This window comes from Ensifer sp. LC163, assembly GCF_001695855.1.
Lineage (GTDB): Bacteria > Pseudomonadota > Alphaproteobacteria > Rhizobiales > Rhizobiaceae > Ensifer.
Genome location: NZ_MBSS01000012.1, coordinates 501,635 through 616,977 on the forward strand (window position 1 = coordinate 501,635; position 115,343 = coordinate 616,977).

Genomic DNA, 115,343 nt, shown 5'->3' on the forward strand with positions numbered 1-115,343 from the left:
AGGCCGGGATAGGCAACGATCTGCGCTTCGCGATCCTCGGGCGTCACCGCCGGATTGCGCTTCAGCCAGCTCTCTTCCGTCTGCGGAACTTTCAGCCACGGCGGCGGCGTCACCGTGTCGGTGCTGACATCGTAGATCACCGGTCGGGTCAGATACTGCGCGACACCGAAACCGATGAAACCGAGCGGCGGCGCGGCATAGACAAGGGCCGAGGCGGAGGCGATGCCGCCGATCGCAGCAACCTGCCAAAGTCGAGCGAGCCCCACCACGGCAAGCAGGACGCCGAGCAGCGCAAAGGCACCGGAAAGCCCGACCAGTCCAAGGAAATGCGGCGTCGTCAACGGGCCGAACCGGTGCGCAAGCAGGGACAGTGCGAAGATCGCAAAGGCGATGCGGGCAAAGCGGCGCGCCCAATGGGCGGCATAGGAATAGGGGCGCTCGTACCGGACTATCATGTAACGGAATCAATCCCCTGCATCGAAACAGACCTGCATTCTTAGACCATGGCCGGGGCCGTGAAAACAGGCAATAGGGTGCGGCTGGAGACATGGGTTGAACGCAAGGCAAGCCTTGCCGCAAAATCGCCATTCTCGTTAACCACCTATCAGACATCAGGAATATGCCCGCACGGCGGCAAAGACCGCGGTGGATCATCAACCGGAGGCAATGGCCGACGCCTGGGAACGGATCCAGCACGGCAAGACGGAGAGACATCATGGTCGCATCGCAAGCAGCCGTGGCAACCGCCACCCACGCCGCACCGCCCCCACCGGCTGACGCCGGCATACCGATGGCACTGCTTGAGCTGGAGCTCTCCCTCGACAGCTTCTCCGGAAGCAAGGACGATTTCACCGCCTTCATCCGAACGATGGCCGACAATGTTGGCGGCGAATTTCTCTTTGCCTTGCCGGCTTCCGGCTTGATCGAGGACTGCCTGAGCATCGCCGTCCTTCGCCTCGGCGAGACCGAAGGCGACGCCGCGCCAATCCTGTTCGTTTGCCTTGAGGAAGAAGGCTCGACGATCCGGCTCGAGCACCCGGGCGAGAGTACCCAGGACCTGAAAAGCTTTGCCGAATCCTTTGTAGGCGTGCTCGAGCGCATGTGATTATCGGGGCGTGCGGAAACGGATTGACTGCTGGCTGCCGGCAGGCCCATCATGCCTCCATGCGATTGAATCGTGAATGCAAAATCCGTGTGGTGCGCCCCTGCCCGAGGCCCGGAATTCGGCTTGTGGCTGCGCCCAGACCTCGACCGGCGATTGCACGATTCGCCACGCCGGTCTTCCCGGCGATACCCGAAAAAATCAGGGTGGACACGACAGCCCTTCATGCGGCAGAGCTCTGTCCTGCAGGCGGCGGCAAAGACCTGAGCGACGCGGTGTGCCCGACCTCCTGACAAGGACGAGTTTCGAGCACAAGCAAAGACGATCTTTCGCCGAGCCGATCTGCATCCGCTCAGGAGGCATGAATACGATGAAAACCAAACTGCTGACCCTTGCCGCCGTCGGGCTGCTGCTTGCGGCCTGCCAGACGATGACGCCGGAAGAGCGGCGCGCCGCCGACGGCAACACCTGCGCCTCCTACGGCTTCCGCCGAGGCACCGATGCGTTCGCCACTTGCCTGCAACGCATCGAACTCGACCGCCGCGCCGAGGCGCGCAGCTTCCGCTACGACAATGATACGATGATGTGGGGCTGGAACCGCCCGGTCGTGATTGCGCGCCCGGTTATCGTGCAGGCAAACTGAAGCATGTCGCGCAAATGTGCGCAGCGGTTTTGCGATAACGACACACGCAAAAATGAGAGCTTAAAGCGCAGTAAGCGAATCCTACTGCATGTTTCCTTAAATCGTATTCGATTTAAGGATAAAAACATGCAGTAATTCAAAGTGCTACAGCGACCTTTGCGCGTCTGATAAGACGCGCGGCGCTGTAGAGATCGCGACGCGCTCTAAGTCTGAAACTGTATACCAACGCCCGGGGCACCGCGCTCCCGGGCGTTGACCTTGTAAGGGGCGTCGATGACGCCTCACGCCTTGCCGTTGATCGCCGCCTGCGCGGCGGCCAGCCGGGCGATCGGCACGCGGAAGGGCGAACAGGAGACATAGTCGAGACCTGTTTCTTCGCAGAAGCGGATCGAGGCCGGATCGCCGCCATGCTCGCCGCAGATGCCGAGCTTCAGTCCGTTCTTGGTCCGACGCCCACGCTCCGCAGCAATCTGGATCAGTTCGCCGACGCCATCGAAGTCGAGCGAGACGAAGGGGTCCTGCTCGATGATGCCCCTCTGCTGGTACGTCGCCAGAAACTGCGAGGCGTCGTCCCGCGAAATGCCGAACGTCGTCTGCGTCAGATCGTTGGTACCAAACGAGAAGAAGTCGGCAGCTTCGGCGATCACATGGGCGCGCAGGGCAGCGCGCGGCAGCTCGATCATCGTACCGACGAGATAGTCGATTTCGATGCCGGCTTCGCCGATTACCGCCTTTGCCACCGCATCGATGCGCTCCTTGACGTAGTCGAGTTCGGCGCGCAGGCCGACGAGCGGCACCATGATTTCAGGCACGACAGGAGCACCGGTTTCGCGCGCGGCTTCGACCGCCGCCTCGAAGATGGCGCGGGCCTGCATCTCGGCGATCTCCGGATAGGAGATCGCCAATCGGCAGCCGCGGTGGCCGAGCATCGGGTTGAACTCGTGCAACTGGTCGACGCGCTGACGCAGGGCTGACGGATCGAGCGACAAGACGCCGGCAACGTCGGCGATCTCCTCGTCGGTCTTCGGCAGGAATTCGTGCAGCGGCGGGTCGAGCAGGCGGATCGTCACCGGCAGCCCGTGCATGATGGAGAAGAGTTCTACGAAGTCCGAGCGCTGCATCGGCAGCAGCTTGGCAAGCGCCAACCGTCGGCCTGCCTCGTCTTCCGCCAGGATCATCTCGCGCATGACATTGATCCGGCCGTCCTCGAAGAACATGTGCTCGGTACGGCAAAGGCCGATGCCCTCGGCACCGAAGGAGCGGGCGGCACGCGCATCGGCCGGCGTTTCGGCGTTGGTGCGCACGGTCATGCGGCGGCTGGCGTCCGCCCAGGCCATGATCTTTCCAAAGTCGCCCGACAGTTCCGGCTGAAGCATGGCGATTGCACCTTTCAGCACCTGGCCGGATGAGCCGTCGATCGTGATGATATCGCCCTTCTTCAGGGTCACGCTGGGGGTGATCAGCAACTCGTTGCGCAGATCGACGCGGATGCTGCCGGCACCGGAGACACAAGGGGTGCCCATGCCGCGCGCCACCACCGCGGCGTGGCTGGTCATACCGCCGCGCGTGGTGAGGATGCCTTCGGCGGCGTGCATGCCGTGGATGTCTTCCGGACTGGTCTCGATGCGCACGAGAATGACCTTGCGGCCTTCCTTGTCTGCCTGAACGGCTTCTTCCGAGGTGAACACGATCTCGCCGGTCGCAGCTCCCGGCGAAGCCGGCAGGCCGGAACCGATGATATCGCGGCGCGCATGCGGATCGATCGTCGGGTGCAGCAACTGGTCGAGCGAAGCCGGATCGATGCGGGCGACCGCCTCGTCCTTCGAGACCAGTCCCTCCTCCGCCATGTCGACGGCTATCCTCAGAGCGGCCTTGGCCGTGCGCTTGCCCGAGCGTGTCTGCAGCATCCAGAGGGTGCCGCGCTCGATGGTGAATTCGAGATCCTGCATGTCGCGATAGTGGTGCTCGAGCTTGTCGCAGATCGCGCGGAATTCGGCGAAGGCCTCCGGCATCAACTTTTCGAGCGACGGCTTGTCGGAGCCGGACGCAATACGGGCGGCCTCGGTGATGTTTTGCGGCGTGCGGATGCCGGCAACGACATCCTCGCCCTGCGCATTGACGAGGAACTCGCCGTAAAGCTCGTTTTCTCCTGTCGACGGGTTGCGGGTAAACGCGACGCCGGTCGCTGACGAATTGCCGAGATTGCCGAAGACCATCGCCTGGACGTTGACCGCCGTGCCCCAGCCCGCCGGGATGCTGTGCAGATGGCGGTAGGTGATGGCGCGCGGGTTCATCCAGCTGGAGAAGACGGCGCCGATGGCACCCCAGAGCTGAATTTCCGGATCCTGCGGAAACGGCTCGCCGAGCGCTTCCTCGATCGCTTCCTTGTAGCGGCTGATGACATGCTGCCATTCGACCGCGGAGAGCTCGGTATCCTGCTCGTGGCCGAGGCGGGCCTTCTCGTCTTCCAGGATCTCCTCGAACACATCATGGTCGACGCCCATGACGACGTCGCCATACATCTGGATGAAACGGCGGTAGCTATCCCAGGCAAAGCGCGCATCGCCGGCGTCGTGGCCGAGCGCATGCACCGACTGGTCGTTGAGGCCGAGGTTCAAGACCGTGTCCATCATGCCGGGCATCGAGGCACGGGCACCGGAGCGCACGGAAAGTAGCAGCGGGCGCTTGATGTCGCCGAAGATCCGGCCGGTGACCTCCTCCATCCGGCGAATGCCGTCGCGGACCTGATCGTGCAGGCCCTCGGGTATTTCACGGCCATTGTCGAAATAGCTGTTGCAGGCATCGGTGATGATGGTCAGTCCCGGCGGCACCGGCAGACCGAGACTGCACATTTCGGCAAGGTTCGCACCCTTGCCGCCCAGCCGGTCACGATCACCCGCACGCCCTTCGGCCTTGCCCCCACCGAAGGTATAAACCCATTTCCTCATGCCTGCTCTCCACCCAGAAACAGTCTTTTATGACGATTTACAGTATATGCTTCGGCCTGGAAATGCACCCGCCGAAGTTTTATGCTGCAGCGCATCATTTTTTCGCAACTGTCGCGCGCACCGTGGGTGGAAGGCGAGGCTCAGCGGATCGTGGCACGCACCATCTCTCCGTTGATGCGAACTTGTGGTTTGGCACCGGGGATCGCCGTTCGCGAACTGTCGACCCAGGAGGCCGTGGCCGCCACCTGATAATCGATGAAACTTGCCGTATCGAAGCCAAGATGAATGTCGAGCACCTTTCCGGAGATCTCCACGGTCTCGGATTGCTGCGTCTTTTCATAGATCAGCCGCGCCCGCAGGGCGTCTACATCGAGCCTGGCCTGTCCGACATGGCCCTCGATCGAAACGTCTGCCGCCTTGCCCTTGAGGGCAACCGCCGAAAATTCACCGTCAAGCCTCGCCTGGAATGCCGGTTGCTCGATCGAGACCGTTGCGCCTTTTTTCAGGTTGGCGTGAAGCTCGACCTTGCAGTCCTCCAGTTCTGGCCAGGACGGCGCCGCCACATCGATGTAAAGGGTGGAACCTTCGACGCGCATCCGGCTGTCCGATACGCAGTCGCTATAGAACCAGCTGGAATAGAAGGGTGCAAACCAACCGGAACGGCGGCTGCGGGCAGAGGCCCTGTAGGGCAAAGCCTCATTGCTGGTGAGTTCGATTGCACTTGCCTCCCCCTTCGCGACAACTGCCGTGACGCCGGCGATATCGATCTCGGTCGCCGATGTCTCGGCATTGCGCGTCGTGGCGACGAGAAGGATGGGGGCAAGGACCATTGCTGGCAGTGCGATCAACATGTAACGCTCCATTCGTTCGATCCGGCACCATCGCCGGACCGGAATAGCTCGCCCGACATCGAACGTAGCGGCGACCTTGATCGCGTTTTGGGTCGACCGTGAACGCGATCAAGGGCATCATCGCCTGGATCTGTCGTCTCCACCGTCCCCTCCGAAGAATCCATCCGCTCATGCTGTTCGTGCCACTACCCTTCGTCGTTTCCCTGCTGCTGCTCATCGTGATCGTCCGCATGCTCTCGCAACGAGACGAGACCATGACATTCGAGCAGCGCCTGTTCCTGCTGCTCGTGTGTGCCTATGCGCTGCAATCCGTGCTGATCGGCATCCGGTGGGGCTACGATTTTCGCGCCATTCTGCCGGCACAGGCGATGCTTGCGACCTTCAACGCGGCCTTGGCGTGGGTATGTTTCAGCAGCCTGGCAAGCGACAGCCAGCCACGCCTGGGGCCGATCGCCTGGCACCTCCTGCCCGCGCTTATCATCGGCATTATGATGTTTGCCTGGCGCGATGCGGTCGGCACCGCAATCATCCTGTTCTTTTTCGGCTACGGCATTGCCTTGCTCTGGCTTGCGCGGCTGGGACCGAATGGACTGGTCACATCGCGCCTCGACGGCGTGCTTCGATCATACCGCTCGCTGCAGATCACGGGATGGGCGCTCGTTGCGTCAGCCCTCAGCGACGTCGCCATCGGCTTCGACCAGATGCGCAATGGTGGCGCCTATTCCGGCGCGATCGTGGCGGCCGGCAACGTGCTCGCTCTGCTCATACTCGGCACCGCGGCGTCGATCGCAAGCTTCGACACATCCACCGACTGCGAACGCCAGGAGACGACACCTTCGCCGCAAGAGCGCGCCGCAACGGAAGAAGATGCCGAAGTCGTCAACGCAGTCCAGGAACTGATGCGCAAGAAGGCACTCTACAAGGATCTCGAACTCAATCTCTCGCGGATCGCCCGCAAGCTCGGCGTGCCGGCACGGCGGATTTCCAACGCCATAAACCGGATCCACGGCATCAGCGTCTCGCAATACGTCAACAACTACCGGGTGGAGGAAGCCTGCCGGCTGCTTCTGACGACCGACGAGGCGATCACGCAGATCGCTTTCGAGGCTGGTTTCCTGACCAAATCGAACTTCAACCGCGAGTTCCTGCGCGTCACCGGCAAGAGCCCTTCCTCCTGGCGCGAGCAACAGCGCATTCCCGATCTTCGGGAAGCGGCATAGAGCGCAGCCACACTTTTGCGCGATATGCGTTAGACCACTTCCCTCAACCGCTCTGCCGTCTGCAGGTCGACCGAAACGAGCTGGGACACACCCTGCTCCGCCATGGTGACGCCGAACAGGCGGTTCATGCGAGCCATGGTGATAGGATTGTGGGTGATGATGACGAAGCGGGTCTCGGTCGAAGCCGCCATCTCGTCCATCAGGTTGCAATAGCGCTCGACATTGTGGTCGTCGAGTGGTGCATCGACTTCGTCGAGAACGCAGATCGGCGCCGGATTGGTCAGGAAGACGGCAAAGATCAGCGCCATCGCCGTCAGCGCCTGTTCGCCGCCCGACAGCAACGTCATGGTCTGTGGCTTCTTGCCTGGCGGGCGAGCGAGGATTTCAAGTCCCGCTTCAAGCGGGTCGTCGCTCTCGATCAGTTGCAGCTCGGCCGTGCCGCCGCCGAAGAGATGGGTGAAGAGGCGCTGGAACTGGGCGTTGACCACGTCGAAGGCGACGATCAGCCGCTCGCGACCCTCGCGGTTGAGGTTCTGGATGGCGCTGCGCAATTTGCGGATCGCTTCGATGACGTCGTCCCGCTCCTTCAACAGGAGCGCCAGCCGCTCGGAGAGCTCCTTCTGTTCCTCTTCGGCCCGAAGGTTGACGGCGCCAAGACGCTCGCGCTCGATCTTCAGCCGCTCCAGTTCGCGTTCGACATTGCGCATGTCCGGCAGCGCCTCGTCAACGGCAAGCCCGGTCAGCCGCATCACCTCATGCGGGGCGCAGGAAAGCGCTTCGTGGATGCGGGCCTCGATCTCGACGCGGCGCTCGCGGCTCGACACCAGCCGTTCCTCGGCGCGACCGCGCTTTTCGCGCGATTCCGCCAGTTCAGAAAGCGCGGTTGCGGCCATGCGGTCGGCCTCGCGCTGGCGGCCCTCGGCCTCGGCCAGGATATCGGCGGCCTCGCGGCGCGAAGCCTCGGCCTTCTGCAATTCGTTCATCAGCGCGCGCCGCTTGTCCTCGAACTCGTCGGGCGCGTCCATCAGTTCTTCCACCTCATCGCGCGCTTCCGCCTCGCGATCCCTGAGGGTGGCGATATGCTCCTCGGCGCTGGCCGCCCGAGCCTTCCAGGTCTGGCGCTCGCCTGATATCGCCGTGATCCGCCGCTGGCGCGCCTCGTTCTCACGCGCAAGTCCGTCATGGGCCGCACGCCTTTCGGCAACCGCAGCGCGGTCGGCCGCGACATCTGCCGTTTGCGCGCGCAGTTTCAGCTCGAGTTCTGAGAGATCGGGCGCGTCGGCAAGAGCGTCGTTGGCCGTCTCGATCTGCTCGGCAACCTCTTCGAGCTGGCTTTCGAGCTGGCTCTTGGTTTCAGCAACAACCGCACGGCGGCGCGAGAGATCGCCGGATGCGCGCTCGGCCGCCGCCAGCGCATCGCGGGCTTCGCCGAGCTGGCGTGTGATCATGCGCTGGGTATCGCGCGCAAGCCTCAACCGCTCGTCCTCGGCACGGATACGCGATCCGGCTGCGGCAAGATCGGCCTCGGCACGGCGGAGCGCCTCGCCGGCGTCGTCCGCCTCCGCGTCGAGTTCGGCAAGACGGTTTTTCTGGGCCAGCCTCAATGCTGCAGCACTTGGCGCTTCGGAACCAGTGACATGCCCGTCCCAGCGCCAAACGGAGCCCTGCTTCGTCACCAGGCTTTGGCCGGGTTTCAACAGCGGCATCAGCCGCTCGGCCTCCGCCTCGCCGTCGACGATGCCGATCTGGCTCAAGGCACGCGTTAGCGCCTGTGGCGCGCGAACATGATCGATCAGCGAGCGCGCGCCTTGCGGCAAGGCGGCATCGCCGGAATGGTCGCCCGGTGTGCGCCAGTGGGCTGGGGCCGCGCTATCGAGCGGCGAATCGAGATCATCGCCAAGCGCTGCTCCCAGCGCCGTCTCGAAGCCGCGATCGACCTTCATCTCTTCGACAACAGCCGGATAGGCGCCGCCGCCGGCGGCTTCGAGCATGCGACGGATCGTGCGCGCCTCGGTCTCGATGCCGTTCAGGACGGCCCGTGCCCGATCGACCGGCGGGCGGGCGTCAGCCTCGGCGCGGCGGGTCTCGGCAAGGGCTTCCTCGATGTCAGCGACATTCGCCTCGGCCTCGTCGAGTGCGGCCTCGGCCACTTCCACCTGGCCCTGCTTTTCGTGCGGGTCGGGCAGCGTCGCCATCTGCCAGTCAAGTTCGTCAAGATCGCGGGCCTGATCGGAAAGCTGGCGGGCAAGTCGTGCCTGTCGCTCCGAGAGATCGCGCAGCGCGCGCTCCAGCTGGTTGCGACCGGCCTGCGCCTCGGCGCGCTCGGCGGTCAGTCGGCCCAGATCGGTCTCGCTCACGACAAGCTTTTCGTTCGCTTCTTCGAGCCGTTCCCGGGCTTCACTTGCCCGATCGTCAGCCTCGGCGAGCAGCTCGCGCAGTTCCTCGTCTTCTTCGTCGAGACGGGCGAGAAAGCCGGCGTTGTCGGCAACCAGCCGCTCTTCGCGGGCGATATCCTCGGCCAGTTGCGCCAGGCGGCGCTGCAGCTCGTCGCGGCGGCGCAGGATGCGGCCGGCATCTTCCTCAAGCTGCGACCGGGCGATCTGCAGGCGCTGCAATGCGGCGGCCAGTTTCGCCTCGTTCTCGCGCAGCTCCGGCAGTTTCAGGCTGGAAATCGCCTGATCCTTGGCGGCCTGCATCTGGGCCTGTGCCTTTTCGGCGACGAGTGCCGTCACCTGGTTGAGCTGGCTGGTCGCCTCGGCTTCGGCTTCCTTGGCCTGAACCCAGCGGATGTGGAACAGGATCGCCTCATGCTTGCGGATATCGGCAGACAGCATCTTGAAGCGATTGGCCTGGCGCGCTTGCCGTTTCAGGCTCTCGATCTGGCTTTCGAGCTGAGAGGTGACGTCGTCCAGACGCTCAAGGTTGGTTTCAGCCGCCTTCAGCCGCAGCTCCGCCTCGTGCCGGCGCGAATGCAGGCCGGAAATGCCGGCCGCCTCTTCAAGAAGCTGGCGTCGGGCCTGCGGCTTTGCCGCAATCAGTTCGCCGATGCGGCCCTGACCGACCATCGACGGCGAGCGGGCGCCGGTGGATGCGTCGGCAAACAGCAGCTGCACATCCTTGGCGCGCGCTTCCTTGCCGTTGATCCTGTAGACCGAGCCCTGCTCGCGCTCGATGCGGCGCGTTACCTGGATTTCGTCGCTGTCATTGAAGGCGGCAGGCGCCGTGCGATCGCTGTTGTCGAGATAGAGGCCGACTTCGGCGGTGTTGCGCGCCGGGCGATTGCCGGACCCCGAGAAGATCACGTCATCCATGCCGGACGCGCGCATGTTCTTGTAGGAGTTTTCCCCCATCACCCAGCGTAGTGCCTCGACAAGGTTCGACTTGCCGCAACCGTTCGGGCCGACGATGCCGGTCAGACCGCGCTCGATGATGAATTCGCTGGGTTCGACGAAGGATTTGAAGCCGAGCAGACGAAGCCTGTTGAACTTCATGCGGCGGACGCTGGCGCAGAACGCCCCTCTTCACCCAACCGCCGAGCATAAAAAACGGGCGCACGGCTGCTGCCGTCGCCCGTTTTCAGGAAAAGCGAAGGATCAGAGCTTGCTGTCGATGAGGGCCGACATAACGTCAACCGACATATCCCCAGAATAGTGCTCTCCATTGACGAAGAAGGTCGGCGTCGATTGCACGCCAAAGTCCTTTGCGCCCCTCTGCATAACTGCGTTCACATCATCCAGAAGTTTTTGGTTCGTCAAGCAGGACTCGAAGGTCTCCTGTGTAAAACCGGCAAGTTTGGACATCTGCAGCAATGCATCGCGACCATTCGGCGCGGCAGCCCACTGCTGCTGCTGCTTGAACAGCATCGAGATCATCGGGAAATACTGGCCCTCGGGGGCGCAACGCGCCAGCATGAAGGCGGCAGCGGCGCGCGGATCGAACGGGAATTCGCGCAGGACGAAACGAACCTTGCCGCTGTCGATGTACTTCGTCTTGATTGCTTCGAAAGTGTTGTTGTGGAAGGCGGCGCAATGCGGGCAGGTCATCGACATGTATTCGACGATCGTTACCGGGGCGTTGGCATCGCCGATCGCCATTTCCGGCAACGCGCCGGGTTCGAGCAGCTTGGCCATGTCGACGGAGCCTTCCGAGCTCGGCAGCTCGACCTTTGCCGGAGCGGCAGTCGACTGGGCAACTTCGGTGCCGGCGGGCTTGGCTTCCGTGGTCGTTGTCGGAGCAGCCGTCGTCGAAGCGGTCGTCGTCGCGTCCGCCGGCTTGGCGTCGGCAGGCTTAGCATCGGCTTTGGCGGCCGTTTCCGTGGTTTCGGTCGGGCTCGCCGAAGCCTGCTCCTTCTTCTCGTCGCTGCAGGCGGCAAGCACAAGAGCGACGGTCGCGATGGCAACACCGCTGAGCAGGCGTTTCGAAAGGTTCAGTGCGGAAGCGGACATGAATTTTACCCGTGTTCGGAGGGAATTGCAGTGCGGATTCGATATCTTGCCGCGCGCAGGGCGGCAAGGGGAAGCGTTTCAACAGAATTCAAAGAATTGTGACCGGCTGATGGTGCTGCCTGATGCATGTCGCGCAAAGGTGTGCAGCGGCTTTGCGATAACGACATGCACAAAAACAGGAGCGTAAAGTGCGGCAAGCGGACCTGAAAGATCGCGACGCGCTTCAGCGCCGGCGTGGCGACATGACCGCGGTCCCGAGCCGCCGCAGCGCCGCCTTCAGTTCTTCGCTCTCGATACCCTCGACCATGGTTTCGAGCCGGCGGGCCGGTTCGCCGGAAAGCGGGCGTGGCGTGCGATTGCGTCTGGGCGGCGGCGATACCGGCTTTTGCACGATCCGCAGTTGGCCGATCGCGTAAAAGCCGAAGAAGCCGTTGATGCGCTGGATCAGCTCGCCCTGGGCGTGAGTGAGAAACAGTGCACGCGCGCCTTCGCAGGCAACGGTGAGGACGCCGGGTTGATGACCGCCCTCGCCGGCAATTTCGGAGGCACGGCGCGGCCAGGCGATCTTTTCCGGCCGGGTGCAGTCGGCGAAATCAGCGCCGGCGATCTCGTCCCAGGAGCCGAGCAGCATGGTGTTGATGCCGGCGCGCTTGGCGAGCACCGGATCAATCAGGCCGTTGGCGACCTCGGCGATCTGGATCACACCCCTGCGGGACTTCTGTTCACTCACGAACGCGACTTTCTGTATGCAATGTCGATTGAGCCTTGATGCGCCGGCTCGCCTTCGCCAAGTATAAGCCGGAAAAGGAACCTCCGGCAAATCATGGCAAATACGATCACGGCGGCGAAGGCCGCCCCGCTTCTTCTTGAATGGTACGACCGGCACCACCGCGAACTTCCGTGGCGGGTTTCACCGTCGATGGCGCGTCAGGGTGTGGTCGCCAATCCGTACCATATCTGGATGTCGGAGGTCATGCTGCAGCAGACGACCGTGCAGGCGGTGAAGGCCTATTTCGAGAAGTTCCTGACGTTGTGGCCAGCGGTCGAAGATCTCGCCGTCGCCGACAACGAGGACGTGATGAAGGCCTGGGCCGGGCTCGGCTACTACGCAAGGGCGCGCAATCTGAAGAAATGCGCCGAGGCGGTGGCGCGCGATCATGGCGGCCGCTTCCCCGACACGGAGGAAGGGCTGAAGGCCCTGCCCGGCATCGGCGACTATACCGCAGCGGCCGTCGCCGCCATCGCCTTCAACCGCCAAAGTGCTGTGCTTGACGGCAATGTCGAGCGGGTGATCTCACGGCTCTATGCCATCGAAACGCCGCTGCCGGCGGCCAAGCCGGAAATGCGCGGGCTCGTCGCGGCCTTGACGCCCGCCGACAGGCCCGGCGATTTCGCCCAAGCGATGATGGATCTCGGCGCGACGATCTGCACGCCGAAGCGCCCCGCCTGCTCGCTCTGTCCGTTCCGGCCGCACTGTCTGGCGCTTTCCGTCGCCGATCCCGAGACCTTTCCGCGCAAGGCGAAGAAGAAGGACAAGCCGCTGAGGCTCGGCGCCGCCTTCGTGGCGATCGATGCCCGCGACACCGTCTATCTGCGCAAGCGCGGCGAAACCGGCCTTCTCGGCGGCATGACCGAAGTGCCTGGCACCGCGTGGACGGCACGGCACGACGGCGAGACTTCGGTGGAGTCGCAGCCCTTTGCAGCCGCCTGGGAAGACTGCGGCACCATTACCCATGTGTTTACGCATTTCGAGTTGCGCCTGTCGGTCTACCGGGCCAATGTCGCGCGCGCCGAGACTGGAAACGACGGCTGGTGGGAACCGGTCTCTTCGCTGAAAGCGCAAGCGTTGCCGACGGTTATGAAAAAAGCGATCGCCCGGGCGATACCGGATGCCTTCAAAGGCGAGCGCTGAGAGTATCGAACGAGGAACAGTTCATGAGCAGCATCGAAATCCGCCACATCGTCTTCGACATCGGCAGGGTGCTGATCCACTACGACCCGAACCTGCCCTTCAGCCGCATCATTCCCGACGAAGCGGAGCGGCAATGGTTCTTCGCCAATGTCTGCACCCACGACTGGAATATCGAGCAGGACCGTGGCCGCTCCTGGGAAGAAGCCGAGGCTCTGCTGATCAAGGATCATCCTGAACGGGAAGAGCATATCCGCGCCTTCCGCAAACATTGGCATGAGATGGTGCCGCACGCCTATGTCGAAACGGTTTCTTTGATGGAAAACCTGATTGCCGAGGGCCGCGACGTGACGATGCTGACCAACTTCGCTTCCGATACGTTCCGCGAGGCGCAGCAGCTCTATCCGTTCCTGACCCTGCCGCGCGGCGTCACCGTGTCGGGCGATGTCGGCCTGATCAAGCCGGATGTCGCGATCTACGAGACCCACGCCCGCACATTCGACCTCGATCCACCGGCAACACTGTTCATCGATGACAGCATGCCCAATGTCGAGGGCGCACGCCTGGCCGGCTGGCACGCGGTGCATTTCACCGACCCGGAAAAGCTGAAGGCCGATCTCGCCGCCTATGGCATCCAGCGTTGATCGGGTGCCGCAATGCCCGGCGATCCCTCAGCGCTGACCGCGCGCTACCATGCCGCGATCAACGCGCTCGACTTCCCGGCGATAACCGACGCCTTCTCCGAGGATGCACGCTATATCTCAAATGGCGTCGGCGTACTTGCCGGACGGGCCGCAATCGTCTCCGCCTTTCGCGACTATTTTCTGATTTATCCGGACCAGGTGGCCGAAGACAGCTTGATCGAAACGCTTTCGCCGTCTTCGGCGCGAGCCAAGTGGCACCTGGTGGCAACGAATGCAAAGACCGGCCAGCGGCTCAAACGATCGGGTGTCGAATTTCTTCATTTCGACGCGGAAGGACGGATCGTCGCGATCGAGGTTTTTGACGACGATTGACAATTCCGGAAATACAAACGCCCGGAAGCCTTGCGGGTTCCGGGCGTTTAAAGCTCTCCTTCCGGGACTGAAGGCACAAAAACCGGGCAGAGCGCTTTTCGAAGGACCTGGCGGAACTGGTTGATCAGTTCAGTTTTGCCAGGTCATTTCGAATGACGGTTCTGAGTTCGTCGATGGGCTTCAGGGTGTTCCCTTCTTCGAAGTGCCAGAATGTCCATCCGTTGCAGGCATCGAGACCCTGGACCTTGGCGCCCAGGCGATGAATGGAGCCGGCCTCGCCACCGCAGGCAAGCGTGCCGTCGGCGCGCACGATCGCGCTGTGACGTCGCCTGGCGTCGGTCAAGACGGTGCCGGGCTTGATCAATCCGCTTTCGATCAGTGCATTGAATGCCACACGCGGTTCGGCCTTCTTGCCGGTCATGACCGACAGCATGGCCTTGCCGAGCGGCTCGACGGCGTCAATGCGCGCCGATGCCGCGTCGATATAATCCTGTTCGCGCTCGATGCCGACGAAGTGACGGCCGAGGCGCTTGGCAACGGCGCCGGTGGTGCCGGAGCCGAAGAAGGGGTCGAGGATGACGTCGCCTGGCTTCGTCGATGCCATCATGATTCGGGCAAGCAGCGCTTCCGGCTTCTGCGTCGGGTGCACCTTCTTGCCGTCGTCGCCCTTCAGGCGCTCGTGACCCGAGCAGATCGGGAACAGCCAATCGGAGCGCATCTGCACGTCGTCATTGGCCGCCTTCATCGCATCGTAGTTGAAGGTGTAACCCTTGGCGTTGGCGTTCGGCGTCGCCCAGATCAGCGTTTCATGGGCGTTCTGGAACCGGCGGCCCTTGAAGTTCGGCATCGGGTTGGTCTTGCGCCAGATGATGTCGTTGAGGATCCAGAAATGCAGGTCCTGCAGGATCGCGCCGACGCGGAAGATGTTGTGGTAGGAGCCGATGACCCAGAGCGTTCCGGTCGGCTTCAGCACGCGGCGGCAGGCCAGCAGCCAGGCGCGAGTGAAGGCGTCATAGGCTTCGAAGGAAGCGAACTGGTCCCACTCGTCATCGACGGCGTCGACAACCGACTGGTCGGGGCGGGTCAGCATGCCGCCAAGCTGCAGGTTGTAGGGCGGATCGGCGAAAACGACATCGACCGAATTGTCGGGAAGCGCATTGAGCGCTGCGACGCAGTCACCCTTGATGATGGAATCGAGCCAGCCCAGCGGACGGGCGGAACGGGAGACTTCGGCAAGCGAAACAACTGAAGACATGGACAACTCGCAAATACGCTTACTCGGGGCGGACTATGGAGCTTATGGTTACCGAAGATGGTTACCAAAGCCTGAAGGCCATCAGGAAAATTTCGTATTAACGATGCAGCGCCAATCGGTTCGCCTGCCGATGGCCGTCAAGCCTCGTGAAAAGCGCGGCTGTCGACCGGCGCCTGATGCCGCTCGTTCAAGCCATAGTCGCGCACGACCGACGCGATGCGCAGCCGGTAGTCGGCAAAGACGCCGTGGCGACCGGCATCCTGGGCGGCGCGGTGCTCGGCGCCGTTGCGCCACTCCTTAACGGCAGCCTCATCGCGCCAGAACGACAGTGACAGGACCTTGTTCGGATCGGCGAGGCTTTGAAAACGCTCGATCGAAATGAACCCGTCGATGCCGTCGAGCAGCGGACGCAGGTCGGCGGCAATACCCAAATAGGTGTCGCGGCGGCCTTCGGCCGGCAGCACTTCGAAAATAACGGCGATCATGAGCTCATTCCCTTCCAGCCGGCGACGAAACGTTTTTCAGGAAGATGCGGTCCTCCTTCAGGATAAACCGTTCCCTGCGCGCGAACGCATAGTTTTCCTTGCCCAAGGGGTCGGCGGCAAGCCGGGCACGATACGCCTCGTAGGCGGCAAGGCTGTCGATATTGTAGACGCCGTAGGCCGTCGTCGCCGAACCTTCGTGCGGCCCGAAGTAACCGATGAGATCGGCGCCACAGCGCGGGATCGCCTCGCCCCAGTTGCGGGAATAGGCGGCGAACTCCTCCTTCTTGAAGGGGTCGATTTCATAGCGGATGAAGCAGGTGATCATCTTCGGCTCCTCGTTTGTGTCTTTCGATGAACCCACTATGCCCGCTTGCCGGTCTTCAATGCTTCGACTACCATCGAAGTATGAAAGAAGGTCCAGACATCGCACTCATCGGTTCGCTGATCGGCGATCCGGCCCGCGCCAACATGCTGACCGCACTGATGGCCGGACGCGCGCTGACGCCGACGGAGCTTGCCACCCATGCCGGCATCACGCTGCAGACGGCGAGTTCGCATCTTTCCAAGCTTGAGGCCGGCGGCCTGCTGACCCAGCGCAAGCAGGGCCGTCACCGCTATTACCAGCTGGCCGAAGACGAGGTCGGCCTGATGCTGGAAAACCTCATGGGGTTTGCCGCCAGCCGCGGCATGAACCGGCATCGACCCGGGCCCAAGGATCCGGCGCTGCGCAAGGCCCGCGTCTGCTACAACCACCTGGCTGGCGACTATGGCGTGCGCATGCTCGACAGCCTGATCGCGGCAAAACAGATCGAGGTTGCGGGCGACGATCTCGCCTTGACCGATGCGGGCCAGATCCGCATCGAGGCACTCGGCATAGACTACGCATCGCTCAAGAAATCCCGCCGGCCGATCTGCCGAACCTGCCTCGACTGGAGCGAGCGCCGCTCGCATCTCGCCGGCTCGCTCGGCGAGGCGCTGCTGACGCTTTTCCTCGACAAGGGCTGGGCAAAACGCGAGAACAACAGCCGCGCCATCCGCTTCACCGATAGCGGCGAGAAGGCCTTTTCAGACCTCTTCCCGCAGTGAACACGGGTCGGGGCCTGCACGCACGAGGACATCCCTAAAACCGCTATGCGCAATGCGGCCGCAGAGGCCGGCAGCTGCGTTCAAACGCCTATCCGACGATGGAAAACGCCTCTCGCGTCTCGCCGGCAGCGGTCTTGACTGGCGTCTTGCCGATCCAGCCAACATGGCGCTCGAGGATTTTTGCCGCCTCGTCGCCTCGCCCTTCCCGCAGGGCAGTCAGGATCGCACGATGGTCGTGGTCAGTGCGGGCTTCCCAGCTGGTCCGCCAGGCTGAAAACAGAAAACGGGCGCTGGCCGCATGCAGGTCGTCGATCGAGGCCAGCAGCCGCGGCATGGCGCAGGGCTCAAGGATCAGCCGGTGGAAAGCGCGATTGGCAGCCTCCCAGGAGCGAACGTCACGCGACGTGTCCGCGGCGACCGTTGCCGCTTCGGCGCGATCGAGGATGGCAGCGGTCAGATGCGGGATCGCATGACGGAGCGCCAGCACCTCGAGAACCGCGCGCATCTCGGCAACCTCGCGCACTTCCTTGAGGTCGAACGCTGCAACGCGGACGCCGCGACGCGGTTCGCTAACGGCGAGCCCCTGGGCCTCCAAGAGCCTGAACGCCTCGCGCACTGGCACATGGCTGGCGCCGAACTCCTCGGCAATGTGATCCTGACGCAAGCGCTCGCCCGGCGTCAGCACACCCGAGATGATCCTCTCGGCCAGTGCCCGGCTGATGCGGCTTGCGATGGTATCGTCCCGTTGCTTGTCCATCCGCTACAGATAGAGGTGCTGGCAGGGCCTGTCGAGCAAGCGGCGACGGCCTTTCGACGATTTCCAAAGGTTGAGATTTCGGCCGCCATCGTATAAACCTTCGGCGTACAAAAGCACGCGCCGCGAAAGAGACCCTCCCCCTGCCTGCGGCGCCTCCTTCTCCCAGGGAACTGACCCAAATGAACGATATCGACCTCATCATTTTCGATTGCGACGGCGTTCTCGTCGATTCGGAGATCATCGCCTCGGAAGTCGAGGCGGCTCTGCTGACCGAAGCCGGCTACCCGATCAGCGTCGAGGAGATGGCCGAACGCTTTGCCGGCATGACCTGGCAGAACACGCTGCTGCAGATCGAAAAGGAAGCGAGCATCCCGCTTTCGGCCTCGCTCATCAGCAAGGTCGACACGATCCTCGACGAGCGCCTTGCGCGCGACCTCAAAATCATCGAGGGCGTCAAGCCGATGCTGGCGCAGCTGACGCTGCCGCACTGCATCTGCTCCAACTCGACCTCGGCGCGGCTTGCCATGATGCTCGGCAAGGTCGGTATCAAGGACCACTTCGGCCGCCATATCTATTCGGCCCGCGACCTTGGAGCGGACCGCGTCAAGCCGAAGCCGGATATCTTCCTGCACGGCGCCAAGCAGATGGGCGTCGCCCCTTCTCGCGTCCTGGTCATCGAGGATTCCGTGCACGGCATCCATGGCGCGCGCGCGGCCGGCATGCGCGTCGTCGGCTTTACCGGCGGCTCGCACACCCATCCCTCGCATGCCGACCAGCTGACCGACGCGGGTGCCGAAACGGTGATTTCGCGCATGTCGGCGCTGCCGGGCGTGATCGCCGCTCTTTCCGAGTGGTCGGAATCGATGACGGCCTGATCCGGGAAAGCCGGGCTCAAGCCGCCTGCAGACCCCTTTCGCCCCGGCCGTTTACCGGGGCGGGAAAAAGCTCTCGGCCACCACGGCGGGCGTCCGATTAGGCGCCGAGGGACACGATGTCACATTGATGTGCCATGGCTGTCCCTCCGAAGATCTCCCCGGTTTTCGCACCGCGCACGAGGGCCATATCAAGCAAGCCCCACAGGGGTATTTCTAGGAGGAAACACTATGCGTCTTTCACTGTTGACGGGCCTGACCCTGGCAGCCAGCGTCGCCTTCGGGCCGCTCGCCTTTGCCGATATCACCGTTGGTGTCATCACGCCGCTCACCGGCCCGGTCGCGGCCTATGGCGAGCAGGTAAAGAACGGCGCGGAAACGGCCGCGGAAGAGATCAACAAGGCTGGAGGCATCAACGGCGAGAAGATCGTGCTGAAGATGCTCGACGATGCCGGCGACCCGAAGCAGGCCGTGTCGGTCGCAAACCAGGCGGCCGGTGAAGGCATCCGCTTCGTCGTCGGCCCGGTATTGTCCGGCACCTCGATGGCGGCTTCCGACGTGCTCGCCGAAAACGGCATCCTTATGGTGACGCCGACGGCAACCACGCCTGATCTGACCACCCGCGGCCTCTGGAACGTGCTGCGCACCTGCGGCCGTGACGACCAGCAGGCCGAGGTCGCTGCAGCCCATGTGGTCAAGAACCTCAAGGACAAGCGCGTCGCCGTCCTGCACGACAAGGCTCCCTATGGCAAGGGCCTCGCCGACGGCTTCAAGAAGGGGATCAACGCCGGCGGCATCACCGAAGTCGTCTACGAAGGCCTTAATCCGGGCGACAAGGACTTCAGCGCCATCGTCACCCGTCTGAAGGCGGAGAAGGTCGATGTCGTCTACTTCGGCGGTTATCATCCGGAAGGCGGTCTGCTGGCACGTCAGATGCGCGACCAGGGCGTGACGGCGCAGATCTTCGGCGGCGACGGCCTGTCAAACACCGAGTTCTGGGCAATCGGCGGCGAAGCTGCGACGGGCACGACCTATACCAACGCCAGCGACGCGACCCGCAACCCGGCGTCGGCTCCGGCCGTCGAGGCGCTGAAGGCGAAGAGCATTCCGGCTGAGGCCTTCACCCTTAACGCCTATGCGGCGGTACAGGTCCTGAAGGCCGGCATCGAGAAGGCCGGCTCCGCCGAGGATGCGACCGCGGTTGCGACCGCTATCAAGTCCGGCGAGCCGATCGACACGGTGCTCGGCAAGCTGACCTACGGCGAAGCCGGCGACCTCACCTCGCAGGCTTTCTCGCTCTACAAGTGGGAAGGCGGCAAGAGCGTCGCTGCCGAGTAGTTTCTTATAGTCACCAAATGAGAACGCCGGGGCTTGCCCCGGCGTTTTTCGTTTCAGGCTGCCGTTGCAGCCGCTTATACCAACCCTGCGCTGATCTTACTTCTTGCGCTTGGCCGGCGGACCTTCGTCGAAGCCGACGAAGACCTTGGCGTTGGACCCTGCGCCGGCCGGCAGCGTGACGTCTGCCTTGGTGAAGACGAACTGCGTCGAGCCGTTTGCCGGGATCTCAACGGCGTGCTGGGTCAGCTCGGAATAGAGCGTCTTTTCTTCGTCCGTTGCGGCGACGCGGATCGGCATGGTGATCTTGCCGGGACCGCCCGCGGGACCGCTGACGACACGGCCCTGAACCACGACGGTGATCGTCAGGGCGGTTTCGCTCTGAACGCATTGCCGCGTCGTGTCGGCCAGCGACGCCTGATAGATGACCTTGGTCGGATCGTCCTTGCCGCCCTTGGCATAGGTGCGGAACGACGAGGTGCCGTCTCTCAAGACCACCTGCGGGCATGCTGCCTGGACGACGGCCGGCGTAGGTGCTGCGGCACTGCCACCCGCATCGATCGCTCCGCCGGATTGCGTCTTGTTACAGCCGGCGAGGACCGCGAGAAAGGATATTGCGAGGACAGGCCGGGATACTTTGCCAAACACGTTGAACAACCTCTGCTGAACCGGTTGAAACTCCTTGACCGAAATCTCGGCCGGAAGGCCTTTCATGGCCTTCGGGCATCGTCTATAGCAGCGGCGAATTGAAAAATCGATTGGGTCAGCCACCTCGATCGGAATTTTCCGAAACGACGCTGAGGCCGGAAATTGCACTGGTGACAAGAATGCGTGGGGACTTTGTCAAGGACTGACGCAATAAGACAGACGCGCCGCGGCCGGTTCGCATAGGGTCGCCGCGATCCGAAGGCAAGACGAAGGACTAGGATGGTGAAGTATATCTCGACGCGCGGCGAGGCCGCTCCTCTCGGCTTCTGCGATGCGCTGCTTGCGGGCCTTGCGCGCGACGGCGGTCTCTACCTTCCCAAGGAATGGCCGACGCTGTCGAAAAAGGAGATCCGGGCGCTACGCGGCAAATCCTATCAGGACATCGCCTTCGCCGTACTCGAGCCCTTCATCCACGGCGAGATCCCCTCGGCAAAGTTTCGCGAGATGATCGACGAGGCCTATGCCACGTTCCGTCACCCGGCCATCGCCCCGCTGGTCCAGACCGGCCCCAATGCCTTCGTCATGGAGTTGTTCCATGGCTCGACGCTCGCCTTCAAGGACGTGGCGATGCAGTTGCTGGCCCGGCTGATGGACTATGTGCTCGCCGAGCGCGACGAACGGGCAACCATCGTCGGCGCGACCTCGGGCGATACCGGTGGCGCTGCCATCGACGCCTTTGCCGGGCGCGAGCGCACCGACATCTTCATCCTCTTCCCGTATGGCAAGGTCTCTGCCGTGCAGCAGCGCCAGATGACGACGCCGAAGGCCGGCAACGTTCACGCCATCGCCGTCAAGGGCAATTTCGACGATTGCCAGAACCTCGTCAAAGGCATGTTCAACGACGCGGCCTTCCGCGATCGCGTCAAGCTGTCGGGTGTCAACTCGATCAACTGGGCGCGGATCATGGCCCAGATCGTCTACTATTTCACGACCGCGATCGCGCTCGGTGGGCCGGACCGGAAGATTTCCTTCACCGTGCCGACCGGCAATTTCGGCGATATCTTCGCCGGCTACGTCGCCAAGCGCATGGGCCTGCCGATCGACAAGCTGATCGTCGCCACCAACGAAAATGACATTCTCGCCCGCACGCTGAAGACCGGCCGCTACGAAATGCGCGAGGTCAAGGCGACCACTTCGCCGTCGATGGATATCCAAATCTCGTCCAACTTCGAACGGCTGCTGTTCGAAGCCAACGATCGCGACCCGGCCGAAGTGCGCTCCGCCATGGACAGCCTCAAGCAGTCCGGCTCTTTTGCCATCCGCGAAAAGGCGCTGAAGGCGATCCGCAAGGAGTTCCGTGCCGGGCGCGCTTCGGAGAAAGATGTCGCCAAGACCATTGCCAAAACCCTGGAAGAGACCGGCTATCTGCTCGATCCGCACAGCGCCATCGGCGTCTTCGTGGCGGCCAAGCACGAGAAGCCTTCCGCCCCGATGGTCACGCTTGCAACCGCCCATCCCGCAAAATTCCCCGGCGCCGTAAAATCGGCAAGTGGTATTGACCCGGCGCTTCCGACGTGGCTTGCTGACTTGATGAACAGGGAGGAGCGTTTCGATATCCTGGATGCGGACCTGAAGAGCGTCGAGACCTTTATCGGCGACCGTGCCCGTGTCCGGGGGTAAGAACGAGAAGAAACGTATGATGAAAGTTGAGTGCACCCGGCTCCCTTCCGGGTTGACGGTGGTAACCGAGCAGATGCCGCATCTCGAAAGCGTGGCGCTCGGCGTGTGGATCAAATCCGGTTCACGCAACGAAACCGTGGGCGAACATGGCATCGCCCATCTGCTTGAGCACATGGCTTTCAAAGGCACCGGACGGCGCACCGCCCGCCAGATCGCCGAGGAAATCGAGAATGTCGGCGGCGAAGTCAACGCCGCGACCTCGACCGAAACGACATCCTACTACGCACGCGTCCTCAAGGATCATGTGCCGCTGGCCGTCGACATCCTTGCCGACATTCTGACAGAGTCGAGTTTCGACGAGGAGGAACTGCGCCGCGAAAAGCAGGTGATCCTGCAGGAGATCGGCGCCGCCGACGACACGCCTGACGACGTCGTCTTCGACCGCTTCGCCGAAACCGCCTACCGCAACCAGACGGTTGGACGCCCGATCCTCGGCACGCCAGAGACGGTGATGTCGTTCTCCGCCGACCAGATCCGCCAGTATCTCGGCCGCAACTACACCACCGACCGGATGTTCGTCGTCGCCGCCGGCGCCGTCGAGCACGAAGCTTTCGTGCGCCAGGTCGAGGAACGCTTCTCGACACTGCCACGCACTCCGCTTGCAACGCCGGTTCTCGAAACCGCGATCTACACTGGCGGCGAAAGCCGCGAAACGCGCGACCTGATGGATGCACAGATCCTGCTCGGGTTCGAAGGCAAGGCCTATCACGCCCGCGACTTCTACTGTTCGCAGATCCTCGCCAACATTCTCGGTGGAGGCATGTCTTCGCGCCTCTTCCAGGAAGTGCGCGAGCACCGCGGCCTCTGCTACTCGGTCTATGCCTTCCATTGGGGCTTCTCCGACACCGGCATCTTCGGCGTGCATGCGGCCACCGGCGGTGAAAACCTGCCGGAGCTGATGCCCGTCATCGTCGACGAACTGCGCAAGTCGTCGATGAACATCGAACAGCAGGAAATCGAGCGTGCCCGCGCCCAGATCCGCGCCCAGCTGCTGATGGGCCAGGAAAGCCCGGCCGCACGTGCAGGCCAGATCGCCCGCCAGATGATGCTCTACGGTCGCCCGATCCCGAACGAGGAGCTGATGGAGCGCCTGTCGGGCATCACCATCGAGCGCCTGACCGATCTGGCAGGTCGCCTGTTCTTCGACACCAGTCCGACGCTGTCGGCGATCGGACCGCTGGAACAGCTGGCGCCGATGAACGACATCCTGTCGTCGCTCACCGGAAAAACCGTCGTCGCACACGCCGTCGCAAGCTGATCCGGAACACCTGATTTCGGCCGGGCCCGTCATGGCGCCCGGTCGGCGAAGTGTTTGCGGCTTTTCGTAAAATCGGATTCGATTTGTGCGCAAAGTTGTGCAACGCTTGGACTTGCGATGGCGCAAAGGGCGCTGTCCGCCGGGCGGTTAAGGATCTTCCGCGCGTTCAACTGGAAGGCCTCGGAGGCACATATGACACGATCGGTTTTTCGGTTCCTGTCGCGGCAGCCCGAGACGATCGAGATCGCCAATCAGGATTACCTGCTCCGCCTTCCCCGCTACGCCGATTATCGTCAATGGTACGAGCTTCGAAGCGAGAGCCGCAGCTTTCTGGAGCCGTGGGAACCGACCTGGCGCGCCGACGAAATGACGGAGAGCGCCTTTCGCGGCCGCGTCATCCGCAACGAGCAGGAATTCGCGTCCGGCCAGGCCGTGCCGCTTTTTCTTTTCCACAAGCCTGCAGAGACCCTGCTCGGAGGGCTCACCATCGGCCATATCCGCCGTGGAGCCGGGCAAAACTGCATGATCGGCTACTGGATGGGCGAGCGCCATGCCGGCCACGGCCACATGTTCGCCGCCCTCAAGCTCGCGATTCCCTACATCTTTTCGAGCCTTGAGTTGCACCGTATTGAAGCAGCCTGTATTCCGGAGAACTCAAGAAGCATCCGGCTCCTTGAAAAGGCCGGTTTTGAGCGTGAAGGCTACTTAAGACAGTACTTGAGGATAAACGGGCAATGGCGTGACCATGTGCTGTTCTCTCTCCTGTCCGATGATGCCGTACCGAACAGGAAATTGCCCCTTTGATGCCTCTAACCCGCTCGCCCTTCGCATGGTCAGCCTCGAAGCTGGCAGCGTTTCTGATCGCTCTCACAACGCTTTTCTGCGCGTTTGGCGGCATTGCCCATGCTCTTGAGCCGGTCAAGATTTCGCGCGAAGACACCGCACTCGACCTGACCGCGACGACCGAGATCTACAGCGGCCGCAGCGAGGCCTTCCAGGTATCGACAGCGCCGGGTGCCGACGGCATCGTCCGTCGTATCGAGGTGCGCTCCAGCACCGAGAACCATCAGGGCGACTGGGCGGTTTTCGCGCTTGCCAACGTCTCCGGCGAGCAGCTCGATCGGGTGATCGTCGCGCCGCATTTCCGCCTGGTGAATTCCAAGCTCTTCTGGCCCGACCTCGGGTCGCAGCGCATGCTGTCGATCACACCGAGCGAGGGTTTCGCGCTCGAACGGCTGCCAAGCGACGATTCGGACGTCTTCCAGATCACGCTCAACCCGGGCGCCGTCATCACCTTTGTCGCCGAGCTGGCGACCCCGGAGCTGCCGCAGATCTACCTCTGGCAGCCGGACGCCTACAAGGACACAGTCAACGCCTTCACGCTCTATCGCGGCATCGTGCTCGGCATCGCCGGCCTCCTCGCCGTGTTCCTGACGATCCTGTTCGTGGTCAAGGGAACGTCGATGCTGCCGGCGACGGCGGCGCTCGCCTGGGCGGTGCTGGCCTATATCTGCGTCGATTTCGGCTTTCTGTCCAAGCTCATCAGCGTCACGGCCGGCGACGAGCGAATATGGCGAGCGGGCACCGAGGTCTTCCTGGCGGCGGGTCTCGTGATCTTCCTGTTCACCTATCTCAACCTCAATCGCTGGCACCAGCACCTGGGTTACGCAACGCTCGCCTGGATCCTCGGCCTCGGCCTGCTCTTCGGCGTTGCGGTCTATGATCCGGCAATCGCATCGGGTATCGCCCGCCTCTCCTTCGCGCTCACGGCAACGGTCGGCATCGTGCTGATCGCCTATCTCGGCTTCAACCGCTACGACCGCGCCATCCTGCTGGTCCCTGCTTGGCTGCTCATTCTGGTCTGGCTGTTCGGCGCCTGGCTGACCGTCACTGGCCAGCTGGCCAACGACATCGTCCAGCCGGCGCTCGGCGGTGGTCTCGTGCTGATCGTGCTGCTGATCGGTTTCACCGTCATGCAGCACGCCTTTGCCGGCGGCGCCTACCAGCAGGGCCTGTTTTCCGATCTGGAGCGCCAGTCGCTGGCGCTGACGGGCTCCGGCGATACGGTCTGGGACTGGGACGTGGCGCGTGACCGCGTCGTCACCATTCCCGACATCTCGCTGCAGCTCGGCCTGTCGATGGGCTCGATGCACGGCCCCTTGCGCAACTGGCTGCCGCGCCTGCACCCGGATGACCGCGATCGCTTTCGCGCTACCCTCGATGTCCTGCTCGAACACCGCCGCGGCAAGCTCAACCACGAGTTCCGCGTGCGTGCGGAGGATGGCCATTATCACTGGCTGTCTATCCGCGCGCGCCCGGTGCTTGGCGCCAATGGCGAGATCATCCGCTGCGTCGGCACGATCATCGACATCACCGAGCAGCGCAATTCGGTCGAGCGGTTGCTGCACAATGCGCTGCACGACAATCTGACCGGCCTTCCCAACCGACAGGTCTTCCTCGACCGCCTGCAGGCCATTCTGCTGATGGCCGACAGCTCAACGACGGCACGCCCGACCGTGCTTGCGATCGACATCGACCGCTACAAGCAGGTCAACGACCTGCTCGGCATTGCTGCCGGCGACAACATCCTGATCGCACTGACGCGCCGGCTGCGCCGGCTGCTGCGTCCGCAGGATACGCTGGCACGCCTCGGCGGCGACCAATTCGGGTTAATCCTGATGTCGGAACGCGACCCGGCCAAGGTTGCCGATTTCGCCGACGCGGTCAGCAAGGCGATCATGGTTCCGCTCAACTACGGTAACCGCGAGATCAACCTCACCGCATCCATCGGCCTCGTTTCCTGGCTCGAGCAGGAACAGAGCGCTGCCGGCCTGATCGACGATGCGGAGCTGGCGATGTTCCGCGCCAAGAAGGAAGGCGGCAATCGCGTCGAGCCCTTCCGGCCGGCGTTTAGAACCTCCGGTTCGGATCGCATGCAGCTCGAAGCCGATCTCAAGCGCGCCATCGAGCGCAAGGAACTGTCGCTGGTCTATCAGCCGATCGTCCGGCTCAGCGACGCCGAGATTGCCGGGTTCGAAGCGCTGATGCGCTGGGACCACCCCAAGCGCGGCAACGTCTCGCCGACCGAGTTCATCCCGATCGCCGAGAATTCCGAGCTGATCAATCAGCTCGGCATGTTCGCCTTCGACAAGGCGACCAGCGACCTCACGGAGTGGCAGATCCAGACCGGCGACCTGCCGATCTTCGTGTCGATCAATCTCTCCAGCGCACAGCTTCTCAACAACGAGCTGTATGACGACGTTCGGGCGGTTCTCAACAAGAACCGTTGCGATCCGGCCAAGGTGAAGATGGAGCTGACGGAATCTCTCGTAATGGAGAACCCGGAGCAGGCCCGGCTCGTTCTCGAGAAACTGAAGGAAGCCGGGCTGAAGCTGGCGCTCGACGACTTCGGCACGGGCCACTCGTCGCTCTCTTATCTCACCCGCTTCCCCTTCGATACGATCAAGATCGACAAGGCGCTGGTGCGCGACCCGAGCGACAAACGCGGCATCCTGCTGCGCTCGGTGATCACCATGGCGCGCGAACTCGACATGCAGGTCGTGGCCGAAGGGATTGAATCCGAGGAAGACGCGATCCAGCTTTCGCAGATGGGCTGCGATTACGGCCAGAGCTTCCTGTTCGGCCCGCCGATCGGCTCGGAGTCGATCCTGCGGCTGTTGAAAGAGCGATTTCCGCTGATGAAACGGGCTTAACCAAGCGGAACAGGCCAATGCAACGCGGCGAGCACAGCCGCGGTCTCATACCGTAGAACTCAGTGAGCCTCGGTGTCTTGAGGTGGATTGCCCGGGTTTTCGGCGTCCGCGATCAGGCGTGGCCGGCGTCGATCGACAGCATCGCCGGGCTAACGCCCATCAAAGCAAGGGCGCGGTCGTATTTGTCGCCGAGGGCCTTGTCGAAGATCAGTTCCTCGTGCGCCGGGCAGGTCAGCCAGCCGTTCTGCGTGATTTCCGCCTCGAGCTGGCCGGGACCCCAGCCCGCATAACCCAGCATCATCGTCGCCCGATGCGGCCCCTCCCCGCGCGAGATCGCGCGGACGATGTCGAGCGTGGCGGTCAGGCAAATGTCATCGCTGACCGGAATGCTGGAATCGCTCAAATAGTCGTCGGAATGCAGCACGAAACCACGCCCGGTCTCGACCGGTCCGCCAGTCTGAATCTGGAAGTCGCGCGTCATCGCCGGCAGACGGATCGCTTCGTCCTCGTCGAGAATCTCAAGGTGCATCAGAACGTCGGCGAAGGTGAGTTGCTGCGGCCGATTGAGGATGAACCCCATGGCGCCGTCATCCGAATGGGCGCAGATGAAGATGACGGTGCGGGCAAAATTCGTGTCAAACATCCCAGGCATGGCGATCAGGAACTGACCGTCAAGGAAACCGCGTTCCCGTTTCTTCTGTGCCATGGTTATTGCCATAATGCAGACAGCCTACCAATTCGCCGCGAAATGAAAAGCGCTTCAACGTCGCGACTGCCAAATAATGCACGTACCGCGTTTGCCGTGCCCTGCCTGATCAAACATTTATGATCTCCGCGCCCAATGGGGCGTCTGGAGCGCTGCCGGCAAAAGCGATATTGCTTTAGTCATGATCCAACGCCCCACATATAAGAACATGGCCCAGCGCATCGGCACGGCAAGCCTTCTCGTCGCATTTTTTCTGCCTACCGGCGCTCAAGCCGCGACCAGCGAATGGATGACGTCGGCCGGCGGCATGATCCGACTTGTCGCTGCTCCGCCGCAGCAGGACGGCACAATCCCCGCAACGCTCGAGGTTAAGCTGAACCCCGGCTGGAAGACCTATTGGCGCGAGCCCGGCGCCAGCGGCATTCCCCCGCAGATCACGCTCGATCCGGCCGCGGGCGTCGTTCTTGAGAAGATCGGCTTTCCCGTTCCCAAGACCTTCGACGACGGTGTCGTACGCTATGTCGGCTACGACAAGTCGGTTGCCTTCCCGCTCACCCTGAAACGCCTGCACGGTGAGGGAGACGTGAAAATCCGCGCCTCGGTGTTTCTCGGGATCTGCGAGGACATCTGCATTCCGGTGCAGGGCGAATTGGACCTGACGCTCAAGCACGGCGACTTCGACAACCCGCTCGATGCCGCCCGCATCGATGACGCAGTCGCTGCCCTGCCGGAACCTCCCTCCGAAGATTTCAAGGTGACGACAGCCACCTATGACGAGCAGAAGGCAGCGGTGCACCTCTCGTTGCGGCTGCCGCCGGATACCGGCAAGGATCACCGCGAACTGTTCCTTGCCGGCGCCTCCGGCCTCTCCTTCGGCAAGCCGGTGATCACCAAGACGGACGGCGCGGAGCTCCAGGCGGAGATCCCCGTTCGGCTCTCCGGCAAGGACAAGAGCCTGAAGGGAAAGCCGGTCATCGTCACCGTGCGTGCGGACGGGCGCAGCATGGAAACGACCCTTGCCTTTGATTGATGCGTCTCTATAGTCCAGCCGGTTTCAGGCGATGGCGTCCAAGGACGCCAGCAGGAGACGCCCGGACGCAAGACAACTCAAGCCGCGACAACGCCCTGCCGGAACGCCGGTCTGGCCACGCGCGCAACGCAAGGAGAATGCCGTGACCATTGCCGTCGGAGACAAGCTGCCTGCCGCAACCTTCAAGGAAAAGACCGCCGATGGTCCGGTGGAAGTGACGACCGAACAGCTTTTCAAGGGCAAGCGTGTTGTGCTCTTCGCCGTTCCCGGCGCGTTCACGCCAACCTGCTCGCTCAACCATCTTCCCGGCTATCTCGAAAACCGTGACGCGATCCTGTCGCGTGGCATCGATGATATTGCCGTGGTTGCCGTCAACGACCTGCATGTCATGGGCGCGTGGGCGACGTCGTCAGGCGGCATGGGCAAGATCCATTTCCTCTCGGACTGGAATGCCGCCTTCACCAAGGCGCTTGGCATGGATATCGATCTTTCCGCCGGCACGCTCGGCATCCGCTCGAAGCGCTATTCCATGCTCGTCGAAGACGGCGTGGTGAAGACACTCAACCTCGAGGAAAGCCCGGGTCAGGCAACCGTATCGGGCGCCGCCGCGATGCTGGAACAGCTCTGAGCACTGACATCAATCAATAAAAAACGGGCCCTTACGGCCCGTTTTTTATTGAGAGAGGATCCGGACGGCGCCCTTTCTTGTAGGGCTCCATGCCCTTGCGGGCGAGTTCATCGGCGCGTTCGTTTTCCGGATGGCCGGCATGGCCCTTGACCCAATGCCAGGTCACCTTGTGGCGCCGGTTCGCCTCGTCCAGTGCCTGCCAGAGTTCGCCGTTTTTCACCGGCTTCTTGTCCGCGGTCTTCCAGCCGTTCTTCTTCCAACCGTGGATCCACTTGGAGATGCCGTCCATCACATATTTGCTGTCGGTATGCAGGTCGACCTCGCAGGCGCTCTTCAGCGCATCGAGCGCCGAGATCGCAGCCAGAAGCTCCATGCGGTTGTTGGTCGTTTCCGCCTCGCCGCCACACATATCCTTTTCCACCTCGCCGTAGCGCAGCACCGCGCCCCAGCCGCCCGGCCCGGGATTGCCCGAGCAGGCACCGTCGGTGAAGATGTCCACGTGTTTCATGCCGAAGCCTCTTCGAGCCGGAGGCCATACTCGGCGCTGGAAACGATCGCCCGATGGAAACGGATCTTCGTCAGGTATTCCAGCGGATCCTTCTTGACGACCAGGGCGCCGGCCGGCGTCATCAACCAGTCGTAGAGGCGCGTCAGGAAGAACCGCAGCGCCGAACCGCGGCAGAGCAGCGGCAGGGCTTCGACCTCGTCCGCCGTCAGCTTGCGCACGCCCTCATAGCCCGAAAGCAGCGCCATGCCCTTGGTGATATTGTAGGAGCCGTTCTTCTCGAAGCACCACGAGTTGAGGCAGATGGCCACATCGTAGGCGAGATAATCGTTGCAGGCGAAGTAGAAGTCGATCAGGCCGGAAAGCTGGTCGCCGAGGAAGAAGACATTGTCGGGGAACAGATCGGCATGGATGACGCCATCCGGCAACGACTTCGGCCAGTTGCGCTCGAGATGCTCGAGTTCGGCGGAAATCTCGTCCTTGAGACCGGTCTGCACCTCGTCGGCGCGCGCCTCGGAATTGACCCATAGCGGCCGCCAGCCGCCGACCGAAAGCGCATTGGCGCGCGCCAGGCCAAAGCCCTGACCTGCGACATGCATCTCTGCCAGCGCCCTACCGACCTCGCGGCAATGCTTGGCCTCGGGCTTGCGAAGCCACATGCCTTCGAGGAAAGAGATCACCGCGGCCGGACGGCCGGACAATTCGCCCAGGAGCTCGCCATCCGCGCGCGGCAAAGGCAGCGGGCAGGAAAGCCCGCCATCGGCCAGGTGATGCATCAGCCCCAGGAAGAACGGCAGGTCATCCGCGTTCACGCGCTTCTCGTAGAGCGTCAGGATGTAGGCGCCCTTCGTCGTGTGCAGCAGGAAGTTGGAGTTTTCGACGCCCTCGGCGATGCCCTTGTAGGAGGTCAGCTGGCCGACGTCATAGGCCTCGAGGAAAGCGCTCAGGTCGTCTTCCGTGATATCGGTGTAAACTGCCACGGTTGTTCACTTTCAAGATATGCGGGCAAGATATGCGGGTTATTCGCCGTTGACGAAGGCCATGTCGGCGGCGGTCAGCGGCACATGCCGGATCTCGCGATTGACGAGGAAGTTCTCGTTTTCCTCGACGGTGTCGGCAAGTTCAACGACGGCGTCGTAACGCTCGCGGAACGCCTCGATGATCTCGTTGACGATCACCTCAGGCGCCGATGCGCCGGCAGACAGACCGACGGTGGAGATATCGCCGATCGAATCCCAGTCGATTTCGGCTGCCCGCTGCACGAGAACGGACTTCGTCGCGCCGGCCTTCAGCGCGACTTCGACGAGGCGCTTGGAATTCGACGAATTCGGCGCACCGACGACCAGGAACAGATCGCAGCCGGGTGCCGCCTGCTTGACCGCTTCCTGCCGGTTGGTGGTGGCATAGCAGATCGAGTCCGCAGCCGGCGCCGTCAGGTTGGGGAAGCGCTCGTGCAGCCGCTTGATGACGCCGGCGGTGTCGTCGACGGAAAGCGTGGTCTGGGTGACGAAACCGAGATTGTCCGGATCGGGCGGCATGTAGACATCCGCATCCTCGATTGTCTCGACCAGCGAAACAGCACCTTCCGGGAGCTGCCCCATCGTGCCAATGACTTCCGGATGGCCGGCATGGCCGATCAGCACCACGTGGCGGCCCAGCCGGTTGTGGCGCATCGCCTGCTTGTGGACCTTGGAGACCAGCGGACATGTGGCGTCGAGGTAGAAGAGATTGCGCGTATCGGCATCCGCAGGCACCGATTTCGGCACGCCATGGGCGGAAAACACCACCGGCTGCTTGCGATGCTCCGGCGGGATCTCGTCGAGTTCCTCGACGAAAATCGCGCCCTTGGCCTCAAGTCCTTCCACGACATAACGATTATGCACGATCTCGTGGCGCACATAGACCGGCGCACCGAATTCCTTCAGCGCCAGGACGACGATCTGGATCGCCCGGTCGACGCCGGCGCAAAAGCCGCGCGGCCCGCAAAGGCGAATGGTGATCGGAGATTTTGCCGCGGATGATGCCATGGATCAGGATGCCAGTAGAACGAAAACAAGGGCTGCAATCGCCGAGCCGCCCTGGATCAACAGGATACGCGGCTTGACGGACCACGCGCCATATATAGCGGCAACGATCACGCACACAAGGAAGAACACCTTCAACTCGACGGCAAATGATGCATCCGGCTGCAGGAGGGACCAGAAAAGGCCGGCCGCGAGAAAGCCGTTGTAAAGCCCCTGATTGGCGGCCAGCACCCGGGTCGCTTCCGCCTGCTCGACCGACATGCGGAAAACCGAACGCCCCTGCGGCTTGGTCCACAAAAACATCTCCAGCACGAGAAAGCCGAGATGCAAAAGCGCTGTCAGCGCGATCAGGATCGTCGATATCAAGCCCATTACCCATGCCCCCCAACTGCGTCGGTCAGGGATAGCACGGCGTCGGCGAGCCGCCTATGGCCTGCGCCGCATGACAAAGACGCCGCTGACAACGACCAGGGCCGCGGCAAGGCCGTACCAGGTCAGCGCGTATTGCAGGTGACTGTTCGGCAGGTCGAACTGGGTAACACCACCGATCGGAAGTCCGCCCGGATTGGGCGACGCATCGGCATCGACAAAGAACGGCACGACCTTGTCGGCGGGAAGCCCGACCGACGATGCCATCGCATCGAGGTCCTTCCAGTAGAAGATGTTCTTTACGAGATCATTGTCGGGAACGATTGACGACGGCTTTTCGCTAAGCTTCGGTCTTGCGAGGCCGTGGATCGCCGCGGAAGCCGGAAGCTCGCCTGCCAGACGGGTCGAGGAATCCTTCTGTTCGAAGGGCACGAAACCGCGATTGACGAACAAGGAGCGACCGTCCTCAATCGTCAAGGGCGTAAAGATGTAGTAGCCGGTGCGGCCATTGTAGGTGGCAAAAAAGTGTCGCTCCTTGCTGTGGTCGAAACCGCCGGGAACCGTGACGGTGCGGTAATCGATGTCGGCACCTGCCGCGAGCATCTTCTCGATCTCGGCAAGCGTCACCGGTGGCGCCGAACGGCGCTCGGCAATTGCCTGAAGCAGGCCTTCCTTCCAGTGCAGGCGCTGCATCTGCCAGGTGCCGAGCGAGACAAGGATGGCGAAGACGATAGCGAGCAGGACGAATGCGCCGAGGCGCCCGACAAGGCCGCCCTTCTTCTTGACCTCGATCTCAGCCACGATCGATCTCGCCGGGCCGCGCATTGTTACGATACTGCAGGTTGATCAGGATGCCCTTCAGCACGCGCGTCAGGCCGAGGCTGAGTACGATCGCCAGCGGTATCCAGAGCAGGAAATGCAGCCAGAGCGGCGGATTGAGGTTGACCTCCATCCAGAGCGCCGCGCCGACGACGATGAAGCCGACAATCAGGATGACGAAGACAACCGGACCATCACCGGAATCGGCGAAGCGATAGTCGAGATCGCAGTTGGCGCAGGCGGGCTTTACCGTCAGGAACCCGTCGAACAGCTTGCCCTGGCCACATCGCGGGCACAGGCCCTTGATGCCTGTCATGACCGGGTCGACCGGCGGATAGAGAGCTTTGTCGTCACTCACGGATTGATCTCGATCGGGGTGTTGTTGGGAACCATGTCCCAGATTTCATCCATTTCGGTATTCGTAACCGCAATGCAGCCATCCGTCCAATCGAACATCTGCGTCATAAACGCCAGCCAGCCGAAATAGTTGCGTTGACCGTGGATCATGATCATGCCGCCGGGATCGACGCCCTTGGCTGCCGCTGCCTTGATATCCGCGGGTGTCGGATAGGAGACGTGCATCGACAGGTGATAACCGCTCTGGTCATTACGCCAGTCCAGGACATAGAGACCTTCCGGCGTTCGCCGGTCGCCCTCGCGCTGCTTGTGGCCGATCGGATTGCCACCAAGGGCGATCGTATATTGGCGCAACATCTCACCGCCGCGGAAGAGTTGCAGGATCCGCTTTTCCTTGTGCACCACCACGCGGTCGGCCAGATCGCCGGCAAAGGCAGAAAAGCATCCGGCCAGAAGCCATGCCGTCGTGACCGCAGCCACGCGTATTTTCATGTCGGCTCGCCCCATCGATACCACCGCAAGACAAACAAAAAAATAAGGCGGCTGCATGGTCGCAGCCGCCTTGTCGAGAAGAGCTTGAGCTCAAATCCTCTTACATGTGAGCGACAGGCGCGCCCCAACCACCCCAGATGTAGATGGAGAAGAAGAGGAACAGCCAGACGACGTCAACGAAGTGCCAGTACCAGGCGGCCGCTTCGAAGCCGAAGTGCTGCTTCGGCGTGAAGTCGCCACGCAGCGCGCGCAGCAGGCAGACGAGCAGGAAGATCGTGCCGACCAGGACGTGGAAGCCGTGGAAGCCGGTCGCCATGAAGAAGGTCGCGCCGTAGATCGAGTCCTTGAAGGCGAACGGAGCGTGAGCGTATTCATAGCCCTGGACGTAGGAGAACAGCACGCCAAGCAGGACGGTCAGCGTCAGGCCGTAGACGAGGCCCTTGCGGTCGTTGTGCAGCAGCGCGTGGTGCGCCCAGGTTACCGTCGTGCCGGAAAGCAGCAGGATGACGGTGTTGTAGAGGGGCAGGTGCCAGGGATCGAGAACCTCGATGCCCTTCGGCGGCCAGACGCCGCCGGTAAAGGCCGTGCGGGTCGCCTGGATTGCTTCGCCGGGGAAGAGGCTGGCGTCGAAATAAGCCCAGAACCAGGCGACGAAGAACATCACTTCCGAGGCGATGAACATGATCATGCCGTAGCGCAGGTGCAGCGAGACGACGCGGGTGTGGTGACCCTCGTGCGCTTCCTTCACCGTGTCCGACCACCAGCCGTACATGGTGTAGAGGATGACGGCGAGACCGATGAAGAAGACCCACGGATTGGCGAGCTCTGCGCCGAACAGCTTGAAGGAGCCGCCCGAGAGATAGCGCATGTAGCCGACACCGCCGAACGCCATGACGAATGCGCCGATCGAGGCAAGCAACGGCCAGGGGCTCGGGTCGATGATGTGGTAGTCGTGATTCTTCTGATGCGCATCGGCCATGTCAGTAATCCCCGATAGGTCTTTCTCTTGTCGCCCTTTCGGCATAGCCGAAACGGGCCTCCAGTCAAAGTTTGTTCTCAGTTTCGCCCGTCTTCACCTGTGCGACCGGCTTCGACGGCTCGCGCGGGTAGAAGGTGTAGGAAAGTGTCAGTGTCTTGATGTCCTTGGTCTCGACCGCCTTGACCATGTCCGGATCGACGAAGAATACCACCGGCATCTCCATCTCCTCTCCCGGCTGCAGGGTCGTCTCGGTAAAGCAGAAGCATTGAACCTTGTTGAAGTAGGCGCCGGCCTGCATCGGCGTGACGTTGAACGTCGCCTGCCCGGTCGTCGGCTTCGACGAAAGGTTCTTGGCACGGTACATCACCTGCACGGTCTCGCCGATCCTGACGTCGATGTCGCGCTGAACCGGCTTGAACTCCCAAGGCAGGCCGCCAGAGGTATTGGCGTCGAAGGTGACCTTGACCTTTTCGTCAAGAATGACGTCCGATGCCTGCTCGACGCGCTGCGTCGTGCCGTTATAGCCGGTGACGCGGCAGAACATGTCGTAGAGTGGCACTGCCGCGTAGGCCATGCCCGTCATGCCGACAACGAAGGCGAGGCAGGTGCCGACGATGACGCCGTTGGAACGCTGCTTCTGCTCGGAATTCTGGGAGGTCGTCATATCACGTCTCCCTCAGTTGACCATGCCGTTGCCGAACTTGATCAGCGTGACGACGTAGAACAGGACGACCAGACCAGCCAGCACGATACCGAGCGCAATGTTGCGGCCGCGGCGCGACTTCTTCTGGGCTTCGTTCAGCTTGACGGTTTCCATCAGGCAACACTCCCGGCATTCAACCAGATATTGACGATCAGGTGATCCGCCATCAGAGCGGAGAAGATCACGAACAGATACATGATCGAGAAGGCAAAAAGCTTCTTGGCGGGCAGCATGCGCTCATCCGTCTCAGGCATGCGCAGCACGCCGATCGAATACCAGATGAAGCCGAGACCAAGCGCTGCTGCAACCGCCCCGTATCCGATGCTCGCGAAACCGAGCAAGGTGGGACAGATGCCGATCAGGGCAGTCAGCACGGCATAGATGACGATCTGCTTCTTGGTGGTTGCCTGGCCGCAGACATTGGGCAGCATCGGCACACCGACGGAGCCGTAGTCGCCCATCTTGAACAGTGCGAGCGCCCAGAAATGCGCCGGCGTCCACAGGAAGGTGATAAGGAACAGGATGATGCTTTCGACGGATACGCCGCCGGTGACACAGGCCCAGCCGATCATGGGCGGGAAGGCACCGGCAGCACCGCCGATGACGATGTTCTGCGGCGTCGAGCGCTTGAGCCACATCGTATAGATGACGGCGTAGAAGAAGATGGTGAAGGCGAGCAACCCGGCTGCGAGCCAATTGACGGCGAGCCCGAGGATGATCACGGAAAAAGCGGAGAGCGTCAGACCGAAGGCCAGCGCTTCCTCGGGCAGGATCTTGCCGGCCGGGATCGGGCGCTTGGCCGTGCGGGTCATGACCGCGTCGATATCGGCGTCATACCACATGTTGAGCGCGCCGGAGGCGCCTGCACCGACTGCGATGCACAGGATGGCGATGAAACCGATGAAGGGATTGATGTGTCCGGGCGCGAGCACGAGGCCGGCAAGCGCCGTGAACACGACGAGCGACATGACGCGGGGCTTCAGAAGCTCGAAGTAATCGCGTGCAGAGGCCTCGGACAGGCGCGGTGCACCATCCATGCCAACTGCTTCGTGATTGTCGATGACCGTCATGTCTCGTCCTTGATCGTCTTTTGCCCATACGGGCCGTCTTTTGCCGGTTCTCCGGCGGGGTGAAGCCGCCGGAACCGGCGGCTTCTGTTTCTTTCCCATCACTTGATGCGCGGGAGCTGTTCCCACTGGTGGAACGGGGGCGGCGAAGACAGCTGCCATTCCAACGTGTTCGCACCCTCGCCCCACGGATTGTCGCCAGCGACGCGCTTCTTGGCGAAGGCTTCGGCAACGCAGAAGAGGAAGATCAGCACGCCGACGGCCGCGATGTACGAGCCGTAGGACGACACCATGTTCCAGCCGGCATAGGCATCCGGATAGTCGATGTAGCGGCGCGGCATGCCGGCGAGGCCCAGGAAGTGCTGCGGGAAGAAGATCAGGTTCACGCCGATGAACATGACCCAGAAGTGCAGCTTGCCGAGGAACTCGGAGTACATGTAGCCGGTCATCTTCGGGAACCAGTAGTACCAGGCGGCGAAGATCGCGAACACGGCGCCGAGCGACAGAACGTAGTGGAAGTGAGCAACCACGTAGTAGGTGTCGTGTAGCGAACGGTCGAGGCCGGCATTGGCGAGCTGGACGCCCGTGACGCCACCGACGGTGAACAGGAAGATGAAGCCGATCGCCCAGACCATCGGGGTCGTGAAGCGGATCGAACCACCCCACATCGTCGCGATCCACGAGAAGATCTTAACGCCCGTCGGAACAGCGATGACCATCGTCGCGAAGACGAAGTAGCGCTGCGTGTCGAGCGACATGCCGACGGTGTACATGTGGTGCGCCCACACGATGAAGCCGACGGCGCCGATCGCGACCATGGCGTAGGCCATGCCGAGGTAGCCGAAGATCGGCTTGCGCGAGAAGGTGGAAACGATGTGGCTGACGATGCCGAAGCCCGGCAGGATCAGGATGTACACTTCCGGGTGACCGAAGAACCAGAACAGGTGCTGGAACAGGATCGGGTCGCCGCCGCCCTCAGGCGCGAAGAAGGCCGTGCCGAAGTTGCGGTCCGTCAAGAGCATGGTGATGCCGCCTGCCAGAACCGGCAGCGAGAGCAGAAGCAGGAAGGCGGTGATCAGAACCGACCAGGCAAACAGCGGCATCTTGTGCAGCGTCATGCCGGGAGCGCGCATGTTCAGGATCGTGGTGATGAAGTTGATCGCACCGAGGATCGACGACGCGCCGGCAATGTGCAGGCCGAGGATCACAAGATCCATCGCCGGCCCAGGCATGCCCGACGTCGAGAACGGTGGATAGATCGTCCATCCGCCCCCAGCGCCATAGGCGCCCGCCGGACCTTCGACGAACATCGAAAGCAGGACCAGCAGGAAGGCCGGAATGATCAGCCAGAAGGAGATGTTGTTCATGCGCGGGAACGCCATGTCAGGCGCACCGATCATGATCGGAACCATCCAGTTGGCGAAGCCACCGATCAGCGCTGGCATGACCATGAAGAAGATCATGATGAGCGCGTGCGCGGTCGTGAACACGTTGAACATGTGCTTGCCGCCGTCGATGGCAGCGTCGCCCTCGAAGCCGTAGACCATCTGCGCCAGGCCGTGGAAGATCTGGATGCCCGGCTCCTGCAGCTCGGCGCGCATGAACACCGACAGCGTGCCGCCGATGATGCCCGCGATGATCGCGAAGATCAGGTAGAGCGTGCCGATGTCCTTGTGGTTGGTCGACAGAAACCAGCGCTGAAAGAAGGTCAGCGGCTTGTGCGCGTGGTCTGCGTGGCCATGATCGGAGTGATCATGGCGTTGGTCGTGATGAACGGCTGTTCCAGCCATGGGTCGAGCTCCCCTTCCGATTACTGTGCGGCGTTGGCGGCGACGTCAACGGCCTTGGCCGCGCCGTCGATGGACGCCATGAGCGCCTTGTTCGCGTCGCCGATGTTGGTTGCGGCGGCAGCGAGCCAGGCGTCGTATTTTTCCTGCGAAACAACGCGGATGGCGATCGGCATATAGGCGTGGTCCTTGCCGCAAAGCTCGGAACACTGGCCGTAGTAGAGGCCTTCGCGGTCAGCCTTGAACCAGGTCTCGTTCAGGCGGCCGGGAACGGCATCGATCTTAACGCCGAAGGCGGGCATTGCGAAGGCGTGGATGACATCGGCAGCGGTGACGAGCAGACGAACGGTCTTGCCGACCGGAACGACGACTTCGTTGTCGACGGCGAGAAGGCGCGGATACTCGACCTTGTCTTCCTTGCCGAGGCTTGCGCGATCTTCTTCCTTCATCAGCAGACTGTCGAAGGAGAGCGGGCTTTCGCCGACTTCATATTCATAGGACCAGTACCACTGGTTGCCCGTCGCCTTGACCGTCAGATCAGGATTGGCCGGCGGCGTCAGCTGCGCCGTCAGAAGCTGGAAGGACGGGATTGCCAGGAACAGCAGGATGATGACCGGACCGACGGTCCAGACAACTTCGATAGCGGTGTTGTGGCTGGTCTTGGAGGGAACCGGGTTGGCGCTCTCACGGAATTTGACCACCACGACAATCAGCAGCAGGAGGACAAAGAGAGTGATCGGAATGATGAACCACAGGGTATAGTGCTCAAACCACGTGATTTCTTCCATAATGCCCGTCGCAGCCGTCTGAAAGTTCGTCTGCCAATCGACAGGCTTGTCAGCAAAGGCGCTCGAAGCAAAAAGCAGACAGGCAAGCGCTGCCATAACTGCATAAGCCTTGTTTTTCACAATATGTCTCCCCAATGCGCTTGATCAGGATCAAACCGAAACGCAGAATCCCTGCGATACTGCAGCGCTTCAAACCACAGTTTGCCCAGCGCCGCAACATCTGTGCAATCAACCCCATGCGGCATTTTTGCACAAATGCGACTTTTCTCACAGGCACCCCTCGGAACCCCAGGCGAATCGACTTATATGCCTCGTTCTGCGCCGCCGACGGCGCTATCACGCCACGTCAGCGCGACAATGGCGCTCCGCGAGCCCAATTTCCGCCATATGGCGCTGGAATGTACCCCACAGGGCTTTTCATTTCTCCCTGCGCGCTTCAAGAATAGCCCTGATGATTCGACGTTTTGAGGTTTACATGGGCCTGCCCCTTTTCTCCCGACTGTCGGCTCTTGCCGCTCTCGGATTTGCCGTTCTCGCCCTTCCCACGGCGAGTGCTGCCCAACAACCCGCTGGCGCGCCCGGAACGGTCAAGTCCAACCATGGTGCATGGTCAATCGTCTGCGATCAGCCGGCAGGTGCATCGGCCGACCAATGCGCCCTGATGCAGAACGTCATCGCCGAAGACCGGCCGGAAGTCGGCCTCTCGGTCGTCGTGCTCAAGACCGCCGACCGCAAGGCGAAGATCCTGCGCGTTCTGGCGCCGCTCGGCGTACTGCTTCCGAACGGCCTCGGCCTCAATGTCGACGGCAAGGATATCGGCCGCGCCTATTTCGTGCGCTGCTTCTCCGACGGCTGCTATGCCGAGGTCGTGCTTGAAGACGAACTGTTGAAGACCTTCCGCTCCGGCGCGACGGCGACCTTCATCGTCTTCCAGTCGCCGGAAGAAGGCATCGGCATTCCGGTCGATCTCAAAGGTTTCGGCGAAGGCTACGACGCCCTGCCGTAAAGGCAGCCATTACAAACCGCTTTCGAAGCCGCGTCTCGTGCGCGGCTTTTTCATTTCCGCCGCGAAGAAGCAGGCAAAACAAAGAAGCCCGGACTTTCGTCCGGGCTTCATCGATCGGAATGATGGAAAACGGGTTAGATAATGTCGGTCGCGGCAATCTTGATGCCGAAGCCTTCGAGGCCGACATAGTGGCGCTCGCGCGAGGCGATCAGACGGATGGAGCTGATGCCGAGATCCTTCAGGATCTGCGCGCCGAGGCCGATCTCCAGCCATTCGCTTTCACGGGCCTGCGCCTCGTCATGGGCTTCGCGATCATGTTTACCCTTGCGGGCGGTCTGCGACACGCCGACGCCGACCGAACCTTCGCGCAGATAGACGATGACGCCCCTGCCCTCTTCGGCCATGCGCTTCATGATCCGGTCGATCTGGCAGTCCTTGCCGAACACGTCGGCGCCGACATTTTCAAGGTGCAGGCGAACCGGAATATCGACACCGTCACGGATGTCGCCGAAGACGACGGCAAGATGCTGCATCGGATCCCAGGGCAACGAATAGGAATGTCCCTTGGCCTCGCCGTACGGTGTCTCGATGTCGAACGAGCCGCCTTGCTCAATCAGCGTTTCCTTGCGCTGGCGGTAGGCGATCAGGTCGGCGACCGAGACCTGCTTCAAACCATGCTTTTCGGCAAAGGCGCTGACCTGCGGGCCGCGCGTGACGGTACCGTCATCATTGACCAGTTCGCAGATGACGCCGATCGGCGGCAGGCTTGCGAGCTTGCAGAGATCGACGGCGGCCTCCGTGTGGCCCGAACGCATCAGAACGCCGCCTTCGCGGGCGACCAGCGGGAAGATATGGCCCGGACGCACGAAATCGGTCGGCCCGACATTGGGGTTGGCGAGGTTGCGCACCGTCAGCGTCCGATCGTCGGCTGAGATGCCGGTGGTCGTGCCGTGCTTGAAGTCGACCGACACGGTAAAGGCGGTGGTGTGCGCCGAGTCGTTCTCCGCCACCATGGCGTTGAGGTTGAGGCGTTTTGCCTCCTCGCGCGGCATCGGCGTGCAGACGATGCCCGAGGTGTGGCGCACGATGAAGGCCATCTTCTCCGGCGTGCAATGGACAGCGGCAACGATCAGGTCGCCTTCGTTCTCGCGGCCGCCATCGTCGGTGACGACGACAATCTCGCCGGCTTCGAAGGCACGGATGGCATCAACGACACGCTTCTGGTCATAGGACATCTTTTTCTTCCCGAATTACTTACAGCGCCGCGCGTCCATTTAGACGCGCAAAGGTCGCTGTAACACTTTGAGTTGCTGCATAATTTTGTCCTTAAATCGGTTCCGATTTAAGGAATTATGCAGTAAGCCGGCCGGTCTGGCCACGGTCACGCAGGTAGTGGTCCGCAATCGTGCAGGCAACCATCGCCTCGCCGATCGGCACGGCGCGAATGCCGACGCAAGGGTCATGACGCCCCTTGGTGCGCACATCCACCTCGTTACCGTCACTGTCGATCGAACGACGCTCGGTGAGGATAGAGGAGGTCGGCTTGATCGCAAAGCGGGCGATGACAGGCTGGCCGGTTGAAATGCCACCAAGAATACCGCCGGCATTGTTGGAGAGGAAGACCGGCTTGCCGTCGTCACCGATGCGCATCTCGTCGGCATTTTCCTCGCCGGTGATTTCGGCGGCACCGAAACCGTTGCCAATCTCGACGCCCTTGACGGCGTTGATCGACATCAGGTTTGCGGCAATGTCCTGGTCCAGCTTGGCATAGATCGGCGCTCCGATGCCGGCCGGCACGCCCTCGGCCACGACCTCGACGACGGCGCCGATGGACGACCCGGACTGGCGGATACCATCGAGATATTCCTCCCAGACGGGCACGATCGCCGGATCCGGCGCGAAGAACGGGTTATTGTTGACCTCGGTCCAATCCCAGTTGGCGCGGTCGATCTTGTGTTTGCCGATCTGAACCAGCGCGGCGCGCACGACGAGACCCGGCACCACCTTGCGGGCGATACCACCGGCAGCAACGCGCGCTGCCGTTTCGCGCGCCGACGATCGGCCGCCGCCGCGGTAGTCGCGAATGCCGTATTTGACGTCGTAGGTGTAGTCGGCATGCCCCGGTCGATAGCGCTTGGAGATCTCCGAATAATCCTTCGAGCGCTGGTCGGTGTTTTCGATCAGCATCGAGATCGGCGTGCCGGTGGAGATCATCGTCTCGCCGTCCTCATCCAGCATCACGCCGGAAAGAACCTTGACGAGATCGTCCTCACGGCGCTGCGTGACGAACCGCGACTGGCCGGGCTTACGCTTGTCGAGCCAGGCCTGCAGTTCGGCCAGCGTGAAACGAATGCCGGGCGGGCAACCATCCACCACGCAGCCGAGCGCCGGGCCGTGGCTTTCCCCCCAGGTGGTGACGCGGAAGAGGTGACCGAAAGTATTGTGAGACATGAGGCAACCGAACTCTGAGAAGCAACGGACGTACATGTTTCATGTACGGACACCACTCTCTTAGTGGAAAGCCGGGACAGGGGAAAGTCTTTCCGATCACCGCTAAAGCGCGTCGCGATCTCTAGGATTCGCTTGTCGCGCGTCGGCCCCTGTTCTTATGCATGTCCCGCAACACCGCCACAGGCTTTTGCGGGACATCCACTCTGCCTTTGCGCCCGCCTCAGGAGGCGAGCCTGAGCCCCCGCTCCGTCGCGAATGCCAAGAAGCTCTCCGCGCTCAGCGGCTTGGAGAAGGCATAGCCCTGCAGCAGATCGCAGCCGAGAATGCCGATCATTTCGGCATGAGCCATGGTCTCCACCCCCTCGGCCACAGTCTCGATGCCGAGCGAACGGGCAATGTCGATGATCGACCGGATCAGCGCCTGTTCGGTACGGGCGCTGAGCACCGGAATCACGAGCTGCCGGTCGATCTTCAGTCGCTTCGGCTTGATCTTGAGCAGGCTGACGATCGACGTATGGCCGGTGCCGAAGTCGTCGATCTCGATGTCGATGCCGAGCTTCTTGATGCCCTCGATGTTGGCGGTGACGATATCGTCGCTTTCATCGAGGAAGATGGATTCCACCAGTTCGAAGGAAAGCTGCCCCGGCACGATGCTCAGGCCCTCGAGCGAGGCGAGCAGCCGCTCGTCCTGCAGGCGCTTGGCCGACACATTGACGGAAATCTTCGGAACCCGCAGGCCGGCGGCCGCCCATCGCATCTGGTCGGCCAGCGATTTCTCCAGGACGAGGCGGTCGAGGGCCGCGGTGACGTTCAGTTCATCGGCGATCGCCAGGAACTTGTCCGGCGTCAGAATGCCCTGGCGCGGATGGCGCCAGCGGATGAGCGCCTCAACGCCGGAGAGCGCCAATGTCGAGGCATCGAATTGCGGCTGGTACCAGGGCACGAACTCGTCGCGCTCGATGCCCTCGAGGATTTCATCGGCTACGCGCTTGGCGGTGACGACTTCGGCTTGGAGGATCTGGGTGAAGAACTGATAGCGGTTGCGGCCGTTCTCCTTCGCGCGATAGAGCGCCATGTCGGCATTGACGAGAAGCTTGCGCGCGTCGGCGTGCGCCTGGCGCGCCACGGCAACGCCGATGCTGACCCCGAAGCGACAGGGAAACCCGTTGTAATCGACGGGTTGGCGCATTTCCGCGATGATCCGGTCGCACAGCGCCGCAAGTGCCGCATCGCCCGGCGCGCCGGTTACGACGACGACGAATTCGTCGCCGCCGATGCGCGCCACGATATCAGCAGGCGCAATGTTGGAGCGCAGGATCTCTGACGCATGAACAAGCATCGCATCGCCGGCCGCGTGGCCGAGCGTGTCGTTGATCTGCTTGAAACGATCAAGGTCGATGTGAAGGATGGCGATACTCTGGGGCGCATCGGCGCTCTGGCCGGTCAGGCGCTCAAGCGCCTTGTCCAGCATGCGGCGATTGCCGAGGCCGGTCAGCGGATCGTGCAGCGAATTGTGTTCGATGCGGATCCGCGCCTGTTCGAGCTCGGCATTTTTGGCGTCGGCCATCGCCTTGGCGGCGCGCAATTGTTCGGTCATCACCACGTCGTCGGTGACATCAAGCGCGATGCCGACCAGCTTCCTGCGCCCCTCCGGCGAGACATGCAACTTGCCGACCGAGCGGATGTGGCGAACGGCCCCTTCCGCCAGAACCACGCGGGACTGGTGGACATAGGTTTCGCGGGCACCGATCGCAGTATTGACGGCTGATAGTGCGGATCCGCGATCGTCCGGATGCAACGCATTGAGCCAGGTTTCTTCGGTGGTGGCGCCATCGGTATAGACCAGCCCGTAGAGCTGGTGCATACGCTCGTCCCAATAGGTGACGTTGCTGTCGAGATCGGCCTCCCACATGCCGCAACGATAGGAATCGAGCGCCAGGTCGAGCCGACGCGACAGTTTCTCAAGATCCTGCTCGCGCTCGTAAAGCCCCTTCAGGGCCTGCTCGAGTTCCAGGTTCTGCTGGTCAACCTGGGCCTTGGCAGCCCCCAACCTTTCGCTCTTCAAAACGTCATCGGTCACGTCCCAGCTGATGCCGGTGATCTTCGAGCGACCGTCGACCCCCTGATGGCCCGAACCGACGTTGCGGATATGGCGTATGTTGCCGTCAGCTACCACCACCCGATACTGGGACCGGTACTCCAGGCCCTCATCGAGGCTGCGGAAGAGCGCGTTGGCGGCGATCCCGGCATCATCCGGGTGCACGGTCGAGCGCCATTCATCGTAGGTCGGCTCATCATCATGGACGCTAAGCCCATGCAGATGGAACATGCGCTCGTCCCAGGAGCGCTCCTGCGTTGCCTGGTCGATTTCCCATATACCGATCTTGGAGGCCTCGAGCGCCAGGTTGAGGCGATGCGAAAGCGTCATCACTTCGCCTTCACGCGCCCTGAGCTTGGCGATGTTGCGCTGGCGCTCGTTGACCAGGCCGCCCGTCAGCAGGATGGGAATGACGACGACGGCGAGCGCTGCCGCAATCGCCAGCCGCAGGTCTTTGCTGTTTTCGGGCAACTGTTCCCAGCCACCGATCGGTGTTGCCGCCAACTCCCAGACGCCGCCAGGCAGAACGAGTTGGCGCTTGGCCGGCGCCGCTCGAAAGACACCGTCATCGCCGAAGAAGGCATCCTGGATGCGCTCCGGCTCCGAAACGTCGCGAATCGCGAGATGTACATCGACATGGCGGTGGTTACCGGTGAACTCCGGCGTTTCGACAACTTCCTCAAGCAGGCGGGCGGATCGATAAAGGGCTCTTTCATCGATGATTGCTTCGACATAGCCCCATCGTTCCATGCGGCCCTGGATCTTGGCGAAGACGGGCAGGAAAAGTTCAAAGCCGTTGCGTCCGCTCGGCAGTCGGATAGGACCGATCATGACCGGCTTCACCGTGGATGACGCCCTTTCTACCGCCCGGCGGGTCGCCCCGAACTTGCTGAAGTCGGTGCCGACGAACCATTGCTGGCTTTCGCGGGGAAAGGCGATGCGAACGACGCCGCCAGGGGCCGCCGACGCGCGCACCATCTGCGGGTTCTGCAGCAAGAGCTTGGTCGACATGATCGTGAAATCGTCGGCGGTCATCTCAGGATGAACGCCGATGCTGTTGGCGAAACCGTTGAGGGCAGCGATGTTGGTGTTGACCTCCGCCTGGAGCCGATTGGCAATGAGGTTCAGTTCATTCTCGACGTCGATCCTCAGATCGCTTCGGAAGTTTTCGCGGTTTTGGCGCTCATAGACGTGGCCGCCGCTGAAGACGACGATACCGGCAATGGCAGCCGGTATCAGCGACGGTTTCGCAAATCTGGCTGCCGCCCGAATGCGTTGGCGCAGAACGTCAACAATCTTCACTCTATTCCCCTCGATCCCCAACCGAAGGTAGCGATCGAGTCTTAAGATTGGCTTTCGTCACATTTCTTTGGAAAACCCTACAATTCATGGGGATACAATACGGAAGCACCGCCGGCGCCACCGGCAGAACGCTTGAAAACTGCACGTTTGGCGTTCAGTCTCCCTCGACCGGCCGGGCAGCCCCAAAAACGGGGGAAATGCCTGTCAAAAGCTACGGTGCAAGGCAATTTTTGCCACAATCGGGGATCAAAGGGTGATGACAAGAAGAATCGCAGATACATTGAAGAGGGCAAGAAAGATGCGTTTTGTCATTGCCGCGCTCATGGCCACCGCCGGCTTGCTTTCGCCTTTGTCGGCCCTTGCCGAAAGTGCCGACGTGGAGGCTGTCATCACCGGCGTCGATACCGATCGCCTCAGCCTCCAGCTCGACGACGGCAAGAGCTACCAGGCGCCTGAAGAATTCAACTTCGAAGGTCTCACCGCCGGCGTAAAGGTTCTCGTGTTCTATACCGAGGTCGACGGCAAGCGCGTGATCAACGACCTGGAAATCGTCCAGTAGGACCATTTAAGAGCCAAGTCCCGCCCCTCGAGGGGCGGGGGTGTACTGACCCGGCACGCCGAAGCCTCAGATCCAGCCGATCGTGTTCCCGGCAATGCGCAACAGACGATCTTGCGGGATGGCAGCGGTTGCCGCCTCATCTTCGTCCATCTCACCAAAAAGCTTGAACAGCGCCCGGATGACGCCGCCGTGGCTGACACAGACCGTCGGCTTGTTCACGCCCTTGAGCCATGCGGCAACCCGCCAGGACAGGATCTCGTAGCTTTCGGCGTCATCGCCGGGCGGGATGAAATCCCATTTCACCTTGCGTCGCTCGGCAATGCGCTCCGGCACGGACCGCTTCAACTCCGGCAGCGTGAAGCCTTCCCAATCGCCGAAGGAGACTTCCTTCAGCCGGTCATCGGTGCGGTAGGCGGTGGGGTCGAGATCCATGGCCCGGCGAAGGCGTTCCATGGTTTCACGGGTGCGACCGAGCGGGCTGGCGACAAAGTCGAACTGCGCGGCGTCGGCCCCGAGGATCGCGCCAAGCGCAATCCCGTTTCCGGTCGCCTGCTGGCGACCGGTGTCGTTGAGGGGGATGTCCTTCTGCCCCTGGAGGCGGCTTTCCGCATTCCAGTCCGTTTGTCCGTGACGGATCACATAGATCAGCACAACATCTCGCTCCGGGCAGGAGGCTGTTCGGGCCGGTGGGCGGCGCCGATCAATCCTTGATGACGGAGATATCCGGAGCGTCGACAGCCTTCATACCGACGACATGGTAGCCGCTGTCGGCGTGGTGGACTTCACCCGTGACCGAGCGCGACAGGTCGGACAGCATGTAGAGGCCGACATCGCCCACTTCCTCGATGGTGACGGTGCGACGCAGCGGTGCGTTGTACTCGTTCCACTTCAGGATATAGCGGAAATCGCCAATACCGGAGGCGGCCAGCGTCTTGATCGGGCCGGCAGAGATCGCGTTGACGCGAATGTTCTTCGGACCGAGGTCGACCGCCAAATACTTGACGCTCGCTTCGAGCGCAGCCTTGGCGACACCCATGACGTTGTAGTTCGGCATGACCTTCTCGGCGCCGTAGTAGGTCAGCGTCAGCATCGAGCCACCGTCCGTCATCAGCTTTTCAGCGCGACGGGCAACCGAGGTGAAGGAATAGACCGAGATCTGCATCGTCTTGGCGAAGTTTTCCGGCGACGTGTCGACGTAGCGTCCGGTCAATTCGTCCTTGTCGGAGAAGCCGATCGCGTGAACGACGAAGTCGATCTTGCCCCAATGCTTTTCAAGCGTAGAGAAAACCTCATCGATGGAGGCTTCGTCGCTGACGTCGCAGTGGCCCGCCATGAAGCCGTCGATTTCCGCCAAGAGCGGCTCGACGCGCTTCTTCAGTGCATCGCCCTGATAGGTAAGCGCAACTTCGCCGCCTTGGGCATGGATGGCCTTTGCGATCCCCCATGCGATCGAACGATTATTCGCGACGCCCATGATGACGCCACGCTTGCCCTTCATCAAACCCGATGCCTGAGCCATGCATTGTCCCCAATACTGTCTGCCGGCATCGACGACGGCCGACGCCAGACTTCACAAAATTCAAAAACGCCAGACCGGCGCTGTCGGCGCACGTGCGGCAAATTGTCGAGAATTGCCTATGGCATAGCCGCCCCGGTGGTTCAAGCGCGGCCGAGATCAGGAACTGTTAGTCCCCGTAATATTGGTTCAGCGTGTCAACAATCCGTCACAAATAAAGGCCGTCGCGCAGCGATTTCATCAGGTCGGTGACCTTGTCGTCCGGCGTGTCGCGCAAGACGAGCCGCAATTCGACCAGCAGATCGCCGCGCGCGCCATAGGCACCCGGCAGCCCGAAGCCTTCGATGCGGATGACCTTGTCGGAGCCGGACCAGGCCGGGACCACGACCGTCACCTCGCCGACCGGCGTGGCGATGACATGCTCGCAGCCCAGGACGGCGCTCTGCAGATCGACGGGCAACGTCGTCAACAGGTCCAGCCCATTGGTGCGGAAGGAACCGCTCTGGTCGACACGCAGGGTGACGACGACATCGCCGCGCGTCATGCCGGTGACGCGGTACCCCTGCTCTGCCAGGCGGACCGTCTGTCCGTCGACGGCACCCGGCGGTATCTGGACCTTGACGGTTTCACCATCGGGCAATTCCAGGGACAGGCGTTGACGATCGATCAGATCCTGGATGGTCACAGTCAGATCGACAGAGAGATCAGGAACCTTATCGGCGGTCTTGGCCGCCCGGCCACGAATACGCCTGACGATGGCAGCGACGAGTTCCGCGGCCGGTGCTGCGGCGCGCTGCATCAGCGGCGGCTCCGTCTTGGCGACCGCCTCCTGCTTCGGCTCGCTGGCGGGTTCAGGCTTCGGCTCGGGAGCCACAGCGGGTCTTTCCGGGGCCTTCGTCGCAGCCGGCTTCGGGGCAGGCTTGGCGGTTCTTGCACGCGTCTCCGTGCCAAAAATCTGCGAGACCGCCTCCTCGGCGGTTTCCGCGTCGACCGGCTGCTCCTCCGGCTCTGAGCCGCGCAGCTTCGCCTTCATCGCCTCCATGCGGCGCAGCTCGGCTTCACGCCGGGCATAGTCGTAGCGGCTTCTCAGCTTCGGGTCGCGCAGCAGCTCATAGGCCTTGCCGGCCTCGGCGAAGCGTTCGGCGGCTGTCGGGTCGTCCTGGTTGTGGTCGGGATGGATCGCCTTGGCGACCGAGCGCCACGCCGCCTTGATTTCGTCCTGACCGGCCGTGCGCCGGACGCCGAGGATTGCATAGGGATCACGCATGGCTTGCTACCATTTTCTCTGATCGGCGGCCTCTCCCGGATGCCCGCCTTATGCCTCAAAACCGGGGACCAAGCGTAAGGATGGCATGTCCCGTTCACGGGCGAGGATGGGCAGAACTTGCTAAATATCGGTTAGCCGAGAGGAACGGCGGACCAGTTCAAAACGCAGATCGAGCCGTTCCTGCTGTGGTTTGCCGAAATGTGGTTAACACAGGATTTCAGGCACGCGGGCCGAAGCTGGTGAGGTACCACTCTCCATCGCCGAGCTGGCAGGTGCTGCCGTCGAACTTGGCGATGCCCTCATAGGAGTGGCGGGTCGTGGTGAACCGGCGGCAAAGCATGCCGCTGGCATTGTCTTCCTGAATGCTGCTGATGACGCCGGCGCTGCCGGAAGACGAATTGGCCCAGGGAATAGGGTTGAGCGACCCCTGCCCGAGTTCGGCTGAGGTGACCGCGTTGCGAACCAGGACCGCATCGGAAAGGCCATCGGAGGTCTTGGCAACGGGAACGGTGCCTGTCGAAACCGTGCGATCGACGCCGCTGCCGAACATGTCGAAGCCGGCTCCCATGCAACCAGACAGGATGAGCACTGGCAGGCAAATTGCCGCGCCACGCATCACTGAGAAGGAATACCCCTTCTTGCCATCGATCCACTTTGCTATGTCTTGCACGGCAATCCTGTCAGACTCGCAAGAGCCGCACGTTTCCCGAGGAAGTCAACAAGCAGGCTCTGACATTTTCGATGCGGAAACACCGATCGGGCTCATCCCGAAGCGTTTCCGCGCCAGACATCACGGCGTTAGAAGGCAATATGGCGGTGAATGAGTTAACAAGCGGTGACTTCACGGAAGCAAATGAGCCCTTTTCCCTTTTCGGCACATGGCTGAAAGACGCGGAAGGCAGCGAGATCAACGACCCGAACGCCGTGGCGCTGGCGACCGTCGACCCCGATGGACTGCCGAATGTGCGCATGGTTCTGCTCAAGGATTTCGACGAACGCGGCTTCGTCTTCTACACCAATTTCGAGAGCCAGAAGGGCCGCGAAATTCTCAGCTCCCGGAAGGCCGCCATGTGTTTTCACTGGAAGTCGCTCCGGCGCCAGGTGCGGGTGCGCGGACCCGTCGAAATCGTCTCGGAGGCCGAGGCGGACGAGTATTTCAAGTCGCGCCCACGCGGCAGCCGCATCGGCGCCTGGGCGTCGAAACAGTCCCGCCCGCTCGAAAGCCGCTTCGCGCTCGAAAAGGCGGTTGCCGAATTTACCGCCCGCCATGCGCTCGGCGAAATCCCCCGTCCGGAATACTGGTCCGGCTTTCGCATCCGTCCGACCTCGATCGAGTTCTGGCACGACCGGCCGTTCCGGCTGCACGACCGCCTGGAGTTTCGCCGCGATGTACCCGAAGGCGGCTGGGAAAAGGTGCGGATGTACCCCTGACGGGCGATCCCCCCGCTGTGGCTAACCGCGGGCGAGCCGAAACGGAATCCCCGAGGCGAGCGCCGAGACATAACGGGCGCGCTGGAAGTGGCCGTTGAGCGAAATGCGCGGCAAGGCATGCAACGCCGCCGCCTCCGCTATTGTGCCCGGCATGGTGGTGACGGCGATCGTAAACCCCAGATCGGCGACAAGCCTGTGATCGCGCGGCGAGACAGCCGGGCGATCACCGTAGGGATAGGCAAAGCTGCGCGGTCTCTTGCCCGCAATCGCTTCGATGCGGGCGGCGGACGCCTCGATCTCTTGGACGGCATGATCTTCGCTGAGCCGCGCGACCGCGCGGTGACTGATCGTGTGCGCCCCGAGGCTGGCGAGCGGACTTTCACTGAGGCAACGGAGACCGGTTTCATCAAGCGTCAGCGCTTTGGCGATCGCCGCAGCATCGATCCCATGCTCCAGTGCCGACGCGTCGAGCGCGGCGACGGCAGAGCTTTCATCACGGCTGTGGATATAGCCGGCCATGCGGCCAAACACCGCCTGCTTGTCCGCGGCGCTTTCAACCTCCAGCACCTCTACGCCGCTACCGAAATCGAACCGGAACCGGCTTGTTGCTGACAGCAGGTCGGCCAGCGTTTCCCACCAGAGCGTATGTGTGCGGTCGACGAACCCGCCGGTCACGAAAACGGTGAACGGTATGCCGTGCCGCGTGAAGACTGGCAGGGCATGGTCGAGATTGTTGCGGTAACCGTCGTCGAGGGTGAAGCAGGCGAAGGGCGCATTGTCCTTGTCGACAAGCGCCGTCGGCAGGTCGTCGAGCGCGATGAAGCGATAGCCGCCCCGCTTCAACTGGGCGATCGCCGTATCGAGAAACTCCGGGGTGATTTCGAGATGAGCGTTCGGATCAAAAGCACGAGCAACCGGCGGCCGGACGTGATGCAGGGTGAAGATGGCGCCGCGTCCGCGCGCATCCGCCATCAGGCCGGCGCGGCTTAGACCGCCTGCCAGCTCGAGCCCGCCGGCGATCGCCGCGCGTCGCGTCCTCGTCTTGATGCCTGCCGTGATACCGCCCGCCATATCAGTCCATTCAATCCAGCCCTATCGGCTGCTGCACAAGTCTCTTGATCAACATTGCTTCAAGGGAAAGGTGTTGCAGCGTCCTTTGCGCGTCAGATCTGGCGCGCCACCATGGAGGTTAACGGCGCGAGCGTTAAACCTTGCTGAAGGACGGTGGCGTTAATTTTTGGTTTACCACCCCGACGAAAGTCGCAGGGAAAAAGCGCATTCTGCCTCAAAGTTGCAGCAAAGACACGGCCTTGTCGCAAAACGACACAGCTGTGGGCCTGCCCGACGGCGCATTTCGATGGGGACCGACATGAAAACTATCCGCCGCCTCCTGCTGGCGATGTGCGCCCTCGCGTTGGGGTCTGCGACGGCATTTGCCGGGAGCGCTTCGTTGGTGCTCGATGCACGCACGGGCAAGGTCCTGTCGTCGGAAAATGCGGATACGCTGAACCACCCGGCATCGCTCACCAAGATGATGACGCTGTATCTCACCTTCGAGGCGCTTCGGCGCGGCGAGATCAGCTGGGACAGCAAGATCAAGGTGTCGAAGGCGGCGGCCGCCAAGCCGCCGATGAAGCTGGGCTTGAAGCCTGGCAGCACGATCACCGTGCGCGAGGCGGTCTATGGCATGATCGTTCGTTCGGCCAACGACGCAGCCGCCGCGATGAGCGAAAAGCTCGGCGGTTCGGAGCAGAACTTCGCCAGGAAAATGACCGCCAAGGCCCGCCAGCTGGGCATGAGCCGCACGGTGTTCATCAACGCATCCGGTCTGCCCGCAAGCAAGCAGGTGACGACCGCACGCGATATGTCGACGCTGGCGGTGGCGCTGATGCGCGACTACCCTAGGGAATACCGGCTGTTTTCCACGCCGAGCTTTACGTTCCGCGGTCGCAAGATCCGCGGGCACAACAATCTGATGTACCGCTATGACGGCATGGACGGGATCAAGACCGGCTACACCAATGCCTCGGGCTTCAATCTGGTCAGCGCCGTCAGGGACGGCAACCGCCGCGTCATCGGCGTCGTGATGGGCGGGCGCACGGCGCGCAGCCGCGACGACAAGATGGCGGCCCTGCTGAACCGCCATGTCGGCAAGGCGTCCAACGGCCGCCAGTTCGTGGCCGCATCCAAGACGCGCAGCACGACTGCAGTCGAGGTCGTGTCCGCCGCAACGATGTCGGACGTACCGCTACCCTATACGGCGCCGCATCGCGCCAAAGGCGACAGCGTTGCGGCATTGATTGCAGCGTCATCAGCAGCGATCGTCCCGGCCGAGCGGCCGACGGCCATGGTCGAAGTCGAAACCAGCGCCGCCGTTCCAGCCGCCGGCCGCTGGCAGATCCAGATCTCGGCGGCACCATCGGCCGAGGCCGCCCGTGCGCTACTGGCACAGGCGCAAATGGTCGGTGGTGACATGCTGGCGGAAGCCTCTCCCTATACGGAAGCGGTCGGCAAAGGTGCCGGCACCGTCTATCGCGCCCGCTTCGTCGGCTTCAGCAGCCGCGACGCGGCAGCCTCCGCCTGCGAGAGGCTGAAGAAGCGTTCCTACGACTGCATGCTGCTGCCCGCGCGAGGCTAACGGAGGGCCACGCGGAGAACGCCATCGGCGTTAGGCCTGCGTGCCGCCCACGGTGATCTGGTCCATGCGCAGATGCGGCTGGCCGACGCCGACCGGCACCCACTGCCCGGCCTTGCCGCAATTGCCGATGCCGGTGTCGAGCTTGGTGTCGTTGCCGACCATCGTCACGCGCTTCATTGCATCGGGGCCATTGCCGATCAGCATCGCGCCCTTGACCGGCGCGCCGATCTTGCCGTTCTCGATTATGTAGGCCTCGGTGCAGCCGAAGACGAACTTGCCGGAGGTGATGTCCACCTGGCCGCCGCCGAAGGAGACGGCATAGATGCCTCTTTTCACCGAGGCGATGATTTCCTCAGGCGTCCGGTCGCCGGACAGCATGTAGGTGTTGGTCATGCGCGGCATCGGCACGTGGGCATAACCCTGGCGCCGGCCGTTGCCGGTCGGCTGCATGCCCATCAGGCGGGCGTTCTGGCGATCCTGCATGTAGCCGACGAGCTTGCCGTCCTCGATCAGCACGTTGTAGCCCGATGGCGTGCCCTCATCGTCGATCGAGATCGAGCCGCGACGCGCCTCGATCGTGCCGTCGTCGACGACGGTGACGCCCCTTGCAGCGACCTGTTCGCCGAGCAAACCGGCAAAGGCCGAGGTCTTCTTGCGGTTGAAGTCGCCTTCAAGGCCGTGGCCGACGGCTTCGTGCAGCATCACGCCCGGCCAGCCCGAGGCCAGCACCACGTCCATGGTGCCGGCCGGCGCGTCGATCGCATCCAGATTGACGAGCGCCTGGCGCAGCGCCTCGTCGGCGCCCTTCTTCCAGTTTTCCTCGGTGATGAAGTCGCCGAAGCCGCGACGCCCGCCGATGCCGTAGGAGCCGCTTTCCTGGCGGTCGCCATCGCCGGCGACCACCGAGATGTTGATGCGCGTCATCGGCCTGATGTCCTGAACCCGGTGGCCGTCGGCGCGCAGGATATCGACGAGCTGCCAGCTCGCGGCGATCGAGGCCGTCACCTGCCGGACCTTGGGGTCGCTCGCGCGCAGATAGGCGTCGATTTCCTGCAGGAGCGCGACCTTCGCCTCGAAGCTCGGCGCGCCGATCGGGTTCTCGTCGCCATAGAGCTTCTTGTTGGTGCGTTGCGGCGCCGCCGCATAGGAGCCTGCATGACCGCGCGTCACCTGGCCGACAGCATCCGCCGCACGGCGAAGTGCGGCCAACGACAATTCGCCGGCGTGCGCATAGCCGACAGATTCGCCCGCAACGGCGCGCAGCCCAAACCCCTGATCGGTGTTGAAGCTGCCGCCCTTCAGGCGGCCGTTGTCGAAGGAGAGCACTTCGGCCTGGGCATGCTCGAGAAACAGTTCGCCATCGTCGGCGCCGGCAAGCGTCTCCGACAGAACCTTGCGGATCGCCGCCTCGTCGGCATCGAAGAGGCTCATCAGATCGGTGTTCATGGTCGTGCGCTCCCGCGTCATAAAATTCGTTGGCCTTCATTTAGGAAGGCCAGGGGTTCAAGCCAAGGGAAATCTCGATCAGGCGAGCGAAGCGTTCCAGCCATCGAGGCGTTCGATACGCTCGACGCCGGCGAAGCGGGCGACGCGTTCGAGTTCCGCGTCGATCCGCTCCATGCGACCGGACGACGGCTTGATCCCGCGCTCGAGCCAGAGCCGACGCACGTCGAGGCTGCCACGCTTGCGATCGGCCTTCATGTCGATGCGGCCGATCAGGCGGTCGCCCTCGATCAGCGGGAAGACATAATAGCCATATTCCCGCTTCGGCTCGGGCACGAAGATCTCGATGCGATAGAAGAAACCGAACAGCCGCTCGGTGCGATTGCGGTCACGCAGCAAAGGATCGAACGGGCTCAGAACACGCACGCGGCCCGGCGGGTCGGGAATGTCGCCAAGTCCGTCGGGAGGGCCGGCAAGCGTATAGGACGACCGTGGCTTGCCGCCGTCGATCGGCTCGATCGACACATCGATCAGTTCGTCGCGATGTTCCGCCACCCAGCTCTTCGCCTCGTCCGGAGAGACCAGATCCCAGAAGGCAGCGATCTCGCCATGGGTAGCAAAGCCGAGACGCTCGAGCGCGCTGCGGCAGGCCCAGTCGATGAACTCGTGATGCTCCACCTCGCCATCCCAGTGATGCGGCGGGATCACCCGCTCGGTCAGGTCGTAGACCTTCTGGAAATTCTCGCGCCGGGCAATGGCTAGTCTGCCGGTGCGCCACAGCACCTCAAGCGCAGTCTTCGACGGATGCCAGTTCCACCAGCCGCCGGACTCGTGCTCGGCTTCCTTGAGATCGCGGGCAAGCACCGGCCCGCCCTTGGCGATGCGCTCATAGGTTTCGTCGCAGCCTTTCTCAAAGCCTTCGCCACGCCATTTGCTCCAGCGGTCGACGATGGTCTCGCCTTCCCATTTGAAGCGGTGTTTCCAGTAGCGAAAGAAGCTGCTGGGGATGATGGAGGCGTCATGGGTCCAGTGCTCGAACAGCTCGCGATCGTCTTCGAGCAGCGATGTCAGATGTTCGCGACGATAGGTCTGGTTGCGCGCGAACAGGATCTGGTGATGGGCGCGTTCCACCGTGGCGATGCTGTCGACCTGGACGAAGCCGATGTCGTGGATCAGCTTCAGCAGACCATCCTTGCCTAGCGCGCGGTGCGGCGCGCCGGAAAGCCCCTGCTTTGCGAGAAAGATGCGCCGGGCATCGCTATTGGAAAGCCGAATCGTCATGACGGAAAGAATAGGCTTTTATTCCCATATTTCAAACTGAAGCTTGATTCAAACTGCATTGCCCTTGTCCGCCGACTTGGCCTATAGAGCAAACCGCAAACCGCGAGGGACGGGATGGACATCCGCTTTACCGATTGCTCGGTCCGCTTCGGCGAACGGGTGGCTCTGCAGCCGCTGACGCTGACGATCACCGAAAGGCGCGTCGGCATCATCGGCCTCAACGGCTCCGGCAAGACGACCTTCGCCCGGCTGATCAACGGCCTCGTCAAACCCTCGCTCGGCAGCGTTACCGTCAACGGCCTCGATACGGTCAAGGACGAGCGTGCCGTGCTTTCCGAAGCCGGCTTCATCTTCCAGAATCCGCAGCACCAGCTGATCATGCCCGTCGTTGCCGACGACATCGGCTTCGGCCTGAAGAATCGCGGCCTCAAGGGCGAGGAGATCGAGAAGCGGACGCAAGCCGTGCTGTTGCGCTTTGGCGTCGAGCACCTGGCGCGGCGGCGCGTGCACGAACTCTCCGGCGGCGAGACCCAGCTGATCGCCATGGCCAGCGTCGTCGTCACGGATCCGAAGATCCTGATCCTCGACGAACCGACCAACCAGCTCGACCTGCGCAATCGGCGGCGCGTCGCCGACAAGATCGCGACGCTGGACGAAGATACGCTCGTCATCACTCACGACCTGCCGCTGGTCGAGAATGTCGAGCGCCTGCTGCTCTTCCACGAGGGGCGGCTTGCCGCGGATGGCGCGCCGCAAGAAACGATCCGCCATTATCATGAGATCGCCGGATGCTGACGAGCCTGCACATCGAGGGCAACAGCTGGCTGCACCGCCTTCCGGTGCGCGCGAAGCTTTTGGCACTGGTGGCGCTCAGCATTCTGCTTTTCCTCAGCGGCTCGCTCCTTGTGCAACTGACGGCGTTTGTGATTTCGGGTGGGCTCTATCTCTCGGCCGGCCTTTCCTGGCGCGAGGCGCTGAAACGCGTCGGCTTCGTCTTCTTCACGATCTTCTTCCTCGCGGCCGTGAACCTCTTCCTCCTCCCCTTGAGCGAAGTGGCCGTGCTGACCCTGCGGCTGATGGCGCTGGTGCTTTTTGCAGCAGCGGTAACGGCGACGACGACCATCGGCGCTTTCATGGACGAGATCACGGTGCTGCTGACGCCTTTCGAACGCCTGGGATGGGTGCGTGCCGCCGATGTCAGCCTGGCGCTCGGGCTCGTGCTGCGCTTTGTGCCCGACATTTTTTCGCGCTACCAGGCCATTCGCGAAGCGCACCGGGCGCGCGGGCTGCCGGTGCGGCCGTTGACGATCATCGGGCCGCTGATCATCCTGACGCTCAAAGATGCGGATACGATCGCTGCAGCGATTGACGCCCGTGGTTTTCGCCGTCAATAAATTCGCACACCCTAATAAACAAGGAACAGGAACAGCATGAACACCAGAGACCTCGTCCTTATCGCTCTCTTTGCCGCGATCGTCGTCGTGCTCGGCCTCATTCCGCCGATCACGCTCGGCTTCATTCCCGTGCCGATCACCGCACAGTCCATGGGCGTTATGCTCGCCGGCTGCATTCTCGGCGCCAAGCGCGGCGCTTTCGCCTTCCTCCTGTTCCTTCTGCTCGTCGCCATCGGCCTGCCGGTGCTATCAGGCGGTCGTGGCGGTCTTGCCGTGTTTGCCGGCCCGTCCGGCGGCTTTATCCTCGGCTGGGTCGTTGCCACTTTCGTCACCGGCCTGATTGCGCAGCGCTTCGTCCGTGAGGGCCAGCCGGAAGTCCGCCAGTTCGTCGGCTTCTTCCTCGCCTCCGTCATCGGCGGCATCATCGTGCTTTACGCGATCGGCATGCCCTGGGTATCGGCCGTCACCGGAGCGCCACTCCTGACCGTCGCCACCGGTTCGCTCGCTTTCCTTCCCGGCGACCTGCTGAAGGCCGCGATCGCGACGCTTGCCGCACGGGCCGTCTTCGCCGGCTATCCGCTGCTGCCGGTTCGCGCCTGAACCGATGCCCTTTGCCGCCGCCCTTGCGCGCCACGCGGAACAAAATCCACATGCCCCGGCCTTCCGCATGGAGGGCCGGGTTTTCACATTCCGGGAGCTTATGCATTGCGCGGGCCAGCTCGTTTCCGCCTTCGGGAGGCTGACGGCAAATACCCGGAATAAAAGCGTGCTGCCTGGCACCACCACGCTGATCGCTCTGGAGATCGGCAACCATCCCCTTTTCGCCGCAGCATTCGTCGCTGCAACATCAGGCGGTCATTGCGTGGCTTTGATCGATCCGCACCTGCCGGACGCAACGCGTCAAGCCATGCGTGAGTTGCTGCGGCCCGACATCGTCGTTCGCGCCGACGGCGGCGGGCTGCGGCTCGACGCCACCGCTGCCGGCCAAGGCATGTTTTTCACCGCCGTATCAAGCGAAGACATTGCGCCGATCGCCATCGGCGCCGATGACGAGCCGTTTCTCGTCGTCTTCACCTCCGGCACCACGGGCATGCCGAAAGCGATCGTCCGCGATCGCGGATCCTGGCGACGCAGCCTGAAGACCGGGCAGGACTTTTTTAGCCTCGACAGTGACACGTGCACCTTTGCTCCCGGCCCGCTGGCCCACGGGCTGACTCTCTATGCGCTTGCCGAAACGCTGGTTGTCGGCGCCGAGTTCGTCGGCATGGCGCATTTCGATGCGGCACGCGCGTCCGAGATCATCGCCTCGCAGGACGTCAGGCGGCTCATACTCGTGCCGACGATGCTGAGACGGTTCTCTGCATTACCTTCGCATAACGCACTGACGTCGGTGCAGAAGATCACCGTTGCCGGTGCCAAGCTGACACCGGCCGATCGCGCAGCAGCGGCAAGAACATTTCCCCAGACTGACATTATCGAATATTACGGTGCCTCTGAACTCGGTTTCATCAGCGTCGCCGGCGCTGGCGACACCGCGTCGGCGACCGCCGTCGGACGCGCCTTTCCCGGCGTCGGCCTCACCGTGCTCGACGAGAGCGGAACGATGCTGCCACCAGGCGAAACCGGCACGATCTTCGTCGACAGCGACCTGATTTCGAACGGCTATATCGGTGCCGGGGATGGTGCGGGGCTCAGGCGCGTCGGCAGGCTCGCAACCGTCGGCGACCTCGGGTTCCTCGATGCCGATGGCACATTGCATCTCGTCGGTCGCTCCGGCGGCATGGTGCTTTCCGGCAGCAACAACATCTACCCGCAGGAGGTCGAGGCGACGCTCGCCGGGCATGCCGATGTGCATGCGGCCTTTGTTCTCGGGCTTGATCATCCCGACCTCGGCAGCGAGCTCGTCGCCGTTATCGAACCGAATGCTGCTACAATCGACCGTGCCGCACTCGACCGTCATCTGGATAACCATCTGCCGCGCTATAAACATCCCCGTCGAATCTGGCTTTGTCGCACCTTGCCGATGACACAATCTGGTAAGGTGGCGGCCGGCACCCTCAAGCAATGGATTGTGGACGGACATGACGCCCTTGAGCCCTTCGTCTGACCCATCGCGCATCCCGGTGATCGTCGCGGCCCTGCGCACGCCTGTTGGACGCGTGCGCGGCGTGCTCGCGGAAATCGAACCGGCACGGCTCGCGGCACCACTGATCAGCCGGATCCTTAGGGATGTCGACCTGGCGGCGGATGCGATCGATGACGTCATCCTCGGCAACGCCGCCAACTGCGCCGGCAATCTCGGGCGGCTCGCAGCGCTCGAAGCCAGGCTTCCGGTATCGACGCCCGGCCTTACCATCGACAGGCAATGCGGTGCCGGTCTCGAAGCCATCACGCTTGCCGCCAGGCTCATTCAGTCGGGCGCCGGACGCTTCTACCTCGCCGGCGGAACCGAGAGCGCCAGCCGCGCCCATATTCGCCTGAGGCCGCCGACGACCCCCGGTGAAGACCCTCAACCGATCAAGCGCTCACGCATGGCGCCGGACGAGATCGGCGACCCTGACATGGGCGTTGCCGCTGAAAATGTCGCCACAGCCTGCGGCATTTCCCGCGAAAGACAGGATGCGTTTGCACTCGAAAGCCAGCGCCGCGCCGTCGCCGCCCAGCTCGCCGGGCGGTTCTCGCGCGAAATCGTGCCGATCGAAACCACGGCCGGCACCATCGACTCGGACGAATGCCCGCGCGCCAATGCCTCCCTCGAAACTCTGCAGCGGCTGAAACCCGTCTTCGTCAAGGACGGCACGGTGACGGCCGGCAATGCCTGCCCGATCAATGACGGTGCGGCGATGGTTCTGGTGACCAGCCTTGCCGAAGCGCGCCGCCTGGGGCTTTCCTTCGCGCTCGAATTCGTCGACGCGGCGACCGCGGGCGTGCACCCAGATCTGCTCGGGCTCGGTCCGGTTCCGGCGATGGACAAGCTGAAGGCGCGCAATCCGGCGCTCGATGTCGACGCGATCGACTTCATCGAGTTCAATGAAGCCTTTGCCTCGCAGGTGCTCGGCAGTCTCGATCAACTCGACATTTCACCGGAGCGGGTCAATCTCGATGGCGGCGCCATTGCGCTCGGCCACCCCTATGGCGCGTCCGGCGCGATCCTCGTGGTGCGGCTTTTTACGCAGATGCTGGTTGTCCCGCAGGAAACGCAGGCCCTTGCGATGATGGGCATCGGCGGCGGCATGGGCAGCGTGGCGCTGTTCCGCAGCCTGCGGCTCAGCGAATAGTTTCCTGGTGGTTCAGAGAATGTAGCTGCCGAGCCATTCTCGGGTTGCAGCCGGCACCGGCAGCGGCGTGTGCCGCTCGCGATCGACGGCGACCCAGACGATCTCGAGCTCGGCCGCAAGCTGCCCGGCCGCCTCGACGCGCACGGCAAAGCTGACCGAGCTTCCGCCAATCTTGGCGACAGTGACGATGAAGCGCGCCGGCTCATCATAGCGCAAGCCCCGATGGAAGACGCAGGCCGAGCGGCGAACGAGATAGGCAGGCTCATGCACGACCGACGGTCGATGCCGCCAGAGGTGGGAAAGTGCCGCTTCGGCATGGGCATAGTAGGCGGCATTGTGCATGTGGCCATGCATGTCTATATCGCGAAACGGAATGCGGATTTCCGTGACGTTGTCCCTCTCCCTGCCGTCCATGCGAGGTCCTCTTAGAATGCGCTCCACCCTCGTTAGCCAGTTCGGCGATCCGCGACAAGTGATTGCGCTCGTCGATGCCGAGCGCGTTCCGCCCGGGCCCGGCGAGGTCGAGGTCGCCCTTTCCTTTTCGGCCATCAATCCCTCCGACCTCATTCCGGTCACCGGTGCCTACAGTGCCCGCACCACCCTGCCCTTCGTGCCCGGCTTCGAAGGCGTCGGCACAATTGCCCGCGTCGGCACCGGCGTCGAGACCTTGAAGCCCGGCGATCGGGTGATCCCGATCGGCGCGAGCGGCCTTTGGCAGGAATATCTGGTGCGCCCTGCCGAATGGTGCTTTGCGGTGCCTGACGATGTCGACGACCGGCAGGCGGCAACCAGCTACGTCAATCCGCTGACGGCAATTCGGCTCATCGAAGCGCTCAGGGCCCATTTCGGATCGATGGCCGGTCGCAGGATCGGCGTGACCGCCGCGGGCTCGGCCATAGGCGGCATGCTGATGAAGCTCTTAGCAGGCGAAGGCGCAAGGCCGGTCGGGATCGTTCGCAGCGAACGCAGCGCCGTGCGGCTGGCTTCCGACGCCGTGGGCGAAATCGTCGTCGCCGATGCGGGGCATGTCCCTTCGACCCTTGCCTTCGACGCCATTCTCGACGCAGTCGGCGGCCGGTTTGCCGGCGACCTCATCGGCCAAACGCTCCTGCCCGGCGCTGCGTTCATCCAGTATGGCGCCTTGAGCGGCGTGCCCGTGCCGATACCGGCGATCCAGGCGCGGCCGGATGTGCGCTTCTCCTTCCTGTGGTTGAGAACCTGGGTGCACGCCGCCGGACGGCAGGCCATCGAAGAGGCCTTCGCGCAGAGTTTTGCCGGTTTTCGCTCCGGTATTTTTTCGAGCCGCATTGCGCTGATCTATCCGCTCAGCCGCCTCGATGAGGCCCTGGCGCATCAAGAGGACCCGCATCGCGACGGCAAGCTGCTCATCGATACGCGCTGTTGAAAATCGGCACTTTCCCTTCGACGCGCCATGGACCTTGGCAGGCTGGAGCACTAGTTTCCGGGCATGACCACGCTGCTCTATGAAAATCCGGTCTTCCTGGAACACGAGGTTCCGGAAGGTCATCCCGAACGGCCGGACCGGCTGAAGGCGCTGAACCTTGCGCTCGAACATCCTAATTTCGCCGGCCTCCAGCGCATAAAGGCGACGAAGGCAAGCGAAGACCTCGTGCTGCTGGTGCATCCGGAGGAGCATCTTCGCATCGTCAAGCGCGCCATCCCCGAAGAAGGCATCAACGATCTCGAAGCCGACACCTACGCCAGTCCCTTGAGCCTCGAGGCGGCACTGACCGGCATCGGCGGTGCGGTCGAGGCGGTGGACGCGGTCTTCACGGGCAAGGCCGACAACGCTTTCGTCGCCGCGCGTCCGCCCGGCCACCACGCCGAGAAGAACAAGGCCATGGGCTTCTGTTTTTTCAACACCGTTGCGATCGCCGCCCGCCACGCACAGGTGGCGCATGGGGCCGAGCGCGTCGCGATCGTCGATTGGGACGTGCACCATGGCAACGGCACGCAGGACATTTTCTGGGACGATCCGTCGGTGCTTTTCTGCTCCACCCACCAGATGCCGCTTTATCCCGGCACCGGTGCCAAGGACGAAACCGGCGTGAAGGGCAATGTCGTCAACGCGCCGCTCTCGCCTAACACCGGCAGCGAGCATTTCCGCGAGGCATTCCGTTCCCGCGTCCTGCCGGCGCTGACCAACTTCCGGCCGGACTTCATCCTGATCTCGGCCGGCTTCGATGCCCACCACCGCGATCCGCTGGCGCAGATCAACCTTGTCGCCGAGGATTTCGACTGGGCGACCGGCCGCCTGCACGAGATCGCCGACCGCAGCGCCGGCAACCGCATGGTCAGCCTGCTCGAGGGCGGCTATGACCTGCAGGGGCTCGCCGAGTCGGCCGGCATGCATATTCTAAGACTGATGAGAGGGTAACCATGACCACCACCACGCAACCGGACGTTTCGGCCCTCTCCTTCGAGCAAGCCGTCGAAGAACTGGAGCGCATCGTCTCGGCGCTGGAACGCGGCGACGTCGCGCTCGACAAGTCGATCGAGATCTATGAGCGCGGCGAAGCTCTGAAGAAGCACTGCGAGGCGCTCTTGAAGGCTGCCGAGGACCGGATCGAAAAGATCAGGCTCGACCGCGCTGGCAAGCCGCAGGGCGTGGAACCGCTCGACGCGGAGTAACCGGCCCCGGGATTGGTCAACGTCCGGAAACGCTGCGTCTTCGCCTAGCGCCTACCCGCAACCTGCGTCAGGCGCTAGGGTCGTTCAAGACCACATGAACAACGGGAGCGTGCACCATGTCCTTCTTTCCAGGCCCCGACCCGCTCGCCGGCGACAAGCCCGCCTGCGATGCCATCGAACACCTGATCATCCCGCGCACCAGCGACATCGGCGGCCTGCAGGTTCGCCGCGCGCTGCCGACCGCCAAGCGGCGGCTCGTCGGGCCGTTCATCTTCTTCGACCGCATGGGTCCGGCCCTCTTGCGCGCGGGAGAGGCGATCGACGTTCGGCCGCATCCGCATATCGGCCTTTCGACCGTCACCTATCTGTTCGACGGCGAGATCAAGCACCGCGACAGCCTCGGCACCGAAATGGTCATCCGCCCCGGCGACGTGAACCTGATGACCGCTGGCCGCGGCATCGTTCACTCGGAGCGCTCGCCGGAAAATCAACGCGGGCACGAACGCTCGATTTCAGGACTGCAGACCTGGCTGGCGTTGCCAGACCACAAGGAAGAGATCGATCCGATCTTCGACCACACGGAACGGCACGTGCTGCCGCAGCTCAGCGACGGCGGCATCGACGCCAGGGTCGTGATCGGCAGCTTCGAAGGACAGAAGTCGCCGGTCGCCGTCTTCACCGATACGATTTATGTCGACCTCAACATCGCGCCCGGCAAGAGCGCACCGTTTGCCGCCAATTGGGAAGAGCGTGCGCTCTACATCCTGTCCGGCGATGCGATCATTGCCGGCGATCACTTCGCCGACAACCAGCTGCTGGTCTTTCGCCCGGGCGACGAAATCACCGTCACCGCCGGTCCGCTCGGCTGTCATGTCATGCTGTTCGGCGGCGCGGCACTCGGCTCGGCCCGCCACATCTGGTGGAATTTCGTGTCGTCGTCGAAGGACCGCATCGAAAAGGCCAAGGAAGAGTGGCGCACCGGCCGCTTCGACATCGTGCCCGGCGACGAGGAGGAATTCGTGCCCCTGCCGGCCGGTTGAGGACATGGGATAATGGCGACAGGTTGCCGCTTCCAGTTGCCGCATCTTTCCTTAAATCGATTTCGATTCAGGGAATCATGCGGTAGTCTCTTGGACGACGACGCAGGAAAGCCTAATTTTGCATTCAGCGACAATTGCGTCTAAAGAGCCGCTTTAACGGTACCACCAACTATCGCGCACCCGATCCGTGCGGTGCGCATGAGGCATGCAGCGTGACACAACTGCCAACCACCCCGATGCCGGCAACCCCCCTGCTCGACAAGGTGACCTTTCCCGACGATCTGAAGAAGATCGACGACAGGGATCTGCCGGAGCTTGCCGGCGAAGTTCGTGCAGAGATGATCGATGCGGTCTCGCGCACCGGCGGCCACCTCGGCGCGGGCTTGGGCGTCGTCGAGTTGACGATCGCCATCCACAAGATATTCAACACGCCGCATGACCGGCTGATCTTCGACGTCGGTCATCAGTGCTACCCGCACAAGATCCTGACCGGCCGTCGCGATCGCATCCGCACCCTGCGCCAGGAAGGCGGCCTTTCCGGCTTCACCCGTCGCGCCGAAAGCGAATACGATCCCTTCGGTGCCGCCCACTCCTCGACCTCGATTTCCGCCGGCCTCGGCATGGCCGTTGCCGCCGACCTCGACGGCAAGAACCGCAATGTCATCGCCATCATCGGCGACGGTGCGCTTTCCGCCGGCATGGCCTATGAGGCGCTCAACAATGCCGGCGCGCTCGATGCGCGCCTGATCGTCATCCTCAACGACAACGACATGTCGATCGCACCGCCGACCGGCGCGATGAGCGCCTATCTGGCACGCCTCGCCTCCGGCCGCACCTATATGGGCATCCGCGAAGTCGGCAAGAAGCTGACGGCCTACCTCGGCAAGACGGTCGACCGGGCGATCACCCGCGCCGTCGAGCACGCGCGCGGCTATGTCACCGGCGGCACGTTGTTCGAGGAGATGGGCTTCTACCATATCGGCCCAATCGACGGTCATTCGTTCGAGCACCTGTTGCCCGTGCTGCGCAATGTGCGCGACAACGCCAAGGGGCCGGTGCTGATCCATGTGGTGACGCAGAAAGGCAAGGGCTATCCACCCGCCGAAGCCGCTGCCGACAAATACCATGGCGTCAACAAGTTTGATGTCATCACCGGCGCGCAGGCCAAGGCAAAGCCGAACGCCCCCGCCTACACAACGGTTTTTGCCGAAGCCCTGACGCAGGAAGCCGGTTTCGACGACAAGATCGTCGCGATCACGGCCGCCATGCCGTCCGGCACCGGACTCGACAAGTTTGCGCTTGCCCATCCCTCGCGCTGCTTTGATGTCGGGATCGCCGAACAGCATGCGGTGACCTTTGCGGCGGGCCTTGCCTCGGAGGGCTACAAGCCGTTTGCGGCTCTCTACTCGACCTTCCTGCAGCGCGGTTACGACCAGGTGGTCCACGACGTCGCGATCCAGGGCCTTCCGGTGCGTTTCCCGATCGACCGTGCCGGCTTCGTCGGCGCCGATGGGCCGACCCATGCGGGCTCCTTCGACACCACCTATCTCGCCACCCTGCCCGGCTTCGTCGTCATGGCGGCCGCCGACGAGGCAGAGCTGAAACATATGGTGCGCACGGCTGCAGCCTATGATGCCGGCCCGATCTCGTTCCGCTATCCGCGCGGCGAAGGCGTGGGCGTCGAAATGCCGGAGCGCGGCCAGATCCTGGAAATCGGCAAGGGCCGCGTGGTCAAGCAGGGCTCCAAGGTGGCGCTGCTTTCCTTCGGCACCCGGTTGGCCGACTGTTTGATGGCCGCCGAAGATCTCGACGCGGCGGGCCTTTCGACGACGGTTGCCGACGCGCGCTTTGCCAAGCCGCTCGACCACAACCTCATCCGCCAGCTTGCGCGCCATCACGAAGTCCTGATCACCATCGAGGAAGGCGCCGTCGGTGGCTTCGCCAGCCACGTGCTGCAGTTCCTCGCCGAAGACGGCCTGCTCGACGGCGGCCTGAAGGTCCGCCCGATGGTCATGCCCGATATCTGGATGGAGCAGGCCAAGCCTGAAGCGATGTACGCCGCCGCCGGCCTCGACCGCGCCGGCATCGTCTCGACGGTGTTCAAGGCGCTCGGCCAGAAGCAGGATATCGGCATCGGCGCGGCTAGCTAAGGCTGCGCGTCCGAAGGAAGATCCGCGGATTCCGAGACAGTAAAAAACCCCGGCGATCAACCGGGGTTTTCTTGTTTCTTTCCAATGGCGATCAGAATTCCTGCCAATCGTCCTGCACCAAAGCCGCATTGCCATGCGACATGGGACGGGCGGCACTTGCCGTGCGCATCGGCGCCGGCGGCGCCGCCATCGTGCGTGCCATGGCGCGCAAATCGCTCGCGGCGACCGCGCCATTCGGGCGGCCCGGCAAGGTGAAGCGGGCGATCAGTTCACGCAGGCGGCCGGCCTCGCTGGCAAGCTGGGCACTGGCGGCATTGGCCTCTTCGACCATCGCCGCATTCTTCTGCGTCACCTGGTCCATCTGGTTGACGGCAGTGTTAACTTCGCTCAAGCCCACCGACTGTTCGCGCGCCGAAATGGCGATCGCGTCCATGTGCTGGTTGATGGTGGCCACGTGACCACCGATCGCTCTCAGCGCCTCGCCGGTATCGCGTACCAGCTTGACCCCACCTTCGACCTCGACGCTGGAATTGCGGATCAGGTCCTTGATTTCCTTGGCAGCCTTTGCCGAGCGCTGGGCAAGCTCGCGCACCTCCTGGGCAACGACGGCGAAGCCCTTGCCGGCCTCGCCCGCGCGCGCCGCTTCGACGCCGGCATTCAGTGCCAGCAGGTTCGTCTGGAAGGCGATCTCGTCGATGACGCCGATGATGTTGGAGATCTGGCCGGAAGAGCTTTCGATCCGGCGCATCGCCTCGACGGCACTTGCGACCACGACACCGGATTTGGCAGCGCTTGAATTTGCCTCGCCCGCCACGATGCGCGCCTCTTCGGCACGCCGGGTCGAGCTCGTGACGTTGGCGGTGATCTCGTCGAGGGCGGCCGCGGTCTGCTCAAGCGATGCGGCCTGCTGTTCCGTGCGCCGCGACAGGTCGTCGGCACTTTCGCTGATTTCGCGCGAGCCGCCGTCGATCGAGCCGCTGGAATCGGCGACCGCCGCCAGCGCATCGCCGAGCCGTGACACGGCCGAATTCAGATCATGACGCAGTTGCTCGAAATCCGGCGCAAAGGGCTCGGTCAGTTGAAAGGCGAGATCTCCGGCCGCCAGGCGCTGCAGGCCCCCGGCAAGACCGGAGGTTGCCTGGCGAAGGCGCGCCTGTGCCGCGGCTTCGGCTTCCTCCTGCAGGCGCGCCCGCTCTGCATCGGCACGCGTGCGGTTTTCCGCGGCTTCCGCCTCCAGCCTCTGGTTGGCGATCGCCGCCTGCCTGAAGATTTCGACGGCGCCGGCCATTTCGCCGATTTCATCCTTCCGGCCGGCATAGGGAATGGCAGATGCGGTATCGCCATCGGCGAGGCGCGTCATCGAACGGGTAGTCGCCACGATCGGCTTGGAAATCGTCCGGCCGACGAGGAAGACCGTTGCGGCGATGATGGCGATGGCCGCCAGGACCGCGCCAAGCGCGATTTTCTCGGCGAAATGCTGCATCGCTGCACTTTCGGTCTCGGCCTCAGCCTTCTCGGCCCCGATCGCCGTCGCCATCTGCTCGAAGATCGGTTCGACGGTCGAAAAGGTCTCCGACATCCGCGTGCGCAACGCAGTCTCGCTTTCAGCCAGCGCGGCGTAGTCCGCAAAGGCGACGCTGTAATCCTCCAATGCCGCCAAGATCTTGGCCTGGTTTTCCTTGCCGCCGAACGTCTCGGCTGGGAAACCCGCGAAGGCCTTCACCTCTTCGACATGCTTCTCGACGTATTTGTGATCGCGCCGCATGATGAAGTCTTTCTCGTGGCGCCGCATCGTCAGCATGCTGGCCTGCAGTCCCTTGTCCGAAACGGACTTCAGCGCCTCCTCAATCGAGTGAACGGCAGCACGCATCACGCCCTCCTTGCCGGCTGACGGCTCGAGGCCGAGCGTGCGGTTGGCGTCGGCCACCGCCACGAACTCGCCGAGGTAGCGCTCGTAGCCCTCGGAGATCAGCTTGAGTTGCGACAGCGTCGACTGGCTGGACAGTAGCTTGCCGAGAGCGGCGATCGTCTCACTCGCCTTGGCGGCGATTTCCTGATGCGAGGCAGCGTATTTCTCCTGCCGCCGCAGCAAGAAGTCCTTCTCTGCGCGACGGTTCTGCAGGAGCTGGCTTTCAAGCACCAGGAGTGTGCGATCCGCGTCCCTATGGGCCTGCACCTGCCGGCGGTAGTCCTCCTCTATGCTCCGCTCCACGAGGAAGATGGCGACGATGGCGAGAATGCCGGCGACAGCGATGGGCACGAGCAGGCCGATGCGGTGCGAAAGCCTGAGATGGAAGCGGGACATGCGGGAAACTCCTTGCGCCGGGCGGCGTCAGGTCGGGGATGATCAGATGTGTCGGGAGGTCCGATTTGGAGCGGAGGGCCCACATCATGCAGGCTGCGACATTGGGCCAAAGTGCCACGCATCATTTAAGGACACGTGAATATTCATCTATGTCCTTAGGGGTCTTGCCACCATGTCTTTGCCGCCGTTCCGAGCCGTCCCGCAGCGAAGGGGCTTGCCATAAGGCCGGCAAGGCTCCATGAGAAACACATGTCAGAAGAACGCCAGAATGAAGAACACAAGAACAGAGTCCGTCTCGACCAGCTGCTGCTCAACACAGGACTGGTCGCCAGCCGCGCCCGCGCCCGCGACGCGATCCAGCGCGGCACGGTCAAGGTCGACGGCCGCACGGTCACCAAGCCGTCGTTGGCCTTTGCCGAGAGCGTGACCATCACCATCGATGACCCGGCGCAGGACTATGTCTCGCGCGCAGCGCTGAAGCTTGCCGCAGCGCTCGATCATTTCGCACTCGATCCCGCCGGTGAAAGCTGCGTCGATATCGGCGCCTCCACCGGCGGCTTCACCGAAGTGCTTCTGAAGCGCGGCGCCGAGCATGTGGTCGCCATCGATGTCGGCCATGGTCAGATCCATCCGCGCATCTCCGGCGATCCGCGCGTCACCAGCATCGAGGGCCTCAACGCCCGCGCGATGACCGAGGACGACATCGAGAACCGCGACGTCACCTTCATCGTTTCCGACGTTTCCTTCATTTCGCTGAAGCTTGCCTTGCCGCCGGCGCTTGAGATGGCGCTTCCCGGCGCGCATTGCATCCTGCTGGTCAAGCCGCAGTTCGAAGCCGGTCGCGATGCCATCAGCAAGGCTGGCCTGCTGAAGGATCCCGATAGCGCGCCGGCGGTCGCCGCCGAGCTCGAGCGCTGGCTGGTCGAAGACATGGGCTGGCAGAGCCTCGGCCTGATTCCCTCGCCGATATCAGGCGGCGACGGCAATGTCGAATTCCTGCTGGCCGGGAAAAAGCCATGAGCACCCAGACCCTGACCATCGCCCGCCTGGGCGCGCAGGGCGACGGCATCGCCGAGACCGAGGCCGGCCCCGTCTATGCGCCTTTCACGCTGCCGGGCGAAAGCGTGGCGCTTGCCGTCAACAAGTCTCAAGGCACACTGATCTCGCTGCGCGAAGCATCCCCGGACCGCGTCGAGCCCCGCTGTCGCCACTTCGGCCCGGACGGTCAGAACGGCACCTGCGGCGGCTGCACGCTGCAGCATGCCGCCGATGGTCTTTACCAGACCTTCAAGCGCGGTCTCGTGATCAGCGCCTTGAAGTCGAAGGGGTTGAAGCCTGATGTCGCGCCACTGATCGTCGCCCATCCCGGCGAGCGCCGCCGCGCCGTCTTCACGGCCCGCAAGACCGAGAAGGACCTGCTTCTCGGCTTCAACCAGGCGGAAAGCCATCACATCGTCGCGATTTCGGAATGTCCCGTCGCGAGCCCGGGCATCGTCTCGCGGCTCGCCACCATCGGCAAGATCGGCGCGGCCATGGCCGTCAATGCCGAACCGTTCCGCATCACTGTTCTCGAAACGCTTTCGGGCCTCGACCTCTCCGTCGATGGCATCAAGGGATTTGGCGACCGCGAACGCCGGCGCACCGTCGAAACGGTTCTCGGCGAACGTGGCATCGCCCGCGTCAGCCTCAATGGCGAGATCATCGTCGAACCGACGAAGCCGGTGATCGAATTCGGTGGCGTCGCCGTCTCGCCGCCGCCCGGCGGCTTCACCCAGGCAACGCTTGCCGCAGAAGAGGCGATGGCGGCGCTGGTGCTCGATCATATCGGCAAGGCCAAGCGCGTTGCCGACCTGTTTGCCGGCAGCGGCACATTCGCGCTGCGCATCGCCCGCAAGGCGCGGGTGCACGCGGTCGAAGGCGATGACAAAGCGCTGAAGGCGCTCGACTTTTCCGCCCGCAACACGCAAGGGCTGAAGCCGGTGACGATCGAGAAGCGCGATCTCTTCCGCCGCCCCGTCATGGCGCAGGAACTCAAGGTCTACGACGCCATCGTGTTCGATCCGCCCCGCGCGGGCGCCGAAGTGCAGTGCCAGGAGATCGCCCGCTCCGGCGTCAAGAAGGTCGTCGCCGTCTCCTGCAATCCGATAACGCTTGCCCGCGATCTCGCGATCCTCGTTGCCGCCGGTTACCGCATCACGTCGGTCACGCCGATCGACCAGTTCCTCTGGTCGGCCCATGTCGAGGCCGTCGCAACGCTCGAGAAATAGGAAGGGCCCGGGAGACGGGGCGTGAGATTGCCGACCTACACAGGGTCACCGCTGATCCACATCGCCTTCCCCCCGTCATGCTCGGGCTTGACCCGAGCATCCAGACCAGCGCCTCGAATGCCATGCACGTTTCTCCACGGGAACTGGATCCTCGGGTCGAACCCGAGGATGACGAGATGAGAGGTTGGCGTCCGACGTCAGCACTACCAGCAAACAAAAGGCCCGGTTTCCCGGGCCTTTTGTTTGCGTTGGGTTTGAAGCGGCTGCCATACTGAATCATGGCAACGCCTTATCCCTCTGTTTTTGCGTCATTCTGCCAGCGGCGCGAGAACTGCGCTAGGTTCAAGCCGCGCGACGGCGACCACCGTTCCCGGCGTAAGCACCTTGCGCATTGCCGAGGTTGAACTGGGCGAGAAGCGCATTGAGCGAGGCGGCTTCCGAAGCCAAGCCGTGGCTTGCCGCTGTCTGCTCTTCCACCATCGCCGCGTTCTGCTGCGTGCCCTGGTCCATCGTGTTGACCGCCGTGTTGATCTCCTGAAGCCCCGTCGACTGTTCGCGCGTCGCCGTGACGATCGCGCTCACATGCTTGTTGATCTCCTGCACTTCGGCGACGATCGTTTCCAGCGCCTTGCCGGTATCGCCGACCAGCGTCACGCCGCTGCGCACCTGGTTGCCCGAGGTCGTGATCAGCGCCTTGATCTCCTTGGCCGCATTGGCCGAGCGCTGGGCAAGCTCACGCACTTCCTGGGCAACGACAGCAAAGCCCTTGCCGGCCTCACCGGCACGGGCCGCCTCGACGCCGGCGTTCAGCGCCAGAAGGTTGGTCTGGAAGGCGATGTCGTCGATGACGCCGATAATGTTGGAGATTTCGCCCGACGACTTTTCGATCGCATGCATTGCCTCGACGGCATTGGCTACGACCTCGCCGGACTTCTCGGCGCCAGTACGGGTGCGGGCGACCAGCGCACCGACTTCCTCCGCGCGGCGGGCGGAATCCTTGACGGTGGTGGTGATCTCTTCGAGGGCCGCTGCCGTCTCTTCGACCGAGGCTGCCTGCTGTTCGGTGCGGCGGGCCAGATCGTCGGCGGCCGAACGGATTTCCGTTGCACCGGCATCGATGCCGCGGGCGTTCGCCCCGACGGCGCAGAGCGTGTCGTGCAGCTTGGCGACCGAGTTGTTGAAGTCGGCGCGCAGCCGGTCGAGACGATCGGCAAACGGATTGTCGATGCGGTAGGCGAGATCGCCCTCGGCCAGGCGGCCAAGACCAGTTGCCAGACCATCGACCGCCTGCTGCACTTCGGCCGCATCACGGGCATCGCGGGCCTGGCGCTCCAGACGCTCGCGCTCCGACAGCGAACGGTTTGCATCAGCCTCGTCTTCGAGACGGGCGCGCTCGACCGCATTGGCGCGGAAGACGGCAACGGCGGCGGCCATCGAGCCGATCTGGTCGCGGCGGTCTTCGCCGGGGATTTCGACCTCGAGGTTGCCGGCCGCAAGCCTCTCCATCGCGCCGGTCATGTCGGTGACCGGGCGGATGACCAGGCGGTTGAGGAAGGTTGCAAGGAAGACGAGCATGACGCCGACGGCGAGAATGGTCGCGACCGTCGCGGCAATGCGGAACTGGTCGATGGCGGAATAGGCGACATCGGCGTCGATGACGAAGCCGACATACCACTCGACCGAAGGCAGACCCTGAACCGGGACGAAGCTGACGATCATCGGCTTGCCGTCGAGTTCGGTGTTCATGATGCCGGAGCCGATCGTCGGCGTGTCGTTCGGGAAGGCATCGGAGAGCGTCTTGGTGACGAGCTTGGAATCCGGATGGACGAGGATCTGGCCGTCCTTGTTGGCGAGGAAGGCAAAGCCCTCACCGCCGACGTCGATGCCCTTGACCATCGATACCAGCGTTTCCAGCGAGAAGTCGCTGCCGGTGACGCCGTAAAGCTTGCCGTCGCGCTTGACCGGAACGGCAGCGCTGATGATGAGGTCGCCGGTCGAGGCGTCGACATAGGGCTCGGTGAGAACGCGTGCGTCGGCCTTGACGGCCTGCTGGTACCACGGGCGCTGGCGCGGATCGTAGCCGGCGGGCATCGGATTGTCCGGCCAGGTGATGAACTTGCCGCTCTCGTTGCCGACATAGGTCGAGATGAACTCGTTCGTCAGTACGTCGTTCTTGAGGATCGGCTGGACGCCGTTGTCGTCGGTCGCACGACCGGCGGCGTCGGCCACCATCGCCGTCAATGTAACGCGGCCGTTCAGCCACTTGGCAACGCTCTGTGCCGCCTGGACGCCGGAGGACGCGATGTTTTCTTCGACCGCCTTGGTGGTGGTATCGTGCTGAAGCGTGTCGATATAGACGGAAAAGCCGGCAAACGCGGTGACAACGACACAGGACGCGGCGACAAGAATGCGCGTCATGAGGTTCGATCGCTTGGACAAGATGGGCTCCTAACAGGGGCCGGCGTGCTTCGCCGGACATGAGCTCTCGATGATTTTCGCGCGCAGCATCGCTCAACCGCCGGAATGGTGGTTGGTCAAGCCTCGGGAAAACGTTGAACATGCCAAAAAGGCGGGGCCAGCCATGCCTCATGCGGCCGGGGCCACCCTCATGAGGGTAGGCCTATCGCGCCGCACGCTAGCGATCGCTATTTAAGAAGCGATTAAAATTGACATATGCAAGTTCGGGATGCCGGCAGCAACGCGATCTTCACAATGGGGCGGCTAAAAGGCCGCCCCGACTTTGCTTGTCCCAACGTGGGGAAACGGCGCCGCAAAACGTCCGAAAGCATGCAGCGATCGCTGCAGCGCCGCGCGTCAAATATGACGCGCAAAGGACGCTGTAACGCTTGAATCCTGCTGCATAATTTTCTCCTTAAATCGATTCCGATTTAAGGAATTATGCAGTAGGCTTCGACTATTGCGCTTTAAGCTCTTGTTTTTCTTGCGCATGTCGTTGTCGCAAAACCGCTGCGCACTTTTGCGCGCCATGCTTCAGCGACGCATGAATGCCTCGAAGGCCGCCCTTGCCTCGGCACTTTTCAGCTGCGCCGCGAAATGCTTCGCCTCTTCGTCGATGCGCGCAATCACGTCGCTGCGATCACCACGGACGAGATCGCGGGCGATCCGCAGGGCCTCCGGCGGCTTCTTGGCAAGGCGCGCGGCGAGTGACAGCGTCTCTTCCTCGACAGCATCCTGGCCGACGATCTTCCAGATCAGCCCGGCCTCGAGCGCATCGCGCGCCTCCAGCGGCTCGCCGGCGGCAAGCAGCGCGAAGGCGCGCTGATGCCCCATGATACGCGGCGCGATCAGGCTCGATGCCGCTTCCGGCACCAGGGCCAGATCGACGAAGGGCGTCTTGAAGACCGAGCGGGCGGAAGAGATCGTCAGGTCGCAATGCAGGTGGATCGTCGTGCCGATGCCGATCGCGAGCCCGTCGACACCGGAGACGACCGGCTTGGCCGCGCTCGCCAGCGCTTTCAGAAAATCGATGACCTCCGTGCCCATGCTGCCCCCCATGGCAAACGCCAGAAAGTCGGCCATGTCGTTGCCGGCGGAAAAGCACCCATCGGTGCCAAGAAACGCGGTAACGCGAACGGCGGGATCGCTACCGGCGACGGTCAGTGCGTTGGTCATCTTCGCGTACATGTCGCGCGTGATGGCGTTCTTCTTTTCCGGCCGGTTGAGGCGGATGACCTGGACACCCGGATAGGCATCCGGACGTTCGACAAGCACCTGGTCGGTCATGATCTTTCCTCTCAACCCAAGACGGCGCGCGCGGCAGCGAGGCTGTCGGCGCCGGTAACGACACGATCCTTCAAGGCGGAAGTTTCCGCCAGCATGTTTTCCGCGGCAAAGCGGCTGAGAGCGATGCGCTGCTCGTCCTTGCCGTCGGACGCTTCGGCGAGACCGCCCTTGGCGAGATAGACGCCGGTCAAGGCGAGGCCGAACAGGCGCTGATAGGCGGTAGCGCCGGCGAGCGCTTCGGTGAGCTTGCCGGCCGAAACAGCCGCAAGCAGCCATTCGGTCGCGTCGGAGAGATCGTCGAGCGCAGCATCGAGCCGGGCTGCCGTGTCGCCGAAACCGCCCCGGTTCGACGCGCGGACCGCCGTCCCGATCTCGCGCAATTCGGCAATAAACCCGCGGACATGCTCGCCGCCCGAAAGCGGCAGTTTGCGGGTGACGAGGTCGATCGCCTGGATACCGTTGGTGCCCTCATAGATCGGGGCGATGCGCGCGTCGCGCAGGTAACGGGCGGCACCGGTCTCCTCGATGAAGCCCATGCCGCCGTGCACCTGGATGCCGAGCGAGGCGACATCGACGCCGGCATCGGTGGCGAACGACTTGGCAATCGGCGTCAACAGGCTGGAGCGCTCCTGCCAATGCCTGGCCTTGTCGCCGTCTGTCGCATGGCCCATGTCCACCGCATGGGCACAGGCATAGGCGATGGCGCGCGACCCTTGCGTCAGGGCCTTCATCGTCAGCAGCATGCGGGCGACATCGGGGTGCTCGATGATTGGGCTCATGCCCTGGCCGGACCAGCCGGGAGCCTTGCCCTGCGTGCGTTCCTTGGCAAAGGCGATCGCCTTCTGGGTGGCAGCGTCTGCGATCGCGACGCCCTGCATGCCGACGGCAAGCCGGGCGTTGTTCATCATCGTGAACATACAGGCAAGGCCGCGGTTCTCCTCGCCGATGAGGTAGCCGATAGCACCTTTCTCGGCGCCGAATTTGCCGTCGCCATAGATCATCGTGCAGGTCGGCGAGCCGTGGATGCCGAGCTTGTGCTCGAGCGAGTGGCAGAACAGATCGTTGCGTTCGCCGAGCGAGCCGTCGGCGTTCACCAGGAACTTCGGCACGAGGAACAGCGAAATGCCCCTGGTGCCCGCAGGCGCGTCCGGCAGCCGCGCCAGAACGAGATGGACGATATTGTCGGTGAAGTCGTGTTCACCCCAGGTGATGAAGATCTTCTGGCCGAAAATGCGATAGGTGCCGTCGTCGCGGCGCTCGGCCCGCGTCTTGAGAACACCGAGATCGGAGCCGGCATGCGGCTCCGTCAGGTTCATGGTGCCGGTCCATTCGCCGGACACCATCTTCGGCAGGTAGGTCGCCTTCAGCGCCTCCGAGCCGTGCTTCTCCAGCGCGTCGACAGCGCCCATGGTCAGCGTAGGGCCGAGCGCGAAAGCCATCGAGCCGGCGTTCCACATTTCCATGGCCGCGACATGCAGCATATGCGGCAGGTTCTGGCCGCCGAATTCTTCCGGCGCCGTCAACCCGTTCCAGCCGCCGCCGATCCAGTTGTGATAGAGATCACGCCAACCGTCCGGCGTCTGAACCTTGCCATCGACCAGGCGCGAACCCTGCCTGTCGCCGACGTCGCCGAGCGGCGCCACTTCCTCCGTCGCGAAACGGCCGGCTTCTGACAGGATCGCATCCACGAGATCCTCCCCGAGGTCGCCAAGGGCGCCGCTTTCCAGCGCGCCGGCCATGCCGGCCACGTGCTTCAGCGTGAATGCAATCTCGTCAACGGGTGCCTTGTACATGATGATCCTCCCAGATACCGGAGCGCTTTCGCAGCTTCCGGCGCATCTTCGTTTGGCCGAACACTATTGATTTTTACGTAAACGTCAACGTCAATTCAGCCCCTGTGGCGATGGCTGCCGGCCAAGACAGCCCTGTAACAAAACTGTCATCAACGACGCATAGAAGCCAGTAACGATGGCCCTCGCCAAGGCGTTCAAATGAACCTGATTTCCCCTGAGATACCCGGCCTCGTCTGGGCTTACCGCTTTCTGCCGGGCGAAAGCCGATGCCAGCGCATCGCCAACGATGCCTCGATTGACGGCCTGCTCAAGGGCGACGGCTGGATCTGGCTGCATCTGGCACTTTCGGACGCCCGCACGCCGGCGCTCATCGAGCGGATCGGCAACCTGCCGCCAACCGCCGTAACGACGCTGACCAGCCACGACACCCAGGCCGCCATCACCGTTTCCGACGACATCGTGCACGGAACGCTGGTCGATTTCGAACGCACCTTCGATGCGGTGACGAAGACGATCGGCTGGCTGCATTTTGCCGTCAGCGACAGGGTGATCATCACCACCCGGCTGCATCCGCTGCGCAGCATCGACCGGGTGAAGGCCGCGGTCGAAAAGAGCACCAAATGCGCCCGGCCGATAGACCTCTTCGAGATGCTCGTCGTCGAGTTCCAGCGGACGCTGATCTCGCTGGTGCTCGAACTGACCGAAGAACTGAACGTCATCGAAGATCATGTCTATGGTGAGGCCGGTCACCGGCAGCAGCCGGGCCTTGCGCCCTTGCGCCGGACGGTGGTTCGCCTTCACCGGCATCTGCGCACGATCCTTGCTTTGCTTCGCCGCGCCGGCGCTTCGGAGGAGGACGAGGTGCCGCCCGGTTTCATCGACGTCACCGAGCGCCTCTCCGATCGGCTCGAGGCCGTCGACCGCGACGTCTTCGCGCTCCAGGAGCGCGCTAGGTTGCTGCACGAGGAGATCGACAGCAAGATTTCGTCCGAAACCAACCGGCACCTCTACATTCTGTCGCTGATGACGGCCTTCCTGTTGCCGCCGACGCTGGTCACCGGTTTCTTCGGCATGAATACGGGTGCCCTTCCCTTCGCCGATGGCAGCGGCACGCTGTATGCGGCGCTGTTCATCGCGCTTTCCATAGGCCTTGCCTGGTGGATCCTCAGGCGGATCGGCATTCTTTAGCCGCTCCCGGAATGACAAAGGCCGGGGTCACGCCCCGGCCTTCTCCAACATCCCGCCTTAGCTATAGGGCGAGTAGCACTGCCGGCGCGGGGCGCCATAGGGCTGATAGGTGTTGTCGTAAGCCCTGTACGAGCGATAGCGGTCGTAGCACCACTGAACATGGCGATTGGGGTAATTTGTCGGCGGTCTAGCGATCGCGCCACCGATGATCACGCCGGCTCCGAAAGCAGCCATCGGATACCACCAGCCATTGTAGTAACGATAGCCCGGGCGGCGATAGTTGTAGCCGCGATAGCCATTGTAATAGTAATACCCGCCGCGACGCTCCATGCCGGGACGACGATACTGAATCTCAGTGGCATCCGTCTGTCGCTCAACACGTGGCGGCGTCGGCATGAAGGCCTGCGACGGTGCGGCCGAGGTCACCAAGACCGCAACGGCGATCACTGCGGAGAACCACTTGCCTGTCATTGTCTTCATCAAATCCTCCATAAAGGGCTCCGTGCGTCGCTCCTGACGCGTGCGGATCGGCATGACAACTCCACTTTTGCGCGATTTCATCCCCGTGTCGATACCGATCCGGGGACATTCCTCAGCCGTGCCCCAACTGGTAAAAACCGAAATCGCCTCACAACGCATAAGTGACGGGTTTTGTTCCATGTTCGGCATCCGGGCCAACCCTTGCGCCCGCGCCGGCGCACGCTTGAGCCAAGACGCGATCGAGCGCGTGGAAGCTGTAAAAAAGTGGCGCATCGACCGGCCAAATGCGCCGACAACCGTCCGAAAGAAGCTCCTGATATACAGCCGTAGGTCTGTATACATTCGCACCCGTCTCAAGCACAGTCGCCATGGGGACTGGGATTTACGATCAATTAACTGTCAATTAACTGTAGTGTCGGCAATCTCATTGAATGGCTAAGCGGTATATCTCCACCTTAAGGATGATTCTGCGCCTCGCGACCCTTCTGGGTCTGGCTTTCGCGGCGGCGAATGCACGCGCCGGCGAGCTGGAGCCCTGGAAATCGAAATCAAACGCCATCATCGTCGATGCCTATGAGATGAACAGCATCGACTGGGAGGCAATGCTGGCGGACAAGCGCATCTCCGGCTTCATCGCCAAGGCCTCCGACGGCTTGCCGGAAAGCTTCTCGTGCACCGGCGACCATGGCGGCGACACGGTCGCCCACTGCAAGACGATGTGGCGAAAGTACGCGGTCAGCCGCGAGCTCTACCAGACACGGCGGATGCTCGCCCGCTCCCATGGCTTGCTGTGGGGCGCCTATCATCTCGCCCGCCCGGGCAATCCGGTCGATCAGGCCAATCACTTTCTCGACTATGCCGATCCGCGCGACGACGAGTTGATGGTGCTCGACCTCGAGGGTATCGATCACGAAAAATACATGTCGCTCGAAGATGCAGCGATCTTTGCCGGACACATCAAGACCCGCACCGGCCGCTACCCGATGCTTTACACCAACCACGTCACGGCGAAGTACATCGCGGCAAACCGCTCCAAACATCGCCTGCTGTCGCGGCTTCCGCTCTGGTATGCCCGCTACAAGCCGGATATCCGTCAGGTTTTCCCGATGGGCAACTGGAACAGCTATGCGCTGTGGCAGTTCTCGTCGGGGATCAATTGCGGCAAACGCCGCTGTCCCTACCGCGTGCCCGGCACGCTCGACGACATCGACGTCAATGTCGCGGCGATGAACAGGACCGCGTTGCGATCGATCTGGGCCGGTGGGACGTTGCTGCCCGAAAAGCCAATGCCGTTGATTTTCGTAGCCATGGCCGATGAGGGGGCCGGCACATCCAGCGCTGCCGAGGCAGCGGCTACAATCGAAAGCCAACCCTTGCTCGTCAGCCGTGCCCAAGCTGTGAGCGCAGCCGGTGAAGGCGTCGACATGATGGCGACCGGATCGATCGATTTCGGCCGACACGACCGCGCGGTGCGGCTGGCGGCCAGCCGCTGATGGGCCGGCCGCGGGGAATACGCCCCCCGCGACCGTCACCACTGTCAGGCTTCGATCTGCACGTCTCCGAGCGGCCGGGAGCAGCAGGCAAGGATGTAGCCCTCGTCGATTTCGTCGTCGAGAATGCCGCCATTGTGGTTCATCTCGACCTCGCCGGCGACCTTCATCACCCGGCAGGTTCCGCAGATGCCGCCTTCGCAGGCCGCACCGATCCTGACGCCATTGGCCCGCGCCGCCTGCAGGATGGTCTGGCCGGGCCTGGCCTCGATCTCCTTGCCGCTCATGGTGAAGACCACCTTGGCACCTTGCGCGTCGGCGTCGGCTGCCGCCCCTGCCCTGACTGCGATCTCCTCGGCTGCCGGTGCTGCGGCCGGCTGGAAGCTTTCCTCGTGGTAGCGGCTCATGTCGAAGCCGGCCGCCTTCAAGAGCTCGCGCACGCCGCGCATGAACGGTTCCGGACCGCAGCAGAAAACCGTACGCTCCATGAAATCGGGCGCAAGCAGCGGCAGCTTGGCGCCGTCGATGCGACCGCGCAGCCCGTGCCATCCGTGCCGGGCCTCATGCCCCTCGACCACAAATCCGAGGTTCAGGCCGGACATCTGGCGCGCCAGCACTTCGAGCTCCGAGCGAAACAGAAGATCGTCCGGCCGTCGGGCGCAGGAAATGAAGGTGACGTCGGTCTCGGGAATGCAGTCCGCCATCCACCGCGTCATCGACATCATCGGCGTGACGCCGGAACCCGCCGATATGAAGAGATATTTTTCGCCGGGATGCCGCACGAAGCTGAAATCGCCGAGCGGGCCGAAGGCTTTCAGCCGCATGCCGGGCTTCAGATGATCAAACATCCAGCGCGTGCCGATGCTGTCAGCCTGTGCCTTGACGGTGACAGCGATCGACAGCGGCCGGGAGGGCGTCGACGACAGGGTGTAGGTCCGCATCACCGGATCGTCGCCAGCGACCGGTAGTTCGAGCGTGACGAACTGCCCGGGCAGATAGCGGAACCAGGCCGGCTTCTCGGGCCGGAAGGTAAAGGTCATCACATCGGCGGTCTCGACGACCGCCGATGTGCATTCGAGCATATGCTGCCTGTCGATCCAGACATGAAGCTCATCGAAGTGATGAAACGAGGATGCCATCTGCATGTCAGGCGACCCGGAAGAGCGGTGCAGCGGCGCCCTGCAGGCGCTGTTCCATGAACTTGCAGTACCACTCGACGAACTGCATCACGCCGCCTTCGTGATCGGGCGAATAGGGGCCGGGCTGGTAGGCCGGAGAACGGATGCCGAAGGCGTTCTCCTCGACGATCTGCCGGTCCTGGTCGTTGGTCTCGGTCCAGACATGCGTCAGTTCCTCGAGATTGTAGTCGACACCTTCGACGGCGTCCTTGTTGACCAGCCACTTCGTCGTCACCTGCGTCAGCTCGGGCCCGAGCGGCAGGACGCGGAAGGTAATGGCATGGTCGGCCAGCACATGGTTCCAGGTCGACGGATAATGGAAGAGCAGGAGCGTGCCGATATGCTTCTGGCTGACGTCTGCAGACAGCTGCCGCCGCACGGCGCGGGCACCGGACAGGGTGTAGCTCTCGGCATCATCGATCAAGGGCATGCGCGCCGAGCGGAACTGGCCGGTATCCGACATGCGGAACTCGCTCGGCAGACCGGCCGCTTCGCACTTCGCCCAGTGCGCGGCAATGACCGGATCATCCTTGGCGCCCTGCACACCGGTCGCCGTCGGCGCTTCAGGATAGGTGCGGCAGAGTTCGGGATGATTTGCGGCGCAATGGTAGCACTCGCGGTTGTTTTCCCAGACGAGCTTCCAGTTGCCCTTCTCGATGATCGTGCTTTCGAAGGCGACCTTGGTTTCGCCGAGACGATGCGGGGCGAGATAGGGCGCGACCATGTCGCGGAACGGGGCGAAATCCATCGGCTGTTCGGACAGATTGATGAAGATGTAGCCGCCGACCGTCTCGCAGTGGATCGGCTTCAGGCCGTGGGCGGCCTTGTCGAAATCCTCACCCATCTGACGGGCGAAGAGCAGCGTACCATCAAGCTCGTAGGTCCACTGGTGATAGGGACAGACGAGCTTGGCCGAGGAGCCCTTGTGCTGCGAGCAGACGCGAGAGCCGCGATGGCGGCAGGAGTTGTGCAAAGCGCGGATCGTACCCTGCCGGTCACGGACGATAACGACGGGATAGTCGCCGACCTGGACGGTGAAATAGTTGCCGGCGCGTGGGATCTCGCAGTCATGGCCGATGAACAGCCAGTCCTTGTACCAGATGCTTTCGAGATCCTGCCTGTAGTAGTCGGGGTCGGTATAGAAGGCCCGGTCGAGGCTGTAGCCGTCGCGTCGACCCTTCAGCTTGCGGAGCATATCGCCCTTGATGTCCATGTCCTGTCCTCGTTCGCCTTGTTTCGGAGAGGCAGGACTGGAACCCGCGCAGGCGCATTGCCTGTGCGATCACGGCTCCGATCCGGCTGCCCGCCGCAACCCGTTACGGTCTATTCGCGTCAAGGCTGGTTTCCGGGCTCAGGAGCCGTCCGCAAGGACCAGCCCGGCGCCTTCCCGGACGATACCGTCCAGTGGCTTTGTGCCGAGGCTTTCGCTCCACCACCGTTGCGGGGGCAGCGCCGGGATTTGACCGGCTTCCCAATTCTCCGCCCTCCCTAAAAGGCGGCACCTTGAGTAGGGATATCTAATCGCGGAGCCCGCCGTCGCAACTGCCGATTAACGACATCCGATTCCAGAAAGACGACACCGCCCATCGAGTGTCCGAAACGCCTCATGCTTGATCATTTTTCATTGTAAACAATGGGATAGATCAAGGATTGGGCAATTGTCGCTTTTTCCGGCAAGGCTTGCGTGAAAGCGCGTGACCTTCGCCAGTTTGCGACATGCCTTCTCGTTTCGCTGAGGCGGATCCCCACACGTGCGTGAAATCTTCCATTAACCATAATGCATTAGCGTCGCCTGACGGAGAAACCGGCCGAACCGGCAAACAGCGCATTGAAGTTCATGGCAAAGCTCAAATACTACGACGCCGCAGCCGAGAAGCTGCCCACGATCGCTCCGAAAGTGGCGGCCCATACGGAATTCCTGCGCACCGGCCGGATCGATCGACGCCAATGGTCGCAGCGCGAACGGCGTTATCTGAGCTATGACGAGGTTGCCGCGCGCACCGGCCACAAGCTGACGACCGCTGGCGAAACGACGCACAAGCGGATCAACGGCTTCCATACCTCGATCCAGTTTCCGAAGATGATCTTCCACCGCACGCTCGCCGGCCGGCCGCATCTGGGCTATTGCCATGTGACGGCGGCCAGGACGCATCTCGCCCAATCCAAGGACGTCACCTGGTCGTTCTATTTTGCCAACTTCTTCTGCGACCTCGGCGACGAAAAACACTTCTTCGAACGCATCCAGACGGGCTATTCCCGGATGTATTTCGCCGTCGCCATCGAACCCGATGCGCAGGAGGGTCAGATGACCATCAATCGCAGCGTCCGCGACAACGGGTTGATCTTTCGCACCGACGACCCGAAGGTTGCGCTCAAGAATGTCCTGATGCTCGGCGCGCGCGACGAGGCACTGAGGCGCATCATCCGCAGTCTTTGAACAGCCGACCCGCATCCCTTGAAGAAAATCGTTCTGTTTTCGACGTGGCTCCTTTAAGGAAGCCTCGGAAAGGGAAACGGAAACGACATGGCCGAAATCATCGATACACGGACCGAGCCGGAACGGGCGATCGAGCGTGCCTGCACCGTGCTTGCCGAAGGCGAGCCCGTCGCCATCCCCACCGAGACGGTCTACGGCCTGGCAGCGGATGCCACCAATCCGGATGCAATCAGCCGCATCTATGAAATGAAGGGGCGTCCGCGCTTCAACCCGCTGATATCGCACGTGTCCGATATTGCGATGGCCGAAGCCCATGTGACATTCGACCCATTGTCCCGGCGTCTGGCCGAAGCCTTCTGGCCTGGACCGCTGACATTGATCCTGCCCCAGCGCGCTGCAAGCTCCGTGCATGCGCTCGCCTCGGCCGGCCTCGACACGCTCGGCATCCGCATGCCGGACGGTTTCTCCCGTCGGGTGATCGCCCGTTTCGGCCGCCCGCTCGCCGCCCCGAGTGCCAATACCTCGGGCAAGATCAGCCCGACCAGTGCTGCCCATGTTGACGCCGATCTCGGCCCACGCCTCAAGCTCATTCTCGACGCCGGCTCGGCGGAGATCGGCCTTGAATCGACGATCATCAAGGTTGAGGACGGGGCGCTGCATCTGCTGCGTCCGGGCGGTCTCGACGTCTGCGAAATCGAAAAATTGACGGGCCTTGCCGTCTCGAGGCCCGAGAGCGCCGGAGCGACGATCGAGGCGCCTGGCATGCTCGCCTCGCATTACGCGCCGGGTGCGGCGGTACGGCTTGCGGTCGGCGACGTGCGCCCGGGAGAAGCCCTGATCCGCTTCGGCAATGCAGCGCTGCCGGGCGAAGAACACGCCGCGATCGTGCTGGACCTCAGCCCGGCAGGCAGCCTGCGCGAGGCGGCTGCCAATCTTTTCGACTATATGAAGAGGGCGGACGCCAGCGGTGCCGCAACCATCGCCTTCGGCCCGATCCCTTCCGAAGGGTTGGGCGAGGCGATCCTCGACCGGCTGCAGCGTGCGGCCGCCCCCAGAGACTGATCGACCGACACTGAAGCGCCGGCGGGCGCATTTGCGAAGGCAGGGCCATGACGACGACGCTCCCCTCTCCCGAACTGATCGCCTCCTTCATCGACATCGTCGGCAGCGCCAATGCGCTGACGAACCCGGGAGACCTTGCGCCCTATCTCATCGAATCCCGCGGGCTCTATAAGGGCACCACCCCCATGGTGCTTCGCCCCGGTTCCGTCGAGGAAGTGTCGCGCATCATGAAGCTTGCAACCGTGACCCGAACGGCAATCGTTCCGCAGGGCGGCAACACCGGCCATGTGGCGGGTCAGATCCCGCGCGAAGGCAAGGCCGATATCGTCCTGTCGCTGCAAAGGCTGAACCGGATTCGCGATCTCGACCCCGTCGGCAATGTCATCGTTGCCGATGCCGGCTGCATCCTCGCCGACATTCAAAAGGCGGCCGACGACAACGACAGGCTGTTTCCGCTTTCGCTCGGGTCGGAAGGCTCGGCCCGCATCGGCGGCAACCTATCGACCAATGCCGGCGGCACGGCAGTGCTTGCCTATGGCAACATGCGCCAGCTTTGCCTGGGCCTTGAGGTGGTGCTACCGACTGGCGAAATCTGGGACGGGCTGCGGCGGCTGAAGAAAGACAATACGGGCTACGACCTGCGCGATCTGTTTATCGGTGCCGAAGGCACGCTTGGCGTGATCACCGGCGCGGTGCTTAAGATGTTTCCGAAGCCCCTTGGCCATCAGGTAGCCTTTGCCGGCGTCGGCAGCGTCGAGCATGCGCTGGCTCTCTTCGACAAGGCGTCAAGCCTCTGCGGGACCGCGCTCACCGGTTTCGAACTGATGCCGCGGCTTGGTGTCGAGTTCACGACGAAGCACATTCCTGATGTGCGCGATCCGATGGAAACCGTTCACCCGTGGTATGTGCTCATCGACATTTCCACCTCCGACTCCGCCGAAAGCGCCGAACGCATGGTGCATGAACTGCTGGAGCAGGGCATCGTCGCCGGTCTTGTCGAAAATGCGGTGATTGCGACCAGCGAAGAACAGCGCAAGGCCCTGTGGCACATGCGCGAAAGCATGTCGCCGGCGCAGAAGCCGGAAGGCGGCTCGATCAAGCATGACGTTTCCGTTCCCGTTTCGAGCATTCCGGCCTTCATGAAAGAGGCCGATACTGCCGTCATGCGGGCGATGCCGGGCGCGCGCATCTGCTCCTTCGGCCATATGGGCGACGGCAACATTCACTACAACATCTCGCAGCCCGTCGACGCCGACAAACAGGCCTTTCTCGATCGCTGGCGGGAAATGAACGCCATCGTTCACGGCATCGTGCTGAAATACAACGGCTCGATCTCGGCCGAACACGGTATCGGGCAGTTGAAGCGCGACGAACTCGCCGCCGTTCGCCCAGAGATCGAGATCGAGCTGATGCGCCGCATCAAGCACGCCTTCGACCCGGCGGGCATCATGAACCCCGATAAGGTGCTGCGGGCGGACTGACGGCGCTGTTTACCGGCCGCCGGCTCTGAGTTGTGCCAGCGAAAACAATGCGTCGGCGCTGATGCCGCCGCCGCTGCCGCCCGTCAGGATGGCAAGCCCCGGATTGACGTCGGTGTTGTTCTCGACGTCGTAAAGCGCGGTGAAGCGCTTCAGCAGCTTTTCGAGCTCCTGCGGATCCTGTAGGTCCTTGATGTCCATCAGGCGTTCGATGTAGGCGGCCTGCATCTCGATCTTGGCGCTCGCCAAGCCCTCGGGCATGCTATAGGCGGTTCGAATGACCTGCATCAGCGCGTTGTCGGCGAGCAGGTCGTAGGGCGTGGTGATTTCCGGTGCCTTGCGCTTGAAATAAAGCGCCAGCCGAACGCCGGCATTGTCCTCGCCCTCGCTCTCCTCAAGCGTCTGGTTGAGGTAGAGGTCGAACGTCATGGTGAGCCCACGCCGCGTCTGTATCTGCCCGGCTTCGCCAGTGACGATCTTTCCGTCCTTGTCGAAGTTGAAGCCGGAAACGACCTCGCGATATTTCAAGCCGTTCGGATCGGTATTGATGAAGCTCTTGCGATCGTTGAGGTCGGAGGTGAACATCTGCTTGAGGTAATCGGTGTTGACACCTTCCGGGTCGATGCCAGCGCCAATCAGCACGATATCGACGAGCCGCTTGTCCTTGAGCAAATCGTCGAGCGTCTCGATTTTCTGGATCTGCGTCGTATAGTACTTGCTTTCCTCTTCCGCTTTCGTCTTGGCGACCTTCTTTTCGTCCTCCGTGCCGAAGCGCGATTTCTCGACGATGTATGCCTTGGCAGTATTGACGATGTCGGCCTCGTTCTGCACCAGCTTGGGTGAGCCGAGCGTACCGTCCGCGTTGAAATTGAAAGCCTTCACCAGCTTGATATAGCGTTCGTCGCGCAAGGAATTGGCGTAGCTTGCCGGATTGTTGAGATCGCTCGTCAGAATCTGCTTCAGCTCGCGCGGCGTCAGATCTTCGTTTTCAAGGCCAAAGGCACTGAGCACGAAGGACCGCAATTCGCTGTTGCCCACGAGGTCATCTACCTTGGTCATGGACTTGATCTGCAACTTGTAGCGACTGATCTTGCCTTCGTCCGCTGCGTCGTCAGCGTCGTTGTAGTGGACCATGTAACCATTGGTGGTCGTACTGGTCTGTTCGGCCGTCTGTGCCTTGGTGCCCGCCGGCAGCGTGCCGTCGGGCTGGAAGTTGAATGCCGCGAGCAGAGCCTTGTAGGCCTTGTTGTACTCACCGCCGAACTTGTTCACGTAGCTGTTCGGATCGTTGATGTCGCTGGTGAGAATGTTCTCGATCGTCGCGTTCACGGTCGTGGTGGGCAGGCCGAAAGCGTTTCGGACGTAGTCCGCGAGGCGCGGGTCGGCCACAAGCTCGGCGACGGTCGTGATGGAACCGATCTTCTGTTCGAAGTAATCGCGGTTGAGGATGGCTCCGGAAGGGGTCAGGCGTGGACTGCTGAAGATGTGCGCGTCGTTCAGCATCTTCTTCTTTTCGTCGGTGATCGCCTTGCCGCCCGCAGGAACGCTGCCATCGGCTTCGAAGTTGAAGGCCCCGTTTATCTGCCGATAGGCGTCGAGCATGCTGATCTGCCTGTTCAACATGCTTACTTCGGTCGAAAGCTCGTTCGCCAATGCGGTCGTTTCGCTACCGACCGGCGGCAGCTTGGTGTTGAGGTCAGCGACGATGGCGTTCTTCGCGTCGATCTGGGCCTGGATCGCCGGCTTGTCAGCCTCCGCAGCAGCGGCGAGCTGAGCCGTCAGCGTGTCGATGTCCTGCATTGCAGTTGCACGCGTCTCGAGGTCGGTCAGCGTCTTCATGGCTTCGGTGCGCCGGGTCTGCGCCGCGGTCTGGGAGTTGGCCAGATCCGCCGGCTCGCTGGTCAACGCGTACCTGACCTGATCATAGGAATAGTTACGCGTGTCGATGCCAAAGATGTTGAATGCATATGAACGCAGCCGTTCATTTCCAAGGAATTGATCGACGTTGGTGACGAGATCCATCGCCGCATTGAAATATGCGTTGTCTCCTTTGAGAACAGTGTCGAGATTGGCGACCCGTTCGTTATAGAGACCGATCAGTGCATCCTGCTGCGCCGTCGTCTGTGCGGCGGCCGACGATGTGCTGAAGCTGAACGCCTCGGCAAAGTTGCGATAACGATCATCCGTCAGGCGGTTGGCAAAGCTGTCCTTGTCCTTGAGGTCGCTTTCAAGCACCTTGCGCATGAAGGCCTTGGCATAGGCCATGTCTTCGAGACCGTGTGCCTTCATGGCATAGGAATAGAGACGGTAGTCGTCGAGGAACTCGTCGACCGTTTTCACGTTGCCGATATTCTCCTTGTAGTACTCGGCCTCGCGGGCGACCAGCGGCCGGTCGGCAACACGATTGAGACTGGTTCTCAAGTCGCTCGTGATCCGGCTGTAGTTGAGATAGGTCGAAACCATGCCTGCTGCCCCGTCGCTTACCCAGGGGCGGGTCGCACCAATCCCCCGAAACAGAATTCTGACGCGACATGATTGCACGACAGGCTTGTGTGTGGCTTTTCGCCGGCCACCGCCCGGCCAATGCCAAAAATGCGAGCCCCCGCGTTGACGAAACGGAAACCTTGGCCGCTCGGCTTTTGCTAACCATCGAAAAACGCAAAGTTTTCTTAACCGCGATTTTTAAGTCGGCCGGAAGGGGAGCCGCCTATTCTCCAGCCCATAGAGGACGAAAAGTCCCGAAGAGAAGACCGGAAATCGGCTCTCAAGGAAAAACAAGGGCGATTGAAATGCGCAATACACTCTCTCAACCCGCATGGGTCGAAAACACGCTCCGGCTCGATCCGAAGCGTTTTCCTCAGCAGGCAAGCTACGTCCTGCGTGGCCATACAGGCAATGTCACGATCAGCCTGGACGAGCGTGGCGCGGTTCTGCGCAAGGTGCTACCATCAAGCGGCCTGCCGCTTTCGATCGCACTGCCGGCGCGGGCATTCAAAGGGGTCGCGGCACGCGCGATCGACCACGGCGACGGAGACGTTACAGTGACGCTTGAACTTCATCATGACGATCCGGACCTTTGCGTTCCGCTGCTCGTTGCACACGATCTTTCCGATATCGCCGCCGATTGGCGCGCCTGGGCCGAAGCCTATCGCATTCCGATGCTGATGGTCGAAGCCGATGGCGTTGCCCGCGCGCTGGAAGAGCACCTCGGCGAGGTTCGCACCGCGCCGCTCAAGCCGCGGCGCCGCCATTCCTTCTTTGCCGACCGCCGGCCGCGCTTCCTCGTGCGCCGCTCCACCGGCCGGCTTGGCGTCGCCATGAAGATCGACGGACGCGAAATCATCGCCCGTAGCTGACACCAACCGAAATTCCTCCAGTGCAAAAACCGGTCGTTCCCTGCGACCGGTTTTTGTTTGCGGCTACGGCATAATCCCTTAAATCGGATTCGATTTAAGGAGAAAATTATGCAGCAAGTCCAAAGTGCTACAGCGCCCTTAGCGCGTCATACTTGACGCGCGGCGCCGTAACGTCAAAACGTTCACGGCCAAATCGAGGTGTTCCTTTGGAAACAGCCGCTTCGCCTTCTTCATGCCATATCGGGCTCATAGCCAAGGTCACGAAAGAAGGAGACACCCGATGCGCAAGCACCTCGCCGCAGCCGTTGCCGCAGTCGCCGCCATTTTGCGTGCACGTGCCAAGGCAAAGAAGCGCAAGGCTGTCACGGAAGTAAGCTGGGCCTGACGTGCTCCAGCCTTTGCCGACGCATCGGTAAATACGCAAGACGTGCATCGAGCAATTTGGATAAACGGCCGGATCCTCCGCCAAGACGGAGGATTTTTCACATCAGCCGAACAAAAAGGGCCGTGACGAGCCCGGCGAAGATGATCAGCCCTACGACACTATTGAACTTGAACAATGCAAGGCATTGCAAGGGGTCGTGAATGTTCAGCACCAGGATCTGATAGATCAGCAACACGGCGGCGACAAGCAAACCGAGATAGGCAAACAGCCCCGCTCCGGCTACGAGAAACGACAACAGCATAAGCACGATGGCAAGCCCGTAGAGCCCGATCAGCCAGGGGCGTGGATTGTCGCCGAAGCGGCGAGCCGTCGACCGCACGCCGATAAGTTCGTCGTCTTCCCGGTCCTGGTAGGCGTAGATCGTGTCGTAGCCGATCGTCCAGGCAATCGCAGCGCCGTAGAGAAAAAGGGGAGCGAGCGAAAGCGACCCGAACTCGGCCGTCCAGCCCATGATCGCACCCCAGGAAAACGCAAGGCCGAGGAAGAACTGCGGCCAGTCGGTAAAGCGCTTGGCAAAGGGATAGATTGCCACAAGTCCCAACGACAGCACGCCGAGCAAAATTGTGAAGGCGTTAAGCTGAAGAAGAACCACGAGCCCGACGAGCGCCTGCAGCACCATGAAGACCTTTGCCTGAAAGCGGGAAACCCGGCCCGACGGCAATGGGCGCGAACGGGTTCGCGCGACTTCCATGTCGATGTCATGATCGACGATGTCGTTGAAGGTGCAGCCCGCTCCACGCATGGCAATGGCGCCGGCGATGAAGAGGAAGCTGTGAAAAACGAACCGGCCAAGCGAAAATTGCCCCGCTGCCGCCGCTGCACCCGAGGCCAGGGCGATCGACCACAGGCATGGCCACATCAGCAATTGCCAACCGATCGGGCGGTCCCAGCGAGCAAGTTGCGCATAGGGCCAGAGCGCGCGCGGCAGCACGCGGTAGACCCAGTTGTTCGACGGGGCGTCGTGGACGCGTCCGGAATCGGCGGAGAACGTGTTCATGCTCCCTGTTTGACGCCGCGCGCCGGGACGGTCAAGCGGTTCGATGCCGCATCGTCCCGACGCTTGCCGGCATCGTTCAGGGAAGCGTGAAGTCGAAGCGGTAAGTGGCCGACAGGCCGACGAGGAACTGGTTGCGGCTGCCGCGCTCGCGCACGAGGCTGGAGTCGGCCGCCGAACCCAACAGGCGGCGATACTCGGCGTAGGCGCCGGTTTCGAGCTTTTCCGTTGCCTGCCAGTTGATCGCCGCGCCAACACCGGCGGAATGCATGCCGCCGTGCGGATTATAGGTGCTGAGGTCGGATGCTGCCGACTCGGCATCGTTCACGCCGTAATAGGCGCTGAAATAGTCGCTGGTGGCAGCCGTCATACGTGGGCCGGCGGAAATGCGAACATTGCTGCTGATATCGATAAAGGCGTCCGCAGTGACATCGGCGACGATGCCATGATGACTGCGAATGCCCTGGCGGACTTCCGCGCGCACGCGCAACCAATCGGTCGGGTAGACTTCGGCGAAACCACCGAGCTCACCACCGAACTTGACTGGGGCGAGCCCCTTGAGGTCGCTGGAGGTGCCCGCGTCGCGTTCGAAAATCAGCTTGCCGGCGACACCAGCGCGGAAACCGCCCTGGTCGAGCAGCGCATAGGACATGTTGTCGTTGCGCGACGAGAAGCGAACGGTGCTGCCGGCCTTGCCAAGCGAGACCAGCGGCGCGGCCTGGAACATGCGCGTGGAGGCGCCCTCGTATTTCGGGCCGAGAAAGCCGGTGGCGCCGACCTTCAAGTACCAGTCGCTGGACCAGAAATACTGGCCGTCACCAGCCGAGGCCGTGCCTGCGGACAACAAAAGGGTTCCAGAAAGGAGGAGAAGAGAACGGATACGCAAGGAACAACTCCGGAAGAATCATTCGCCGGGGCGAAGTTTGAACCGTGTCCCGGGCGCCGGCCAGTGGCGCAATCTGAGAGGACACGGCGCGACATATTGACCTTTGTTCCTACGATTCCGTTAACCAGATCAATTCAGCTCGCGTTTGCCATGCCGGCCACGGCGCCTACCGGCCCTGGTACATTTTCAGGTAGTGACTGGGGGCGCTTCCAAGCATGCGCCGAAACATTGTGGTGAAGGCTGCAACGTTCTCGTAGCCGGCATCGAGCGCGACATTGGTGATCGGCTCGCCGTCCGCAAGGCGCGGCAGCGATGCGAAGATGCAGGCCTGCTGGCGCCAGGTGACGAAACTGACCCCTGTCTCGTTGCGGAACATCCGTGTGAATGTCCGCCGGCTCAAACCCAGGCGATCGGCCCACTGGTCGATACTGGCCGTGGCCGATGGCGCCTCCAGGAACTGCCGGCAGAGAAGCGCCAGCTTCTGCTCGCGCGGGAAAGGCAGGCCGAGCGGCCGCTCATGCAGAAGAGCGATCTCCTCCAAGAGCAGATCCATGATCAGTTGTTCGCGCCGCTCCGACATCGTTTCGCTCTCGACGCTGACCAGCGCATCGACCAGGCTGCCCGCAAGCGGGGTGATCTCCATCACCATCGGCCGTTCGGCACGCAGCAGCGACGGGGTGAAGTAGATCGAGTGCATGCGCACATCGCTGATCATCTCGGTCGAATGCTCGACGCCTGCCGGGATGAGAAGCGCGTGCCCCGGTGGGACGAGCCAACGCCCGTGGGCCGTGCGCAAAAGAACGACACCCTGGCGCGCCCACCACAACTGCGTGCGCGTGTGGCTGTGGAGCGGAACGGTCAGGCCCGCGCCATAATCGCGGCCAAGGGCGAGCACGGCGGAGTTTCCGGCCTCGATCCAGTCCAGGTTCCTGAAGTGGTCGGCGTCGGCCAGTTCGGGCAAGGTTACTCGATGGATCGGCATTGGCCCACTCACGAAAGAACTCGACCACATCACAAAAGCAGGCCATGGGCAACATCAGTAGAGATAATCGTCGCCGCAAACAACCATCGAGACGGCAAGGAACCATCCATGGCAACGGTTACTTCAACGGGCGGTATAACCCCGGAAAAGACGGCATTCTCCGTCATCCTGGCAGTCAGCTTCTGCCATATGCTGAACGACATCATGCAATCGCTGCTGACGGCGCTCTATCCCTTGCTCAAGGCGAACTATTCGCTCGATTTCGTCCAGATCGGGCTTCTGACCTTCACCTTTCAGCTGACCGCCTCGATGCTGCAGCCGGCTGTCGGCATCATCACCGACCGTTGGGCGCTGCCCTATTCGCTGCCGATGGCGATGCTTTCCACCTGCTCCGGGCTGATCCTGCTCGCGAACGCCCATGATTTTTCGATGCTGCTGCTCGCTGCAAGCCTGATCGGCGTCGGTTCGGCGATCTTCCATCCGGAATCTTCGCGCATCGCTCGCCTTGCCTCGGGTGGACGGCACGGCCTGGCGCAATCGCTGTTCCAGGTCGGCGGCAATGCCGGCAGCGCCATGGGGCCGCTGCTCGCCGCCTTCATTGTCATCCCCTTCGGCCAGGGGAGCCTCAGCTGGTTCTCGATCGTGGCGATCATCGGCTTCCTCGTGCTCTCCTGGGTCAGCACCTGGTACGTGCGCCACCGCCGCTCGTCGATGAGCAGGCCGGCGCCGAGCCGCGCGCTGCCGCTGCCGAAGAACCGCGTGATCTGGGCCGTTGCCGTCCTGGTGCTGCTGACCGCCACCAAGAACGTCTACATGGCCAGCATCTCCAGCTACTTCACCTTCTTCGTCATCGAGAAATTCAGCGTTTCCGTGCAGCAGGCGCAGCTGATGCTCTTCCTGTTCCTGGGTGCGGCCGCCGCAGGCACCTTCCTCGGCGGTCCGATCGGCGACCGGTATGGTGCGCGCTTCGTCATCTGGTTCTCGATCCTCGGCGTCATCCCCTTCGCGCTGATGCTGCCCTATGCCAACCTCTTCTGGACCGGTGTGCTGTCGATCATCATCGGCTTCATCTTCTCCTCCGCGTTTTCGGCGATCGTCGTTTTCGCGCAGGAACTGGTGCCGGGTCGCGTGGGGTTGATTGCCGGTGTCTTCTTCGGCTTCGCCTTCGGATTCGGCGGCATGGGTGCAGCCCTTCTCGGCATTTTTGCCGACCGGCAGGGCATCGAATTCGTCTACACCATCTGCTCCTATCTGCCGCTGCTCGGCATTCTGACGATCCTTCTGCCCAGGATGTCCGCGCGGCATTAGGCAGGCATCGTACGGCAGGCTTTTCAACGGGCGCCGCCATGTGGCGCCCGTTCTGTTTTTTCCGCCCGGTAATGCCTTGCTCCAGTCCTGCTATTTCCCGCAGCCCTGCGTAATCATTCATCAATTTTTGCGCGCTACGGTCGCTGGATGGGGCTTGGGCAGGGGTAGACAATGCGAGGGCGATCGGCGATTCCTGCCTTTTTAACGACGTTGCTTCTGGCAACGGCGGGGCAAGCCGAAACGCTCAACCTGCTCATCTGGGAATCCTATATCGATCAGGCGATCCTCGACCGCTGGACGGCGATAACCGGCGTCGGAATACACCAGGTCTATTACGACAGCGGCGATACCCGCGACGAAGTGCTGGCCGACCCGAACAGCATTGTCGACCTGGTGCTGACCGGGGAAAACGGGGCAGCGATCTTCGGGCGCAAAGGCGTCCTGGAGAAGGTCGACGAGGCGAATGTCGCCTCGCTTCGGGACTATGACGAAAGCTGGCGCAAGCGCTGCTCGAACCATGGCCTGCCCTATCTCTGGGGCACGATGGGCATTCTCTACCGATCGGACATGCTGCCTGAAGCGCCGACGTCCTGGCGTGACCTGATGCAGCCGGCTCCGGCGCTCACCAAACATGTCGCCATGTATGACGACCACAACGAGGCTTTTGTCGCACCCCTCATGCTGCTCGGCGAGTCGATCAACACCAACGAGCCGGCAACGCTGAAGACCGCATTCAACATGATGAAGGAACAGGCGCCGGCCGTCCTGACCTATGAATACGTCATCAGCTCGATCCAGAACCAGGCGATCGGCAAAAGCATCCACATGGCGCTCGGCTACAGCGGCGACCAGCACGTCCTGAACGACAAGGCCGGCACACCGGGCGTCTGGCGCTATGTCGTACCCAAGGAAGGCACGCTTTCCTGGCTCGACTGCATGTCGGTCGTCGCCAAGTCGCCAAACAAGGCGCGAGCGCTCGCCTTCCTCGACTATATCGGCTCGCCCGGAAGTGCCGCCGCAAACGCGCAGGCGCTGAACATGCCGACGCCCAGCAAAGCCGCCTTTGCGCTCCTGCCGGAGGCGATGCGCTCGGACCAGGCGATCTATCCGTCATCAGACATTCTGGCCAAGAGCCAGTACCAGCAAGAACTGTCAACGACGTCGGTGCAGCTGCGCCGGCGCATCATCAGCACATTGGCGAATTTCCAGTGACCCTCGGCAAGCGCGCACTCATCCTGATCTTTCCCGTGGTGCTCGCCGGCTACCTGCTGGCGGCGGTGTCGGTCCATGTCACCCAGAGCCGCTCGATCCGGGCGCTCGAACATGCCAAACTGTCCCAGCGGCTGGAACACGCCGCCGCTGTCTTCCAGAACGAAATCGGCCGCAGCAAGGGCTTCCTCAATGCGCTCCTGAACAGCAACGCGCTGCGCCAGTACATCTCGGAAACCGACAAAAGCTATCGGGCCAATGCGCTCGGCGTCCGGCTGCAGGAAAGTGTCAAGTCGCTTTCCGACGACCCGATGGGCTACGTGTCGCTGGCGATCCTGACATCGAACCTGCAGTCCGAATACTATTTCGAAAACAGCTGGGATCCCTTCGCCGAAATCGACGAGGCACAGCTCAATCTGGCACGGCGGCTGGTGCGCGAAGAAAAACTCGCCGACTGGACCTATCTCTACGACGCCGGACAGAAAGCCCGGATCGTCTATTCGTACTTCCTCGATCCCGTCACGTTCACGCGGCCGCTGCCGAGCAAGAAATCGGGTGCGCTGCTTATCCAGGTGGCAATCCAGCCGGATCGTTTCCTCGACATGCAGGAGACGCTGAAGCAAGAATATGGCGCCGACGTCGTGCTTCAGCCGTGGCCGCTGGCGGTCACCGACGACCTTTCGGCAAGCGTGCATCTCGGGCCATCGCTCTATGCGACGCTGACGGTTTCCAACAATCATTTCGACCGGTTGATGGCCCAACAGAAACTGCTGCTGGCGCTTGGCGCCGTGGCAATGAGCCTGTTTTCGATCTGGCTGATCATCGTTCTCATCCGGCGGTTCATCACCGACCCGATTGCCACGCTCGACGCCAACGTCATGGCCGTCATGGTCGGCGCCCATGACGAGATCCGCAACATGGACGAAAAGGGCGAGATCGGGCGCCTGACGGAGAACATCAGAGAGCTGCATCGCCAGTCGGAACAGTCGCTCAAACTGGTGCAGCGCAGCTCCTGGACCGACACGCTGACCGGGATCAGCAATCGCGGCCACTTCAACGCCGTTGCCGCCGGCATCGTTCGCGAGGCCATTGTCTCGGGTGAAAAATGCAGCCTGCTGTTCATCGACATCGACAACTTCAAGTTCGTCAATGACAAGCATGGCCATGAGATTGGCGACGAACTCCTGAAGACCCTGGCAACGCGCATCGCCGAGAATGTCGAAGCGATCACCGAGCGACGCGGTCAGAAGCCGGCGATCCTGGCGCGGCTCTCGGGCGACGAATTCGCGGTGCTGGTCCGCTCCCGGCCGGGCGACGGCACCGTACGGGAAGTTTCCGCGGCAATCCTGGCACTGTTCGAAGACGGTTTCGAAGTCTCCGACAAGAGCTATCCGGTCACAGCCAGCATCGGCGCTGCCATCTGCCCCGATGATGCGACCAATCTTGCCGAGTTGATCTCAAATGCCGACGCAGCAATGTATCAGGCAAAGACCAGCGGCAAGAACCGCTCGTCCCGGTTCTCGCGCGCCCTGCACGACAAGCGCACGCGCCTGCGCCAGATCCAGGACGAGTTGCGCTCGCTCGATCCGGATGAACAGTTCCACCTTGTCTACATGCCGATCGTCGATACCGATGGCCGGGTGGCCGGTTGCGAGGCGCTGTTGCGCTGGTACTCACCGGTGCTTGGCAACGTGACGCCGGACGAATTCGTACCGATCGCCGAAAGCTCCGGCCTCTTTACCAAGATCGACTGGTGGGTGATCAACAAGGCGATGTCCGACTGCGGGCAGCTGAAAGCGCTGTTTGGTCCCGATACGATCCTGGCAATCAACATTTCCTCGGCCGAACTGCATTCGAAGGCGATCGCCGACTATTTCTCCGATTGCCTCAACCGCCACGGGCTTCAGCCGCAATCGATCGAAATCGAACTGACGGAGACCTTCGCGGTCAAGTTCAGCGACCAGCTCCGCCGCAACATCGATGAGCTTCGCCAAAAGGGCTTTCGTCTATCGATCGACGATTTCGGAGCGGGTTACACCTCCGTCCAGCAAATCATCGAATATACCGCCGATACGATCAAACTTGACCGGGCGCTTGTTTCGAACCTCACGGCATCGCAATCGCTGCCGGTTCTGAGGGCGTTGATCGCGCTGTGCCACGCCAAGGACGTCGCCGTCGTCGGCGAAGGCGTCGATACGCCGGAGAAACTCTCGATGCTGACCGCTGCAGGCTGCGACCTCTTCCAGGGCTACCTCATCAGCAAGCCGCTGCCGCTCGAGGATCTCGGCATCTGGGCACTGACGCGCACCGCGCGCTATGGCAACGAGCAGCGTGATCGCAAGAACCAGCAGGCAATTGCCTGAGCGCAGGTTAGCGCCCCCTACCCCACGGCACCCCGGGAAATGCCTTCCGCGCGGGAATCGTGCCTCAAGACCCCCTGCCCCCTTGACCTGACAGCCGCGCCGCCTTAACCGCAACGCAACAATTTCGGCATGTCGGGGGCAGGCAATGAAGGTTCTTCTGATCGGATCGGGTGGACGCGAACATGCGCTGGCATGGAAGATCGCGCAGTCGCCGAAATTGACCAAGCTCTATGCCGCGCCCGGCAATCCCGGGATTGCCGAGGAAGCGACCCTCGTTGCGCTCGACACCGACAACCATGCTGCGGTCGTTGATTTCTGTCTGAAAGAGGCGATCGACTTCGTCGTGGTCGGGCCGGAAGGTCCGCTCGTCGCGGGCCTCGCAGACGTGCTCCGCGCTGCCGATATCGCCGTTTTCGGTCCTTCCGCCGCTGCCGCCCAGCTCGAAGGGTCCAAGGGCTTCACCAAGGACCTCTGCGCCAGATACGACATCCCGACCGGCGCCTATGGCCGCTTCACCGATGCCGAAACCGCCAAGGCCTATGCGCGCGACCAGGGCGCGCCGATCGTCATCAAGGCCGATGGGCTTGCCGCCGGCAAGGGCGTGACCGTCGCCATGGAACTCGACGAAGCGCTTGCTGCGGTCGATGACTGTTTCGACGGCGCCTTCGGTGCGGCCGGCGCAGAAGTGGTCGTGGAGGCCTATCTCGACGGCGAAGAGGCAAGCTTCTTCTGCCTTAGCGACGGCAGGACCGCGCTCGCGCTTGCCTCGGCGCAGGACCACAAGCGCGTCGGCGATGGCGACACCGGTCCGAACACCGGCGGCATGGGCGCCTATTCGCCGGCGCCTGTGATGACACCGGAGATGATCGAGCGCACGATGAAGGAGATCATCGAACCGACGATGCGCGGCATGGCGGAGAGCGGACATCCCTTCTCCGGCGTGTTCTTTGCCGGGCTGATGATCACCGCCAAGGGGCCGGAACTGATCGAGTACAATGTGCGTTTCGGCGACCCGGAATGCCAGGTGCTGATGATGCGAATGAAGAGCGACCTGCTGCCGCTGCTCTATGCCGCCGCAACCGGCACGCTTGCTGGCATGGAAGCCGAGTGGCGCGACGAGACGGCACTGACCGTCGTCATGGCGTCGAAGGGATATCCGGGCAGCTACGACAAGAACACGCCTATCGTTACGCTTCCGGCAGCCTCGCCGCAGACCAAGGTGTTTCATGCCGGCACAGCGATGAAGGACGGCAGCCTGGTTGCAACGGGCGGCCGGGTGCTGAACATCACGGCAATCGGCGAAAGTGCGAGCGCTGCCAAGGACCGCGCCTATTCGGCAGTCGACGGCGTTTCCTGGGACAACGGCTTTTATCGCCACGATATCGGCTGGCGCGCGGTTGCTCGCGAAAAGGCCTGACCGTCGTCGGCAAATACGCCGGATCATTCAATTTTTACCAAATCTCCTGACGGGAAAGTAAGAGGGAACGCATATTCTCGCCGAGAACAAACTCGGGGAGAAGACCGATGCGCCTGCTGCTGATCACCACCGCCGTTGCGCTTGCAGCCGGCAGCGCCTGGGCATCGTCGATCGAAGCGGTCGTTTCCGGGGACGCGGTCAATTCCAGCGTGGCAACGGTCTCCTGCTCACATTGCCCGCCGCTGCAGATCAAGAAGAAGGTCACCTACATCGTTCCGGAGATCGCCGTCGGCAGCGAGAAGGTCGAGCTCAAGCAGATCAACGGCGAGATGAAGCTCGTGCGCACCGAAGCCTGGCTCGGCGGCTCGCCCGTTGTCTTCGTCAGCAAACCGTCTGAGGACGTCCTCAAGGCGGCCGCGGGCGGAACCGACCAGGCTGATATGGCAACCGCCGCTGCCGGTACCGACGCCAGCAACCCGGGCAATCCTGACATGGCTGCGTCGTTGATCGACGAGACAGCCACCACTGCGGCGGTTCAGACCATCAAGCAGGCAGAGCAGGCGGTCTCGGCGTCGGCCGCCGCCGAAAGCTCACGGCAATTTGATCCGTCGGGTCTCGAACTTCGGCTAAACTAACGACCTAATCGGGAAAGTTCCCTGCCCCGCTCAGCCGCCCCTGCATTCAGGGCTGACGGGCGATTCGCTGAAACAGCGAGAGATTGCGTCCCTGAGAGAAGCAGGGGCGCAATCTTTTTATCGCGGCTCGCGCCGGCCATCGATCCGCGCGACCAAGGCTTCGATCTCTCTGTCGGAATAGACCTCGATACCGTTCTTGATGAGAAGCGCGGCGGTCACGCCCTGCCCCGCATGGCGGGCGCCCGAAAACGTTCCGTCATAGACAAAACCCGAACCGCAGGATGGGCTGCCGTCGATCAAAAGCGCGAAACGACAGTCCGTTTCGCGTGCGAGCGCAAGTGCATTCTCGGCAGCATCCAGGAATTCGCCGGTGACATCGCGGCCGGTGTTCTCGACGACAATCGCCTCGCCATTGAGCACGTCCACTCCGGACATACCGGACGCGATCTCGGCCGGCGGGCGCGGCACCGGCATGCCGGCCGACATTTCCGGACAGATGGTGACGAGCCGGCCTTCTTCGCGCCAGCGGTCGATGGCCGGGTGGATAAGCGGCTTCGACGCGCCGTCGTAGCGCACCGAATGGCCCATGAGGCAGGCGCTGACGAGGATCTTCGCCGTCATGCGCCCCTCCCCGTCATCCCGCAATCTTGGAGAAATCGGCAACCGTGCCGGTCGCCGAACGGATGAGACCGAGCAGCGCCAGGCGATTTGCCCGGATCGACGCGTCGTCGTCATTGACGAGAACGTCATTGAAGAACTGGTCAACCGGCTCGCGCAGCTTCGCCAGGGCCTGCATGGCGGAACGGAAGTCCTCCTTGGCGATCGCCTCGCGTGCCTCGCCGGAGCCCAGCTGAACTGCGGAGTGCAGCGCTTTTTCGGCATCGAGACGGAAGAGACCAGCGTCGACCGCGTCAGCCACCGCCGTGCCCTTCTTCTCTTCGGCCGCCAGGATCTGCGTCGCGCGCTTGGTACCGGCCAGCAGGTTCCTGCCCTCTTCGTCGGTGATGAAGGCCGTCAGCGCCTCGACGCGGCGGGCGATCATCAGAAGATCGTCCACATCCGGCGTCAGTACCGCATCGATCAGGTCGTGGCGGGCGCCGAGATCGCGCAGATAGACCTTGAGACGGTCATGGAAGAAGGACAGCAGGTCCGCCGACACGTCGCTCGTCAGCCCCGGCTTCTGCACTCGCAAAGCGGTCAGCGCGATCTCGAAGAACGGCGTGAGCGGCAGGCGCGCCTTACCTTCGAGGATGAGGCGGATAACACCGAGAGCAGCGCGGCGCAGAGCATAGGGATCCTTGGAGCCGGTCGGCTTTTCATCGATCGCCCAGAAACCGACGAGCGTGTCGAGCTTGTCGGCAAGCGCCACGGTTACGGCGACGGCATCGGTCGGTGCGCGGTCCGAAGGGCCATTCGGCTTCCAGTGATCTTCGATCGCAGCTGCCACCGAGTTGTCCTCGCCCTGAAGCAGCGCATATTTGCGGCCCATGATGCCCTGAAGTTCGGGGAACTCGCCCACGGCTTCGGTGCGCAGGTCGGCCTTTGCCAACACCACGGCACGGTCGACCAACTTGGCGTCGGCGCCGGTCACCTTGGCAAGCTCGGCGGCAAGCGCCCGGATGCGGGCAACGCGTTCGCCCTGCGTGCCGAGCTTGGCATGGAAGGTGACGTTCAGCGCGTCGAGCTTCGCCATGCGCTGGTCGAGCGGCTTCTTCAGGTCGAGGTCGAACTTTTCAGCCGACGGCTTCAAAGTCTCCAGGTCCGGCAGGCTGCCCTGGTCGCGGTGCCAGAAGTGGGCGGCGTCCGACAGGCGGGCGCGCACGACCTTGCCGTTGCCGTGAACGATCTCCTTGCCGCCGTCCTTCGCCTCGATGTTGGAGACGAGGATGAACTTGTTGGAGAGCGTCTCGGCACCCGGCGCACGGGTCACGAAACACTTCTGGTTGGTCTTGATCGTCAGGCGGATGATTTCCGAGGGAATCTCGAGATAGCTCTCTTCAAAGCTTCCCATCAGAACCTGCGGCCACTCGACGAGGCCGGAGACCTCCTCGAGCAGGCCCTCGTCCTCGACGAGCTCGAGCCCGTTGGCAAAGGCGACATTATGCGCGTCGGCGGAGATCATCTGCTTGCGGCGTTCGCCGTCGAGCACGACCTTCGCGCGCTCCAGCTTCTCGGCATAATCGGCAAAGCGGCGCACGGTGATCGCTTCAGGCGCATGGAAGCGGTGGCCATAGGTGACGTTGGAGGCGACGATGCCGTCGACCTCGAAGGCGATCACATGGGTTTCGTCGGTTTCCGAGCCGAAGGTGCAGACGATCGACTGCAGCGGGCGAACCCAGCGCAAGGCGCCCGGCTTGGCCGAGGCGGCACCGGAGCGCATCGGCTTCGGCCAGGGAAAGTTGCGGATGATCTCCGGCATCGCCTCGGCGACGACCTCTTCGGCCGGACGGCCCGGCTTGACGATATGGGCGACGTAGAAATCACCCTTCTTCGGATCGCTGTGGACATGGGCCTCGCTGATCGAGGACAGGCCGGCGCCGCGCAGAAAGCCCTCGATCGCCTTTTCGTTGGCGTCGGTGCGCGGGCCCTTGCGGTCTTCGCGCACATCGGCGGACCGGGCATTGAGGCCACGGATGTCGAGCGTCAGCCGGCGCGGCGTCCAGTATTCGCGTGCGCCCTCATAGGTCAGGCCCGCTTCCACCAGCGCATCGGTCAGCAGCTTCTTGAGGTCGCCAGCCGCCTTGCGCTGCAGGCGGGCAGGAATTTCCTCGGAGCGGAGTTCGATAAGAAGATCGGGCATAGGAGATGACTTTTTCTGTTCCGGACGGTTGCGGCCGACTTAGCAAGCTCTGGCGAAAATGTCACCAAGCCCGACGATGAATTTGACCTACACGCAGGAGGGGCGCGGCGCGATCACCAGCCACCACCGCCGCCCCCGCCGCCACCGCCACCGGAAAAGCCGCCGCCGGTGGAAAAACCTGACGACGAGGATTTCGGCGGGGGCGGCAAGGAGGAGGTCATGGTGTCGGCCATAGAGCCAGCAAAGCCGCCGATCCGATCGCCGAACGACGTCGAGCCGAAGCCGTCGCCATGGTACCAGGCCGGCTGGTAGGCGGCAGCGGCCGCAGCCCCCGCAGCGGCGGCCAGCAGCCAGCGATCGAAGGTTTGCGTCCACGGCTTTTCCACCCCGAGCGCGACGGCATAGGGCAGCAGCGTCTCGAAGTGCAGGGGCGACATCTCGGGCACCCCTTGCATGTTCATCCGGTCCTTCTCGGCAAGCGTCATGTATTGCCGGAGGCCATCGATGCCATCCATCATCCGGGTGCCGAGCGGCGTCGGCGCCCCCATCAGGAAGAAGAACAGCACGTTGACGAGCACGATGCCGCCGATTGCAAACAGAAGCGGCAGTTCGTCGGTCTCGGCGGCGGAGTAGAAGACCACCGCCAGGACGCTCGAAAAGATGGTGAAGGCGACGAAGCCGATGAAGGCGATGACCACGATCGACATGATCCGGCTCATCAGGCTCTTTTCGCGCCGCAGGGATTTGCCGAAGGAAACGGCGAAGATCGAAACGAAAAAGGCGATGAAGACGGGGACGATCACCAGCGGGATGCTGTCCTCGCTCAAATCGCCGAACAGGAACACGGCGGCGACCGCCAGAACCGACAGCAACACGCCGGCGATGATGTAGCCGGTGTTGGCCAGATAGTATTTGCCGCGGTGCTCGCGTTCCATGGCATTGCGGAAGTCGGCCCCTGTTGCCTGCACCTTCGTGCCGTTGACCCTGTCGATCTTCAGCTTGCCGCCGGCGGCATTGACGGCCTTCATCAGGCTCGCCTCGCCGGTCGGCAGCTTCTCGCTACTGCCCTTGCCGGTTGCGGCTATGACGATGGCGCTCTTCAGATCTTCGAGGACGACATGGCCCTTGACCGCGAGACTGAGCGCAGACGCCGACAGAGCCGTCCAGCCCTCGCCGGAAAAGCCCCTGTTGTCGATGTAGTTGACGAGCGCCGGGGAAATGCCGTCGGGGGCGTCCCAGCGCGGCACCATGACGCCGCGCGCCGGATCCCGCCCCACCTTCAGCCAGGCACGACCATAATAGAGCACCACCACCACAAGTCCCGCTCCAGCGATCAGAAGCGCGATATGATCGCGCAGCCACCAGGTGTTTTCCTGGCTCGTGGACGGCCGGTCGATGCTGCCCTTCGGCATCTTGATCGCGATGGTCAGCCCCTCCTTCGGCTCAAGCCGCCGGGTGGTTGCAAAGAAGATCTCGCTGCCTTCCTCGGACGCGCGCGCGTCCTTGCCGGTCGCGCCGTAGCCGCCGGTGAAAACGTCGAGCGCCTCGGCCCGCACGCCTTCCGGCAGATTGACGGTTGCACTTGCCGCATCGATCGGGAAAGCCCATTCGGTGCCCGTCACGCCCCAATAGAGTTCGTCGTGATCATCGAAGAACCGGATCTGCCGGCTCGTCTCATAGGTGAACTGGAACGTATGCTCGCCGTGCGGCAGAAAGACCTCCGCGGATCCGGTGTAGATGCGGATGCCGCCCGAGATCGATTCGGTTCGGTAGGGCTCCTCCTCACCGTCGCGCTCGACCGACAGCAGCTTGAAATCGACCCTGCTGCGGCGGCCCTTGGCATCGGTGAAGGTCAGCGGCAGGTCGCGAAAGATGCCTCGCCGGATCTGGTTGCCCTCGGCATTGGCCGTGATCGTTTCGGTGACCGTCAGCGTCCCGTCCTTGGCGACATCGATCACCGAATTATAGGACGAGAACACCTCGTCCGCCCGCCCGGCGCCCGCCGTCGCCATCAGGAAGAACAACATGCCGAGCAGGGCGACGAAACGGGTCATGCGGTCTCAGACCTTCCGATCGATCTCGAGCGTTTCCATTTTGCACGGAGTCATGGAAACACTCTATTTCTTTGGTTTTCGCATTTCCTGGCGGAAAACCGCTTCGCCCTTTTCCTGGAAAAGCTGGAGGAGCGGTTTCATTCGGCGCGATATCAAGGACGATCACCCGTGAAGGCAACGCCGAGCGATGCAAGCGCATCCCAATAGGCCGGATAGGTCTTGGCGACGCAGCCGGGGTCCTCGATGGCAATGCCGTGGATCTTTAGCCCGGCAAGGGCGAAGCTCATGGCGATGCGATGGTCGGCAAATGTGTCGATCGAGGCCGGCAATGTCTGCCCGGCAAGTCCCGGATCCGAGGAGACGATGAGATCGTCGCCCTCTTCGTGGGCAAGCCCCGGGCGGATGGCGGTCAGGCCCAGCGACAGGGCGCGGACGCGGTCGCATTCCTTCACGCGCAGATTGGCAAGTCCGACAAAGCGCACCGGCGTCTCGTTGAAGGCGGCAAGTACCGCGATCGTCGGCACCGCGTCCTGCATCTGCGACCCGTCGATGACGGCGGGAAGATTCGGGAAGGTGGAGATGACGGCGTGGGCGCGCGCATCGGGCTGCGAAAACACGGAAGCCGGCACGCCGAGGTCGATGGCTCCTCCGGTCAACACTTCGGCGGCCCAGAGATAGGTCGCGGCCGACGCGTCCGGCTCGATTGCGAAGTCGGCGGCGCGATAGCCCGTCGGCGCAACCTGCCAGACGGATGGGCTCAGCTGCTCCACTTCGGCGCCGAAGGCGCGCATCGCTGCGACCGTCAGATCGATGTAACCGCGCGCGCCAATGTCGTCGCCGGCAAGTTCGATACGGACAGGGCCCTTGGCGCCCGGGGCTGCCATCAGCAGAGCCGAGACGTATTGGCTGGAAAGACCGGCGTCGATTTCGATACGGCCGGCAGGGAAGCCGCGCTTGCCATTGACGGTCACCGGCGGGCACCCGGTTTCCGACGTGACCTCGACACCAAGCGTGCGCAGCGCATCGACAAGCGGCTTGATCGGCCGCTTGCGCATGTGCTGGTCACCATCGACGACCACCGGGCCGTCGACCAGCGCTGCCGCGGCCGTCAGGAAGCGCGTCGCGGTTCCCGCATTGCCGAGGAACAGCGGAGCAGACGGCGACGCGAGCCGACCGGTTCCAGTCACGACGAATGTGGTTTCGTCCGGCTCGCTGACCTCGACGCCCATTGCCCGCAAGGCATCGGCCATATAGCGCGTGTCGTCGCTCTTCAGCGCGCCCGTCAGCCGGCTCGTGCCCTTGGCTAGCCCCGCAAGAAGCAGCGCCCGATTGGTGATCGACTTCGAACCCGGCGGGCGGACGTGACCGCGCAAGGGGTGGTCGGTCGGCAGGATGGTCAGCTTCTTCACGGTATCACTCATGCTCGGGTCTCTTTATGCAACTGGCGGCGAGGCTTTCAGCCTCGCAGGCGTGTCTCTTATCATTGGATGGCGTGATCGGGTAACGTCCTCGATCAGAATTTGACTTGCGGCACCGCACGATCCGCCTCGTTGGCAATCTCGAAATAGCCGGCCTTCACGAAGCGGAAAGCGTTGGCGATGAGGTTCGACGGAAAACTCTCGACCTTGACGTTCAGGTCGCGCGCCGCGCCGTTGTAGTAGCGGCGCGACATCTGGATCTCGCCCTCGATCGTTTCCAGCGAGCGCTGCAACTCTGCGAAATTCTCGTTGGCCTTGAGATCCGGATAGGCTTCAGCAAGGGCAAAGAGTTTGCCGAGCGCCTGCGACAGGGCGCCTTCCGCAGCGGCCCGCCCCTCGACATCGCCAGCCGGAACGGCCTGGGCGCGATTGCGCATCGCGATGACTTCCTCGAGCGTCGACTTCTCGTGGGCGGCGTAGCCCTTCACCGTCTCGATCAGGTTGGGGATGAGATCGGCGCGTCGCTTCAGCTGCACGTCGATGCCCGACCAGGCTTCCTCGGCGATCTGCCGCGCCTTGACGAGGCCGTTGTAAACGAAAACCAGATACAGGATCACGACGACGCCGATGGCCAGACCGATCATGGGATACCCTCCAAAAAAGCTCGGCAGAGATTAGCACCGGCTTTCCAGCTTCAAAGACCTTTCTGCAGCATCCGGGCGGAGAAACGCACTCCTCCCCAAATGCAAGCCGAAGGCTGTGAACACACTGTTCACCGCTACGGCACATCCGCACGCCAAAACACCTCGATTCCTGTTCCATCGGGAACCGCAGAGAGCCGGACGATGGGCGATAGTCGCCCCATCGAACAACCCCAGATACGAAGTGAAGACCATGAAAACGCTCGCAACCCTCATCAACGTGATCGCCTTTACGGCGCTCTTCGTTGCCTATGCGAGCGTCGGTTCGGCCGAAATGCCAACCGGTGTCCGCCGGGCGCTGCAGACCTACTCCGGTCAGGCTTACACCGGCACTTACCCCACGCTGAAGCCAACTTGGAAGATCAGCGTCGATGCCAGCGACACGATCTGAGATCTAGCCCCGGGCCATCCGCGTCGCAATCCCGCTGGCGGCTTCATCGGCGCCGAGATTGGTGACGTCGAGTTCGATCAGCTGATCGCATTTTCCTCTCAACAGAGCGTGCCGGCTTCTGAGATCGATCAACACTTGCGGATCGGTCAGCTTGTGGGCCCTGGAACGACCCGCACGCATCAACCGCTTCAGGTTCTCCTCGATCGCGCAATCGAGAACGACAGCGACGAAACGGGCGCCGCGATCGGCGGCCAGTGTCGCAAAGTCTTCGAACGCGCGACTGTCCAATGCATCATCCGAAAGCGCGTCGGTGAAAAGGAAGGATTGCGAAGCGTCGGCCCGGCGTACATGGTCGAGCACCGCCGTTCTGATCGTTGCCCGCAGCGAGCGATAGAGCGGCGTGCCCCCGGCAAACAGCGCCTCGGCCGGATTGATCAGGGTGTGATTGTCGGCAAGCCTCGCGCCGAGATGTTCGGCGAGATGGCGTGCGATGGTCAGCTTTCCGGTGCCCGGCTAGCCATTGATGTGAACGATGAGGCTGGCGGGCCCGGCGATCAAGCAGCGTCCCGGTTGAGGTTCGCGCCGCCGGCATCGGTCAGCAGGAACGCTTCGCCGCAGGCCTTTGCCAGCGTGCGGACACGCAGGATGTAGCTTTGCCGCTCAGTGACCGAAATCACCCCGCGCGCATCGAGCAGGTTGAAGACGTGGCTTGCCTTGATGCACTGGTCGTAGGCCGGGAAGACGCACTTGTGCAGCTGGTTGTTGGTACTGTCCGCAGGTGCGCCGGCCGCCAGCAGAGCCTGGCATTCTGCCTCGGCATCGATGAAGTGCTGGTGCAGCATTGCGGTATTGGCGTATTCGAAGTTGTACCTCGAATATTCCTGCTCCGCCTGCAGGAAGACGTCGCCATAGCTGATCTTCTCGGCGCCTTCGCGGCCGTTGAAGTTCAGATCATAGACATTGTCGACGCCCTGGACATACATTGCCAGACGCTCGAGACCGTAGGTCAGCTCGCCGGAGACCGGCGAGCATTCGATGCCGCAGACCTGCTGGAAATAGGTGAACTGCGACACTTCCATACCGTCGCACCAGCATTCCCAGCCAAGGCCCCAGGCGCCCAGCGTCGGGCTTTCCCAATCGTCCTCGACGAAACGGATATCGTGCAGCAACGGATCGAGGCCGATCGCCTCCAGCGAGCCGAGATAAAGCTCCTGCAGGTTGGACGGGTTCGGCTTCAGGATCACCTGATATTGATAATAGTGCTGCAGACGGTTCGGGTTCTCGCCATAGCGGCCGTCGGTCGGGCGACGGGAGGGCTGGACATAGGCCGCACGCCATGGACGGGGACCGAGCGCACGCAATGTCGTTGCCGGATGGAACGTACCGGCGCCGACTTCCATGTCGTAGGGCTGCAGCACCGCGCAACCCTTGTCGGCCCAATAGTTGTGCAGCGTCAGGATCAGGGCCTGGAACGAGCGCTTGGGGTTCATGTGGTCGGGCAGCGAGGCGGTGGTCATGGGGAACGTCCGAATTCTTCACGAAATGAGAGCCGGACAGGTGCCACGCCGGGCGACAGGGGTCAAGCGCCCAGGCGGATCTGCGTGCACGCAAAGACGCACGGAAAATCTCAGTCGTCTTCGCGCTTGAGCCGGTATTCGCCGGTCTCGGGATCCTTGACGAGAGTCCCGCTGGCGCCGGTCTGCTGCTCTCGGCGCGTTTGATCGCGCTGACGCGTCAGTTTCTTGGCATCCGCAATGAACTTGCGGTAGCCGATCCATAGAACGATGCCTGCGATCAGGAGCAGGATAAGCTGCGGCATTTTTCCTCCCTACTGCATACTTTTATCCTCAAATCGAGTTCGATTTGAGGATAAAAATATGAAGCCATTCAAAGTGCTACAGCGACCTTTGCGCGTCTAATAAGATGCGCGGCGCTGTAGGCCCGTCGCGCCGGTCGCGGTTCAAAGCCCGAAACGCGCCCACAATGCCCTTTCCTCTACTGCTTCGGCAAGACCTGCCATCGCAGAAGCCGCGATCGGCGCGGCGATATCGCCGGCAATCGATGCACCGGTCTGGCGGCGCCCGAAGAGACTGCGCACCGGCTGGATCAGTTCGAGCCGCGCCTTCTCGCCATACCGCTTCTTCACCTCGCCGCGCAGATCGCCAAGGCCGTCGATCAGACCGAGCTCCAATCCGCGCCGCCCCGTCCAGAAAAGACCGGAAAAGACGTCGGGATGGTCGGCCAGCAATTGCCCGCGGCGGGCCTTCACCATCTGAATGAAGGTATCATGGATATCGAGCTGCAGGCTTTTCAGAAACTCGATGTCGCGTTCCTTTTCCGGCTGGAACGGGTCGAGCATGACCTTGTTCTCGCCGGCCGTATAGACGCGCCGCTCGACGCCGATCTTCTTCAACAGTTCCGGGAAACCGAAGCCACCGGACACCACCCCGATCGAACCGACGATCGAGGTCGGATCGGCGATGATCTCGTCGCCGGCAAGCGCGATCATGTAGCCGCCGGAAGCGGCCACGTCCTCGACGAAGACGAGCACGCGCTTCTTCTTTTCCTCGGCGAGATCGCGGATGCGCTGGTAGATCAGCCGCGACTGCACCGGCGAGCCGCCGGGCGAGTTGATCGAAATCGCAACGGCCGGGGCTTCCTTCATCGCGAAGGCCTTCTCCAGCAAGGGAGCGGCCGAAGCCAGATTGAGCGTCGGACGAAACTGACCGCCGCCGGCCATGATTGCGCCGTGAAGCCGTACGACGGGGATCGCAACGCCATCCCGCCGAAAACGCTTCGGCATCAGCCTTTTGAAGAACCCGGCCATTTCAACTCCTGCAATACGAACTCTTGCCCTTGCATGTATGCACTGGTCGTCCAAACGCAATGCCGCATACGGTAAATCAACGGCGCCGATAGGCAGCGCGCCCGTTGTTGAGATCGTCGACATCTTGAGAAAAGCGATGGGTGCCCTCCTCGTGCATGATCAGCGGCGCTCTCAGCACCAGCCGCTTGCGGCTCTGCTTGATCGCGGTGACGAGGATGCGCACGGCATTCTCGCCGATGCGCGGATGCAGTGGCGTAATCTCGATGCCGCCGAAGCGGCGGCCGCAGGCCGCAATGATATCGGCGATCGATTCCGGCCGGGCGATCAGCGACAATTGCCCGCCCGGCTTCATGATCGCGCCCGCCGTCTTGATCCAGATCTCGAACAGGTTGTCGCTCATCGCGTGCGCCTCGGCCTTCAGGCCGTCCGGCGTGCGCCGGTCGGAGGCATCGTTGAAAGGCGGGTTCATGATCACATGGTCGAAGGCATCGTCGGGCAGCCCGGCGGCGCGGCGCGCCCTGCCGGCAAGCGAGACGTCGGCCTCGATCACCGACACCCGCGCGGCGAAACGTTCGTTTTCGGGAAGCGCCAGGCTTCGGCGCGCAAACGCCGCCATGGTCGGCGAGCGCTCCACCAGAACGACCTCGGCCAGATCAAGCCGCGAGGCGACCGCCATGCCGGCAGCACCGGCGCCTGCGCCAAGATCGGCCACGCGGCAGGCGCGGTCGGCGGCAACCAGCGAAGCCAGCAGCATCGCATCCATGCCGGAGCGATGCCCCTGCCCCAGCGGCTGCACGACATGGAACCTGCCGCGGTGAAACGCATCGACCGTTTCGGTCTGGGCACGCGTCATAGGTCGTTCGCTCATGGCCGATCCTCACCTGCGGCGGCAGACGAACCGGCGATCATGCCCGCAACTCCGCTTCCAGCCCGGCCTCGATCAGAATGCGGCGCGCGGCATCGGCATCGTCATCAGGCACGAGGAAGCGGCGCGGCAGCAGGCCCAGCGACCCCTCCAGAATGCTCATGCCCTGATCGGCGATCAGGCAGTTGATACCGGCGTCCTTCATCAGGCTTTCCGCAAAAGAGAGCAGAACGACGTCGTTGGTGCGGATCAATTCCTTCATCCAGCGGTTTTTCCTGTCCTATTTCAGCAAGCGGGACAATTCGCCTCTTGCCGCACGTGCCCCCCCTTCCTATTGTCGAAAGCGACAATGAAAACAGGAGTCCCGGTGTTGGGCGTAGTGATACCGCTGGAAGACAGCAAAAACAAACAGGCGTCCGTGAAGCCGCTCGTTGACTTGACGTCGCCCGACATGGAACGCGTCAACCAGCTCATCCTGTCGAAGGCCGGCTCCGACGTCCAGATGATTCCTGAGGTTGCCAACCACCTGATCTCGTCGGGTGGCAAACGCCTGCGCCCGATGCTGACGCTCGCCTCCGCGGCGATGTTCGGCTATGAGGGCGACGCTCACGTCAAGCTCGCCACCAGCGTCGAGTTCATGCATACGGCAACGCTTTTGCATGACGATGTCGTGGACGAAAGCGATCTGCGCCGCGGCAAATCCACCGCCCGCACCATCTGGGGCAACCAGGCAAGCGTGCTCGTCGGCGACTTCCTGCTCGGCCAGGCCTTCCGCATGATGGTCGATGTCGGCTCGCTCGATGCGCTCGACGTGCTTTCGACCGCAGCGTCGGTGATCGCCGAAGGCGAGGTGCTGCAGCTTTCCGTCGCCAAGAACATGGAGACGACCGAGGACGACTATCTCCAGGTCATCCGCGCCAAGACCGCAGCGCTTTTCGCCGCTGCCGCCGAAGTCGGCCCGATCGTCGCCCAGACCAGCAAATCCGACCGCAACGCGCTGAAATCCTATGGCATGAATCTCGGCCTCGCCTTCCAGCTCGTCGACGACGTGCTCGACTATGGCGGCTCGGCCAGCGATCTCGGCAAGAATGTCGGCGACGATTTCCGCGAAGGCAAGATCACCCTTCCGGTCATTCTGTCCTATCGCCGCGGCACGGCGGAAGACCGCGCCTTCTGGCGCCAGGCGATCGAGGGCGGCGACAGCAGCGATGCCAACCTCGAAAAGGCGCTCGGCCTGATCAAGCGATATGGCGGCCTGAACGACACCATCGCCCGTGCGCAGCACTATGGAACGATTGCGCGCGATGCGCTGGCACCGCTCCCGGTTTCGCCCTGGAAATCGGCGCTGGTCGAGGTCATCGACTTCTGCATCGACCGGGTCAGCTGACGCGACGCTGCGGCCGCACCAGGACCTCCAAGAGGAATTTCTTGCCGCGTTGCGCCAAAAAAGCCATTCTGTTCCTCAAGAGTTGTACCGGGCAACACGTGGCTGATTCCAAGACAACCCTCAGTCGTGCGCAAGGCCGAGAGATCGGCAATGAAAGGTTTGACATGCGGCAAAAGACGATCCTCCGCCTTCTCAGCGGCGCTGCACTGCTGGCTCTTGCCTCGGTCAGCACCAGCTACCAGGCTTTCGCCGAGGAAAAGGCCGCCGTCGAGGAGACCGAGCCTTTCGACATCACGTCCGTCAACACCTTTGCCGGCGCGTTCCTCGCTGCCCGCACCGCCGACACGGACCGTGACTTTGCCGCGGCCAACGAACTCTACCGCATTGCGCTGCAGTTCGAGCCTAACAACAACGAAGTCAAGCAGCGGCTGATGATCACGCTGCTGATGGCCGGCAAGTTCGACGACGGCGCCAAAATCGCCGAACAATTGAAGTCCGACCCGGCCGTCGAGCGCATCACCACCGTCATCCGTGCGATCGAGGCGATCCGCAAGCGGGAATACCGCAACGCGCAGAAGCTCTTGAATTATGAGGGGCCGAACGATCTCGACCGGCTGATGAACGGCCTGCTTTCCGCCTGGGCTAAATTCGGCCAGGGCAAGCCCAAGGAAGCGCTGGCGCAGGTCAACGGCCTTGAAGGGCCGGACTGGTTCCGTGTGTTCAAGAACTACCATGCCGGCGCAATCGCCATCGCTTCCGGCGACAAGACCACCGCGCGCGCCAAGCTCAACGACGCGATCCTCGATCGCGAAGGCGGCAGTGCTGCGCCCGACACGTTCATGCGTGCGGTCGAGGCCTTGGCACGCTTCGAGGCGCGCGAAGGCAACAAGCAGAAGGCGCTCGACACGATCGCCGTCGGCGAGAACATGGTCAACAACTACACTCCGCTCGAAGCGCTTCGGAAGAACATCGAGACCGGCATACCCCAGGAGCAGCAAGTCAAGAACGCATCGCAGGGTGCGGCAGCCGTGCTGTTTTCCATCGGCGGCGCGCTCAACCGCGACGGCGCCGAAGACATCGTCTCGCTCTATCTCCAGACGGCACGCCGTCTCGATCCGGAAAGTGCCGATATCCTCGTGATGCTGGCCGGTATTGCCGAAAACCTGAAGAAGCCGAAGGAAGCGATCGAGCTTTACCAGAGCGTGCCCGAGGCCTCGCCGATGCGCAGGCTCTCGGAACTGCAGCTTGGTCTCAGCCTTGCCAGCATCGGCAAGGTGGATGAAGCCAAGAAGCACCTCAAGGCGCTGATCGACGTCGATCCCAAGAACATCCGCAACTATCTCGCCTATGGCAGCGTGCTGTCCGATGCCAAGGAGTACAAGGAGATGGGTGAGCTCTACGACCGGGCAGTCGACGCGATCGGCCCGGTGCCGAAGCGCGGCGACTGGACCGTATTCTTCCAGCGCGGCATCGCTTACGAGCGTCAGAAACTCTGGGACAAGGCTGAGCCGAGCTTTCGCAAGGCTCTCGAGCTCAATCCCGACCAGCCGCAGGTGCTGAACTATCTCGGCTATTCCTGGGTCGACATGAACATCAACCTGGAAGAAGGCCTCGACATGATCCGCAAGGCGGTCGAGCTCAAGCCCGATGACGGCTACATCGTCGATTCGCTCGGCTGGGCCTATTTCCGCATGAACCGCTTCGACGATGCGGTGGTCGAGCTTGAAAAGGCTGCCGAGCTAATGGCCGGCGATCCGACCATCAACGACCACCTCGGCGATGCCTATTGGCGTGTCGGCCGCAAGCTGGAAGCCGTGTTCCAATGGACGCAGACGCTTGAGCTGAAGCCCGAGGAGGCCGAGATCCCGAAGATCAAGGCCAAGATCGAAAACGGCCTGCCGCCGCTGAAGGAAGTGGTTCCAGCGTCTGCCGACGCCAAGGAAACCGTGCCGAAGAAGGTTACCCCGGAGGCGCCTGCGCCGGACAAGAAGTCCTGATCGCAGCATGCTTGAAGGCGAGATTGCGGGCTTCGCGCTGACACGGACGGCGCCCGCCAAGATCAATCTGGCACTGCATGTCGTCGGCCAACGGGCCGACGGCCACCACCTCCTCGAAAGTCTTGTCACCTTTGCCGACCGCGGAGACCGGGTCGGCCTGACGCCGTCGGACGAAGACCGTTTCACCCTATCCGGACCATTCGCCGCCGAATTATCGACGACAGGCGCAGACCAGGGGGGCAATCTCGTGCTCAAGGCGCGGGACCTTCTGCGCCAGGCCCTGGCTTCGCAGGGTATCGACACCCCGCCGGTCCATATTCATCTCGAAAAGAACCTGCCCGTTGCCTCGGGCATCGGTGGCGGGTCCGCCGATGCGGCCGCTACGCTGCGCGGGCTTCTCGACCTCTGGCGAACCAGCATCGAACCGGGATCGCTCGCAGCCTTGGCGCTCGAGCTCGGCGCCGACGTGCCTATGTGCCTTGACGGCAGGCCGCTTGTTGCTCGCGGCATCGGCGAGAAGATCACGCCGGCTGAAGAGCTTCCCTCGTTCCCGATCGTGCTGGTCAATCCCCTGGTCGCCGTCTCGACACCGGTGATCTTCCGGACACTGGAAAAGAAGATCAATCCGCCGCTTGCCATGCCCGTCGGCCTCATATCCCCTGCGGCCTGGCTTGCGGCCATGGCAGCGATGCGCAACGACCTGGAGCCGCCAGCGCGCTTGCTGCAGCCGATCATCGGCGGCGTTTCAGACGCGCTGACAACAACCGGAGCGGCGCTGGTGCGCATGTCCGGTTCAGGCGCCACCTGCTTCGGCCTGTTCGACAGCGACGAAAGCGCGCAGCG

The 115,343-nt window shown here is 62.7% G+C and carries 104 protein-coding genes and 1 riboswitch (2 of these 105 running past the window's edge); of the genes, 46 read left to right on the forward strand and 58 right to left on the reverse strand.

What is annotated here, in order from left to right; genetic code table 11:
* On the reverse strand, positions 1-455 hold the 5' portion of the coding sequence (locus tag BC360_RS12385; RefSeq protein WP_065795386.1) for a DUF1499 domain-containing protein. The gene continues 454 nt to the left of window position 1, outside the view; only the first 455 of its 909 coding nucleotides appear in the window; the start codon lies at positions 453-455; its stop codon lies off the left edge, out of view.
* 260 nt (positions 456-715) lie between these two features.
* Between BC360_RS12385 and BC360_RS12390 the strand changes: the two genes are divergently transcribed.
* The gene (locus BC360_RS12390) at positions 716-1,105 is read left to right on the forward strand and encodes a hypothetical protein (protein WP_065782382.1); all 390 of its coding nucleotides are present in this window, start codon (positions 716-718) and stop codon (positions 1,103-1,105) included.
* Positions 1,106-1,463: 358 nt separating this feature from the next.
* The gene (locus tag BC360_RS12395; RefSeq protein ID WP_053250681.1) at positions 1,464-1,745 is read left to right on the forward strand and encodes a hypothetical protein; all 282 of its coding nucleotides are present in this window, start codon (positions 1,464-1,466) and stop codon (positions 1,743-1,745) included.
* A gap of 281 nt (positions 1,746-2,026) precedes the next feature.
* Here BC360_RS12395 and ppdK read toward each other — a convergent pair whose 3' ends face one another.
* Positions 2,027-4,693, reverse strand: a complete 2,667-nt coding sequence (gene ppdK, locus BC360_RS12400; RefSeq protein ID WP_065795387.1) for a pyruvate, phosphate dikinase — start codon at positions 4,691-4,693, stop codon at positions 2,027-2,029.
* Between the two features lie 140 nt (positions 4,694-4,833).
* Positions 4,834-5,544 (reverse strand): hypothetical protein, encoded by a 711-nt coding sequence (locus BC360_RS12405; protein ID WP_083222527.1) that lies wholly within the window; start codon positions 5,542-5,544, stop codon positions 4,834-4,836.
* Positions 5,545-5,714: 170 nt separating this feature from the next.
* Between BC360_RS12405 and BC360_RS12410 the strand changes: the two genes are divergently transcribed.
* Positions 5,715-6,764 carry a helix-turn-helix domain-containing protein gene (locus tag BC360_RS12410; RefSeq protein ID WP_065795584.1) on the forward strand — a complete coding sequence of 350 codons (1,050 nt, stop codon included), beginning with the start codon at positions 5,715-5,717 and terminating at the stop codon, positions 6,762-6,764.
* A gap of 29 nt (positions 6,765-6,793) precedes the next feature.
* Here the strand turns inward: BC360_RS12410 and smc are convergent, their stop codons facing one another.
* From smc to BC360_RS12425, 3 genes are all read right to left on the reverse strand, one after another.
* Positions 6,794-10,255, reverse strand: coding sequence for a chromosome segregation protein SMC (gene smc / locus BC360_RS12415; protein WP_065795388.1), 3,462 nt, complete (start codon positions 10,253-10,255; stop codon positions 6,794-6,796).
* 102 nt (positions 10,256-10,357) lie between these two features.
* Complete coding sequence (locus tag BC360_RS12420; RefSeq protein WP_083222528.1) at positions 10,358-11,209, reverse strand: DsbA family protein; 852 nt, start codon at positions 11,207-11,209, stop codon at positions 10,358-10,360.
* A gap of 223 nt (positions 11,210-11,432) precedes the next feature.
* The gene (locus tag BC360_RS12425) at positions 11,433-11,939 is read right to left on the reverse strand and encodes a DUF721 domain-containing protein (protein WP_065782389.1); all 507 of its coding nucleotides are present in this window, start codon (positions 11,937-11,939) and stop codon (positions 11,433-11,435) included.
* Positions 11,940-12,032: 93 nt separating this feature from the next.
* Between BC360_RS12425 and mutY the strand changes: the two genes are divergently transcribed.
* From mutY to BC360_RS12440, 3 genes are read left to right on the forward strand one after another with little or no spacing between them, the layout of a single operon-like run.
* Positions 12,033-13,121: an A/G-specific adenine glycosylase gene (gene mutY / locus BC360_RS12430; RefSeq protein ID WP_065795389.1), complete on the forward strand. Its 1,089-nt coding sequence runs from the start codon at positions 12,033-12,035 to the stop codon at positions 13,119-13,121.
* Between the two features lie 23 nt (positions 13,122-13,144).
* Entirely contained in the window at positions 13,145-13,762 is a 618-nt protein-coding gene (locus BC360_RS12435) for an HAD family hydrolase (RefSeq protein ID WP_065782392.1), read from the forward strand.
* A gap of 12 nt (positions 13,763-13,774) precedes the next feature.
* Positions 13,775-14,134, forward strand: a complete 360-nt coding sequence (locus tag BC360_RS12440; RefSeq protein WP_065782394.1) for a nuclear transport factor 2 family protein — start codon at positions 13,775-13,777, stop codon at positions 14,132-14,134.
* Positions 14,135-14,258: 124 nt separating this feature from the next.
* Here BC360_RS12440 and BC360_RS12445 read toward each other — a convergent pair whose 3' ends face one another.
* The 3 genes from BC360_RS12445 to BC360_RS12455 all read right to left on the reverse strand — a co-directional run bounded on the left by BC360_RS12445 (position 14,259) and on the right by BC360_RS12455 (position 16,199).
* Entirely contained in the window at positions 14,259-15,389 is a 1,131-nt protein-coding gene (locus tag BC360_RS12445; RefSeq protein WP_065782396.1) for a site-specific DNA-methyltransferase, read from the reverse strand.
* A 137-nt stretch (positions 15,390-15,526) separates the two neighbouring features.
* Positions 15,527-15,874 (reverse strand): antibiotic biosynthesis monooxygenase family protein, encoded by a 348-nt coding sequence (locus BC360_RS12450; RefSeq protein WP_065782398.1) that lies wholly within the window; start codon positions 15,872-15,874, stop codon positions 15,527-15,529.
* Positions 15,875-15,878: 4 nt separating this feature from the next.
* Positions 15,879-16,199: an NIPSNAP family protein gene (locus BC360_RS12455; protein WP_065795586.1), complete on the reverse strand. Its 321-nt coding sequence runs from the start codon at positions 16,197-16,199 to the stop codon at positions 15,879-15,881.
* Between the two features lie 80 nt (positions 16,200-16,279).
* Here BC360_RS12455 and BC360_RS12460 point away from each other — a divergent pair, with 80 nt between their 5' ends.
* Positions 16,280-16,960, forward strand: a complete 681-nt coding sequence (locus tag BC360_RS12460) for an ArsR/SmtB family transcription factor (protein ID WP_065795390.1) — start codon at positions 16,280-16,282, stop codon at positions 16,958-16,960.
* 88 nt (positions 16,961-17,048) lie between these two features.
* Here the strand turns inward: BC360_RS12460 and BC360_RS12465 are convergent, their stop codons facing one another.
* The gene (locus BC360_RS12465; protein WP_065782401.1) at positions 17,049-17,717 is read right to left on the reverse strand and encodes a GntR family transcriptional regulator; all 669 of its coding nucleotides are present in this window, start codon (positions 17,715-17,717) and stop codon (positions 17,049-17,051) included.
* A gap of 179 nt (positions 17,718-17,896) precedes the next feature.
* Here BC360_RS12465 and BC360_RS12470 point away from each other — a divergent pair, with 179 nt between their 5' ends.
* Both BC360_RS12470 and BC360_RS12475 read left to right on the forward strand, forming a co-directional pair.
* Complete coding sequence (locus BC360_RS12470) at positions 17,897-18,592, forward strand: HAD family hydrolase (protein ID WP_065782403.1); 696 nt, start codon at positions 17,897-17,899, stop codon at positions 18,590-18,592.
* 228 nt (positions 18,593-18,820) lie between these two features.
* Positions 18,821-19,927 carry an ABC transporter substrate-binding protein gene (locus tag BC360_RS12475; RefSeq protein ID WP_065782406.1) on the forward strand — a complete coding sequence of 369 codons (1,107 nt, stop codon included), beginning with the start codon at positions 18,821-18,823 and terminating at the stop codon, positions 19,925-19,927.
* 96 nt (positions 19,928-20,023) lie between these two features.
* Here the strand turns inward: BC360_RS12475 and BC360_RS12480 are convergent, their stop codons facing one another.
* On the reverse strand, positions 20,024-20,572 hold the full coding sequence (locus tag BC360_RS12480; RefSeq protein WP_065783026.1) for a hypothetical protein: 549 nt from the start codon (positions 20,570-20,572) through the stop codon (positions 20,024-20,026).
* A 279-nt stretch (positions 20,573-20,851) separates the two neighbouring features.
* On the opposite strand from BC360_RS12480, the gene thrC reads away from it, so the two are divergent.
* From thrC to BC360_RS12500, 4 genes are all read left to right on the forward strand, one after another.
* Positions 20,852-22,252, forward strand: coding sequence for a threonine synthase (gene thrC, locus BC360_RS12485; protein WP_065795391.1), 1,401 nt, complete (start codon positions 20,852-20,854; stop codon positions 22,250-22,252).
* A 16-nt stretch (positions 22,253-22,268) separates the two neighbouring features.
* Positions 22,269-23,570: a M16 family metallopeptidase gene (locus tag BC360_RS12490; protein WP_139110006.1), complete on the forward strand. Its 1,302-nt coding sequence runs from the start codon at positions 22,269-22,271 to the stop codon at positions 23,568-23,570.
* Positions 23,571-23,762: 192 nt separating this feature from the next.
* Entirely contained in the window at positions 23,763-24,374 is a 612-nt protein-coding gene (locus BC360_RS12495; RefSeq protein WP_065782648.1) for a GNAT family N-acetyltransferase, read from the forward strand.
* Entirely contained in the window at positions 24,374-27,283 is a 2,910-nt protein-coding gene (locus tag BC360_RS12500) for an EAL domain-containing protein (RefSeq protein ID WP_065795392.1), read from the forward strand. The genes BC360_RS12495 and BC360_RS12500 overlap by 1 nt, the downstream gene beginning before the upstream one ends.
* Positions 27,284-27,395: 112 nt before the next feature.
* Here the strand turns inward: BC360_RS12500 and BC360_RS12505 are convergent, their stop codons facing one another.
* Positions 27,396-27,989 (reverse strand): YqgE/AlgH family protein, encoded by a 594-nt coding sequence (locus tag BC360_RS12505; protein WP_413813739.1) that lies wholly within the window; start codon positions 27,987-27,989, stop codon positions 27,396-27,398.
* Between the two features lie 208 nt (positions 27,990-28,197).
* Here BC360_RS12505 and BC360_RS12510 point away from each other — a divergent pair, with 208 nt between their 5' ends.
* Together BC360_RS12510 and BC360_RS12515 are read left to right on the forward strand one after the other, a co-directional pair.
* Positions 28,198-29,019, forward strand: a complete 822-nt coding sequence (locus BC360_RS12510) for a protein-disulfide reductase DsbD domain-containing protein (RefSeq protein ID WP_065795588.1) — start codon at positions 28,198-28,200, stop codon at positions 29,017-29,019.
* 142 nt (positions 29,020-29,161) lie between these two features.
* Complete coding sequence (locus BC360_RS12515; RefSeq protein ID WP_053250780.1) at positions 29,162-29,647, forward strand: peroxiredoxin; 486 nt, start codon at positions 29,162-29,164, stop codon at positions 29,645-29,647.
* Between the two features lie 31 nt (positions 29,648-29,678).
* On the opposite strand, the gene rnhA is transcribed toward BC360_RS12515, so the two are convergent.
* The 13 genes from rnhA to coxB all read right to left on the reverse strand — a co-directional run bounded on the left by rnhA (position 29,679) and on the right by coxB (position 39,657).
* Positions 29,679-30,155 carry a ribonuclease HI gene (gene rnhA, locus BC360_RS12520; protein ID WP_065782654.1) on the reverse strand — a complete coding sequence of 159 codons (477 nt, stop codon included), beginning with the start codon at positions 30,153-30,155 and terminating at the stop codon, positions 29,679-29,681.
* The gene (locus tag BC360_RS12525; RefSeq protein WP_065795393.1) at positions 30,152-31,132 is read right to left on the reverse strand and encodes a homoserine kinase; all 981 of its coding nucleotides are present in this window, start codon (positions 31,130-31,132) and stop codon (positions 30,152-30,154) included. The genes rnhA and BC360_RS12525 overlap by 4 nt, the downstream gene beginning before the upstream one ends.
* 39 nt (positions 31,133-31,171) lie before the next feature.
* Positions 31,172-32,179: a 4-hydroxy-3-methylbut-2-enyl diphosphate reductase gene (gene ispH / locus BC360_RS12530; protein WP_065795394.1), complete on the reverse strand. Its 1,008-nt coding sequence runs from the start codon at positions 32,177-32,179 to the stop codon at positions 31,172-31,174.
* A 3-nt stretch (positions 32,180-32,182) separates the two neighbouring features.
* Positions 32,183-32,548 (reverse strand): DUF1304 domain-containing protein, encoded by a 366-nt coding sequence (locus BC360_RS12535; protein WP_065795395.1) that lies wholly within the window; start codon positions 32,546-32,548, stop codon positions 32,183-32,185.
* Positions 32,549-32,602: 54 nt separating this feature from the next.
* A complete protein-coding gene (locus BC360_RS12540; RefSeq protein ID WP_083222530.1) occupies positions 32,603-33,370 on the reverse strand; it encodes an SURF1 family protein in 768 nt (255 codons plus the stop codon).
* A complete protein-coding gene (locus BC360_RS12545) occupies positions 33,339-33,722 on the reverse strand; it encodes a DUF983 domain-containing protein (protein WP_065795396.1) in 384 nt (127 codons plus the stop codon). The genes BC360_RS12540 and BC360_RS12545 overlap by 32 nt, the downstream gene beginning before the upstream one ends.
* The gene (locus BC360_RS12550; protein ID WP_139110007.1) at positions 33,719-34,213 is read right to left on the reverse strand and encodes a L,D-transpeptidase family protein; all 495 of its coding nucleotides are present in this window, start codon (positions 34,211-34,213) and stop codon (positions 33,719-33,721) included. The genes BC360_RS12545 and BC360_RS12550 overlap by 4 nt, the downstream gene beginning before the upstream one ends.
* A gap of 100 nt (positions 34,214-34,313) precedes the next feature.
* Entirely contained in the window at positions 34,314-35,192 is an 879-nt protein-coding gene (locus BC360_RS12555) for a cytochrome c oxidase subunit 3 (RefSeq protein WP_065782663.1), read from the reverse strand.
* Positions 35,193-35,256: 64 nt separating this feature from the next.
* Positions 35,257-35,856 (reverse strand): cytochrome c oxidase assembly protein, encoded by a 600-nt coding sequence (locus BC360_RS12560; RefSeq protein ID WP_065782665.1) that lies wholly within the window; start codon positions 35,854-35,856, stop codon positions 35,257-35,259.
* A 12-nt stretch (positions 35,857-35,868) separates the two neighbouring features.
* Positions 35,869-36,009, reverse strand: coding sequence for a hypothetical protein (locus BC360_RS31520; protein ID WP_025426174.1), 141 nt, complete (start codon positions 36,007-36,009; stop codon positions 35,869-35,871).
* Complete coding sequence (locus BC360_RS12565; RefSeq protein WP_065782667.1) at positions 36,009-36,965, reverse strand: heme o synthase; 957 nt, start codon at positions 36,963-36,965, stop codon at positions 36,009-36,011. Before BC360_RS12565 ends, BC360_RS31520 begins: the two co-directional genes overlap by 1 nt.
* Before the next feature lie 98 nt (positions 36,966-37,063).
* Positions 37,064-38,752, reverse strand: a complete 1,689-nt coding sequence (ctaD, locus tag BC360_RS12570; RefSeq protein WP_065782669.1) for a cytochrome c oxidase subunit I — start codon at positions 38,750-38,752, stop codon at positions 37,064-37,066.
* A gap of 20 nt (positions 38,753-38,772) precedes the next feature.
* The gene (gene coxB / locus BC360_RS12575) at positions 38,773-39,657 is read right to left on the reverse strand and encodes a cytochrome c oxidase subunit II (RefSeq protein ID WP_083222531.1); all 885 of its coding nucleotides are present in this window, start codon (positions 39,655-39,657) and stop codon (positions 38,773-38,775) included.
* A 355-nt stretch (positions 39,658-40,012) separates the two neighbouring features.
* Between coxB and BC360_RS12580 the strand changes: the two genes are divergently transcribed.
* Entirely contained in the window at positions 40,013-40,543 is a 531-nt protein-coding gene (locus BC360_RS12580) for an invasion associated locus B family protein (RefSeq protein WP_053250648.1), read from the forward strand.
* Between the two features lie 134 nt (positions 40,544-40,677).
* Here the strand turns inward: BC360_RS12580 and ribB are convergent, their stop codons facing one another.
* From ribB to BC360_RS12595, 3 genes are all read right to left on the reverse strand, one after another.
* Positions 40,678-41,778 (reverse strand): 3,4-dihydroxy-2-butanone-4-phosphate synthase, encoded by a 1,101-nt coding sequence (ribB, locus tag BC360_RS12585; protein ID WP_065795398.1) that lies wholly within the window; start codon positions 41,776-41,778, stop codon positions 40,678-40,680.
* 115 nt (positions 41,779-41,893) lie between these two features.
* Positions 41,894-42,994, reverse strand: coding sequence for a chorismate synthase (aroC, locus tag BC360_RS12590; RefSeq protein WP_065795590.1), 1,101 nt, complete (start codon positions 42,992-42,994; stop codon positions 41,894-41,896).
* Between the two features lie 220 nt (positions 42,995-43,214).
* Positions 43,215-46,394 carry an EAL domain-containing protein gene (locus tag BC360_RS12595; protein WP_065795399.1) on the reverse strand — a complete coding sequence of 1,060 codons (3,180 nt, stop codon included), beginning with the start codon at positions 46,392-46,394 and terminating at the stop codon, positions 43,215-43,217.
* Positions 46,395-46,692: 298 nt separating this feature from the next.
* Here BC360_RS12595 and BC360_RS12600 point away from each other — a divergent pair, with 298 nt between their 5' ends.
* Positions 46,693-46,953, forward strand: a complete 261-nt coding sequence (locus BC360_RS12600; protein ID WP_053250645.1) for a DUF1344 domain-containing protein — start codon at positions 46,693-46,695, stop codon at positions 46,951-46,953.
* A 66-nt stretch (positions 46,954-47,019) separates the two neighbouring features.
* Here BC360_RS12600 and BC360_RS12605 read toward each other — a convergent pair whose 3' ends face one another.
* The 4 genes from BC360_RS12605 to BC360_RS12620 all read right to left on the reverse strand — a co-directional run bounded on the left by BC360_RS12605 (position 47,020) and on the right by BC360_RS12620 (position 50,406).
* The gene (locus BC360_RS12605; RefSeq protein WP_065782677.1) at positions 47,020-47,604 is read right to left on the reverse strand and encodes a histidine phosphatase family protein; all 585 of its coding nucleotides are present in this window, start codon (positions 47,602-47,604) and stop codon (positions 47,020-47,022) included.
* A gap of 49 nt (positions 47,605-47,653) precedes the next feature.
* Entirely contained in the window at positions 47,654-48,472 is an 819-nt protein-coding gene (fabI, locus tag BC360_RS12610; protein ID WP_065782679.1) for an enoyl-ACP reductase FabI, read from the reverse strand.
* A gap of 205 nt (positions 48,473-48,677) precedes the next feature.
* Positions 48,678-49,736 (reverse strand): DnaJ C-terminal domain-containing protein, encoded by a 1,059-nt coding sequence (locus BC360_RS12615; protein WP_065795400.1) that lies wholly within the window; start codon positions 49,734-49,736, stop codon positions 48,678-48,680.
* 217 nt (positions 49,737-49,953) lie between these two features.
* On the reverse strand, positions 49,954-50,406 hold the full coding sequence (locus tag BC360_RS12620; protein WP_065795401.1) for an RT0821/Lpp0805 family surface protein: 453 nt from the start codon (positions 50,404-50,406) through the stop codon (positions 49,954-49,956).
* Positions 50,407-50,546: 140 nt separating this feature from the next.
* Here BC360_RS12620 and pdxH point away from each other — a divergent pair, with 140 nt between their 5' ends.
* The gene (gene pdxH / locus BC360_RS12625) at positions 50,547-51,167 is read left to right on the forward strand and encodes a pyridoxamine 5'-phosphate oxidase (RefSeq protein WP_065782683.1); all 621 of its coding nucleotides are present in this window, start codon (positions 50,547-50,549) and stop codon (positions 51,165-51,167) included.
* 21 nt (positions 51,168-51,188) lie between these two features.
* On the opposite strand, the gene BC360_RS12630 is transcribed toward pdxH, so the two are convergent.
* A complete protein-coding gene (locus tag BC360_RS12630; RefSeq protein WP_065795402.1) occupies positions 51,189-52,238 on the reverse strand; it encodes a polysaccharide deacetylase family protein in 1,050 nt (349 codons plus the stop codon).
* Between the two features lie 307 nt (positions 52,239-52,545).
* On the opposite strand from BC360_RS12630, the gene BC360_RS12635 reads away from it, so the two are divergent.
* Positions 52,546-53,805: a D-alanyl-D-alanine carboxypeptidase gene (locus BC360_RS12635; protein ID WP_208858178.1), complete on the forward strand. Its 1,260-nt coding sequence runs from the start codon at positions 52,546-52,548 to the stop codon at positions 53,803-53,805.
* A 30-nt stretch (positions 53,806-53,835) separates the two neighbouring features.
* Here BC360_RS12635 and tldD read toward each other — a convergent pair whose 3' ends face one another.
* Both tldD and BC360_RS12645 read right to left on the reverse strand, forming a co-directional pair.
* Positions 53,836-55,251, reverse strand: a complete 1,416-nt coding sequence (tldD, locus tag BC360_RS12640) for a metalloprotease TldD (protein WP_065795592.1) — start codon at positions 55,249-55,251, stop codon at positions 53,836-53,838.
* Positions 55,252-55,329: 78 nt separating this feature from the next.
* Complete coding sequence (locus tag BC360_RS12645) at positions 55,330-56,529, reverse strand: winged helix-turn-helix domain-containing protein (RefSeq protein WP_065795403.1); 1,200 nt, start codon at positions 56,527-56,529, stop codon at positions 55,330-55,332.
* Between the two features lie 114 nt (positions 56,530-56,643).
* Here BC360_RS12645 and BC360_RS12650 point away from each other — a divergent pair, with 114 nt between their 5' ends.
* Genes BC360_RS12650 through BC360_RS12670 form a run of 5 tightly spaced genes read left to right on the forward strand, consistent with a single transcriptional unit; the run spans position 56,644 to position 61,201 of the window.
* Complete coding sequence (locus BC360_RS12650; protein ID WP_065795404.1) at positions 56,644-57,324, forward strand: energy-coupling factor ABC transporter ATP-binding protein; 681 nt, start codon at positions 56,644-56,646, stop codon at positions 57,322-57,324.
* Entirely contained in the window at positions 57,318-57,923 is a 606-nt protein-coding gene (locus tag BC360_RS12655; RefSeq protein WP_083222532.1) for an energy-coupling factor transporter transmembrane component T family protein, read from the forward strand. The genes BC360_RS12650 and BC360_RS12655 overlap by 7 nt, the downstream gene beginning before the upstream one ends.
* A 36-nt stretch (positions 57,924-57,959) precedes the next feature.
* On the forward strand, positions 57,960-58,523 hold the full coding sequence (locus BC360_RS12660; RefSeq protein ID WP_065795405.1) for a biotin transporter BioY: 564 nt from the start codon (positions 57,960-57,962) through the stop codon (positions 58,521-58,523).
* A gap of 4 nt (positions 58,524-58,527) precedes the next feature.
* Entirely contained in the window at positions 58,528-60,030 is a 1,503-nt protein-coding gene (locus BC360_RS12665; protein ID WP_065795406.1) for a class I adenylate-forming enzyme family protein, read from the forward strand.
* Positions 60,014-61,201, forward strand: coding sequence for a thiolase family protein (locus BC360_RS12670; protein ID WP_065795594.1), 1,188 nt, complete (start codon positions 60,014-60,016; stop codon positions 61,199-61,201). Before BC360_RS12665 ends, BC360_RS12670 begins: the two co-directional genes overlap by 17 nt.
* Before the next feature lie 12 nt (positions 61,202-61,213).
* Here the strand turns inward: BC360_RS12670 and BC360_RS12675 are convergent, their stop codons facing one another.
* On the reverse strand, positions 61,214-61,615 hold the full coding sequence (locus tag BC360_RS12675; protein WP_065782695.1) for an acyl-CoA thioesterase: 402 nt from the start codon (positions 61,613-61,615) through the stop codon (positions 61,214-61,216).
* 16 nt (positions 61,616-61,631) lie between these two features.
* Between BC360_RS12675 and BC360_RS12680 the strand changes: the two genes are divergently transcribed.
* From BC360_RS12680 to dxs, 5 genes are all read left to right on the forward strand, one after another.
* Entirely contained in the window at positions 61,632-62,606 is a 975-nt protein-coding gene (locus BC360_RS12680) for a zinc-dependent alcohol dehydrogenase family protein (RefSeq protein ID WP_065795407.1), read from the forward strand.
* 63 nt (positions 62,607-62,669) lie between these two features.
* Positions 62,670-63,599, forward strand: a complete 930-nt coding sequence (locus BC360_RS12685; RefSeq protein ID WP_065795408.1) for a histone deacetylase family protein — start codon at positions 62,670-62,672, stop codon at positions 63,597-63,599.
* A gap of 2 nt (positions 63,600-63,601) precedes the next feature.
* Positions 63,602-63,853, forward strand: coding sequence for an exodeoxyribonuclease VII small subunit (locus tag BC360_RS12690; protein WP_025426149.1), 252 nt, complete (start codon positions 63,602-63,604; stop codon positions 63,851-63,853).
* A gap of 116 nt (positions 63,854-63,969) precedes the next feature.
* The gene (locus tag BC360_RS12695; RefSeq protein ID WP_065782701.1) at positions 63,970-64,893 is read left to right on the forward strand and encodes a pirin family protein; all 924 of its coding nucleotides are present in this window, start codon (positions 63,970-63,972) and stop codon (positions 64,891-64,893) included.
* A gap of 212 nt (positions 64,894-65,105) precedes the next feature.
* The gene (gene dxs, locus BC360_RS12700) at positions 65,106-67,043 is read left to right on the forward strand and encodes a 1-deoxy-D-xylulose-5-phosphate synthase (RefSeq protein WP_139110008.1); all 1,938 of its coding nucleotides are present in this window, start codon (positions 65,106-65,108) and stop codon (positions 67,041-67,043) included.
* A gap of 91 nt (positions 67,044-67,134) precedes the next feature.
* On the opposite strand, the gene BC360_RS12705 is transcribed toward dxs, so the two are convergent.
* Complete coding sequence (locus tag BC360_RS12705) at positions 67,135-69,348, reverse strand: methyl-accepting chemotaxis protein (protein WP_244512717.1); 2,214 nt, start codon at positions 69,346-69,348, stop codon at positions 67,135-67,137.
* A gap of 249 nt (positions 69,349-69,597) precedes the next feature.
* Here BC360_RS12705 and BC360_RS12710 point away from each other — a divergent pair, with 249 nt between their 5' ends.
* Together BC360_RS12710 and BC360_RS12715 are read left to right on the forward strand one after the other, a co-directional pair.
* Positions 69,598-70,368 (forward strand): TlyA family RNA methyltransferase, encoded by a 771-nt coding sequence (locus BC360_RS12710; RefSeq protein ID WP_065795410.1) that lies wholly within the window; start codon positions 69,598-69,600, stop codon positions 70,366-70,368.
* Positions 70,365-71,615, forward strand: coding sequence for a class I SAM-dependent RNA methyltransferase (locus tag BC360_RS12715; protein WP_065795411.1), 1,251 nt, complete (start codon positions 70,365-70,367; stop codon positions 71,613-71,615). Before BC360_RS12710 ends, BC360_RS12715 begins: the two co-directional genes overlap by 4 nt.
* Positions 71,616-71,957: 342 nt before the next feature.
* Here BC360_RS12715 and mcpU read toward each other — a convergent pair whose 3' ends face one another.
* From mcpU to BC360_RS12730, 3 genes are all read right to left on the reverse strand, one after another.
* On the reverse strand, positions 71,958-74,033 hold the full coding sequence (gene mcpU, locus BC360_RS12720) for a methyl-accepting chemotaxis protein McpU (RefSeq protein WP_244512726.1): 2,076 nt from the start codon (positions 74,031-74,033) through the stop codon (positions 71,958-71,960).
* Positions 74,034-74,606: 573 nt separating this feature from the next.
* Positions 74,607-75,359, reverse strand: coding sequence for a crotonase/enoyl-CoA hydratase family protein (locus tag BC360_RS12725; RefSeq protein ID WP_065795413.1), 753 nt, complete (start codon positions 75,357-75,359; stop codon positions 74,607-74,609).
* An 11-nt stretch (positions 75,360-75,370) separates the two neighbouring features.
* Positions 75,371-77,152: an acyl-CoA dehydrogenase gene (locus tag BC360_RS12730; protein ID WP_065795414.1), complete on the reverse strand. Its 1,782-nt coding sequence runs from the start codon at positions 77,150-77,152 to the stop codon at positions 75,371-75,373.
* 198 nt (positions 77,153-77,350) lie between these two features.
* Here BC360_RS12730 and BC360_RS12735 point away from each other — a divergent pair, with 198 nt between their 5' ends.
* Positions 77,351-78,340, forward strand: a complete 990-nt coding sequence (locus BC360_RS12735; RefSeq protein ID WP_065782715.1) for a transporter — start codon at positions 77,351-77,353, stop codon at positions 78,338-78,340.
* 57 nt (positions 78,341-78,397) lie between these two features.
* On the opposite strand, the gene BC360_RS12740 is transcribed toward BC360_RS12735, so the two are convergent.
* On the reverse strand, positions 78,398-78,811 hold the full coding sequence (locus BC360_RS12740) for a BA14K family protein (protein WP_065783034.1): 414 nt from the start codon (positions 78,809-78,811) through the stop codon (positions 78,398-78,400).
* 440 nt (positions 78,812-79,251) lie between these two features.
* On the opposite strand from BC360_RS12740, the gene BC360_RS12745 reads away from it, so the two are divergent.
* Positions 79,252-80,313: a glycoside hydrolase family 25 protein gene (locus BC360_RS12745; protein WP_065795415.1), complete on the forward strand. Its 1,062-nt coding sequence runs from the start codon at positions 79,252-79,254 to the stop codon at positions 80,311-80,313.
* 44 nt (positions 80,314-80,357) lie between these two features.
* Here BC360_RS12745 and BC360_RS12750 read toward each other — a convergent pair whose 3' ends face one another.
* Both BC360_RS12750 and BC360_RS12755 read right to left on the reverse strand, forming a co-directional pair.
* Positions 80,358-81,455 carry a hybrid-cluster NAD(P)-dependent oxidoreductase gene (locus tag BC360_RS12750; RefSeq protein WP_065782717.1) on the reverse strand — a complete coding sequence of 366 codons (1,098 nt, stop codon included), beginning with the start codon at positions 81,453-81,455 and terminating at the stop codon, positions 80,358-80,360.
* A 1-nt stretch (position 81,456) separates the two neighbouring features.
* A complete protein-coding gene (locus BC360_RS12755; protein WP_065795416.1) occupies positions 81,457-82,701 on the reverse strand; it encodes an aromatic ring-hydroxylating oxygenase subunit alpha in 1,245 nt (414 codons plus the stop codon).
* A gap of 105 nt (positions 82,702-82,806) precedes the next feature.
* A riboswitch (cobalamin riboswitch) is annotated at positions 82,807-83,009 on the reverse strand.
* Positions 83,010-83,325: 316 nt separating this feature from the next.
* Here BC360_RS12755 and BC360_RS12760 point away from each other — a divergent pair.
* From BC360_RS12760 to BC360_RS12770, 3 genes are all read left to right on the forward strand, one after another.
* Entirely contained in the window at positions 83,326-83,925 is a 600-nt protein-coding gene (locus BC360_RS12760; protein WP_065795595.1) for a DUF6656 family protein, read from the forward strand.
* Between the two features lie 87 nt (positions 83,926-84,012).
* On the forward strand, positions 84,013-84,987 hold the full coding sequence (locus tag BC360_RS12765) for an L-threonylcarbamoyladenylate synthase (protein ID WP_065795417.1): 975 nt from the start codon (positions 84,013-84,015) through the stop codon (positions 84,985-84,987).
* Positions 84,988-85,034: 47 nt separating this feature from the next.
* Complete coding sequence (locus tag BC360_RS12770) at positions 85,035-86,468, forward strand: FAD-binding oxidoreductase (RefSeq protein ID WP_065795418.1); 1,434 nt, start codon at positions 85,035-85,037, stop codon at positions 86,466-86,468.
* A gap of 9 nt (positions 86,469-86,477) precedes the next feature.
* On the opposite strand, the gene BC360_RS12775 is transcribed toward BC360_RS12770, so the two are convergent.
* Complete coding sequence (locus tag BC360_RS12775) at positions 86,478-88,928, reverse strand: DUF1217 domain-containing protein (protein WP_065782721.1); 2,451 nt, start codon at positions 88,926-88,928, stop codon at positions 86,478-86,480.
* A 326-nt stretch (positions 88,929-89,254) separates the two neighbouring features.
* On the opposite strand from BC360_RS12775, the gene BC360_RS12780 reads away from it, so the two are divergent.
* Entirely contained in the window at positions 89,255-89,821 is a 567-nt protein-coding gene (locus tag BC360_RS12780) for a DUF6101 family protein (RefSeq protein WP_065782722.1), read from the forward strand.
* A gap of 482 nt (positions 89,822-90,303) precedes the next feature.
* On the opposite strand, the gene ubiA is transcribed toward BC360_RS12780, so the two are convergent.
* The 3 genes from ubiA to BC360_RS12795 all read right to left on the reverse strand — a co-directional run bounded on the left by ubiA (position 90,304) and on the right by BC360_RS12795 (position 93,128).
* Complete coding sequence (ubiA, locus tag BC360_RS12785) at positions 90,304-91,263, reverse strand: 4-hydroxybenzoate octaprenyltransferase (protein WP_065795419.1); 960 nt, start codon at positions 91,261-91,263, stop codon at positions 90,304-90,306.
* A 76-nt stretch (positions 91,264-91,339) separates the two neighbouring features.
* Positions 91,340-92,146, reverse strand: coding sequence for a MipA/OmpV family protein (locus BC360_RS12790; protein ID WP_065795420.1), 807 nt, complete (start codon positions 92,144-92,146; stop codon positions 91,340-91,342).
* A gap of 166 nt (positions 92,147-92,312) precedes the next feature.
* Positions 92,313-93,128, reverse strand: coding sequence for an AraC family transcriptional regulator (locus BC360_RS12795; RefSeq protein ID WP_065782727.1), 816 nt, complete (start codon positions 93,126-93,128; stop codon positions 92,313-92,315).
* Positions 93,129-93,236: 108 nt separating this feature from the next.
* Here BC360_RS12795 and BC360_RS12800 point away from each other — a divergent pair, with 108 nt between their 5' ends.
* The 5 genes from BC360_RS12800 (at position 93,237) to BC360_RS12820 (ending at position 100,060) form a co-directional block, all read left to right on the forward strand.
* Positions 93,237-94,436 carry an MFS transporter gene (locus tag BC360_RS12800; RefSeq protein ID WP_065795421.1) on the forward strand — a complete coding sequence of 400 codons (1,200 nt, stop codon included), beginning with the start codon at positions 93,237-93,239 and terminating at the stop codon, positions 94,434-94,436.
* A 171-nt stretch (positions 94,437-94,607) separates the two neighbouring features.
* A complete protein-coding gene (locus BC360_RS12805) occupies positions 94,608-95,648 on the forward strand; it encodes a spermidine/putrescine ABC transporter substrate-binding protein (RefSeq protein WP_065795422.1) in 1,041 nt (346 codons plus the stop codon).
* Positions 95,645-98,008 carry a putative bifunctional diguanylate cyclase/phosphodiesterase gene (locus BC360_RS12810; protein WP_065795423.1) on the forward strand — a complete coding sequence of 788 codons (2,364 nt, stop codon included), beginning with the start codon at positions 95,645-95,647 and terminating at the stop codon, positions 98,006-98,008. The genes BC360_RS12805 and BC360_RS12810 overlap by 4 nt, the downstream gene beginning before the upstream one ends.
* A 145-nt stretch (positions 98,009-98,153) precedes the next feature.
* Complete coding sequence (purD, locus tag BC360_RS12815; RefSeq protein ID WP_065782736.1) at positions 98,154-99,425, forward strand: phosphoribosylamine--glycine ligase; 1,272 nt, start codon at positions 98,154-98,156, stop codon at positions 99,423-99,425.
* Between the two features lie 107 nt (positions 99,426-99,532).
* The gene (locus BC360_RS12820; RefSeq protein WP_065782738.1) at positions 99,533-100,060 is read left to right on the forward strand and encodes a plant virulence effector HPE1-like domain-containing protein; all 528 of its coding nucleotides are present in this window, start codon (positions 99,533-99,535) and stop codon (positions 100,058-100,060) included.
* 117 nt (positions 100,061-100,177) lie between these two features.
* Here the strand turns inward: BC360_RS12820 and BC360_RS12825 are convergent, their stop codons facing one another.
* From BC360_RS12825 to BC360_RS12845, 5 genes are all read right to left on the reverse strand, one after another.
* Positions 100,178-100,681, reverse strand: coding sequence for a DUF523 domain-containing protein (locus BC360_RS12825; protein WP_065782740.1), 504 nt, complete (start codon positions 100,679-100,681; stop codon positions 100,178-100,180).
* Positions 100,682-100,694: 13 nt separating this feature from the next.
* Positions 100,695-102,860, reverse strand: coding sequence for a glycine--tRNA ligase subunit beta (gene glyS / locus BC360_RS12830; RefSeq protein ID WP_065782741.1), 2,166 nt, complete (start codon positions 102,858-102,860; stop codon positions 100,695-100,697).
* A 113-nt stretch (positions 102,861-102,973) separates the two neighbouring features.
* Positions 102,974-104,887 (reverse strand): DUF2207 domain-containing protein, encoded by a 1,914-nt coding sequence (locus BC360_RS12835; RefSeq protein ID WP_413813742.1) that lies wholly within the window; start codon positions 104,885-104,887, stop codon positions 102,974-102,976.
* Positions 104,888-105,066: 179 nt separating this feature from the next.
* Positions 105,067-106,335, reverse strand: coding sequence for a 3-phosphoshikimate 1-carboxyvinyltransferase (locus BC360_RS12840; protein ID WP_065795425.1), 1,269 nt, complete (start codon positions 106,333-106,335; stop codon positions 105,067-105,069).
* A gap of 92 nt (positions 106,336-106,427) precedes the next feature.
* On the reverse strand, positions 106,428-106,976 hold the full coding sequence (locus BC360_RS12845; protein ID WP_065782745.1) for a LemA family protein: 549 nt from the start codon (positions 106,974-106,976) through the stop codon (positions 106,428-106,430).
* A gap of 250 nt (positions 106,977-107,226) precedes the next feature.
* On the opposite strand from BC360_RS12845, the gene BC360_RS12850 reads away from it, so the two are divergent.
* A complete protein-coding gene (locus tag BC360_RS12850; protein ID WP_065795426.1) occupies positions 107,227-107,424 on the forward strand; it encodes a hypothetical protein in 198 nt (65 codons plus the stop codon).
* A gap of 3 nt (positions 107,425-107,427) precedes the next feature.
* On the opposite strand, the gene BC360_RS33140 is transcribed toward BC360_RS12850, so the two are convergent.
* The 6 genes from BC360_RS33140 to BC360_RS12880 all read right to left on the reverse strand — a co-directional run bounded on the left by BC360_RS33140 (position 107,428) and on the right by BC360_RS12880 (position 111,378).
* Positions 107,428-107,712: a hypothetical protein gene (locus BC360_RS33140; RefSeq protein WP_413813740.1), complete on the reverse strand. Its 285-nt coding sequence runs from the start codon at positions 107,710-107,712 to the stop codon at positions 107,428-107,430.
* A 266-nt stretch (positions 107,713-107,978) separates the two neighbouring features.
* Complete coding sequence (locus BC360_RS12860) at positions 107,979-108,941, reverse strand: glycine--tRNA ligase subunit alpha (protein ID WP_065795427.1); 963 nt, start codon at positions 108,939-108,941, stop codon at positions 107,979-107,981.
* A gap of 110 nt (positions 108,942-109,051) precedes the next feature.
* On the reverse strand, positions 109,052-109,243 hold the full coding sequence (locus BC360_RS12865; protein ID WP_065782751.1) for a hypothetical protein: 192 nt from the start codon (positions 109,241-109,243) through the stop codon (positions 109,052-109,054).
* A gap of 141 nt (positions 109,244-109,384) precedes the next feature.
* On the reverse strand, positions 109,385-110,251 hold the full coding sequence (locus BC360_RS12870) for a S49 family peptidase (protein WP_065795428.1): 867 nt from the start codon (positions 110,249-110,251) through the stop codon (positions 109,385-109,387).
* Positions 110,252-110,327: 76 nt separating this feature from the next.
* Positions 110,328-111,104 carry a tRNA1(Val) (adenine(37)-N6)-methyltransferase gene (locus BC360_RS12875; RefSeq protein WP_065795429.1) on the reverse strand — a complete coding sequence of 259 codons (777 nt, stop codon included), beginning with the start codon at positions 111,102-111,104 and terminating at the stop codon, positions 110,328-110,330.
* Positions 111,105-111,156: 52 nt separating this feature from the next.
* Positions 111,157-111,378, reverse strand: coding sequence for a DUF2007 domain-containing protein (locus tag BC360_RS12880; protein WP_053250818.1), 222 nt, complete (start codon positions 111,376-111,378; stop codon positions 111,157-111,159).
* Between the two features lie 108 nt (positions 111,379-111,486).
* Between BC360_RS12880 and BC360_RS12885 the strand changes: the two genes are divergently transcribed.
* From BC360_RS12885 to BC360_RS12895, 3 genes are all read left to right on the forward strand, one after another.
* Positions 111,487-112,503, forward strand: coding sequence for a polyprenyl synthetase family protein (locus tag BC360_RS12885; RefSeq protein ID WP_065782755.1), 1,017 nt, complete (start codon positions 111,487-111,489; stop codon positions 112,501-112,503).
* Between the two features lie 164 nt (positions 112,504-112,667).
* Positions 112,668-114,500 carry a tetratricopeptide repeat protein gene (locus BC360_RS12890; protein WP_065782757.1) on the forward strand — a complete coding sequence of 611 codons (1,833 nt, stop codon included), beginning with the start codon at positions 112,668-112,670 and terminating at the stop codon, positions 114,498-114,500.
* Positions 114,501-114,507: 7 nt separating this feature from the next.
* Positions 114,508-115,343: the 5' portion of a 4-(cytidine 5'-diphospho)-2-C-methyl-D-erythritol kinase gene (locus BC360_RS12895; RefSeq protein ID WP_065795430.1), read on the forward strand. The gene runs 76 nt beyond the window's last position; the window shows 836 of its 912 coding nt (coding positions 1-836); it begins with the start codon at positions 114,508-114,510; its stop codon lies off the right edge, out of view.

Coding starts and splice junctions, on each gene's coding strand:
- BC360_RS12390 (WP_065782382.1), top strand. CDS start 716: ATGGTCGCATCGCAAGCAGCCGTGGCAACCGCCACCCACGCCGCACCG.
- BC360_RS12395 (WP_053250681.1), top strand. CDS start 1,464: ATGAATACGATGAAAACCAAACTGCTGACCCTTGCCGCCGTCGGGCTG.
- ppdK (WP_065795387.1), bottom strand. CDS start 4,693: ATGAGGAAATGGGTTTATACCTTCGGTGGGGGCAAGGCCGAAGGGCGT.
- BC360_RS12405 (WP_083222527.1), bottom strand. CDS start 5,544: ATGTTGATCGCACTGCCAGCAATGGTCCTTGCCCCCATCCTTCTCGTC.
- BC360_RS12410 (WP_065795584.1), top strand. CDS start 5,715: ATGCTGTTCGTGCCACTACCCTTCGTCGTTTCCCTGCTGCTGCTCATC.
- smc (WP_065795388.1), bottom strand. CDS start 10,255: ATGAAGTTCAACAGGCTTCGTCTGCTCGGCTTCAAATCCTTCGTCGAA.
- BC360_RS12420 (WP_083222528.1), bottom strand. CDS start 11,209: ATGTCCGCTTCCGCACTGAACCTTTCGAAACGCCTGCTCAGCGGTGTT.
- mutY (WP_065795389.1), top strand. CDS start 12,033: ATGGCAAATACGATCACGGCGGCGAAGGCCGCCCCGCTTCTTCTTGAA.
- BC360_RS12435 (WP_065782392.1), top strand. CDS start 13,145: ATGAGCAGCATCGAAATCCGCCACATCGTCTTCGACATCGGCAGGGTG.
- BC360_RS12440 (WP_065782394.1), top strand. CDS start 13,775: ATGCCCGGCGATCCCTCAGCGCTGACCGCGCGCTACCATGCCGCGATC.
- BC360_RS12445 (WP_065782396.1), bottom strand. CDS start 15,389: ATGTCTTCAGTTGTTTCGCTTGCCGAAGTCTCCCGTTCCGCCCGTCCG.
- BC360_RS12450 (WP_065782398.1), bottom strand. CDS start 15,874: ATGATCGCCGTTATTTTCGAAGTGCTGCCGGCCGAAGGCCGCCGCGAC.
- BC360_RS12455 (WP_065795586.1), bottom strand. CDS start 16,199: ATGATCACCTGCTTCATCCGCTATGAAATCGACCCCTTCAAGAAGGAG.
- BC360_RS12460 (WP_065795390.1), top strand. CDS start 16,280: ATGAAAGAAGGTCCAGACATCGCACTCATCGGTTCGCTGATCGGCGAT.
- BC360_RS12465 (WP_065782401.1), bottom strand. CDS start 17,717: ATGGACAAGCAACGGGACGATACCATCGCAAGCCGCATCAGCCGGGCA.
- BC360_RS12470 (WP_065782403.1), top strand. CDS start 17,897: ATGAACGATATCGACCTCATCATTTTCGATTGCGACGGCGTTCTCGTC.
- BC360_RS12475 (WP_065782406.1), top strand. CDS start 18,821: ATGCGTCTTTCACTGTTGACGGGCCTGACCCTGGCAGCCAGCGTCGCC.
- thrC (WP_065795391.1), top strand. CDS start 20,852: ATGGTGAAGTATATCTCGACGCGCGGCGAGGCCGCTCCTCTCGGCTTC.
- BC360_RS12490 (WP_139110006.1), top strand. CDS start 22,269: ATGATGAAAGTTGAGTGCACCCGGCTCCCTTCCGGGTTGACGGTGGTA.
- BC360_RS12495 (WP_065782648.1), top strand. CDS start 23,763: ATGACACGATCGGTTTTTCGGTTCCTGTCGCGGCAGCCCGAGACGATC.
- BC360_RS12500 (WP_065795392.1), top strand. CDS start 24,374: ATGCCTCTAACCCGCTCGCCCTTCGCATGGTCAGCCTCGAAGCTGGCA.
- BC360_RS12505 (WP_413813739.1), bottom strand. CDS start 27,989: ATGGCACAGAAGAAACGGGAACGCGGTTTCCTTGACGGTCAGTTCCTG.
- BC360_RS12510 (WP_065795588.1), top strand. CDS start 28,198: ATGGCCCAGCGCATCGGCACGGCAAGCCTTCTCGTCGCATTTTTTCTG.
- rnhA (WP_065782654.1), bottom strand. CDS start 30,155: ATGAAACACGTGGACATCTTCACCGACGGTGCCTGCTCGGGCAATCCC.
- ispH (WP_065795394.1), bottom strand. CDS start 32,179: ATGGCATCATCCGCGGCAAAATCTCCGATCACCATTCGCCTTTGCGGG.
- BC360_RS12535 (WP_065795395.1), bottom strand. CDS start 32,548: ATGGGCTTGATATCGACGATCCTGATCGCGCTGACAGCGCTTTTGCAT.
- BC360_RS12540 (WP_083222530.1), bottom strand. CDS start 33,370: ATGCGCGGCCCGGCGAGATCGATCGTGGCTGAGATCGAGGTCAAGAAG.
- BC360_RS12550 (WP_139110007.1), bottom strand. CDS start 34,213: ATGAAAATACGCGTGGCTGCGGTCACGACGGCATGGCTTCTGGCCGGA.
- BC360_RS12555 (WP_065782663.1), bottom strand. CDS start 35,192: ATGGCCGATGCGCATCAGAAGAATCACGACTACCACATCATCGACCCG.
- BC360_RS12560 (WP_065782665.1), bottom strand. CDS start 35,856: ATGACGACCTCCCAGAATTCCGAGCAGAAGCAGCGTTCCAACGGCGTC.
- BC360_RS31520 (WP_025426174.1), bottom strand. CDS start 36,009: ATGGAAACCGTCAAGCTGAACGAAGCCCAGAAGAAGTCGCGCCGCGGC.
- BC360_RS12565 (WP_065782667.1), bottom strand. CDS start 36,965: ATGACGGTCATCGACAATCACGAAGCAGTTGGCATGGATGGTGCACCG.
- ctaD (WP_065782669.1), bottom strand. CDS start 38,752: ATGGCTGGAACAGCCGTTCATCACGACCAACGCCATGATCACTCCGAT.
- BC360_RS12580 (WP_053250648.1), top strand. CDS start 40,013: ATGGGCCTGCCCCTTTTCTCCCGACTGTCGGCTCTTGCCGCTCTCGGA.
- ribB (WP_065795398.1), bottom strand. CDS start 41,778: ATGTCCTATGACCAGAAGCGTGTCGTTGATGCCATCCGTGCCTTCGAA.
- aroC (WP_065795590.1), bottom strand. CDS start 42,994: ATGTCTCACAATACTTTCGGTCACCTCTTCCGCGTCACCACCTGGGGG.
- BC360_RS12600 (WP_053250645.1), top strand. CDS start 46,693: ATGCGTTTTGTCATTGCCGCGCTCATGGCCACCGCCGGCTTGCTTTCG.
- fabI (WP_065782679.1), bottom strand. CDS start 48,472: ATGGCTCAGGCATCGGGTTTGATGAAGGGCAAGCGTGGCGTCATCATG.
- BC360_RS12615 (WP_065795400.1), bottom strand. CDS start 49,736: ATGCGTGATCCCTATGCAATCCTCGGCGTCCGGCGCACGGCCGGTCAG.
- pdxH (WP_065782683.1), top strand. CDS start 50,547: ATGGCGGTGAATGAGTTAACAAGCGGTGACTTCACGGAAGCAAATGAG.
- BC360_RS12630 (WP_065795402.1), bottom strand. CDS start 52,238: ATGGCGGGCGGTATCACGGCAGGCATCAAGACGAGGACGCGACGCGCG.
- tldD (WP_065795592.1), bottom strand. CDS start 55,251: ATGAACACCGATCTGATGAGCCTCTTCGATGCCGACGAGGCGGCGATC.
- BC360_RS12645 (WP_065795403.1), bottom strand. CDS start 56,529: ATGACGATTCGGCTTTCCAATAGCGATGCCCGGCGCATCTTTCTCGCA.
- BC360_RS12650 (WP_065795404.1), top strand. CDS start 56,644: ATGGACATCCGCTTTACCGATTGCTCGGTCCGCTTCGGCGAACGGGTG.
- BC360_RS12655 (WP_083222532.1), top strand. CDS start 57,318: ATGCTGACGAGCCTGCACATCGAGGGCAACAGCTGGCTGCACCGCCTT.
- BC360_RS12660 (WP_065795405.1), top strand. CDS start 57,960: ATGAACACCAGAGACCTCGTCCTTATCGCTCTCTTTGCCGCGATCGTC.
- BC360_RS12665 (WP_065795406.1), top strand. CDS start 58,528: ATGCCCTTTGCCGCCGCCCTTGCGCGCCACGCGGAACAAAATCCACAT.
- BC360_RS12675 (WP_065782695.1), bottom strand. CDS start 61,615: ATGGACGGCAGGGAGAGGGACAACGTCACGGAAATCCGCATTCCGTTT.
- BC360_RS12680 (WP_065795407.1), top strand. CDS start 61,632: ATGCGCTCCACCCTCGTTAGCCAGTTCGGCGATCCGCGACAAGTGATT.
- BC360_RS12685 (WP_065795408.1), top strand. CDS start 62,670: ATGACCACGCTGCTCTATGAAAATCCGGTCTTCCTGGAACACGAGGTT.
- BC360_RS12690 (WP_025426149.1), top strand. CDS start 63,602: ATGACCACCACCACGCAACCGGACGTTTCGGCCCTCTCCTTCGAGCAA.
- BC360_RS12695 (WP_065782701.1), top strand. CDS start 63,970: ATGTCCTTCTTTCCAGGCCCCGACCCGCTCGCCGGCGACAAGCCCGCC.
- BC360_RS12705 (WP_244512717.1), bottom strand. CDS start 69,348: ATGTCCCGCTTCCATCTCAGGCTTTCGCACCGCATCGGCCTGCTCGTG.
- BC360_RS12710 (WP_065795410.1), top strand. CDS start 69,598: ATGTCAGAAGAACGCCAGAATGAAGAACACAAGAACAGAGTCCGTCTC.
- BC360_RS12715 (WP_065795411.1), top strand. CDS start 70,365: ATGAGCACCCAGACCCTGACCATCGCCCGCCTGGGCGCGCAGGGCGAC.
- mcpU (WP_244512726.1), bottom strand. CDS start 74,033: ATGACGCGCATTCTTGTCGCCGCGTCCTGTGTCGTTGTCACCGCGTTT.
- BC360_RS12725 (WP_065795413.1), bottom strand. CDS start 75,359: ATGACCGACCAGGTGCTTGTCGAACGTCCGGATGCCTATCCGGGTGTC.
- BC360_RS12730 (WP_065795414.1), bottom strand. CDS start 77,152: ATGTACAAGGCACCCGTTGACGAGATTGCATTCACGCTGAAGCACGTG.
- BC360_RS12735 (WP_065782715.1), top strand. CDS start 77,351: ATGAACCTGATTTCCCCTGAGATACCCGGCCTCGTCTGGGCTTACCGC.
- BC360_RS12740 (WP_065783034.1), bottom strand. CDS start 78,811: ATGACAGGCAAGTGGTTCTCCGCAGTGATCGCCGTTGCGGTCTTGGTG.
- BC360_RS12745 (WP_065795415.1), top strand. CDS start 79,252: ATGGCTAAGCGGTATATCTCCACCTTAAGGATGATTCTGCGCCTCGCG.
- BC360_RS12750 (WP_065782717.1), bottom strand. CDS start 81,455: ATGCAGATGGCATCCTCGTTTCATCACTTCGATGAGCTTCATGTCTGG.
- BC360_RS12755 (WP_065795416.1), bottom strand. CDS start 82,701: ATGGACATCAAGGGCGATATGCTCCGCAAGCTGAAGGGTCGACGCGAC.
- BC360_RS12760 (WP_065795595.1), top strand. CDS start 83,326: ATGGCAAAGCTCAAATACTACGACGCCGCAGCCGAGAAGCTGCCCACG.
- BC360_RS12765 (WP_065795417.1), top strand. CDS start 84,013: ATGGCCGAAATCATCGATACACGGACCGAGCCGGAACGGGCGATCGAG.
- BC360_RS12770 (WP_065795418.1), top strand. CDS start 85,035: ATGACGACGACGCTCCCCTCTCCCGAACTGATCGCCTCCTTCATCGAC.
- BC360_RS12775 (WP_065782721.1), bottom strand. CDS start 88,928: ATGGTTTCGACCTATCTCAACTACAGCCGGATCACGAGCGACTTGAGA.
- BC360_RS12780 (WP_065782722.1), top strand. CDS start 89,255: ATGCGCAATACACTCTCTCAACCCGCATGGGTCGAAAACACGCTCCGG.
- ubiA (WP_065795419.1), bottom strand. CDS start 91,263: ATGAACACGTTCTCCGCCGATTCCGGACGCGTCCACGACGCCCCGTCG.
- BC360_RS12795 (WP_065782727.1), bottom strand. CDS start 93,128: ATGCCGATCCATCGAGTAACCTTGCCCGAACTGGCCGACGCCGACCAC.
- BC360_RS12800 (WP_065795421.1), top strand. CDS start 93,237: ATGGCAACGGTTACTTCAACGGGCGGTATAACCCCGGAAAAGACGGCA.
- BC360_RS12805 (WP_065795422.1), top strand. CDS start 94,608: ATGCGAGGGCGATCGGCGATTCCTGCCTTTTTAACGACGTTGCTTCTG.
- purD (WP_065782736.1), top strand. CDS start 98,154: ATGAAGGTTCTTCTGATCGGATCGGGTGGACGCGAACATGCGCTGGCA.
- BC360_RS12820 (WP_065782738.1), top strand. CDS start 99,533: ATGCGCCTGCTGCTGATCACCACCGCCGTTGCGCTTGCAGCCGGCAGC.
- BC360_RS12825 (WP_065782740.1), bottom strand. CDS start 100,681: ATGACGGCGAAGATCCTCGTCAGCGCCTGCCTCATGGGCCATTCGGTG.
- glyS (WP_065782741.1), bottom strand. CDS start 102,860: ATGCCCGATCTTCTTATCGAACTCCGCTCCGAGGAAATTCCTGCCCGC.
- BC360_RS12835 (WP_413813742.1), bottom strand. CDS start 104,887: ATGTTGTTCTTCCTGATGGCGACGGCGGGCGCCGGGCGGGCGGACGAG.
- BC360_RS12840 (WP_065795425.1), bottom strand. CDS start 106,335: ATGAGTGATACCGTGAAGAAGCTGACCATCCTGCCGACCGACCACCCC.
- BC360_RS12845 (WP_065782745.1), bottom strand. CDS start 106,976: ATGATCGGTCTGGCCATCGGCGTCGTCGTGATCCTGTATCTGGTTTTC.
- BC360_RS12850 (WP_065795426.1), top strand. CDS start 107,227: ATGAAAACGCTCGCAACCCTCATCAACGTGATCGCCTTTACGGCGCTC.
- BC360_RS12860 (WP_065795427.1), bottom strand. CDS start 108,941: ATGACCACCGCCTCGCTGCCCGACCACATGAACCCCAAGCGCTCGTTC.
- BC360_RS12865 (WP_065782751.1), bottom strand. CDS start 109,243: ATGCCGCAGCTTATCCTGCTCCTGATCGCAGGCATCGTTCTATGGATC.
- BC360_RS12870 (WP_065795428.1), bottom strand. CDS start 110,251: ATGGCCGGGTTCTTCAAAAGGCTGATGCCGAAGCGTTTTCGGCGGGAT.
- BC360_RS12875 (WP_065795429.1), bottom strand. CDS start 111,104: ATGACGCGTGCCCAGACCGAAACGGTCGATGCGTTTCACCGCGGCAGG.
- BC360_RS12880 (WP_053250818.1), bottom strand. CDS start 111,378: ATGAAGGAATTGATCCGCACCAACGACGTCGTTCTGCTCTCTTTTGCG.
- BC360_RS12890 (WP_065782757.1), top strand. CDS start 112,668: ATGCGGCAAAAGACGATCCTCCGCCTTCTCAGCGGCGCTGCACTGCTG.